Annotated in this window: 75 protein-coding genes and 1 tRNA gene; 33 read left to right on the forward strand and 43 right to left on the reverse strand. The window is 33.9% G+C overall.

Translation table 11 applies throughout. The annotated features are described in order from the left end of the window. Positions 1 to 98 precede the first annotated feature (98 nt). From M2326_RS07005 to pdxA, 9 genes are all read right to left on the reverse strand, one after another. Complete coding sequence (locus M2326_RS07005) at positions 99 to 404, reverse strand: hypothetical protein (RefSeq protein ID WP_264618846.1); 306 nt, start codon at positions 402 to 404, stop codon at positions 99 to 101. 41 nt (positions 405 to 445) lie between these two features. Further along, a complete protein-coding gene (locus tag M2326_RS07010) occupies positions 446 to 760 on the reverse strand; it encodes a hypothetical protein (protein WP_264618847.1) in 315 nt (104 codons plus the stop codon). A gap of 33 nt (positions 761 to 793) precedes the next feature. Continuing rightward, complete coding sequence (locus tag M2326_RS07015) at positions 794 to 1,120, reverse strand: hypothetical protein (protein ID WP_264618848.1); 327 nt, start codon at positions 1,118 to 1,120, stop codon at positions 794 to 796. A 257-nt stretch (positions 1,121 to 1,377) separates the two neighbouring features. Further along, entirely contained in the window at positions 1,378 to 2,724 is a 1,347-nt protein-coding gene (gene accC, locus M2326_RS07020) for an acetyl-CoA carboxylase biotin carboxylase subunit (protein ID WP_264618849.1), read from the reverse strand. A gap of 91 nt (positions 2,725 to 2,815) precedes the next feature. Then, complete coding sequence (accB, locus tag M2326_RS07025) at positions 2,816 to 3,295, reverse strand: acetyl-CoA carboxylase biotin carboxyl carrier protein (RefSeq protein ID WP_264618850.1); 480 nt, start codon at positions 3,293 to 3,295, stop codon at positions 2,816 to 2,818. Between the two features lie 24 nt (positions 3,296 to 3,319). After that, entirely contained in the window at positions 3,320 to 4,318 is a 999-nt protein-coding gene (locus M2326_RS07030) for a beta-ketoacyl-ACP synthase III (protein WP_264618851.1), read from the reverse strand. Between the two features lie 177 nt (positions 4,319 to 4,495). Further along, on the reverse strand, positions 4,496 to 4,693 hold the full coding sequence (rpmF, locus tag M2326_RS07035; protein ID WP_073242095.1) for a 50S ribosomal protein L32: 198 nt from the start codon (positions 4,691 to 4,693) through the stop codon (positions 4,496 to 4,498). Positions 4,694 to 4,702: 9 nt separating this feature from the next. Next, entirely contained in the window at positions 4,703 to 5,251 is a 549-nt protein-coding gene (locus tag M2326_RS07040) for a YceD family protein (protein WP_264618852.1), read from the reverse strand. Positions 5,252 to 5,352: 101 nt separating this feature from the next. Continuing rightward, positions 5,353 to 6,396, reverse strand: coding sequence for a 4-hydroxythreonine-4-phosphate dehydrogenase PdxA (gene pdxA, locus M2326_RS07045; RefSeq protein ID WP_264618853.1), 1,044 nt, complete (start codon positions 6,394 to 6,396; stop codon positions 5,353 to 5,355). A gap of 58 nt (positions 6,397 to 6,454) precedes the next feature. Between pdxA and M2326_RS07050 the strand changes: the two genes are divergently transcribed. Continuing rightward, positions 6,455 to 7,042: a riboflavin synthase gene (locus M2326_RS07050; RefSeq protein WP_264618854.1), complete on the forward strand. Its 588-nt coding sequence runs from the start codon at positions 6,455 to 6,457 to the stop codon at positions 7,040 to 7,042. 36 nt (positions 7,043 to 7,078) lie between these two features. On the opposite strand, the gene M2326_RS07055 is transcribed toward M2326_RS07050, so the two are convergent. From M2326_RS07055 to mce, 3 genes are all read right to left on the reverse strand, one after another. Then, on the reverse strand, positions 7,079 to 7,234 hold the full coding sequence (locus tag M2326_RS07055) for a hypothetical protein (protein WP_264618855.1): 156 nt from the start codon (positions 7,232 to 7,234) through the stop codon (positions 7,079 to 7,081). 418 nt (positions 7,235 to 7,652) lie between these two features. After that, positions 7,653 to 7,726, reverse strand: a tRNA-Ile gene (locus M2326_RS07060). A gap of 143 nt (positions 7,727 to 7,869) precedes the next feature. Further along, entirely contained in the window at positions 7,870 to 8,271 is a 402-nt protein-coding gene (gene mce, locus M2326_RS07065) for a methylmalonyl-CoA epimerase (RefSeq protein WP_264618856.1), read from the reverse strand. 164 nt (positions 8,272 to 8,435) lie between these two features. On the opposite strand from mce, the gene M2326_RS07070 reads away from it, so the two are divergent. Next, positions 8,436 to 10,091: an Ig-like domain-containing domain gene (locus tag M2326_RS07070; protein ID WP_264618857.1), complete on the forward strand. Its 1,656-nt coding sequence runs from the start codon at positions 8,436 to 8,438 to the stop codon at positions 10,089 to 10,091. Positions 10,092 to 10,145: 54 nt separating this feature from the next. On the opposite strand, the gene M2326_RS07075 is transcribed toward M2326_RS07070, so the two are convergent. Further along, entirely contained in the window at positions 10,146 to 10,910 is a 765-nt protein-coding gene (locus M2326_RS07075) for an amidohydrolase (RefSeq protein WP_264618858.1), read from the reverse strand. A gap of 313 nt (positions 10,911 to 11,223) precedes the next feature. On the opposite strand from M2326_RS07075, the gene M2326_RS07080 reads away from it, so the two are divergent. Together M2326_RS07080 and M2326_RS07085 are read left to right on the forward strand one after the other, a co-directional pair. Further along, complete coding sequence (locus tag M2326_RS07080) at positions 11,224 to 11,676, forward strand: 6-pyruvoyl trahydropterin synthase family protein (protein WP_264618859.1); 453 nt, start codon at positions 11,224 to 11,226, stop codon at positions 11,674 to 11,676. A 24-nt stretch (positions 11,677 to 11,700) separates the two neighbouring features. After that, on the forward strand, positions 11,701 to 12,456 hold the full coding sequence (locus tag M2326_RS07085; protein ID WP_264618860.1) for a UDP-2,3-diacylglucosamine diphosphatase: 756 nt from the start codon (positions 11,701 to 11,703) through the stop codon (positions 12,454 to 12,456). 143 nt (positions 12,457 to 12,599) lie between these two features. Here the strand turns inward: M2326_RS07085 and M2326_RS07090 are convergent, their stop codons facing one another. Both M2326_RS07090 and M2326_RS07095 read right to left on the reverse strand, forming a co-directional pair. Then, on the reverse strand, positions 12,600 to 13,766 hold the full coding sequence (locus tag M2326_RS07090) for a hypothetical protein (RefSeq protein WP_264618861.1): 1,167 nt from the start codon (positions 13,764 to 13,766) through the stop codon (positions 12,600 to 12,602). Between the two features lie 12 nt (positions 13,767 to 13,778). Next, positions 13,779 to 16,322, reverse strand: a complete 2,544-nt coding sequence (locus M2326_RS07095; protein WP_264618862.1) for a TonB-dependent receptor — start codon at positions 16,320 to 16,322, stop codon at positions 13,779 to 13,781. Positions 16,323 to 16,755: 433 nt separating this feature from the next. Between M2326_RS07095 and M2326_RS07100 the strand changes: the two genes are divergently transcribed. Continuing rightward, on the forward strand, positions 16,756 to 17,571 hold the full coding sequence (locus M2326_RS07100; RefSeq protein WP_264618863.1) for a S1/P1 nuclease: 816 nt from the start codon (positions 16,756 to 16,758) through the stop codon (positions 17,569 to 17,571). An 81-nt stretch (positions 17,572 to 17,652) separates the two neighbouring features. Here the strand turns inward: M2326_RS07100 and M2326_RS07105 are convergent, their stop codons facing one another. The 7 genes from M2326_RS07105 to M2326_RS07135 form a co-directional block, all read right to left on the reverse strand. After that, on the reverse strand, positions 17,653 to 18,009 hold the full coding sequence (locus tag M2326_RS07105) for a hypothetical protein (RefSeq protein ID WP_264618864.1): 357 nt from the start codon (positions 18,007 to 18,009) through the stop codon (positions 17,653 to 17,655). 450 nt (positions 18,010 to 18,459) lie between these two features. Continuing rightward, positions 18,460 to 19,728, reverse strand: coding sequence for an MFS transporter (locus M2326_RS07110; RefSeq protein ID WP_264618865.1), 1,269 nt, complete (start codon positions 19,726 to 19,728; stop codon positions 18,460 to 18,462). Next, complete coding sequence (gene recJ, locus M2326_RS07115; RefSeq protein ID WP_264618866.1) at positions 19,725 to 21,416, reverse strand: single-stranded-DNA-specific exonuclease RecJ; 1,692 nt, start codon at positions 21,414 to 21,416, stop codon at positions 19,725 to 19,727. Before recJ ends, M2326_RS07110 begins: the two co-directional genes overlap by 4 nt. Positions 21,417 to 21,955: 539 nt before the next feature. Next, positions 21,956 to 22,300: a HopJ type III effector protein gene (locus M2326_RS07120; RefSeq protein ID WP_264618867.1), complete on the reverse strand. Its 345-nt coding sequence runs from the start codon at positions 22,298 to 22,300 to the stop codon at positions 21,956 to 21,958. A gap of 14 nt (positions 22,301 to 22,314) precedes the next feature. Then, positions 22,315 to 23,370, reverse strand: coding sequence for a flavin monoamine oxidase family protein (locus tag M2326_RS07125; protein ID WP_264618868.1), 1,056 nt, complete (start codon positions 23,368 to 23,370; stop codon positions 22,315 to 22,317). Between the two features lie 2 nt (positions 23,371 to 23,372). Then, complete coding sequence (gene rsmI, locus M2326_RS07130; protein WP_264618869.1) at positions 23,373 to 24,086, reverse strand: 16S rRNA (cytidine(1402)-2'-O)-methyltransferase; 714 nt, start codon at positions 24,084 to 24,086, stop codon at positions 23,373 to 23,375. Between the two features lie 88 nt (positions 24,087 to 24,174). Next, complete coding sequence (locus M2326_RS07135) at positions 24,175 to 25,410, reverse strand: hypothetical protein (RefSeq protein WP_264618870.1); 1,236 nt, start codon at positions 25,408 to 25,410, stop codon at positions 24,175 to 24,177. Positions 25,411 to 25,606: 196 nt separating this feature from the next. Between M2326_RS07135 and M2326_RS07140 the strand changes: the two genes are divergently transcribed. Together M2326_RS07140 and M2326_RS07145 are read left to right on the forward strand one after the other, a co-directional pair. Beyond that, positions 25,607 to 26,197 carry a thymidine kinase gene (locus tag M2326_RS07140; protein ID WP_264618871.1) on the forward strand — a complete coding sequence of 197 codons (591 nt, stop codon included), beginning with the start codon at positions 25,607 to 25,609 and terminating at the stop codon, positions 26,195 to 26,197. Positions 26,198 to 26,320: 123 nt separating this feature from the next. Beyond that, positions 26,321 to 26,755 (forward strand): glycine zipper 2TM domain-containing protein, encoded by a 435-nt coding sequence (locus tag M2326_RS07145; protein ID WP_264618872.1) that lies wholly within the window; start codon positions 26,321 to 26,323, stop codon positions 26,753 to 26,755. Between the two features lie 82 nt (positions 26,756 to 26,837). Here the strand turns inward: M2326_RS07145 and rpoN are convergent, their stop codons facing one another. Both rpoN and asnS read right to left on the reverse strand, forming a co-directional pair. Beyond that, positions 26,838 to 28,307 carry an RNA polymerase factor sigma-54 gene (gene rpoN, locus M2326_RS07150; protein ID WP_264618873.1) on the reverse strand — a complete coding sequence of 490 codons (1,470 nt, stop codon included), beginning with the start codon at positions 28,305 to 28,307 and terminating at the stop codon, positions 26,838 to 26,840. A gap of 81 nt (positions 28,308 to 28,388) precedes the next feature. Continuing rightward, positions 28,389 to 29,834, reverse strand: a complete 1,446-nt coding sequence (asnS, locus tag M2326_RS07155; protein WP_264618874.1) for an asparagine--tRNA ligase — start codon at positions 29,832 to 29,834, stop codon at positions 28,389 to 28,391. Positions 29,835 to 30,217: 383 nt separating this feature from the next. On the opposite strand from asnS, the gene M2326_RS07160 reads away from it, so the two are divergent. The 3 genes from M2326_RS07160 (at position 30,218) to M2326_RS07170 (ending at position 32,115) form a co-directional block, all read left to right on the forward strand. Further along, positions 30,218 to 30,799: a BON domain-containing protein gene (locus tag M2326_RS07160; protein ID WP_264618875.1), complete on the forward strand. Its 582-nt coding sequence runs from the start codon at positions 30,218 to 30,220 to the stop codon at positions 30,797 to 30,799. Between the two features lie 97 nt (positions 30,800 to 30,896). After that, positions 30,897 to 31,415 carry a hypothetical protein gene (locus M2326_RS07165; RefSeq protein ID WP_264618876.1) on the forward strand — a complete coding sequence of 173 codons (519 nt, stop codon included), beginning with the start codon at positions 30,897 to 30,899 and terminating at the stop codon, positions 31,413 to 31,415. Positions 31,416 to 31,614: 199 nt separating this feature from the next. Next, positions 31,615 to 32,115, forward strand: coding sequence for a pyridoxamine 5'-phosphate oxidase family protein (locus M2326_RS07170; RefSeq protein ID WP_264618877.1), 501 nt, complete (start codon positions 31,615 to 31,617; stop codon positions 32,113 to 32,115). Between the two features lie 54 nt (positions 32,116 to 32,169). Here M2326_RS07170 and M2326_RS07175 read toward each other — a convergent pair whose 3' ends face one another. The 3 genes from M2326_RS07175 to M2326_RS07185 all read right to left on the reverse strand — a co-directional run bounded on the left by M2326_RS07175 (position 32,170) and on the right by M2326_RS07185 (position 38,248). After that, complete coding sequence (locus M2326_RS07175) at positions 32,170 to 32,745, reverse strand: YciE/YciF ferroxidase family protein (RefSeq protein WP_264618878.1); 576 nt, start codon at positions 32,743 to 32,745, stop codon at positions 32,170 to 32,172. A gap of 207 nt (positions 32,746 to 32,952) precedes the next feature. Then, a complete protein-coding gene (locus M2326_RS07180; RefSeq protein ID WP_264618879.1) occupies positions 32,953 to 35,574 on the reverse strand; it encodes an MGH1-like glycoside hydrolase domain-containing protein in 2,622 nt (873 codons plus the stop codon). Between the two features lie 295 nt (positions 35,575 to 35,869). Continuing rightward, positions 35,870 to 38,248 (reverse strand): efflux RND transporter permease subunit, encoded by a 2,379-nt coding sequence (locus M2326_RS07185; RefSeq protein ID WP_264618880.1) that lies wholly within the window; start codon positions 38,246 to 38,248, stop codon positions 35,870 to 35,872. Between the two features lie 306 nt (positions 38,249 to 38,554). Between M2326_RS07185 and M2326_RS07190 the strand changes: the two genes are divergently transcribed. Then, complete coding sequence (locus M2326_RS07190) at positions 38,555 to 38,884, forward strand: DMT family transporter (RefSeq protein WP_264618881.1); 330 nt, start codon at positions 38,555 to 38,557, stop codon at positions 38,882 to 38,884. On the opposite strand, the gene M2326_RS07195 is transcribed toward M2326_RS07190, so the two are convergent. From M2326_RS07195 to pyrH, 3 genes are all read right to left on the reverse strand, one after another. Then, positions 38,881 to 41,379, reverse strand: a complete 2,499-nt coding sequence (locus M2326_RS07195; RefSeq protein ID WP_264618882.1) for a DUF5686 and carboxypeptidase regulatory-like domain-containing protein — start codon at positions 41,377 to 41,379, stop codon at positions 38,881 to 38,883. The genes M2326_RS07190 and M2326_RS07195 overlap by 4 nt on opposite strands. A 111-nt stretch (positions 41,380 to 41,490) precedes the next feature. Further along, positions 41,491 to 42,054: a ribosome recycling factor gene (gene frr, locus M2326_RS07200; protein WP_264618883.1), complete on the reverse strand. Its 564-nt coding sequence runs from the start codon at positions 42,052 to 42,054 to the stop codon at positions 41,491 to 41,493. A gap of 80 nt (positions 42,055 to 42,134) precedes the next feature. Continuing rightward, entirely contained in the window at positions 42,135 to 42,842 is a 708-nt protein-coding gene (gene pyrH / locus M2326_RS07205) for a UMP kinase (protein WP_264618884.1), read from the reverse strand. Positions 42,843 to 43,099: 257 nt separating this feature from the next. Here pyrH and M2326_RS07210 point away from each other — a divergent pair, with 257 nt between their 5' ends. Beyond that, the gene (locus M2326_RS07210; RefSeq protein WP_264618885.1) at positions 43,100 to 43,336 is read left to right on the forward strand and encodes a YdcH family protein; all 237 of its coding nucleotides are present in this window, start codon (positions 43,100 to 43,102) and stop codon (positions 43,334 to 43,336) included. 235 nt (positions 43,337 to 43,571) lie between these two features. Here M2326_RS07210 and M2326_RS07215 read toward each other — a convergent pair whose 3' ends face one another. Next, positions 43,572 to 44,936, reverse strand: coding sequence for an NAD-dependent succinate-semialdehyde dehydrogenase (locus M2326_RS07215; RefSeq protein ID WP_264618886.1), 1,365 nt, complete (start codon positions 44,934 to 44,936; stop codon positions 43,572 to 43,574). Between the two features lie 606 nt (positions 44,937 to 45,542). On the opposite strand from M2326_RS07215, the gene M2326_RS07220 reads away from it, so the two are divergent. The 4 genes from M2326_RS07220 (at position 45,543) to M2326_RS07235 (ending at position 49,530) form a co-directional block, all read left to right on the forward strand. Next, positions 45,543 to 46,274, forward strand: a complete 732-nt coding sequence (locus M2326_RS07220; RefSeq protein WP_264618887.1) for a hypothetical protein — start codon at positions 45,543 to 45,545, stop codon at positions 46,272 to 46,274. A gap of 225 nt (positions 46,275 to 46,499) precedes the next feature. Then, a complete protein-coding gene (locus tag M2326_RS07225; protein WP_264618888.1) occupies positions 46,500 to 47,357 on the forward strand; it encodes an alpha/beta fold hydrolase in 858 nt (285 codons plus the stop codon). Between the two features lie 268 nt (positions 47,358 to 47,625). Next, complete coding sequence (locus M2326_RS07230; protein WP_264618889.1) at positions 47,626 to 48,672, forward strand: NAD(P)-dependent alcohol dehydrogenase; 1,047 nt, start codon at positions 47,626 to 47,628, stop codon at positions 48,670 to 48,672. A gap of 252 nt (positions 48,673 to 48,924) precedes the next feature. Next, positions 48,925 to 49,530: a thioredoxin family protein gene (locus M2326_RS07235; protein ID WP_264618890.1), complete on the forward strand. Its 606-nt coding sequence runs from the start codon at positions 48,925 to 48,927 to the stop codon at positions 49,528 to 49,530. Positions 49,531 to 49,838: 308 nt separating this feature from the next. Here the strand turns inward: M2326_RS07235 and truB are convergent, their stop codons facing one another. From truB to M2326_RS07255, 4 genes are read right to left on the reverse strand one after another with little or no spacing between them, the layout of a single operon-like run. Further along, positions 49,839 to 50,543: a tRNA pseudouridine(55) synthase TruB gene (gene truB, locus M2326_RS07240; protein ID WP_264618891.1), complete on the reverse strand. Its 705-nt coding sequence runs from the start codon at positions 50,541 to 50,543 to the stop codon at positions 49,839 to 49,841. Then, positions 50,543 to 51,361: an undecaprenyl-diphosphate phosphatase gene (locus M2326_RS07245; RefSeq protein WP_264618892.1), complete on the reverse strand. Its 819-nt coding sequence runs from the start codon at positions 51,359 to 51,361 to the stop codon at positions 50,543 to 50,545. Before M2326_RS07245 ends, truB begins: the two co-directional genes overlap by 1 nt. A 38-nt stretch (positions 51,362 to 51,399) precedes the next feature. Continuing rightward, a complete protein-coding gene (locus M2326_RS07250) occupies positions 51,400 to 51,630 on the reverse strand; it encodes a DUF3098 domain-containing protein (RefSeq protein ID WP_264618893.1) in 231 nt (76 codons plus the stop codon). A 48-nt stretch (positions 51,631 to 51,678) separates the two neighbouring features. Then, positions 51,679 to 52,554, reverse strand: a complete 876-nt coding sequence (locus M2326_RS07255) for a cell division protein FtsX (protein ID WP_264618894.1) — start codon at positions 52,552 to 52,554, stop codon at positions 51,679 to 51,681. Positions 52,555 to 52,714: 160 nt separating this feature from the next. Here M2326_RS07255 and M2326_RS07260 point away from each other — a divergent pair, with 160 nt between their 5' ends. Both M2326_RS07260 and M2326_RS07265 read left to right on the forward strand, forming a co-directional pair. Further along, on the forward strand, positions 52,715 to 55,948 hold the full coding sequence (locus tag M2326_RS07260) for a leucine--tRNA ligase (RefSeq protein ID WP_264618895.1): 3,234 nt from the start codon (positions 52,715 to 52,717) through the stop codon (positions 55,946 to 55,948). A gap of 185 nt (positions 55,949 to 56,133) precedes the next feature. After that, entirely contained in the window at positions 56,134 to 56,823 is a 690-nt protein-coding gene (locus M2326_RS07265; RefSeq protein ID WP_264618896.1) for a zinc metallopeptidase, read from the forward strand. 146 nt (positions 56,824 to 56,969) lie between these two features. Here the strand turns inward: M2326_RS07265 and M2326_RS07270 are convergent, their stop codons facing one another. Continuing rightward, the gene (locus M2326_RS07270; protein WP_264618897.1) at positions 56,970 to 57,719 is read right to left on the reverse strand and encodes a uroporphyrinogen-III synthase; all 750 of its coding nucleotides are present in this window, start codon (positions 57,717 to 57,719) and stop codon (positions 56,970 to 56,972) included. Between the two features lie 13 nt (positions 57,720 to 57,732). Then, positions 57,733 to 58,404 (reverse strand): DUF4271 domain-containing protein, encoded by a 672-nt coding sequence (locus M2326_RS07275; RefSeq protein WP_264618898.1) that lies wholly within the window; start codon positions 58,402 to 58,404, stop codon positions 57,733 to 57,735. A 104-nt stretch (positions 58,405 to 58,508) separates the two neighbouring features. On the opposite strand from M2326_RS07275, the gene M2326_RS07280 reads away from it, so the two are divergent. The 3 genes from M2326_RS07280 (at position 58,509) to M2326_RS07290 (ending at position 61,143) form a co-directional block, all read left to right on the forward strand. After that, positions 58,509 to 59,234 (forward strand): polyprenol monophosphomannose synthase, encoded by a 726-nt coding sequence (locus M2326_RS07280; RefSeq protein ID WP_264618899.1) that lies wholly within the window; start codon positions 58,509 to 58,511, stop codon positions 59,232 to 59,234. A gap of 11 nt (positions 59,235 to 59,245) precedes the next feature. Beyond that, on the forward strand, positions 59,246 to 60,592 hold the full coding sequence (locus M2326_RS07285; RefSeq protein ID WP_264618900.1) for a dihydroorotase: 1,347 nt from the start codon (positions 59,246 to 59,248) through the stop codon (positions 60,590 to 60,592). 83 nt (positions 60,593 to 60,675) lie between these two features. Further along, positions 60,676 to 61,143 (forward strand): DUF4296 domain-containing protein, encoded by a 468-nt coding sequence (locus M2326_RS07290; protein ID WP_264618901.1) that lies wholly within the window; start codon positions 60,676 to 60,678, stop codon positions 61,141 to 61,143. Positions 61,144 to 61,155: 12 nt separating this feature from the next. Here the strand turns inward: M2326_RS07290 and M2326_RS07295 are convergent, their stop codons facing one another. Next, positions 61,156 to 62,145, reverse strand: coding sequence for an NAD-dependent epimerase/dehydratase family protein (locus M2326_RS07295; protein ID WP_264618919.1), 990 nt, complete (start codon positions 62,143 to 62,145; stop codon positions 61,156 to 61,158). Positions 62,146 to 62,330: 185 nt separating this feature from the next. On the opposite strand from M2326_RS07295, the gene tyrS reads away from it, so the two are divergent. Next, positions 62,331 to 63,629 carry a tyrosine--tRNA ligase gene (gene tyrS / locus M2326_RS07300; protein ID WP_264618902.1) on the forward strand — a complete coding sequence of 433 codons (1,299 nt, stop codon included), beginning with the start codon at positions 62,331 to 62,333 and terminating at the stop codon, positions 63,627 to 63,629. 25 nt (positions 63,630 to 63,654) lie between these two features. Here tyrS and M2326_RS07305 read toward each other — a convergent pair whose 3' ends face one another. The 4 genes from M2326_RS07305 to M2326_RS07320 form a co-directional block, all read right to left on the reverse strand. Beyond that, positions 63,655 to 64,635 (reverse strand): LuxE/PaaK family acyltransferase, encoded by a 981-nt coding sequence (locus tag M2326_RS07305; protein WP_264618903.1) that lies wholly within the window; start codon positions 64,633 to 64,635, stop codon positions 63,655 to 63,657. 83 nt (positions 64,636 to 64,718) lie between these two features. After that, positions 64,719 to 65,057 (reverse strand): T9SS type A sorting domain-containing protein, encoded by a 339-nt coding sequence (locus M2326_RS07310; RefSeq protein ID WP_264618904.1) that lies wholly within the window; start codon positions 65,055 to 65,057, stop codon positions 64,719 to 64,721. A 258-nt stretch (positions 65,058 to 65,315) separates the two neighbouring features. Then, positions 65,316 to 66,443 (reverse strand): hypothetical protein, encoded by a 1,128-nt coding sequence (locus tag M2326_RS07315; RefSeq protein ID WP_264618905.1) that lies wholly within the window; start codon positions 66,441 to 66,443, stop codon positions 65,316 to 65,318. A 206-nt stretch (positions 66,444 to 66,649) separates the two neighbouring features. Then, positions 66,650 to 69,424 carry a TonB-dependent receptor gene (locus tag M2326_RS07320; protein WP_264618906.1) on the reverse strand — a complete coding sequence of 925 codons (2,775 nt, stop codon included), beginning with the start codon at positions 69,422 to 69,424 and terminating at the stop codon, positions 66,650 to 66,652. Between the two features lie 225 nt (positions 69,425 to 69,649). Between M2326_RS07320 and M2326_RS07325 the strand changes: the two genes are divergently transcribed. The 9 genes from M2326_RS07325 (at position 69,650) to phoU (ending at position 80,077) form a co-directional block, all read left to right on the forward strand. Further along, a complete protein-coding gene (locus M2326_RS07325) occupies positions 69,650 to 70,333 on the forward strand; it encodes a response regulator transcription factor (RefSeq protein ID WP_264618907.1) in 684 nt (227 codons plus the stop codon). Between the two features lie 86 nt (positions 70,334 to 70,419). Then, a complete protein-coding gene (locus M2326_RS07330; RefSeq protein WP_264618908.1) occupies positions 70,420 to 71,490 on the forward strand; it encodes a sensor histidine kinase in 1,071 nt (356 codons plus the stop codon). A gap of 763 nt (positions 71,491 to 72,253) precedes the next feature. Further along, positions 72,254 to 73,462 (forward strand): OprO/OprP family phosphate-selective porin, encoded by a 1,209-nt coding sequence (locus M2326_RS07335; RefSeq protein WP_264618909.1) that lies wholly within the window; start codon positions 72,254 to 72,256, stop codon positions 73,460 to 73,462. Between the two features lie 279 nt (positions 73,463 to 73,741). After that, on the forward strand, positions 73,742 to 75,067 hold the full coding sequence (locus M2326_RS07340) for a hypothetical protein (protein WP_264618910.1): 1,326 nt from the start codon (positions 73,742 to 73,744) through the stop codon (positions 75,065 to 75,067). Positions 75,068 to 75,154: 87 nt separating this feature from the next. Continuing rightward, the gene (locus M2326_RS07345; RefSeq protein ID WP_264618911.1) at positions 75,155 to 76,012 is read left to right on the forward strand and encodes a phosphate ABC transporter substrate-binding protein; all 858 of its coding nucleotides are present in this window, start codon (positions 75,155 to 75,157) and stop codon (positions 76,010 to 76,012) included. Positions 76,013 to 76,339: 327 nt separating this feature from the next. Next, on the forward strand, positions 76,340 to 77,548 hold the full coding sequence (gene pstC / locus M2326_RS07350; protein WP_264618912.1) for a phosphate ABC transporter permease subunit PstC: 1,209 nt from the start codon (positions 76,340 to 76,342) through the stop codon (positions 77,546 to 77,548). Between the two features lies 1 nt (position 77,549). Beyond that, the gene (gene pstA, locus M2326_RS07355) at positions 77,550 to 78,428 is read left to right on the forward strand and encodes a phosphate ABC transporter permease PstA (protein ID WP_264618913.1); all 879 of its coding nucleotides are present in this window, start codon (positions 77,550 to 77,552) and stop codon (positions 78,426 to 78,428) included. A 184-nt stretch (positions 78,429 to 78,612) separates the two neighbouring features. Next, positions 78,613 to 79,365, forward strand: a complete 753-nt coding sequence (pstB, locus tag M2326_RS07360) for a phosphate ABC transporter ATP-binding protein PstB (protein WP_264618914.1) — start codon at positions 78,613 to 78,615, stop codon at positions 79,363 to 79,365. A gap of 43 nt (positions 79,366 to 79,408) precedes the next feature. Next, positions 79,409 to 80,077 (forward strand): phosphate signaling complex protein PhoU, encoded by a 669-nt coding sequence (gene phoU / locus M2326_RS07365; RefSeq protein ID WP_264618915.1) that lies wholly within the window; start codon positions 79,409 to 79,411, stop codon positions 80,075 to 80,077. A 582-nt stretch (positions 80,078 to 80,659) separates the two neighbouring features. Here the strand turns inward: phoU and M2326_RS07370 are convergent. Beyond that, positions 80,660 to 81,736, reverse strand: a complete 1,077-nt coding sequence (locus M2326_RS07370) for a glycosyltransferase (protein WP_264618916.1) — start codon at positions 81,734 to 81,736, stop codon at positions 80,660 to 80,662. A 1,059-nt stretch (positions 81,737 to 82,795) separates the two neighbouring features. Between M2326_RS07370 and M2326_RS07375 the strand changes: the two genes are divergently transcribed. After that, positions 82,796 to 83,047, forward strand: coding sequence for a hypothetical protein (locus M2326_RS07375; protein ID WP_264618917.1), 252 nt, complete (start codon positions 82,796 to 82,798; stop codon positions 83,045 to 83,047). Positions 83,048 to 83,110: 63 nt separating this feature from the next. Further along, on the forward strand, positions 83,111 to 85,580 hold a 2,470-nt coding region (locus M2326_RS07380; protein ID WP_264618918.1), incomplete at its 3' end, for an Ig-like domain-containing protein.

An 85,580-nucleotide genomic window follows, 5' to 3' on the forward strand; every position in this document is an offset into this window, starting at 1 on the left:
TTGAGCTGACATTGTTGTTAAAGACCCTAAGATAATTGCTGCTGATAAGATTAACTTTTTCATAATATGTATATTTTAAATTGAGATTGAGTGTTATATTATTTTTGAATCCATTTTCCATTTTCGTCAGCAAATAAAGAACCTTCTTTATCTCCAACTTTAACGTCAAGTTGATATTCTTTCTTTTCGTTTACATATGCTTTTGTAAGCATAGCATCAGGATATGCTTTTTTTAATGCATCGGTTACTGCTGCAGGAACCTCTGCTGTATTTATTTCTGTAAATCCTGTTGAAGAGGATGCTGTTTCCGTAGTTTCTTGTGTAGGAGTTGTGCTTTGGTCTTGAGCCGACATTGTTGTTAAAGAACCTAAGATGATTGCTGCTGATAAGATTAACTTTTTCATAATATGTATATTTTAAATTGAGATTGAGATTGAGTGTTTTATTAGTTTTGAATCCATTTTCCATTTTCGTCAGCAAATAAAGAACCTTCTTTATCTCCTACTTTAACGTCTAATCTATATTCTTTTTTTTCATTTACATAGACCTTTGCAAGTACTGCATCAGGATATGCTTTTTTTAAAGCTTCGGTTACTGCTGTAGGAACCTCTTCTGTTTTTATTTCTATAAATCCTGTTGAAGGTGATACTGTTTCTGTTTTTGTTGAAGTTTCTTCAGTTGTAGTTGAGCCTGGGCCTTGTGCGTTCATTGTGGTTAAAGATCCTAAGATGATTGCTGCTGATAAGATTAACTTTTTCATAATATATATGTTTAAATTGAAATTGATTGTTTATTAGTTTTGGATCCATTTTCCTGATTCATTAGCAAATAATGAAGCTTCTTTGTCCCCTGATTTTATATCTATTTGGTATTCATTTTTTTCGTTTACAAATGCTCTTGTCATTAAAGCATCAGGATAAGATTTGGCTAAAGCATTTATTACTGCCGCCGGAACTTCTTGGATTTTGATTTCTCTGAACCCCGTTGTGCTTGATGCTGTCTCTGTAGTTATAGTTGTTGCCTCAACAGTGGTTTCCTCAGTAGGTGTAGTTTGATCTTGAGCATGTATTGATGTTAAAGATCCTAGTATGATTGCGGCTGATAATATTAATTTTTTCATGTTGTTATATTTTAGATAGTGTTGTTTTACGTTTTAGATAATGAAATTATTGTGCCGCAAACTTATGATAAGGTCAATGGTTCTTAAGTACTTGTTATATAGGTGTTTATTGTTTTTGTTGTTTCGTTGTTTGTTGGGTAATAGTGGGTACTGAATAATAAAAGTGTGTAGTTTTTACTCGTTTTAGAAAAGTTTGGGACAAAAAAAAAGCTACACAAATTGTGTAGCTTTATTATTTTGAAAGACTAATGAAGTGATTAGTCTCTTGGAATCATTTTAAAAGTATCCATGAAGGCAGTTGTGTAGTCTCCTGCAATGTAACGTGGATCGTCCATCAATTGTCTATGGAAAGGAATTGTAGTTTTGATACCTTCGATAACAAATTCATCTAATGCTCTTCTCATTTTACTAATTGCTTCGTCACGAGTTTGTGCCGTAGTAATCAACTTTGCAATCATTGAGTCATAGTTTGGTGGAATTGTGTATCCTGAGTATACGTGTGTGTCTAAACGCACACCGTGACCACCTGGCATGTGTAAAGTAGTGATTTTTCCTGGTGATGGTCTAAAATCATTATAAGGGTCTTCAGCATTGATACGACATTCAATAGCGTGTAATTTAGGTAAATAATTTTTACCAGTAATTGGCACACCAGCAGCAACTAATATTTGCTCACGAATTAAATCATAATCAATAACTTGTTCCGTAATAGGGTGTTCTACTTGAATACGAGTGTTCATTTCCATGAAATAGAAATTGCGGTGTTTATCAACCAAAAATTCTACTGTTCCAGCACCTTCGTATTTTATATATTCAGCAGCTTTTACAGCAGCAGCTCCCATTGCTAGACGTAATTCGTCAGTCATGAATGGAGATGGAGTCTCTTCCGTTAATTTTTGGTGACGTCTTTGTACAGAACAGTCTCTTTCAGAAAGATGACATGCTTTACCAAATGAATCTCCAACTACCTGAATTTCGATATGACGAGGTTCTTCGATTAATTTTTCAAGATACATTCCGTCATTACCAAAAGCAGCAGCGGATTCTTGACGAGCACCTTCCCAAGCTTTCAATAATTCATCTTCTTTCCAGACAGCACGCATTCCTTTACCTCCACCACCAGCGGTAGCTTTTAGCATTACAGGAAAGCCAAACTCTCTTGAGAGTTGAAGTGCTTGTTCGTAAGATTCTAGTATTCCAACAGAGCCAGGTACGCAAGGAACACCAGCTTCAATCATAGTAGATTTTGCCGAAGCTTTATCTCCCATGCGGTCAATCATTTCTGGAGCAGCTCCAATAAATTTTATTCCATGTTCTTGACAGATTTTGGAAAACTTAGAATTTTCAGATAAAAATCCGTAACCAGGGTGAATTGCGTCTGCATTAGTGATTTCAGCAGCAGCAATAATATTTGACATTTTCAAATAAGACAAGTTGCTTGGAGGTGGTCCTATGCAAACCGCTTCATCAGCAAAACGTACATGTAAACTTTCTGCATCGGCAGTAGAGTAAACAGCTACAGTTTTGATGCCCATTTCTTTACAAGTTCTAATTACACGAAGTGCAATTTCTCCTCTATTTGCAATCAGTATTTTTTTAAACATATTTTTTTAATTAGATAATTAGACATTGTGTCAATTAGACAATTATGAAGAAAGAAAAACTTCTAACTTCTAACTTCTAACTTCTAACTTTTTATGATGGGTCTACTAAGAATAAAGGTTGGTCAAATTCTACTGGAGACATATCATCTACCAATATTTTTACAATTTTACCTGTTACTTCAGATTCGATTTCGTTGAATAATTTCATTGCTTCAATTACACAAAGTACATCTCCTAGAGCGATAGTAGTTCCAACTTCTACAAACATAGGTTTGTCTGGAGATGGTTTTCTATAGAAAGTTCCAATGATTGGAGATTTAACAGTGATGTATTTAGATTCTTCTACTACTGGAGCAGGAGCAACTGGCGCAGCGGCAACTGGTGCAGCTACTGGAGCAATTACCTGTTGTACTGGAGCTTGTGGAGCTTGTTGTACATAAGTTGTTTCTGTTGTGCTACCTTCAAGTGTCGTTCTGATAGTGATTTTTATATCATCCATTTCCAACTTAACTTCTGCTACACCTGTATTTGAAACAAATTTGATTAGGTTCTGAATTTCTTTTAAATCCATAATTGGTCTATTTTTAGTTTAAATTTATTTTTTGTCGTATGCCCATTTTAAATAAACAGACCCCCAAGTGAATCCTCCACCGAAGGCTGCGAAAACAATTGTATCTCCTTTTTTAAACAAATGTTCAAAATCACTGATTACAAGTGGTAAAGTTGCTGATGTTGTATTTCCGTATCTTTCGATATTCATCAGTACTTTTGATGGTTCAAGATTCATTCGACTTGCTGTAGCGTCAATGATTCTTTTGTTTGCTTGATGCGGAATCAACCAGTCTACATCGTCATTAGTAAGGTTATTTCTTTTCAGGATTTGTTCACTTGCATCTGCCATATTGGTAACAGCATATTTAAATACTGTTTTTCCGTCTTGCATAATGTTGTGTCTGTTGTCCTTCACTGTTTGCATAGTGGTTGGGACTAAAGATCCTCCTGCTGGAATTTTTAAAAAATGACGACCTACACCGTCACTTCTTAAGTATTCGTCTTGAAAGCCTAAACCTTCATAATTTGGTTCGAATAATACTGCGCCAGCACCATCACCAAAGATGATACAAGTTGTTCTATCTGTGTAATCAACAATAGAGGACATTTTATCGGCACCGATTAAGAGTACTTTTTTATATCTCCCTGATTCTATATAGGCAGATGCAGTTGACATTCCATACAAAAAGCTAGAACATGCTGCTTGTAAGTCATATGCGAATGCGTTAATAGCGCCAATCTCGGTTGCGACATAAGCTCCTGTTGCAGCAACAGGCATATCTGGAGTTGCAGTAGCCATAATAACCATGTCAATTTCCAGTGGATTAATATTGCCTTTGGCAATTAGATCTTGTGCTGCTTTTATTGCTAAGTAAGAAGTTCCTTTATCAGTATCCTGTAAAATTCTTCTTTCTTTAATACCAGTGCGAGAGGTAATCCACTCGTCATTGGTGTCAACCATAGTTTCTAAAACTTTGTTAGTAAGTACAAAGTCTGGAACATAAGCTCCAACTGCGGTAATTGCGGCGGTCATTTTATTCATTTTGTCTGACTATTTTTTTTCAAATGTTGCCATCTGAAAAAACGTTTAAAAGGCTTGAAAAGTACAAAAAAATATTTCAAACTCACGATTTTGGAGCTTGTTATTTAATTTAAATTATAAACAACAAAAAAAACTCTCACAAGTGAGAGTTCGTAATATCATCTATAAAAGAATGCATTAAGCAAAAGTAGCTTCTGACTTGTCAATAACAACTTGCCCTCTGTAATACATTTTACCTTCATGCCAGTAAGCTCTGTGGTATAAATGTGCTTCACCTGTAATAGGGCAAGTAGCGATTTGAGCTACTGTAGCTTTGTAATGTGTTCTTCTTTTGTCTCTTCTTGTTTTCGAGATTTTTCTCTTAGGATGTGCCATTTTACTATATTATTTATCCGTTAATAGTTTCTTTAATTTTTCCCAACGCGGGTCAATATTTTCGTCTTCGTTTTCTTCTTTAATTTCTTTCTCTTCTCTAACTTTTAATTCATTCAGTTTTTCAAGAGCTTCAGATTGTAAGCTTCCGTCTTTTACTCCTGGATGAACTCGTCTTTGAGGTACCGATAATACAATCGTTTCATAGATGTATTGTGCAACGTTGATTTCGAATTCACCGTAAGGTACGATTAGTAATTCTTCATTGTCGTTGTTGAATTCCTCTCCAAAGCGAACAATCAATTTCATATTTCCCTTTACAGGTAAATCAAAATCTTCGCCAGTTAGGTCACAAGGTACGTTTACGGTTCCATTATGTTCAAAATTCAGTTCAAGCATGCTACTTTGTTTTTCTAGGACAACATTTACTTTGATGTCAGATTTTTGATATTCGTCATAATCAAAGATCTCAAAGAACGCATTATTTAATTGATACTCAAAATGATGTTTACCGTTCTTTAATCCTACAAACGGAATTAAATATTCTTTTGTACTACTCATTTCAACAATTTTTTGCCTCATTCCGGCATTTCGGAATGGGAGTGCAAAGATATAAAATTATTATGAACCTAATAAAGTTATTTATCTTTTTTTATTTATAACTATTTTTCTCTTACTTTTAGTGGATTCTCACTGATTTCAGCATACTGAATTCTTGATCTATAGACGTCTATAGCCAAGTAAACGGCTTCTTTAAACGAATTAAAGTCAGCTTTTCCTTTACCTGCAATGTCATAAGCGGTGCCATGATCAGGCGAAGTCCGTATTTTATTTAGTCCTGCAGTGTAATTTACCCCCTTGCCGAAAGAAAGAGTCTTAAAAGGAATCAATCCCTGGTCGTGATAAGTCGCTATAACCGCATCATATTTTTCATATTGACCGCTTCCAAAGAAACCGTCTGCAGCAAAAGGACCAAAAACAAGTGTTCCTTTGCTAAATATTTTTGCAATCGTTGGTTTTAATATGGTGTCATCTTCTTTCCCAATTACGCCACCATCACCGCAGTGTGGATTTAATCCTAAAACAGCAATCTTAGGTTTGGTAATACTGAAATCTTGAATTAAAGATTTTCTTACTGTTTCTATTTTTTTCTTTATTAATGTTTCGGTCAAGGCAGCAGATACCTGGTTTAAGGGTAGGTGATCTGTAAGTAAGCCCACTCGTAAGTCGTCCTGTACCATCATCATCAGTGCATCTCCTTCTAGTTCTTGGTCTAGATAATCTGTATGGCCTGGGAATTTAAAAGTTTCAGACTGAATGTTGTATTTGTTTATAGGAGCTGTAACTAGAACGTCAATTAAGTCCTCTTTTAGTGCTTGGGTAGCTGCGACGAAAGATTTGATAGCGTAATCGCCAACCTTATCATCATTTGTACCAAGGTTCAGGTCAACGCCTTCCTTCCATACATTGAGCACGTTGATTTTTCCAAAAACGATTTGATCTAGTTTGTCAATTCCATGTAATGAAATTGCCGAGTCCAAATTTTTCTTGATGAACGACATTATTTTAACATTGGCAAAAATAACAGGCGTACATAGCTCCAACATTCGAGAATCTTCAAATGTTTTTAGTACCACTTCGCTTCCAATACCGTTCAAATCTCCAATTGAAATTCCAACGATAATATTTTCTGCTTTTTTCATCATGACCACAAGTTATTTATTGCTAATTTTGAAGTGCAAATTTAGTAAAATAAAATAAGAAATGTTTACAGGTATAATAGAAACCCTTGGTACAATCCGAGAAATAGTAAAAGAGCAAGACAATATTCATGTAACAGTGGAGTCTGAAATCACTAATGAATTGAAAATCGATCAAAGTGTAGCTCACAATGGTGTTTGTTTGACTGTGGTTAAAATTGAAGGAAAAGCCTACACAGTGACTGCTATTGCAGAAACAATACAAAAAACCAATCTAGGTGATTGGCAAGTTGGGAATCAAGTAAATCTAGAGCGTGCCATGAAATTGGGTGATCGTTTGGATGGGCATATTGTTCAGGGGCATGTAGATCAAATAGGGACTTGCGTAGAGGTTAAAGAAACAAATGGAAGCTGGGGGTATACTTTTGAGTACGATCAAGCATTAAGCAATATTACGATCGAGAAAGGATCAATTACTGTAAACGGTGTAAGTTTAACAGTGGTTAATTCCAAGAGTAATCAATTCAGTGTTGCAATTATTCCTTATACTTATGAACATACTAATTTTCAAGATTTTAAAGTGGGTACAAAAATCAACCTAGAATTTGATGTAATTGGTAAATATGTTTCTAGGCTTTATGCTAATAAGTAGAATTCTATCCTTTTGTAAAAAGGGAAAATCGTTGGGTTATCCCAACGATTTTCTCTTTTTTGTGTAATTGTATATTGTATGTGTACCGTAGGTAAGTGCTGCTATACCTAAAAAAAGTATTCCATCGTCAATGGGTAGTCCTGGTGGTGGTGGTGGTCTTCTCGGTGATGGTGGTCCCGACATCGCATGCATACTTAGTGTGCCTGCTATGCAGATAATGAGTAGGTAGTTGTATTTATGTAATTTTTTTTTCATAAAATTTCAAAAATGCTTTGGGGTATTTTAAATTTAGTTCTGATTCAGGTACAAATTTTAAGCCAAAGTACTAATGTTTTATGAAAACATAATGGTAATTATTGACTTTTATCTGATATATATGTTTTTTATCGGTAATATTAGTTTGGTAAGTGTGTTCGAAAATTAATTTTGCCAACTGTTTTTGGTTTGTCAATGAGTGAAATAACATATTTTTTTGTTGGTAATGCTGAAAAAAAAATTATTTGAAGTAACGGCTTTATATTATTTTAGATTCAATATAAAAGTATGTAAATTCTTTAAATTAAAAAAACCTTGCAAAAGTTAATTTACAAGGTTTTAAGTTCTTAATAAGTGGTCCCACCTGGGCTCGAACCAGGGACCACCTGATTATGAGTCAGGTGCTCTAACCAGCTGAGCTATAGGACCGGTTAAGAGTCTGCAATATTACTACTATTTTTCGTTTGTGCCAAATGTTTTTTAATTTGTTTTAGTACTTTTAGTTGATTAGTAGTGTCAGTGGAGTGAAATCCATTGATTATTAGAATGATAATGTAAAATTAAAAAGTGAATTATTTTATCTCTTGGCACAATTCTATTAAGATGCCGTTCGTATTTTTGGGGTGTAAAAAGACGATACGTTTATTGTCTGCACCAATTCTCGGGATTTCATCTATAAAAATAAAGCCTTCTTGTTTCAATCGAATCATTTCTTGTTCGATATTCATTACCTCAAAAGCAATATGGTGAATGCCTTCTCCTTTTTTGGTCAGGAATTTTGCAATTGGGCTTTCTGGGTTTGTAGCCGCGAGGAGTTCTATTTTAGTAGGACCGTTTTTAAAAAATAACGTATGCACGCCTTCGCTAGCGATTTCCTCAGATTGATATGCAGCTACTCCTAGTAATTTTTCAAAGAGAAGGCTAGAGGTTTCCATGTTTTCGACTGCGATTCCTATGTGTTCAATTTTTTTCATTGGGAGTACTTATTTTTTGATGTCTGCGTTCGGCAAATTTAAACTATTCAGTATTGTTTTGATATTCGAAATTAATTTTAAAACAAAGAACTATAATAGTTTATTAAAAATTTCTATACCCGTAAATATAATTGTTATTTTGTACTCTTTAATTTTGCTAACTCATGTTCGAAAAAAATAGTATTGCTTTTTGTTTGGTTCTTATTCTATCTCTTTTAGGTTGTGCTAAAAGAGGAAACATCACAGGTGGTCTAAAAGATACGCTAGCACCAATTTTAAAAGCTAGTTCTCCGAAAAATTTCACGACTAACTTTCACGACAAAGAAATTATCCTGACTTTTGATGAATACATAAAATTAAAAGACATGAACAAGCAACTTGTGATTTCACCACCTATGAAACATGAGCCGTTGATCACGCCTACCAATGCAAGTAAATATTTAAGGATAAAAATAAATGATACATTACAGCCCAATACAACCTATAGTTTGAATTTCGGACAAAGTATTACCGATAATAACGAAGGGAATCCTTTAAATCAGTTTAAATATGTGTTTTCAACAGGTCGATATATAGATTCACTGTCACTAGGAGGAACTATTAAAGATGCATACGATAAAGAATCAGATTCGTTTGTATCGGTGATGTTGTATGAAATGAATGAAAATTTCACTGATTCAATAGTGTATAAAGAAATGCCAAGGTATGTTACTAATACTTTGGATAGTTTGAAGACTTTTCAACTCGAAAATCTTAAAGCGGGTAAGTACTTGTTAGTAGCATTAAAAGACAAAAATAAAAATAATAAATTCAACTCGAAAGATGATAAAATTGGATTTATAAAACAACCGATTACCATTCCGAATGACACACTGTTTGAAGTTGAATTGTTTAAAGAGGCAATTCCATTCAAGGCCTTCAAGCCTACGCAAGCTTCTTCAAATAAATTGTATTTAGGGTACGATGGTAAGCAAGATTTTAAATTGTCAAAACCCAATATTGTCCTCAAAAAAGGAAACGTTGTGGTGCCAACTATCGTAACTCAAATGGCAAAAAAGGATTCCTTGTTGATTTGGTACAAGCCTTTGAAGAACGACAGTTTAGTAGTTTCGATTTCAAAAGACAAGTACCTTCAAGATTATAGTTTTAAAGTTAAAGACCAAAAAACCAAAGATTCTTTGACAGTTTCTGCTGTGCAAAGTGGAGCTATAAGTTTTAGAGATCGGTTTGCGCTTGAGACAGCTACGCCGTTAGTCAGTGTGGATAAATCTAAAATTACATTTCTAAACGCCGCCAAAGAACCCGTAGTTTTTGAAACCGAACAAGATGTTTTCAACCAGAAACTCTATATAGATTTCAAGAAATTCCCAGAGGAGAAGTACAATCTTACGCTTTTGCCTGGTGCATTAGTAGATTTTTTTGATAATAAAAGTGATACGCTTGTGTATAAGTTTGAAACAAAGCCTCTAGATCAAGTAGGGAATTTGAAAATAAAATTACAAAATGTAAAAAGATACCCCATAATTATCGAGCTCACCAATCAAGCTGGCGAAGTAAAAGCGTCTGAATATAGTACAGAAGATTCTGTTGTTAATTTTAATTTAATTGATCCTGCCATATATACGCTTCGTGTTATTTATGACGATAATAAAAATAAACGATATGACTCAGGTGACTATCTAGCAAAAAGGTATTCAGAAGAGGTGATTTATTTCTCAAAAGAAATTGATGTTCGTGTCAATTGGGATGTCGAGCAGACCTTTGATGTAAGTTTGCCGTATGTACCAGAACCAAAAAAGAAAGCCAATAAAAAGAATTAAGCCGGTAATAGGTTAGATCAAAATGAATTTTTGCAAGGACTACGTAGTCTTTCGTTAGTAGATTTCAAAAGTATCTGCATCGTTCAGGAAGTTGAATTTTTTTCGGGTATTTTGAACCAGTTCTAAGTCTATCTCTACAATGAAAACAGCTTCCGTTTCTTGTGGTTCAACTAAGTATTGTCCCAGGGGAGTGATCAATTGCGAGTGTCCGTTGTAGGGCAACTTATTTCCGTCTTCGCCAATTCTATTCACGCCAATGGTATAACTTAAGTTTTCGATTGCACGTGCACGTAGTAAGCTATCCCATGCCAAAATCCTTGTTTCGGGCCAATTGGCAACGTAAATTAATAAGTCATAATTTTCTACATTTCGAGAAAAAACAGGAAAACGCAAATCATAACAAACTAGGAGACAGATTTTCCAACCCAAATAGTTGACTGTCAGTTTTTGTTTTCCGGCCGTATAGATTTTTTCCTCACCAGCAAGAGTAAACAAATGACGTTTGTCGTAAAACTGAATTTCACCAGACGGAAATACAAATACCAGTCGGTTGTAAAAATTGCCGTTTTCAGTAATTACCAGACTTCCTGTAAGTGCACTATTGTGGAATTTGGCTGTCTTTTGCATCCACTGTACCGTGTCGCCAGTCATCGTTTCGGCTACATTTTTTGGGTTCATAGTGAAGCCAGAGCTAAACATTTCGGGTAAAACAATCAATTCTATGTCCAAGGGTAAATTGCTAATTTTCTCGTCAAACTGATTCCTGTTGGCTTCTGGCTGCTCCCAAACCAATGCCGATTGTATCAAAGCTATTTTCATCACCTTTATTTTTGATAAAGATAAGGATTCTGAGTATAAAAATTAGGAGCATAATGATTAGGGATTCCAAGTTGCCTCGTCCCGCTATACATTGCAATCTCTAGTTTTTGCTGTCGCAATACTAGAGGATTTTCATTTCTATCGGGGCTAGAGAGAATTCTTGTTTTTATGAATTTGTTTTTGAATTTTTGTTGTTCTGGCTGCTAATATTTTTGCTATTTTCGATTATAGTCAAAAGGGATTACTATGTTCCATTTTCTATGTTGTCAATTCTCATTTCAATTCACTAAATTTGCATTAAAATACAAACAAAATGAGCAACATTAGAATCACCAAACAATTCAATTTTGAAACCGGACACGCCCTTTATGGTTACGATGGTAAATGTAAAAACGTACACGGTCATAGTTATAAATTGTCGGTAACGGTGATGGGGCGTCCGATTAAAGACCGCTCCAACGTGAAATTTGGAATGGTGATTGATTTCTCTGACTTGAAGAAGATCGTTAAAGAAGAAATCGTAGACCAGTTTGATCATGCAACTGTTTTTAATGAAACTACACCACACATTGAGCTAGCAAGAGAATTGCAAACTCGTGGGCACCATGTGATTTTGGTAGATTATCAACCGACCAGTGAAAACATGGTGATTGATTTTTCTAAAAGAATTATTAGCCGTTTACCAGAAGGGATTACGTTGTTTTCTTTAAAATTACAAGAAACAGAATCTTCTTTTGCAGAGTGGTTTGCAAGTGATAATCTATAATTTTCAATCTCTGAAAGCTATTTTATGCTATTAGCCAATACAAAAAAAATATATTTTGCTTCCGATCAACATTTTGGAGCACCAACAGCTGAGCTGAGTCTACCACGCGAAAAGAAATTTGTTGCTTGGTTGGACGAAGTCAAACTAGATGCCGAAGCAATTTTTCTATTAGGTGATTTGTTTGACTTTTGGTTTGAATACAAAACTGTTGTTCCCAAAGGTTTTGTGCGTGTTTTGGGCAAATTGGCCGAGATACGTGACAGTGGTATTCCTATCTATTTTTTTGTGGGTAACCATGATTTATGGATGCGTAAATATTTTGAAACCGAATTAAATATTCCTGTTTATCATGATAATAAAGAGTTTACTTTTGGAGGGAAAACATTTCTTATTGGTCATGGTGATGGTAAAGGTCCAGGAGACATAGGGTACAAACGTATGAAAAAAGTGTTTGTTCATCCGTTTTCCAAATGGCTATTTGGATGGCTACATCCAGATATTGGCGTAGGTTTAGCACAGTATCTATCGGTGAAAAATAAAATGATTTCGGGAGATTCGGATGTTAAATTTCTAGGCGAAGACAAAGAATGGCTCATCTTGTATGCCAAACGAAAATTAGAAACCAAGCACTACAATTACTTTATTTTTGGACATCGTCATTTACCAATGATTAAATCGATCGGTGAAAACTCCGAATATGTAAACCTTGGGGATTGGATTTCTTATTTTACCTATGGTGTTTTTGACGGAGAATCTTTCGAACTAAAAGAATATAAGTAGATTCGCTACGCTATACTGGGGTTGTCTTGTAAGGAGTACCTCTTTGCTTTGGAGATAAAAAAATAGGCTGTCTCAGCGAGACAGCCTATTCAAAATAGTTTTAGAAAGAGGCTGATCCTTTAGGGAAAAGCCTCTTTTTTTGGTTATTGTACGAGGTAAATGTAGGATCCAGATTTATCTAGTATTACTGTAAAGCCTTCAGTCGTATTTGTTCCGTTATACACGGCTACCGTTACTAAAAATTCTTGACCTTCTTCTGCATCCGGGTAGTTTTTCTTCAAAACAACATTGAATGCTTTCAATAGTTCTGGCTCTTCCCATCCTGAGGTTCCTCCGGTTCTGCTGAAGTTTCCATAACGAGATAAGTTAGCTACTTCATCGGTTAAATCCGTATCCGAGCTTAATCCAGTAACTGCATCGGTATAATCGATAGTTTTGAATGGATACTTGATCACATTATTAGATACCCAAACTCCTTTTTTATATTTAAAATTAGACGTTTGAGTACTCAATGATGGAATAACAACCCAGTTAGTACCATCATATTTATATTTTAATAGTACATCTTCAAATTTTCTAGCACTGCTGCTGTCAAAATAAGTATAAGTAAACAGTACAGATTGAACATCACCGATTTCTGCAAATGGCTTGTAGGTTGATTTCAAATAAATAGCAATTCTTTTTTCTGCTAAATCTTTATCTGCAAAATTAGTGAAAGACTGTTCTAGGGCATTATAATCCGTAAGCTCTAACGTAAATATTCCTTCCCAAGTTAAATCTGTGTTGAATAAGAAGCTTTTGGTCACTGTTTGTGTAGTAGCTCCCAAACGAATTTTGTACGTTAACTTTACAGCCATTCCTGGTACAGCAGTTGGGTATTTGAAATTTAAGAACTCTGCAACATCATTTTCGTTAGAGAAGTTTCCGTATTTACCAATGTTTCCTCCTTGACTAATGTAGTCTTCTGGAGTAAGTGCATAAGTAGTCGTACTTGTCAATGTATTTGGTCGATACAAGTTATATGTAATTACAGCTATAGCACCTTCTACACGAACTAATTTGGATAATATAACTGCTGGGAGTTTTTGAATAGCATCCTCTTCAGATGGGATTCCGTTGAAAATCTCGTAGTCGTCTGTTTTGGAGGTTGCGTCAATGCTAGCGTAGTCCTCTTCGGCCAAGGTATATTTTAAATCGGTTTTTATTGGGCTGGGGATGTTCCCTAGTTCATCGTATGTTTTGTCTAGTTCACTTTCACACGATAGGAATACTATAGCAAAGGAAAGAAATATGTATTTTAAATTTTTCATATGAGTTTTGTATTAGAAATTAATGATTGTGCTGATACTGAAAGTTCTTCCAGATCCAAAAAATACGGTTGCTCCTGCCGCAGTTCCGTCATTGTCGTTGGCTCTAGTAATGTATTCTGTATTGAAAACGTTATTCATTCGAGCAATAACTTTGGTGTTCAAAGAAAGAATACGAAACTTATGTAGTATTGAAGCATCAATCAAGTGGAAGCTTGGAACTTTCCATGGATCGGTACCTGCAGTAGTACGCGTTCCAGGGTTGAAATCAGCATAATACCTATCGTAATAATTGTAATCAATGTTCAAACTTGTTTTTGGAGTCACATGATATTGCATTCCTAATGCTGCTGTAGTTTGTGCCGATCTCCCTACAGGTAAGTCTTTGATGAATAAATTAACGTTACTAATTACGTTTTGGTCAGAATCTGTAATCACTGCTTTTACATCATTTTTCCATTTCCAATCTCCCAAAGAAACCATCCCTGTTAAAGTTAAGTCTGTTGATGGTCGATACTCAAAATCTAGTTCTACACCTTGGTGAAGGGCATTAACACCTAGAATGTTGGTGTAAATTACTTCTAGCGCGTTTGTTGTTGGGTTGAGTGCTGTTCTTGTATCTGTTTGTGTTCTGTCATTCCATTGTGTTCTATAAACGTTAAGATTGGCAGCCAATTTGGGTAAACGTAAACCATAACCAAGTTCAAAACTTAATATTTTTTGGTTTTTGGCATCTTTGTTCGTTTGGTCATTATTGTTAGAAGCCCAAACAGCAGATGAATAAGGTGCTCTTTCGAAATAACCAACATTTGCAAAAATATTACTATAATCATCTAGTCTGTAATTCCCACCCGTTTTTGCTCCAAAGCCGATAAAGTTTACGTTATCTGTCTTACGTGATGGATCTGAGTCTAACTTTCTAAAGTGATCTAATCTGCTATAAGTAGTATTGGAAGCATTTACAGCTACAAATGCTGTAACTTGATCATGGTCATATTCTAGTTGTGCAAAATTTCCGATCCAGTTGACAAAAGTGTCATTGTAAAAACCGACTTTATCTCCCACTACAGCTGCTTTGTTAGGATTATTTACATCTCCATTATCTTTGTAAAATTGTCCTCCAAGTAAATCGTTAACTTGTTTGAAGTGTGTCCCTTTGTAATAACGGTAATCCAATCCACCAGTAAAGGTATAATCATCATTTATTCTACTGGTCCAAGTACTAATTGCTCCAGCCCAAATATGATTGTTAGCAGAAGTTTGTATTATCGCGGTTGACTCTCCGTTGGCAATATTTTCTGCAACTACACGGTCAACATCAACAGGGCCAAAAGTTCCAAAACGGTAAGCATTTGGACCAGTTAGTTTTCCTTTGTCAGCACCGTCTTCAAAGCTCACGCCTCCTTTTCCAGAAGAATAATAAACGGCTGTAGAAAGTTTATTGTTTGAATTTATTTTCCAATAATGATTTAAAGAAATTAAGGGTTTATTAAATGAGTTTTGACTCAAAGCAAACAGTTGTCCGTTTTTGTATCCCCAACCTTTATTTAATTTAATTCCTCTGTCACTTGTTCTATAATCCTGAATAGATAATCGCTCAAACCGTTGACCGTGTGTTTGTGTAGCACCAGTTGCCGTTAGCACTAGACGGTGTTTCTCATTTATTCTTTTAGAGATACTTCCGAAATAAGAGATTCCTTCAAACGGCGTACCATCCACATAACCGTCTCCGCTAATTTTGTCGGCATAAACGGTGGCAGCATATCCATTATCCATTATACCTGTCGATAGTTTAACGCCTACCTTTTGGTAGTTGTTGTTACCAACACTATAGCTGACTTGTCCACCCTCTTTGGAGGCTGTATTGTCTGTAATGGTATTGATTGTCCCTCCTATCGATGGTACGGCTACTTTTGAGGCTCCTAAACCTCTTTGTACTTGTATCGATGAGGAAACACTTCCTAGACCTGTCCAGTTGGACCAAAAAACACGTCCGCTTTCCATGTCATTTACAGGAATACCATTAATTAATACGGCAACATTTTCGGAATTAAACCCTCTTAATGTAATATCTCCATCTCCAAATCCACCACCTTCTTTACTTGCGTAAACTCCTGGTACCGATTTTAAAATTTCAACAAATTCTTGATTTCCTAGTTTTAACTCAATTGCTTCCTTTTTGATTGTTGATACAGCAACTGGTGTTTTTCTTTCTACTGCTCTAGACGAAAAGACGACTACTTCATCTAGTCCTTGTGAAGAACTTTCCAAAACGATTTCAATATATTTTGAATGAGAACTATGGAATTTTACTTTCTTGGTAGTAAATCCAATTGTCGTTATTATTAATGTTCCTTGTGTTTTATCAGTGCTAAATTGAAAATCTCCTTCTGCATTTGATATCGCTCCTTCATTTGTGCCGTCGATTACAATTGAAGCTCCTATTAATGGGATTTCATTGTCATCTTGAATGTTTCCTGCGATTACTTTCTTGTTTTGTGAATAAATTTTAGTAAGACTTACTAAAGTGAATACCACTAATAGTACAATTTTCTTCATTTTTATATGTAATTTAATTAGAACGGTAAAATTAGATATCTCATAGAGGAATGACGTTAACTTAAATTTATCTAAAAACACCCTTATTATTAACTTAAATTTAAGAATCGCTAATTAACGTTAAGTTATCGTTATCATTTTGAAAATAAAGGAATATTACATTTAGTATTAGTATTTAGGGCTGAAATAGTCTTTTTTTGAACTATATTTATAAAAATATGGAATAACTAGAGATTAGTTTCTTTTTTTATTGATATATAGATTGTGGTTTAGCTATTAGGATTAGTATGAAGATCCTCTTTGTTGTAATTCTATTTACAATTATTTCACAAAATAATAATAATGGAATAGACACAATATCTTAACGTTTATTGCTTTTTCCTTTTTATAAAATGTTGTTTCTTAGCTTTCGATTATAAATATAATTTGAAGTATGAAAAAGTTGATAGTAGCACTAGTAATTAGTGTGAGTTTTGCAAGTTATGCGGCACCAAATTGGGGAAAAACAGGACATAGAACTGTAGGTGAAATTGCAGCCAAACATTTAAGAAAAAAAACTACGCGTAAGATTAATGATTTATTGAATAATGAATCTGTCGCTTCGGTTGCTGTTTATGCAGATGATATTAAGAGTGATTCTCAGTATAATAAATATTATTCTTGGCATTATGTGAATTTTGAAGGAAATAAAAAATATAAAGACGATCCTATTAATCCAGAAGGTGATGTAATACAAGGAATAAAAACCTGTGTGGTAAAGATTCGTTCAAAAGAAACTTCTAAGGATGAAAAGGCATTCTTCTTGAAAATGCTTATTCACTTTGTGGGTGATTTACACATGCCGCTTCACGCCGGTAATTCATCTGATAAAGGGGGAAATGATGTGAAAGTTAAATGGTTTGGAGCTGATTCTAATTTGCACCGTGTTTGGGATTCTGATATGATTGACGATTATCAAATGAGTTATACCGAATTGGCTACAAATAATGACATTATGATCACAAAAGATGAGGTTGCCGTATTTGAGAAAGGAACTCTGTTGGACTGGGTGGTTGAGTCTAGAAAATTGGCTTTGACATTATACAGTCAAACGCATCAAGACGATAAATTGGGGTACAAATATATGTACCAAAATTTTCCAGTAGCTCAAAAACAATTAGAAAAAGGGGGGGTTCGTTTGGCATTGATTCTTAACGAAGTTTTTAAATGTAAATCAAAATGGTTAAATACTTTTCTTGCTGATTTGTAATTTTTATTCAGGAAATTTTTGTTCTGAATATTAAAACGAATTCCAAAATATACTTAAAGCTGTCCGTAATGGGCAGCTTTTTTAGTTTCTACCAATGCCAGTAAGGTATTCATCTAATGTTATTTTGAAAATGGTAGTCGAAATCAAATTGTTCATTTGATTCATTTCGTTGATAGACATGGCTAAATCAAGTTCATGAAAAGGTGTTTTTAATAAATATTTTGCGCAGTTATTTTTAAGCGCACAGTCTTCACAACATTGATTTTTGGAAATGCTTTCTTCTATCAAGCATTTAAAATCAACTAATTCTTGTGTGTTAAGTTGTAACCCTGTTTCTCTAAAGACGAGTTGGATTTTGTTTCTGAGTGTTTGATTTTCGTCTATCCAGTAAAACGAAATTCCAAATTCATTTTGATAAATGGCCTGTATTTCTTTCATGAGATTATATTAGTCTCACAAATGTAATTATTTTTATTTAGAATGAATAAAAATAATTATATAAAATTTTAGGATTTTAATGTAATATTATAGTTTTATGCTACATATTTTTTTTAAAATAGCTTAAAAAAAGCAAACAGTAAAATATCATTTATCAGCAATTTACTTCAATTTGGTTTCGCCATTTTAATCGAAACTATAAATACTGATTAATGAATATAGGGCTGTATTAATTAATAGGGTTATTTAATTTGTGTTTTAGTTTTAATTCGATAATTGTTATGAAATAAAAGCAAACTCTTTAGCCTAGATCGAAGCAGCAACCTTTGTATTTATTCTTTAAAAACACAAAGATATAGTTTAAGAGCGGGAAGGATATTTCTTTTGAAATCCCATACTTAGAGCTCCTAAAGAATAATTATGGTTTTTGAATAATATTTTTTAAATCACTTATTCTATGTCGGTATCTTTGCTGAGGTCTAGATTTCTAAAAGTTGGAGATAATGTACCTGTTAAAATCACGACCAAGAGAGTCATGCTTCCTCCAAAAACTACTGCAGTCACGGTACCCATCAAGCGAGCCGTTAAACCACTTTCGAAAGCACCCAACTCGTTGGATGAACCCACAAACATTGAGTTTACAGCAGAAACACGTCCACGCATATGATCGGGCGTTTTTAAGAATAAAATCGTTTGACGAATCACAACTGAAATTCCGTCGAACACGCCACTTAAAAATAGGGCAACCAACGAAATCCAGAAAATAGAAGATAACCCGAAAACTATAATACAAATTCCAAATCCAAAAATGGCAACCAGAAGTTTTATTCCTGCATTGGTATTGAGTGGGACATACGCGGTTACAAGCAAGGTCAAAAAGGAACCTATGGCAGGTGCTGCTCTCAAATATCCAAAACCTTCGGGTCCTACTTTTAATATGTCTTGTGCAAAAACGGGTAATAATGCTACCGCTCCACCAAAAAGAACAGCAACCATATCGAGTGTGATTGCTCCTAAAACTGTTTTGTTATTGAATACAAATTTGATTCCTTCACTCAAACTTTGAATAATCGGTTCACCAATTTTTGGATTTAAAATGGGCTTTTTTTCTATTTGAGATAAGGCGAGTAGCGCAATTATTGAACACATGAAAACAGAACACATCGACCAATGAACGCCAATAAGATGTATCGAAAATCCAGCTACGGCTGGTCCCACTACAGATGCAATTTGCGCAGCCGAACTGCTCCAAGTTGCGGCATTTGAATAAGCACTTTTGGGAACAATTAAAGAGACTAGAGAAAATATAGTTGGACCTAGGAAGGCACGTACCAAGCCACCCAGGAATACCAAGAAGTAGATAGCATACAGCACTGTTTGTATATTATAGCCTGATATTACGGTTGGCCAGGTCAATAAAAAGAGACCGAAACTAATGACTGAGAAGGCCAAAATACATTTGAGAAGCATGCCTTTTTTTTCTTTCTGATCTACAAAATGACCTGCAAATAATGCCATACTAACGGCTGGAATGACTTCCATTAATCCAATTAAACCCAAAGATAATGGATCTTTGGTGATGCTGTAAACTTGCCATTCGATAACAATAAATTGCATGGACCATGCAAATACCATAGCAAAGCGAACGAGTAGGAAGGTATTGAATTCTTTGTAGCGTAATGCTTGGTAAGGATCTTTCTTGATTTTTTTAATGCTCATGATCTAATGTCTTTTAATCGTAATTGTGTGGTGATTTTTCCGTTCCATTCATTTTCGTCAATGCAGTAGACAGCTTCAAACGGTTTTTGATTGGTGGTACAATCTATTTTATTTCCTAATCCAAATCCGATAGCTGCGAGACCTTCTGAATTGTTTTGTTTGACAAATAGTCTTAAGTGTTCGTTTTCTTTACCCATTGGTTTCCCGTATCCGGTTTCGATCACGTTTTTGGTCAAGAAAACCGGTGTCATATTGAGTGGTCCGTAAGGTTCAAATTGTTTTAAAATCCGAATGAATTTTGGGGAGATAGTATCAAAGTCTATTTCGATATCGACTTCTATTTCAGGAACTCGTTGCTTTGGTAAGATGGTATCTCGAACTTGTTTTTCGAAAGCGGCTTTGAAAGCGGCATAGTTTTCTGGTAGTAGCGTCATTCCAGCCGCGTACATATGACCTCCAAATTGTTCCAGATGTTCCGCACAAGCTTCGAGCGCATTGTAAACGTCAAACCCTTTTACAGAACGGGCAGATGCTGCGTATTTTTCACCACTTTTGGTAAATACCAAGGTGGGGCGATAATGCGTTTCGATGAGGCGCGAGGCTACGATTCCTATAACACCTTTATGCCAATCCTCTTGAAATACTACTGTAGAATAGCAGTTTTCTTCGTTATTGCTTATAATTTGATGAAGTGCTTCTTTGGTAATTTGTTGGTCCAATTCTTTTCGATCGGCATTGTTTTTTTCTATTTCAGAAGCAAATTCTTGGGCTTGCTCAAAATCAAATTCGGTCAGTAACTGGACCGCATAATTGCCATGTCTGATGCGACCAGCAGCATTAATTCTGGGTGCTACAATGAAAACGACATCAGTAATATCTAGTGTTTGTTTTTTGACTTGGTGGATCAAAGCTTTGATTCCAGGTCTTGGACTGCTATTAATTACCTGTAGTCCAAAATGAGCTAAAACTCGATTTTCACCTGTCATAGGAACAATATCCGCAGCAATGGCCGTGGCAACCAAATCAAGGTATGGAAGTAAATCGTCTATTGTTTGGTTTCTATTGCTACCCAAAGCTTGGATCAATTTGAAACCAACCCCACAACCACATAATTCATCATAGGGATAAGTACAGTCATTCCGTTTTGGATCTAAGACGGCAACTGCAGCAGGTAATTTTTCTCCTGGTCTGTGGTGGTCACAAATAATGAAATCAATGTTTTTTGCTGTGGCATAGGCAACATGATCGATAGATTTTATACCACAGTCTAATGCGATAATCAACGAAAATTCATTGTCCTCAGCATAATCAATTCCTTTGAAGGATATACCATAACCTTCCAAATAACGATCTGGTATGTAAGTATCCACATTTGGATAATATGTTTTTAAGTACGAAGCGACCAAAGAAACAGCTGTAGTGCCATCCACATCATAATCTCCAAAAACAAGAATCCGTTCTTGGTTTTGGATTGCTAGCTCTATTCGTTCCACTGCTTTGTCCATATCTTTCATCAAATAGGGGTCGTGCAAATGAATGAGGGAGGGTCGAAAGAAGGCTTTTGCTTCTTCAAAAGTTTCAATACCACGTTGAACTAATAAGGTTGCCACAAAATCTTTTACAGTAAGGGCTTTCGCCAAATGATGAATTTTTTCTGGTGAAGGTTTTGGTTTAATGGTCCAACGCATGTAAGGGTAAATTAATGAGAATTAATATCCTACGAATTTAATTTTTTTGTTTTAATTAGTCTTTATAAAAGGATGTTAAATTGATTAAAATTTTCAATAAATGATGTTGCTTGAAAAAAGATAAAGTATTTTTATTTCGGTATTAAATGACTATTTTTAAGTAGCTGATTTTAAGCAAGGTGGATTGATTGAGTCGCAATAGCAATTGACGAAATTAAAGAGTTCTATTATAGTCTGACTAAGTTTGATAGTGTATGTTGATGCTAAATAGTATCCTTGTTCACGATTCTATTTTGAGCGTAAGTACAAAGAGAATTTTTAGGAAAGGTTATTGACTGTAACGAAAAGGACATTGACAAAAAATCCAATCCCTATTATGAACTGATAGGTACAGATGATTGTAATTAAAAAAAATAGGAGGGTATTGTTTTGGAGAGCCATATTAAAGTCAAACAACAATTTCGGTTATATTACTCTATCTTTTATAATTCGTTATTGATTTTTATACCATACAACGAATCATAAAAGATAGAGCTGTATTATTTTAGTTCTAATGCATTCCCTTCGAACTGAATTCCATCCCATCCAGTGATCATGAAATTTCTAATGTTTTGGTGGCTTGTTCCTTCTGTATCTCCTAGCACTTCTTCAAAATAATAAGATCCAAAACAAGCTAATGTTTGTTCTTGCGTAAAGTTTTGTGCTTTTGCGAATGCAAATAATTTACAAGAACCTGAATTTGTTCCTGCTTCGTTATGGGTATTTCCATTTTGAAAAGTGGTTGGAATAAAATTGTATTTTTCTTCGATCACCGCAATAGTGTCTGCAAAGGCAATCGATTTGGGTTCTTGTTTTAACTTTTCTAAAAAAGGTTCTAGTTTCATATCCTGCGAGTTATTTATTTTAATTTTGAGCTGATTGTTTGGGCCGCTACAATAGCACCATCCATGTATCCTGGATTTTGAGTAGCTGTCTCGGAACCTGCAAAATGTAACTTATCATTTAAGAATGACTTTTGGTATAGGTCGTGACCATTATTTTGATGAGCCATCACCAAGTCTTCGTACGGAAAAAAAGTAAGTGCTTCGTCTCTCCATACTTTTTCATGATAGGCAGTGTAATTTTCTGCTTCTTTTCCAAAACATTGTACGAGCTGCTGGATTACTTTGGATTGTCGTTCCTCTTTGCTGAGCACATTGGTTCCTCCGTTAAGGAAGCCTTTTAACGCAAATCCTTTTGTGTCGAAGGTGCAATGATCGTACATTTCGGTGATAATACCGACATGACTAAATAGGGCGCCAGAATACTGTTTTTCTCTCCAAAATGGAGTGGTGTATGCTAGGGCAAATTTTATGGATTCGCCCATCCAAGTATGGGTATTTTGTGCTAAGTTTAGAAGCGGTTGCGGTAATTGGGGGTGGTAAACAATTGTGTTTACCGCCAAGTTAGGAGGCAATGTTACAATCACTTTTTGGGCGAAATAGCTGTTTTCGAGGGAATCTTTAGCTTCTATCTGGTCTCCATTTTCTCTGATGGTACATATTTTTGTATCTGTTTTAATGTTCTCTAAACCAATACTAGCTGCTAATTTTTCGATCAACGAAGATGTGCCCCCAACCAAGCGGTACGAAGGCTCATCAGAATCTGGAATTTCAAATTTTTGAGGAGGGACAAAAGACATGGTTTCAAACAAGGAAGTACCTTTGGTATGTTGTTTAAAATAATCTAGATCTAGTTCGGCTAAAAACTCTAATAAATTAGGGTGTTGTTTTCCAAACCAAGTAGCTCCCATTTCTATACTCGTTCCGTTGGTTTCAACAAGGGTTTGAATGCGGCCTCCAATTGTTATATTGGCTTCCAGAACGAGTACTTCGATTCCTTTTTTTTGTAATAAATAAGCAGTCACTAGTCCTGATAATCCGGCTCCGATAATAATTATTTTGGAATTATTCATGATTATTCTTCTGCTGAAAACTTCTTTTTCTTTGGCTCTTTTACGATTGTTTTTCCGGCTACTACCACTACGATTTCACCGCGTGGAGCATTTTTTTCAAAGTGAGTAAGCACTTCACGAGTAGTACCTCTTACATTTTCTTCGTGTAATTTTGACAATTCTCTAGAGACACAGATTTGGCGATCTTCTCCAAAATAAGTAATGAATTCTACTAACGTTTTTAGTAACTTATGAGGAGAAACGTATAGAATCATAGTTCTTGTTTCTTCGGCTATTTCTAAATAACGGGTCTGTCTCCCTTTTTTTTCGGGTAAGAAACCTTCAAAGACAAATTTATCATTTGGCAGTCCGCTATTAACCAACGCAGGTACAAAAGCAGTGGCACCAGGCAAACATTCTACGTCAACCCCATGTTCTACACAAGCACGTGTCAATAAAAAACCAGGGTCTGAGATGGCAGGAGTTCCAGCATCAGATATTAATGCGATAGTTTCTCCAGCTTTCAAACGAGCAATTAGGTTTTCGACTGTTTTATGCTCGTTGTGCATGTGGTGACTGTGCATGTGGGTACCAATCTCAAAATGTTTTAAGAGTTTACCGCTGGTGCGAGTATCTTCTGCAAGAATCAAATCTGCTTCTTTGAGGACTCTAATCGCTCTAAAAGTCATGTCTTCGAGGTTACCAATAGGAGTAGGGACAATATATAATTTGGACATGGTTTTACATTTGTTTTTAAATAATTATTAGCCAGAGTTTCTTACTAAGTAAGAAAACCTGGCTAATTTATTTTGTTTTTAGGAATAGTTATAGAAATTTCTTTTCGATAATATCCATAAAACGCTCTTCGTAGTCATCTTTACCTTTCCATTCATTATAGTCTGGCTTTACCATTTGATCAATAAAATCTTTGGTTTCGTAAAAATTATCAAATGTAATCAACTGACTCATTACACGATTATAATCTTCTCTACTGTTTCCAAAAAGGTGTTTCACAAAAGCAATTTGATCGTTTAAATCGATTTCAATTCCTTTTGATAATTTATCATTGAGGGATACTGCTTTTATAGTTGCTTTTTCGGTGACTATTTCTTTGGCAGCAACCACATTTTCTTCTATAGTTTTTTCAACTACTTTGATCGGTTCAAAAACAGGTATTGGTACAATGGGTTTTACGTTCTCTACTTTTACAAATTGAGGCTCGTTGTAGCTAGTGCCCAGTAAATCTTCAAATGAGATTTGTATTGCTTCTGCTTTTTTAGGAGGTGTTGCTACTGCTGCAACTATATTTTCTATTTTTTCGTCATCCTCCTCCTCTGTACTTAGGGTAAAATTGGGAGTAAAGGCTGGAGGAGCAATCAAAACTTCGTCATCCTCTTCGCTTTCTTCTTCATCTTCTTCATCGATAATTTCTTGGTCTTCTTCTTCAAAGGCTTCTACTTCATTTTCCTCTTCTTCGTTTAGATCAATTTCATCTTCCTCTACTTCGGATGTAGTTTCGTTTAGTATTTCAGAATCATGTTCTTCAAGGATTTCTTCTTCTGTTTCTTCGAAGACTTCTTCATCTTCGATTTGGTTTAGTTCAATTTCTTCTTCAATATGCTGTTCCTCGTCTAGGTTGTACCCATCGGTAATTGTATGAGTTTCTTGTGAAGGAATTGTTTCATTAATAACTGCGGTCGCTTCATCAAGTGCAGGACTTGCCGCTGTTCTTTCTTCGATTGGGGTTGAAGCTTCAGTTACGGGAGTACTAGTTTGAATATCGGTTGGTATTGGTAATGGTTCTATGATCACGTTGTCTTGTACCAAGGTGTCGAGTATAGGAGCTTCATTATCATAAAAAGCCTCTGCGTCTTTGATCATTGCGGCATGACCAATAGTCGGTTTTACGGTACCATATTGTTCTTCTACAAAACGTAAAACAGATAGTTTTTCATATAATTTTTGAGTTTCCAAAAACAGTTGGTTCACATCAGATTTGTTTTTTAGTTGTAAAATGCGGTGTGCAATGCTGATTAAGTCAGCTTCCAATCTTTTTTTCATAACGGTAGAATTATAATAAGTAGCGAATGTTGTAATATTAGTTGATCTAAAAATGTAAAGGTTTAATGGCGGTAAAGCTCATTAATTGATAAAAATTTTCTACTTTTGAGATGATACAAAAGTATAAAATCTTCTGTGCATTTATCAAGTTACAAAGTAATAAAAACTATTCATTTTTTAAGTAAGAAAAAACAAAATGTTTCTCGAAAATACAGTAAATCATAAAGAGCAGTTTGGTTGGATTGAAGTGATCTGTGGTTCCATGTTTTCTGGTAAAACAGAAGAATTGATCCGAAGGTTGAAAAGAGCCCAATTTGCCAAACAAAAAGTCGAAATATTCAAGCCTTCCGTCGATACTAGATACCATGATGAATTAGTTATTTCACATGATGCCAACGAAATTCGATCAACACCTGTGCCTGCAGCTGCCAATATTTCGATTTTGGCGCAAGGTTGTGATGTAGTTGGTATTGATGAAGCTCAATTTTTTGATGACGAAATTGTTACCGTTTGTAATAACTTGGCCAATCAAGGAATTCGCGTTATTGTAGCGGGATTAGATATGGATTTTAAAGGGAATCCTTTTGGACCCATGCCTGCTTTAATGGCAACGGCCGAATATGTTACCAAAGTACATGCTGTTTGCACCCGTACAGGAAATCTAGCACATTTTAGTTTTCGAAAAAACAACAACGAAAAATTAGTCATGTTGGGTGAAACCGAAGAATATGAGCCCTTAAGTCGAGGGGCATATTATAGAGCAATTCAAAAAAACCAAGACGACTAAGTTCTTGGTTTTCTTTTTTTTAGGATTTGAGTACCGATTATAATAGTGTAACTTTATAAAATAATTTGAGAACCAATTGACTTTAATTTGCTTTACCTTTGATCAATATTAAAATCAAAAATTATGAGATATATTTATGTAGTAGTGGTTTCGTTAATGATTATGTCTTGTAAAAAAGCAGATAAGGAAGGGGTAATGTCAGACAGCCAAATGAGTATTGACTCTATTAAGCAAGTTAGCATTGATTCTATGAAAATGGAGATGGTGAAGAAAAAAACGATTGATTCTATGAAAATAGAAATGGCAAAGCAAGAACAAGCAGTTACCAAAGAAGCAGTGGTAGTAAAGCAAACTACGCAAGCAACTACTCAGTCGGTTGCACCAGTTGCAAAAAAGAAATGGAGTGGTGCTGCCAAAGGGGCTGTTATTGGTGCTGGAGTAGGAGCGGTTACAGGAGCTGTAATTAGCAAGAAAAAAGGAACTGGTGCTATTATCGGTGGTTTAGCTGGTGCTGGTATTGGAGCAGGAACTGGAGCTATTATTGATGGCAAGAAATAAAAAAAAGTAAATTAAATTAAATTAAGAAGGCTGTTTCATGTAAGTGAAACAGCCTTCTTAATTTTTTGTAACCCCAAAAGCTTTAGATTTTCTTTCTCATTCTAGCTACAGGTATATCGAGTTGTTCTCTATATTTAGCAATTGTTCTTCGAGCAATTGGATACCCTTTTTCTTTAAGTAATTCGGCTAATTGATCGTCTGGATATGGTTTTTTCTTGTCTTCTTCTTCGATAATGTTTTGTAATATTTTTTTAATTTCGAGGGTTGATACATCTTCTCCTTGATCATTTTTCATCGCTTCAGAGAAAAATTCTTTGATTAATTTGGTTCCGTAAGGTGTTTCTACATACTTACTATTGGCTACACGTGAAATCGTTGAAATGTCCAAACCAACCAAATCGGCAATATCTTTCAAAATCATAGGCTTCATAAGGATCTCATCTCCTTCCAAGAAAAAATCTTCTTGGTAGTGCATGATCGCATTCATGGTGACAAATAGCGTTTCTTGTCGCTGTCTAATCGCATCGATGAACCATTTGGCCGAATCCAATTTTTGCTTAATAAACTGTACGGCATCTTTTTGATCATTGGATTTGTCGCGAGAGTCCTTGTATGTACGCAACATATCTTGGTAATCTTTTGAAACGTGTAACGAGGGAGCATTCCGCCCGTTAAGTGTGAGTTCCAATTCACCCTCAACTATTCGAATAGCAAAATCGGGAACTACATTTTCAGTCACTTTATTGTTCCCAGTAAATGAGCCACCCGGTTTTGGGTTCAAACGCTCAATTTCATGAACGGCTTTTTTGAGCTGCTCATTTGAAACATTGTATTTTTGAATCAGTTTTTCATAATGTTTTTTGGTAAAAGCATCAAACTGGTTTTCAATAATATCAATTGCCAAATCTACATATTCTGTAGGGGTACGATGTTTCAATTGCAACAGCAAGCATTCTTGTAAGTCACGAGCTCCTACACCAGATGGTTCAAGTTCGTGAATCACATGAAGCATTTTTTCGACCATTACTTCATCCGTGTATAGTGCTTGCGTAAAGGCCATGTCATCTACCAAGTCAGCAATACTTCTGCGTATGTATCCCATATCATCAATACTACCGACCAGAAATTCGGCAATTTGACGCTCTTCATCATCCAGTATAAATGTATTCAACTGATTTATTAAATCTTGATGGAAACTTATGTTAGCAGCAATAGGTGATTCGCGACTCTCATCGTCATCACTGTAATTGTTGGCTTGTGTTTTGTAATCTGGTGTATCATCATCACTTAGGTAATCGTCTATATTGATGTCATCCGCTTCGATTCTATCCGCATCGTCGCTGTCATCATAATCATCGAATTCGTCATTTTCGAATTCGTCGTTTTCATAATCATCTTCTTCGTTTCCAGTTTCCAAAGCTGGATTCTCATTCATTTCTTCCAACAAACGCTGTTCGAATGCTTGCGTAGGCAATTGAATTAACTTCATCAGCTGAATTTGCTGAGGAGATAATTTTTGAGATAGTTTTAAATTTAAGAATTGCTTTAGCATTTGTGTTTTTTGTTGTTTTATTTTAGTATTTCAAGTTTCAGTACATATAGCCACTTAAAACTTAAAACTTGAAACAAATTTTTAAAATTCCGCGCTCCCTGGTGTTCTAGGAAATGGAATAACATCGCGTATGTTGGTCATTCCGGTTACAAACAAGACCAATCTTTCAAACCCAAGTCCAAAACCTGAGTGAACTGCGCTACCAAATCTACGAGTGTCAAGGTACCAAGACAATTCTTGTTCATCGATATTTAACGCTTTCATTTTTTCTATCAAAACGTCAAAACGCTCTTCGCGTTGTGATCCACCTACGATTTCTCCAATTCCGGGGAAAAGGATGTCCATGGCGCGAACCGTTTCTTTGCCGGGTGCTGTGTTATCGTTCAAACGCATATAAAACGCTTTGATGTTTGCCGGATAATCAAATAAAATCACGGGACATTTAAAGTGTTTCTCTACCAAATAACGTTCGTGTTCTGATTGTAAGTCAGCTCCCCATTCGTTAATAATATAATTAAATTTCTTCTTCTTGTTGGGTGTGCAGTTTCTCAAAATGTCGATTGCCTCTGTGTAAGATACACGTTTGAAATTATTTTTCAAAACAAAATCTAATTTGTCTAGCAAAGCCATTTCGCTTCTTTCTGCTTGCGGTTTTGATTTCTCTTCGTCTAGTAAACGGGCTTCTAAGAATTTTAAATCCTCAGGACATTTCTCCAAAGCATATTTTATGACATACTGTATAAATTCCTCTGCCAAGTCCATGTTGTCATTCAAATCATTAAAGGCTACTTCTGGTTCAATCATCCAAAATTCGGCCAAGTGACGAGATGTATTAGAGTTTTCTGCTCTAAAAGTTGGTCCAAATGTATAAATCTGTCCCAAAGCCATTGCAAATGTTTCCCCTTCCAATTGTCCAGAAACCGTCAAATTGGTTTCTTTACCAAAAAAATCTTCTTTATAATTTACTTTTCCGTCCTCGGTTCTTGGCGTTTTGTCAAAAGATAAAGCAGTTACTTTAAACATTTCTCCAGCTCCTTCTGCATCAGAACCTGTTATAATTGGTGTATTCACATACACAAAACCTTTTTCCTGAAAATAGCTATGCACGGCAAATGATAATACAGAACGTACTCGCATAATCGCTCCAAAAGCATTCGTCCGTACACGTAAATGGGCATTTTCACGCAAAAACTCCATGGAATGCTTCTTGGGTTGCATCGGAAATTTTTCTGGGTCCGAATCTCCAAGTATCTCCAAATTGGCTACCTGAATTTCATATTTCTGACCCGCACCTTTACTTTCGACTAAGGCACCCGTTACAGAAACGGAAGCTCCAGTGGTAATTCTTTTTAATATTTCGTCTGGTGTATTCTCAAAATCCACCACACATTGTATATTATTGATGGTCGAACCATCATTTAAGGCAATAAATTGATTGTTTCTAAAAGTCCTTACCCATCCTTTTGCATTTACTTCTGGCAGTGTCGAGGCACTGTTAAGCAATTCTTTAACTTTTGTATGTCTCATTTTAGGGTTGTAATTAATTTAAAAAGACTCATTTTTCAACTACAAATATAAATCTTTTGAAGTTATTTTTCAGATAGAATTTTTACTCTCTGTGCTCGAGGATACTATATTATTTGGTTTTTGAAAAAATTCGTAGAGGATATGCTTCTAATCTATATCATGTAGCTGTTTTGAAGTTATAATGTTTTAATAAAATAAAGGTGTTAATCAGTGTTTGTCTAGATATTTTGAGGCCATTTTGTTTATTTGGGCTGTTGGTTTATCAATCTTTCTACTTCAATATTCGAATGATGTAACATAATATTATAACTGTATAAGTACAAATTGTAGCTTGTTGGTACCTTTATATTCAATAAATAGGAAGCTCATTAATTAAATTCTGGATGAAAAATAATGAAAAATTACAACTAGGTGCTAGTATCAAAAAAAAACGAGAATCCTTGATTTCTGTGATATGGAATGATAAATATAGGACTCAAGTTAGTGAATTTGTTTGCGATAATTTGCAGCCTGAAGTAGATGCTATTTATACAAAAAAAACAAATAGTGAACTTACAGATGATGTGAAATTGGCATTAAAATTAAATCATTGGATTCCACAGGGGAATATTAGTATAAAAGCTGATGAAGGTTGGGTTACTCTGGAAGGTGAATTGACTTGTTCATGTCAAAAGGACGCTGTTAGGAATGTTTTGAGTGCCCTATCAGGAATTATTGGAGTTACCGATAATATTAAAATTAAGTCAAAAACTAATAATGTTATGCAAGAAAAAGAAATTGAAGAAGCTATTTTTGGTAATGGTTTACCGCACAATATTGATATATCAGTAAAAGTAATTGATACTACGGCTATACTTAGCGGTACAGTAAATTCTTGGGATGAAAAAGAAAAGATTGGACGAATTGCTTGGAGTAGTTCTGGAATTTGGCTAGTAAAAAATGAATTACAGATTAGTTCATATTAAATGGATTAAAGAATGCTTTTTTGCTTAGCATTCTTCTGATTCGTGACCAAAATAAATTCTGTAACGTTTAAATAATTAATAAATTAAAATAGACAATATGAAAACTAAAATAGAATTAGATCAAAAGATCACAAGTATAACCACCAAAATTCAGAGTAATTTTCCTGAATTGGTCAAATACATCGCTGAAATGCCCGTAAAAATTTCTGAAAATGGTGAAGTAACTAATGAAAATCTAGAAGAATATTATAATTCTTTGCAAGAATTATTTGTAGATTATTCTAAAACACATAGTAGTAAGCAGTTAAGTAAAACAGAAGAAAATACCCACTATGCTGATCTTCAAAATTATCCTGCTTCAGAGGACATTTATCAACAAGGTGTAAAAGTTGGAGAATTGGATCCTAATGATATTTCGAAAAATAAATCACCCAATGAGGTACCAGGAATGCCCAACGAAATAGATTTCCGTAACGACAAATCTGGGAAAGATTTAGATATACCTGGTTCTGAATTAGACGATCAACAGGAGAATATAGGTAGTGAAGACGAGGAAAATAATTACTACAGTTTGGGAGGTGACAACCATAATGATTTGGAAGAAGATCGAGCATAGTTTGATTTCTTACTTTTACAAGTTGTAACATACAAAGCACAGCCCCAAGCTGTGTTTTTTTATTTTGCTATATACCCAAATGAGTAGGTGGTTGAAATCTAGTAATTTAGTAAGGAAATTGTGTAACTAAATCTTGGGTTTAAAGTAGAACTTTATACTATTGTTAATCAAAGAAGTATTAAAATAAAAACTAAAAATCATGGGAGATTATAAAGAATTAAGAGACGATGCAGCAGTAGACAAAATTAAAGACTTGGCTGAGGATATAAAGACCTGTTTATTTTGCACGTACAAAGAGGGTAAAATCAACTCCAGACCAATGGCTGCTCAGAAAATTGATGATGAGGGAAATCTTTGGTTTTTATCTGATAAAACAAGTGAGAAAAATGTTGAGATAATTCAGAATCCAACAGTAGAGTTATTTTTTTCAGCCCCACACGATCAGTTTTTGACCTTACATGGGACAGCGAGTATCACTTATGATCGTGAGATTATAAAAGAATTGTTTACACCAATTGTAAAAGTTTGGATGCCAGAAGGTGTTGATGATCCCAATTTGAGTGCAATAAAAGTAGTACCAAAAGATGGGTATTATTGGAATAATAAACACAATAAAATTGTGGCTGTTGCAAAAATGACAACTTCCTTTATAACAGGGAAAACGATGGATGACGGTATCGAAGGTGATTTGAAATTATAATTTAAAAGTATATAAAGTGCGGTTTCGTAACCGCACTTTTGACTTTATTTTTATTTATTCTGCCTCAGCAGCTTCAATATTAATAGCCTCTACTGCTATTTCTGTTAATTTAATATCGGCTCCTTTTTCTTCTTCAAGAGTTTCTTCTAAGAGCGTTGCCGCTTCTGAAAATCCTAACGTAGCTGCAAATTGGCGTAATGTTCCGTAAGTTGCAATTTCATAGTGCTCAATTTTTTGACTGGCTGCAATTATACCTGCATCACGTACAACTCCCAGTTCAGTTTCTTCCATTATACTTTTTCCTTCCTCAATTAGGCCAGCCATGGCATCACATTTTTTAGCTGTCGCTTTTTTACCGATAAGGTCAAATACTTTTTCAAGTCTTATTACATGTTCTTCTGTTTCAGTTAGGTGATTATTCAGAGATTCTATTAGTTTTTTATCGCTAGCGTTTTTAGCCATTTTAGGAATCGCTTTCGTTAATGCTTTTTCTGCCCAATAAATATCTTTAAGGGAATCGATAAATAGTTCTTTTAATCCAGATGCAGCATCAGATTTTGCTCTAATAGTACCTTTTTTTGCATCTGTCTTCGCAGTTGTTTTTTTTTCTTTTGTTTCTGTAGTTTTCATAATGAATGTTTTTAATTGATTAACCTATTCAAAATTAGCAGTTTGACTGCTTAAAATTATTACAGAATTCTTTAGAAAAATTATATGATCCTCATTTAAAAGTTTAAGTAGTAAGCAGAAAGGTAGAGTGTTTTTTTATAAGAATAAAAAAAAACTTCCCATCATTTTGAGATGGGAAGTTTCATGTTTTATTAACTGTATTGTTATTTAATCTTCATCCAATTCTAGGACTAAGTTTGCAATAAGCGCTGTCCAACCTGTTTGGTGAGATGCTCCTAAACCTTTACCGCTATCTCCATCAAAAAATTCATAAAAGAAATGCTCATCTCTAAAGTGTTCATCTCTAGTAAAAAGGTTGTTGGCATCATCAGAGTGATATTGGAACTTCCCTTTTTGATTGGGCTCAAAAAGTTTTATTAATCGTTTGCTCAATTCATTTGCAATTTGTTTCAAGTTCATTTTTACTCCAGAACCTGTCGGGAATTCATATACATAAGTTGGTCCGTAAAAAGTATAGTATTTACGCAACGACTGAACAATCATATAGTTCAAAGGCATCCAAATGGGACCACGCCAATTGGAATTTCCTCCAAACATATTGGATTGACTTTCTCCAGATTCATATTGAATTTGGTGGTGTCCATGGTGTTGAAAAACAAATGGATGCTCTTCGTGATATTTTGACAAAGAACGAATTCCATAATCCGAAAGAAACTCTTTTTCATCTAATAAACGTTTTAAAAGATGTTCTAATCGAAACCCTCTCATGATTGAAAACAGATAATTTCCCTCATCATTTGCATGATGTATATTGGATATTAACGATGCTAAGTCAGGGCGTGTTTTTACTATTTCTGCTGCTCTAGTACTAAATTTGTTGAGTTCTTCAAATAAATCCTTATGAATGATTTCAACAGCAAATAACGGGATAATACCTACTAATGAACGTACTCTCATTAAGTCTGTTGCTCCACTTGCCATTTCGACAACGTCATAATAAAAGTTATCTTGATCATCCCAAAGTGAAATGTCTTTTTTACCAATATGATGCATTGCCCAAGCGATGTTCAAAAAGTGTCTAAAAAACTTAATCACAGAGTCTTCATAAACTTTATTAGTTTTTGCCAGTTCAAGAGACATGCGCAACATGTTTAAGGAGAACATTGCCATCCAACTTGTAGCATCTGCTTGTTGCATTCTGGTAATACCTTCTGGCATATGGTTACGGTCAAAAACTCCAATATTATCAAGTCCTAGAAAACCACCTTCAAATAGATCGGTACCACTTTTGTCTTTTTGATTTACCCACCATGTAAAATTAAGTAGTAATTTTTGAAAAGCTCTTTCCAAAAACACGGTATCTCCAGTTCCTGTTTTGGCTTTGTCTTTATCATAAATATTCCATACAGCCCACGAATGCACTGGAGGGTTAACATCGCTAAAGTTCCATTCGTAAGCTGGAATTTGTCCATTAGGGTGCATGTATCCTTCTTGCAATACTAATAATAACTGCTCTTTTGCAAAGTAGGGGTCAATCTCGACAAATGCTGCCATATGAAAAGCTAAATCCCAAGCTGCATACCATGGGTATTCCCATTTATCAGGCATAGAGATAATATGTCGATTGTTCAAATGTTGCCAACTGAAATTTCTTGTAGGTGGTCTTTTTGAAGCATTTTCTCCTGGACCACCAAAAAACCATCTATGTACATCGTAATAATAGAATTGCTTAGTCCATAACAAGCCTGAAAAAGCCTTTTTCGCAAGTTCTTGTCGGTGTTTCGGAATGTCTTTTTTGATAATGCCATCATAAAATTCCTCACATTCTTTAATTCTTTCAGTGAATATGGTATCAAAATTACTCCAAGGATCTTCGATTGTTTTTTTACTTAAACGAACTTTTATACTTTTTTCTTCTCCAGGTTTAAGGATCATTTTATGCCAAACAGCCAATTTAGATCCATTTTTCTCAGGATTTACAGTAGGCAGTCCGTCAACAACGTGATCATTGATTCCGTCTTTTACATAATCAACTCCATTGGGGGAGTTGTAAATTCGTTTGTTGTTAGTTTCATTTTCACAAAATAACTGCTCTCCCTCTTCATGATAAAAGTAATAATTTCCGTTTCTACTACTTCTAGAATGGACGGAATCCTCTGTTAAGGACTTCATGTTTGGACGGGTGAACTTATCATTATGTTTCCAGAAATTTCTAAACCAAAGATGGGGAAGTACGTGAATTTTTGCTGCCTTTTTACCACGGTTGATTACAGTCACTTTCATCAAAATATCATCTACATCAGCTTTTGCATATTCTATAAAGCAATCAAAATAAGCACTATTTTTAAAGCTATCTGTGTCTAGTAACTCAAATTCAGACTCCTCTCTACTACGACGATTTTTTTCAATTATTTCGTTATAAGGGAATTCTTTTTGTGGGTATTTGTATAAATATTTGCTGTACGAATGTGTGGGTGTAGAAACTTGATGAAAATATAGTTCCTTGACATCCTCTCCGTGATTTCCTTGATTATTGGTTAGTCCAAACAATCTTTCTTTTAAAATAGGATCATTCCCATTCCAAAAAGCAGGTGCCAGACATAAAATTTCGCGTGAATCACAATATCCACCAATTCCTTCTTCTCCCCATCGATAAGCATTGCTACGTGCTTTATCATGATTGATAAATTCCCATGCATTTTCATCTTCGCTATAATCTTCGCGAACGGTTCCCCATTGTCTTTCGGCTAAATAAGGACCCCATTTTTTCCAAGTTCTATAGGTGTCATTAATAGCTAATCTTTCTACTTCAGAAGTCGTATCGGTCATATTCTGTAATTCTTAATAATTAAATCTTTTTTGTGAAACATCTAGTTATACTAGATAGCTTTCGTCTAAAGTAATGTTTTTTTAACAACAAACCTTCAGTATAATCAGTATTCGTAAATTGTTGAATTAGCTTTTTTTTCTTTTTATTAACCAAAATAAAAGCCTTTTATATTCCTGTATTTATGTTTTAAATTGTTGTTAAAGTAATTAAATTTTTCTCTTTTATGGTTTTGTAAAACAATAAAAGTTTTTTTTATCAAATAATTGATAGGTTGCTTTGCAGTAAATTATCAGATTAGATGGTTATATCAATTGTTGGTTCTTTAAATTCTTGTTTGTTTGCTAATGATTTATTTAGGGTTAAAACTAAACATGGAAGTAACATTAAATTGGATAACATTCCAAAAAGTAAAGTCATTGCGATTAATCCACCAAGAGCAACTGTTCCTCCAAAATCTGAAAGCATGAAAACTGAAAACCCAGCAAATAGTACTACAGAAGTATAAAACATGCTTAGTCCTGCTTCTTTCAAAGTTGCAAATACAGATTTTTTTATTTTCCAATGGTTATGGACGAGTTCTTGACGGTACTGTGCCAAAAAGTGAATTGTATCATCTACTGAAAGTCCAAAGGCAATACTGAAAACCAAAATGGTTGAAGGTTTTAATGGAATACCAAAATACCCCATTAAACCTGCCGTAATCATTAATGGTAATAAATTTGGAATGACAGAAACTACGACCATTTTAAAGGATCTGAACATGAAAATCATAAGCATACAAATTAAAAATACTGCAAAAAGTAATGAAGTAATTAAATTGTCCAATAAGTATTTTGTCCCTTTTTCAAAGACTAATGCTTTTCCAGTCATGACAACATTGTAGCGGTCTTTTGGGAAAATTTTATTTATTTTGGCTAACAGTTCATCTTCTATTTTAGACATGTTTCCAGTTCCGATATCCTTCATAAACGTAGTGATACGTGCTGTTTGACCATCGCTATCTACATAGCTTTTCATAATGTTTTCTTTAGTATTTTTTGTCGCATTTTTGGCATAACTCAATATAAAACTTTGCTCTTGCGAACTTGGTAACTCATAATAATTTGGGTTACCGTTGTAATAGGCTTGTTTTGAATATTTGACCAAATTCACAATGGAAATCGGTTTAGATAATTCAGGTATCGAATCGATGGTTTTTTGTAATTCGTCCATTTTTCGTAAGGTCGACGATTTCATAACTCCTTTTTTTCTCTTGGTGTCAATCGTAATTTCTAACGGCATAACTCCATTAAATTCTTTTTCAAAAAATTGAATATCTCTGAAGAAATCAGTGTTTTGAGGCATGTCTTCTATCAAACTACCAGAGGTTTGAATTTGTAATGCGCCGTATGTGCTTATGGCAAATAAGGCAATCGCGACTGCGTATACATAACGACGATTGTATTTTACCATTTTTTCGATCCAGTCCATGAAACTCTTGGTGTAATTAAGACTCAAATGTTTTAAATGTTTGGGTTTAGGAACTGGTTGGTAGCTGTAATAAATAGGAATTGTGATCAAACACAAAAAGAATAGGGCCATAATGCTCAATGACGAAATAATACCAAACTCTTTTAATAATTGACTGTTGGTAATTACAAAAGTAGCAAAACCTGCCGCTGTGGTCAAATTGGTCATCAAAGTAGCAGTACCCACTTTGGTAATGACTCTTTGTAATGCTTTGGCTTTGTTGCCGTGAAGCATATATTCTTGTTGGTATTTATTGGTCAAGAAGATGCAATTGGGAATACCAATAACAATTACTAAGGTTGGCACCAAAGCCGTTAGAACAGTTATGTGATAATTGAATACTCCTAAAAGTCCAAAGGTCCACATAACACCAACACCAACAATTAAAATGGCAATTAAAGTAGCTCTAAACGATCGGAAAAAGAAAAAGAAAATCAGAGAGGTAATCAATAGTGAAGCACCAATAAATAAGCTTATCTCGTTAAGGATGCTGATAGCATTAAGTGTTCGGATGTAGGGCATTCCAGAAACACGTAAGTCAATACCCGTTTCTTGTTCGAATGCTTTAATTTTTGGGATAAAATCATTGACGATATAATCCTTACGGTGTGCTGTATTTACAATTTTTTTGTCCATGTAAATAGCAGAGCGCAAACTTCCGTTTTGTTTGTTATAAAGGAGGCCTTCATAAAAGGGCATATTTTCAAATAAATCCTTTTTAACGGAGTTCAAATAGGTTTGTGAAGTAGTTTTACTTTGATCAACAAAAGGAACCATCTCAAAGGTTTTGAGTGAATCATTTTTCCTAAGTTGTTTTAAATCGTTGATAGAAACAACCAAGTCAATTTCTTTTTGTGCTTTGATTTCGGTCATTAATTTATTCCATGCTGCAAAAACCTTTGGAGTAAAAAAAGCATTATCTTGAACCCCAACTACGATCAAGTTTCCTTCTTCACCAAATTTATCTAGGAAAGCATTGTACTCGGTATTAATATTGTTATTGTCTGGAAGCAAATTAGCTTCGGTAAATGAAAACTGAATGTTTTTCCACTGTAAAGCCAGTAAAACGGTTATCAAAAAGATAAGACCAAGAATGGCAAGTCTGTTTTTAAGTACGATTCGAGCGATAAATTCCCAGAAACCTACTTTAAATATTTTTTTCATAGATGATTTAAAATGAGGGCAAAGGTAGTGAAAACGCTAATAATAGAGTCGGTTATTAGTGAATTTTAAATCATTTTTATGGTTTTGTATTGTCTTAAAAGTTAATTTTGGGCTATTAAAAGAGGCTAGTGTAATTAGCTTCCGTATAATTATTTTTACAAAAAAAAGTTATTTGCAGGTTGTACTTACTGTTTGTAATGATCTAAGATATATTGTAGGTTCTAGACTGCTAGAAAAAAAACGGAGAGTACTATAAGGAAAGGTTTTAGTAAAAAAGCCTTTGTTTTTTAATTTTAAAATAAAAAAATGAGTTGGATTTTATTAATTATTGGAGGTTTTTTTGAAGTTGCATTTGCTTCCTGCTTGGGTAAAGCCAAAGAAACCTCAGGACTCGAATCGACCTATTGGATTATTGGGTTTTTACTGTCTTTGAGCGTTAGTATGATTTTATTGTACAAAGCTACGCAAGTATTGCCTATTGGTACTGCCTATGCTGTTTGGACTGGAATTGGAGCTGTCGGAACAGTACTTGTTGGGGTTTTGGTTTTTAAGGAGCCAGCAACCTTTTGGCGTATGTTCTTTATCTCTACTTTGATTATTTCGATTATAGGGCTAAAATTTGTTTCGAGTCATTAAAGACCGATATTCAATACAAAACTAAGTTTAACCGCAATATTATCTTCAAACTTAGGTAATTGGTTGGGGCCATATCGATAAAAAGCAGTTAGTCCCAAACCATTTAGAATTTGATTCAGTTCTATACCCGATTCAAAATAGCCTTTATTTAATGTTTTGTATTCTATACCGACATGCTGTTCTGGTTTTTGTAGATTTCCCCACGCCATTCTAGACACCAAGACCAAAGATGGTTTTATTTTCGAAAATAATTTAAGCCTATTTAAGCTATGTTTGAATTGAAAATAAGCAAATTCACTAGAGAAAAACTCATTGAAATACATGGTTTCAAAACTGTTTTTACCTGCAAATGTAATACGTTGAACAATAGTTTCTTTTGTAATATTATTTGGTGAAGTATTATACAAATGGGTGAGTGGCACATCTCCAAGTGCATATCCTCCTTGGAATAGCAGATTGGTTTTTTGACCATTCAAATATTTTTTTTCATATTCTGTTTTAAAATCAATTTTTGTAAACTGAAAATCGGTTAATACAGCTTTAGGTAGACTTTGAGTTATTTGAAAGGTGAATTTTGGATAACGCTTTTCAATTTCTATTCTTCCATTTGGGGTTTGCATGTAATCGCTAAAGGGATTCCACTGCAACGAAACCTTGGCAGTGGTCATTTGGTAATTTGTATACAGATGGTTGTGCAAGTTATAGGCATAATTAAATTTGGGTAATATTTCCGAATGAGAAAGTTCCCAAATACTTTCGGTTTTAGGGATTATGGCGGTTTCAATATAGGTTCTCCAACTTACATAATTATAAAAGGTACTGATGTTAATAGGTCTAGGGTCGTAAAGTTTAAAAGGTACTTTGTCAATCGCAAATGTGGTACTAGCGATCTCGCGTACATCATCAGTATAATCTGCGCCAATCCATGAATTTGAGAATTTACCCACGCGTACCGAAGCTCCAAAATGATATTTAAAAGCGCCATCCTTGGTGCCATAAGCTGCATAGGCATCAATCTTAAAGATTTTTGACATGCGTTCGTTGGTTACGCCTCCAAATCCCAAACGAAACCCCTCATAATTGTTGTAGCGCACAAGTTTTCGTAAATCCATATCAAAAAAAGGTAGCGGTAAATACCCATTAATAATTTTTCGACCAAAACGGATTTTACTCTCTAATCGTTTTTTTTGGAAAAATGTATCGAGGACAAAATAGGTTTTTTTCTCACGTAGGTCTAGAGAGTCTTTCCGATATTTGTTCCAAAAATCGACTGGTTTGTTTAATGCATTGTCTTTTATTTCGATACTTACAAATGACTTTTTTACAGTTACGGGTTTGTTATATCGAAAATCAAAATTATTAGTCTGAGAACTTAAGTATACATAGTCAGAGGGTTGTTTTTCTCTTGTAGACAAATTATCGTCAAAATCTCCATCAAATTGAATTGTTCCGCCCAAAATTTTGATATCATCATCATTTTTTCCTTTTACAATTTTAAATTTTTTGGAAATTGGGAACCACATTTTTTGCTCTGGAACATATTCAAATTCATGTGTTCCGCTGATATCAAGTACGCCTTTGATACGCATTACCGCTTTTGCAACAGCATAACTTTTTTGGTCTATATAAAGAATACCTTCTAGACCAGCGGTTTTGCTTATTTTTTTATTCTTAAAGTGAATCATATACGTCATCCGGCCACCTATGTTTACGGTATCCAAAAGTTTGTAACTGTATTCTTTGGGGGCATTTCTGGAGATGGGACTTTTGTATTTAGTCTCAAATAATTCATATTTTTCATCATAAACAGAGAACGATTGCAAATTGAAACCAATAATTTCGTAGAGGGGCTGTTTTAAGCCTGCCATTTTTGTACCTAGTATGGTTTCCTTTAGAGAATTATCTTTAAATTGAAAATGGGAAACCTTTTCAGTTATAAATAAATGATGTTTAGTTATAGCTTCTTTGAATTTGAATTTTGTAGAATCAATTTTCTTAAAAACTAAACCGCGTCTTCTTTGAATAAAAACAGAATCTAACGTACCAATAATGGAATCTGGATGCGCACTAACCAATAGTTTGTTGTAAGATTTGAATTCAAAACTAGTAAGATTGTTCTTTGGGTTGTTTGCCTTTTTGAGAGCAATTGCTTGCTTTATAATAGCTGTTGCAGGATTATTATTGAAAATTGTTGCTTTTTGTAGCGCCGTCGTATTGGGAGTGAGGTAGATTGGGTAAAAATTCAGGCCTATCGAAAGATCATTTTTTGTGTTACTATAACCAAGGTATGTTGTTTCGAAAATAGGGTAGTCTGTTGTGGTCTTAAATGCAAACTTTCCATCTACATCCGTAATCGTCTTATGATTTTTATCGAAAGTAAGGGTGGCAAACGGAAGCGCTTTATTTGTTTCTATATCTTTTACAATACCATTGACTTGGAACTGCGCCTGAAGGGTAAGGGAGGTTAGTAAAAGAAATAAAAATATATACTTCATAATATCAATTTCATATCAAACGTGTGGATGATTAATTTGGTATGGCAAAAATAAGAATAAAAAAGTCCGTTTACAGCGTAAACGGACTTTAAGTTAGTAGAGGTACTACTATTATACCTTCATGATTTCGGCTTCTTTAACGACCAATAGTTCATCAATTTTTCTGATGTAGTTGTTCGTTAAAATCTGAACTTCTTCTTCTGCGCTTTTACACATATCCTCTGAAGTACCGTCTTTTTCTAATTTTTTAATGTCTGTGTTAGCATCTTTTCTAGAATTTCTAATTCCGATTTTAGCATCTTCTGCTTCAGATTTTGCTTGTTTTGCCAAATCACGTCTTCTGTCTTCTGTCAAAGGCGGAACACTAATGATAATCAAATCGCCATTGTTCATTGGGTTGAATCCAAGATTGGCAATCATAATCGCTTTTTCAATCGGGTGCAACATGTTTTTTTCAAAGGGTTGCAAAGTAATCGTTCTAGCGTCTGGAGTACTTATTTTTGCTACTTGAGTTAGTGGGGTTGAAGATCCATAATAATCAACAAAGACACTACCAATCATGGCTGGTGAAGCTTTTCCTGCACGAATATTTGTAAATTCTTTTTCTAAGTGTGCAATCGAGCCTTCCATTGATTCTTTAGCACTATCTAATATAAAATCTATTTCTTCAGTCATTTTTTTGATTTTTATTTTTTTAGAATCAGTTTTATTTCAAGGTTCTATTTGAATAGAAAATTAAAACCGAATGCTGCAAACTAGACGTTTACAACTGTTCCTATATTATCTCCATTACAAATTTTTTCAAGATTACCAATTTTGTTCATGTCAAAAATAACAATTGGCAATTTGTTTTCTTGGCTTAATGTAAAGGCTGTTGTGTCCATTACGTTCAATCCTTTTTTTAGTACGTCTTCAAACGAAATCGTATCAAATTTAATTGCAGCAGCATTTTTTTCAGGGTCACAATCATACACACCATCTACGCGAGTTCCTTTTAGGATTACGTCAGCATTAATTTCAACACCTCTTAGTACAGCAGCTGTATCAGTTGTAAAATAAGGGTTTCCTGTACCAGCACCAAAAATTACAATTCTACCTTTTTCAAGATGGCGTACTGCTCTTCGTTTGATATAAGGTTCAGCAATAGCTTCGATTTTTAGGGCAGTTTGTAATCTTGTCAACATTCCTTTGTCTTCAAGAGCACCTTGCAATGCCATACCATTAATGATAGTAGCAAGCATTCCCATATAATCTCCTTGCACGCGATCCATACCGGCACTAGCACCTGCAACTCCTCTAAAGATATTTCCACCTCCAATTACAATGGCTATTTCAATCCCTTTATTGTGGATTTTTTTGATTTCTTCAGCATATTCAGCCAATCTTACAGGATCAATTCCATATTGTTTATCTCCCATTAAAGCTTCGCCACTTAATTTCAGTAGAATTCTTTTGTATTTCATGAGTTTGTTGAGTTGTTTGGTGCAAATATAGTCATATTCTTTTTTCTTGAAATAGAGATGTATAAAATTTACAAATTTAGTTCGCTCTTTTCTGTCAATTAGTGTGCCTGAAAAATTGATTTTCTTGTTTTTGCAAATGTACAAAGCATACTATTGTTATAGAATAAGAATCAAAAGCTTCTATTGGTGCTGACATTTATCATATTTTACTTTTTGAAGAAGTAGTACCTTTAGATAAATAATAAAAGCCAAATGACATGATCAAAAAACACAACTTAGCAGTAGCCTTCCCAGAGTTCGAAGAAAAAATTCACACATTAAAAGTAGAAGACAATCATTTTAAAATTTTATTCGATAAATATGATCAATTGGATCATGAAGTGTATCGAGTAGAAACAGATAGTGAGCCTGCATCTGATGATACTTTGAATGATTTAAGAGTGCAACGCGTTCGATTAAAAGACGAAATCTATGAGTACCTCAATAAAAATTAATTCATATAAGATCGATCCCCAAAAGTCATCATTTTGGGGATTTTTTTTTATGTGTGAAAGGACTTTGGCTTTTTAGGGCAATAGGTTGGTGTTTTAATAGCTAAAATTTAGAAATGAATTATTTTCGAATAGTATAATCTTGTACTCAATTGATTTAATTGAAAGAGCGGTACCCACCAAAAGATGAATACCGCTCATATCAACAAATAATCTATTTTGATTGCGTTAGCATAAATTAGCTCACTCTAATTAATTTTTTGTTTATAAATTCATGAATTCCTTGTTCAGATAATTCACGTCCGTAACCAGATCGTTTTGTTCCTCCAAAAGGCAAGTCAGGTTGCGATGCTGTTGGACGATTAATAAAAATCATTCCAGAATCAATTTGATCTGCAATTTTAATAGCACGCTCAATATCTTTGGTATAGATTGAACCTCCCAATCCAAAAGGAGAGTCATTTGCTAAGTCAATAGCTTCTTGCTCGTCTTTAACTTTGTAAAATGAAGCTACTGGTCCAAAAAGTTCTTCATAAAAAGTAGGTTCACCTCTTTTTAAATTGGTCAATAAGGTAGGTTGCATATAGGCACCTTCTTCAGAGGCTCTTTTTCCACCAATGGCTACTTTGGCTCCTGCTTTTTCAAATCGTTCTACTTGATCTAATAAATTTTGCAAGGCTTCTTCACTACTCAATGGTCCCACTTGCGTATTGGTGTCCATAGGATCTCCAACCTTTAACGAAGCTATTTTTGCAGTAAATTTTTCTAAAAACGCATCAGCAATTGCTTCTACGGCAATAAATCTTTTTGAGGCTACGCAACTTTGACCATTATTGTTCATTCGGCCTAAGATCGCCATTTCTACCGTTTTGTCAATATCTGCATCTTCCAAAATAATGAAGGAATCGCTACCACCAAGTTCCAAAACAGATCGTTTAAGGTTTTTTCCAGCTGCTTCGGCCATACTTGCTCCAGCGCCTTCGCTACCGGTTAACGAAATTCCTTTGATTCGGACGTCTTCAACCAATCCGGTACTTCTTTTACCAGAAATCAATAAATTAGTGTACAAACCATCAGGAGCGCCGGCTTCTTTAAATAAATTTTCAATTGCAATGGCACATTGTGGCACAATCGAAGCATGTTTTAATAGTATGGTGTTTCCTGCCATAATATTGGGAGCAGCAAAACGTACTACTTGGTAAAATGGAAAATTCCATGGCATCACCCCAAACAATACTCCAATTGGGCTGCTTCTTACAAAAGCTTTTCCAGAGTCAGGGCTAAGTTTTTTGTCTGCCAAAAATGTTTCGGCATGATCCGCATAATAGTCTAAAATGTTTGCACTCAAATCAATTTCACCTTCTGACTGAGCAAAGACTTTCCCCATTTCGAGCGTGATTAATTTGGCTAGTTCTGTTTTTTTAGCTCGCATAAGGTCCGCAACTTTATGAATTAAGGTTGCTCTTTCTTTATAGCTCGTTTTTTTCCAGTTGCTAAATGTTGTATTTGCATTATCGATGGCTTGATCTACTTGTTTTTCAGTCATCTCATCAAAAGATTTGACAACTTTATTTGTGGCTGGATTTGTTGTTTGAATTGGCATAATATATACTGTATTTTAATTAATAAAAAATTTTAAACAGTTTCATCTCCATTTGAATATATGGGTGACAAAAGGATAAAAACGATTGTTTAACTGTGTTTTATAAAAGTACAACTATCTTGAATGCACAACTTTGAATATATAGTTAAATGATGGGGGAGTAGGGTATTAATTAAAGTATAAAATTTAACATTCGATGGTGATTTACGTTTTGTATTTGTATTGCATAATTATGATTTTAAATGCTTTAAAGTCATAATGAGAAAGGTTTTGATTACGTTAATGGATATAAGTTTTGATATAGTTCAAAAAGAGGAAGAAGTTTTACTTTTTATGACAAACTATTTTTTCATTATTATTATTATTATGTAATCTTGATAGATGATGCATAAATATACCTTTTGGAGATGTAGTATAACAAAGAAAGTAAATTTGTTATAGTTTTTGTTACATTTTTTATTGTCGTAAATTGCATAGAGTAGGACGCTCAATTTCAGTTTGGTATTTCTGAAAGTGATATATTTGTCGCTTCGATATGCAATTTTCAAAACTACAATGTTGTAGTTCGTCTTTGTGTCACCATCAGAACATAATCAAATCATACTTGTGAAGAAAAGTACTATTATTGCAGTTGTTTTACTATTGTTTGTTCAAATCGCATTTTCTCAAGGAGCTTCAAATGTGCAGTTGCGTGGTACAATTAAAACAGCTAGTGATTTTGTTAACGAGGTTAATGTAGTAAATGAAACCACCAAAACAACTACTTCATCAAATGAGTTGGGGCAGTTTACCATTACTGCAAAAGAAGGTGATTTACTGGTTTTTACTGCCGTAAATCTGGTAACTGTAAATAAGAAAATAAGCAAACAAGATATTTTATCTGGCTTTATTAACGTTTTGGCTAATCTCCAAACCATCCCGCTTAAAGAGGTTGTGATAAAAAAGTCATCTATCAGTGCTGAAAATCTTGGTGTCATTTCTGCGAATCAAAAAAAATATACTGCTGCGGAGAGAAAATTGTATACAGCTACATCGGGAGGAGGGATTGATGGTCTATTAAATGCAATTTCTGGAAGAAAAGCAATGTTGAAAAAAGAGATTATAGTAGAGTCTAAGGAAAGTGCCTTTAACCGTTTGATTTATCTTTTTGAAGATGATTATTATACCGTTAAACTAAAGATACCAGCAGATTATATCAAAGGGTTTCAGTTTTATTGTGTAGAGGATTCCGAGTTTGTTATAGCTGTAAAATCTAAAAACAATACCTTAATCAAATTTTTAATGATCAATCTCGCTGCAAAATATAATAAGCTAAATAATGTGGAAATCTCTAATTAAAGTAGTTATAATGAATAAAATGGTACTTTTGTTTTATCGATAAATTGGTGCGAATTTTTATAATTTAGCAAGCCTATCCTGTAGGAATTACAAACAGTAGTATACATCTTCAAGTATATTGCAGCGGCAGTGCAATGAGTGCCAAAATAGGTCATACTACTTTTTTTTAACGACAAGTTAAGACCATATATTTTTAGTAAGTCTTATTTTTATTAAAAAAAAAGAATGAAGTGGTTTTCTGCCTTAAAAAAACGATACTTAGTTTATAGTGTAATTGTTGCTTACATTTTATTTTGTCAGTCATGCATGACCATGCGCATGAGTAAAAGGGAAACAAAAATTTTCTTTGACATGCATAAAGTGGCGTATGTAGATTCTACTGCAGTGTATCCTGATCACGACATACATTATATACAAACTGGACAGTCTCAAAATCCTACTTTATTCTTCGTACATGGATCGCCAGGCAGTTGGGATGCATACAAGGACTATTTGGTCGATACCTTATTAACTCATAAGTATCGAATGATTGCCGTAGATCGACCAGGTTTTGGGTATAGTGATTACCGATCTGCTCAAAATTTGCAGATCCAAGCGCAATGGTTATCTATTTTTATTAAACAACTAAACAATGGTCAGCCCGTTTCTTTAGTGGGTCACTCAATGGGTGGGCCGGTGGTAGCGAAATTGGCAACTTTAGATCCAGGCGCCTATGATAATCTTGTCATTTTGGCTGGAGCATTAGATCCAAAAGTTGAAAAACCAGAAAAGTGGCGTAAGATCTTCATGGCGTTTCCATTAAAGTATTTGGTGCCAGGTGCCTTACGTCCTTCAAATGAAGAATTGTGGTGGTTGAAAGACGATTTGAGAAAACTTGCACCTGAGCTTCCTAAAATCACAGCAAAAGTCACCATTATTCACGGAACAAAAGATTCTTTGGTACCTTATAAAAATATGGCTTATATACAAAAGGAGTTTGTTAATGCAAAATCGATGGATACCATTTCGATCAAAGATGCTAATCATTTTATTCCTTGGACGTATTATGAGCGTATTCGAAATGAGTTATTTAAACTAAAATAAAAATTTTCAGGATTAAGTTGTATTTGAAAGAGATTTTATTCCTATGTTTTCAGCTAGTAGGTGATTTTTTATCGAGAGTTAATTCGAATAAGAGCCTTATATCATTAATTTTTAGTACTGTCAAGTCACACAAATAGGGAGTGAGAGATTGCAATGTCCATTGTGAAATCTGCAACTTTTAACAACTGTTGAAGGTTTGATTTATATAATTCTTAACAATATTCCTTTAACGGTTACGTAATTTTGACTTTTAAAACAATAAATTATTATGACAGCAATAAAAGCGTACGCGGCATACGATGCAGAAACACCTTTGAAACCTTTTGAATTTGAAAGAAAAGATATAGGTGCGAAGAAGGTACAAATAGAGATACTTTACAGTGGTGTTTGCCACTCTGATATTCATACTGCAAAAGGGGATTGGGGACCTGCCATTTACCCATTGGTACCTGGACACGAAATTGTGGGTAGAGTTACCGCTGTGGGTAGTGCTGTAACCAAATTTAAAGTTGGAGAACTTGCAGGGGTAGGTTGCTTTGTAGATTCATGTAGAACATGTCCAAGTTGTCAAGCGGGTGACGAGCAACTATGTGATGAAGGTATGGTGGGAACATACAATAGTTATGAAAGAGGAACAAATATTCCACATTATGGAGGATATGCCACAAGCATCACTGTTGATGAAGAATTTACTTTACATGTTTCAGACAAACTTGAGCTGTCTGGTGTAGCACCATTATTGTGCGCAGGGATCACTACTTATTCGCCACTACGTCGTTTAAAAGTGGGTAAAGGTCATAAAGTGGGGGTTTTAGGTCTTGGTGGCTTAGGTCATATGGCCGTAAAATTTGCAGCTTCATTTGGTGCTGAAGTAACTATGTTAAGTCATTCAGCTTCCAAGGAGGCAGATGCTAAAAAATTGGGTGCTCACCATTTTGCACTTACTTCAGATCCTGAGGTTATGGCTTCACTTGCCAATAAGTTTGATGTGATCTTAAATACTGTTTCGGCAGAGCATGATTATAATGCTTACTTGAACTTATTGAATACTAACGGAACAATGATTATTGTTGGGATTCCTAATTCGCCAGCGATTATTCCAGCAGCAACTTTGGTTATGAAAAGAAGAAGCATCATGGGAAGTTTAATTGGTGGAATTGCAGAAACACAAGAAATGTTGGACTACTGTGCAGAACACAATATTACTGCAGATGTTGAGTTAATTAATATGGACTACATTAACGAAGCATACGATCGAATGAATAAAAGCGATGTTAAATATCGCTTTGTAATTGATATGGCTTCTTTGAAGTAATATTAAACACACTACTTTGAAGAAGATGAGTAACATTATAATTACCTCAAAACAGTTTTAATTAAGCTGTTTTGAGGTTTCTTTTTAATAGCGTTTTTGTTTCTAATGATAATCAAAATAGTTATTTGTTAACTGTCACTCATCTCCAATAATCTTGTTCGAAATAAAGAATTTTCATGAGTGTTGAGTGATCTAAGTCATTTATTATTCGAATAATTTTACTTAAATTTACGTAAATACAAAAAATAAAATATGAAAACAGTAATTGCCAAAGCATTATTTAATAGCCATTCCTATTTGGAGTACCGAAAATTAGTTTCAGATTTGTTGACAGAAGGGAAGTCTACAGGTCAAGAGCAGTCAGAAGAAATAACGCATTATAGTATGTTAAATGATACTAGAATGAATCGATTGGATAAAACGATCAAATTAAGCCAAGAAGTTCAGACAAAGATGAAGAACTTAGAAAAGGAGTATATTTGGTTAGTTATTTCTGAAGGATGGTGCGGTGATGCAGCACAAATTTTACCTGTAATCGCAAAATTGGCTTTAGCATCTGAAGGTAAGATAGATTTAAAGATAGCATTACGAGATGATAACGATGATTTGATGAAACTATTTTTGACCAATGGGGGAAAAGCAATTCCTAAATTGATTATTATAGATCAACAAACTACTGAGGTACTGGTGCATTGGGGACCTAGACCAGAAGGTGCCTCAGAATTAATTACACGCTATAAAAAAGAGCATGGTGTGCTAGATGAAACTGCAAAAACTAATTTACAGCTTTGGTATCTAAATGACAAAGGTCAATCGGTACAAAATGAATTGGTAGAAACTATGCTTAGTTTAGAATAAAAGAATAAATAAAAGTTCTTATGTGTTTTAATTTAAAATAAAAGTGGTAACTTAGTGATTGCCAGTCGAATCTATCTTTTTTTTAATTTGCTTTTTGTGAATGTTTAGTTATTGTATAACAATTAAAAACACGCGCCATGAAAAAGTTCTTCGAAAAAATGTATGATTTATTATCTAGTTTTCTATTCGGAAATGAACATATTTCACATTATTAATCGGTCAAATATCTTTGAGGTGTTAAGTAGTTTTACGATCACAAGGCTGAACACAGGTAAAATTAATTTATGCTGTGTTTTGCTGTGGCCGTATTATTTGGTTTCGAGGTTTTGCTCAAATAAAGTGACGTCAATAGCCTTATTAACTTCGTATGCGCCAATTTTAGTTCTTCTTAGTGCTGTAAGGTGTGATCCAGACTGCATTGCTTTACCAAAATCAAATGCTAATGATCGAATATAGGTTCCTTTACTGCAAACAACTCTAAAGTCAATTTCGGGTAAAGCAATCCTTGTGATTTCAAATTGGTGGATAGTAGTTTTTCTTGAGGCTATTTCAACTGTTTCTCCAGCACGTGCATGTTCGTACAAGCGAACACCATCTTTCTTTATAGCCGAGTAAATAGGCGGTATTTGATCAATTTCACCTAGAAATTGTGGTACTGTTTTGTGAATTAATGCCTCGTCGATGTGTAAAGTTGGATATTCGTGATCGATTTCGGTTTCTAGATCATAGGAAGGTGTAGTTGCTCCTATATGAAAAGTACCCGTATATTCTTTGGCTTGACCTTGAATTTCAATAATTCTTTTGGTGAATTTTCCTGTACAAACTATTAGTAAGCCTGTAGCAAGTGGGTCTAAAGTGCCAGCATGGCCAATTTTAAATTTTTTTGGAAGACCCAAATTGTTAATTAAAGCATATTTCAATTTATTGACAGCTTGAAATGAACTCCAATTTAGGGGTTTGTCTATTAGTAATATTTGTCCGTTTAGGTAATCTTCGATAGTTAATGACTCCATTATTTTGCAGTATAAAAATAAATCAATAAGCCTATTCCTATAATGATTCGATACCAGCCCCAAAATTTAAAGCCATATTTTGTTAGAACAGTTATGAATGTTTTTACGGCTAGTAAAGCTACAATAAATGCTAATACATTACCAAGAATAAATAACTGAATGTGATTATCATCTTGCATAATCATTTCGTATCCCTTCATTTCTGTAATCGTTCCTTTTCCCCATGTCTTTACAAAAACAGAATACACAGTAACAGCCAACATAGTTGGGACGGCCAAAAAGAATGAAAATTCGGCTGCTGCTTTTCTGCTCAGTCCTTGTGTCATACCACCAATGATAGAAGCTGCAGATCTTGATGTTCCAGGCATCATTGCAATACATTGCCAAAAACCTATGATTACAGCTTTTTTAATAGTAATGTCTTTTTCGTCAAGAATTATAGGGTTTTTGAACCAGTTATCTACAAATAAAAGAACAACTCCTCCTAAAACTAAAACAGAAGATATAGCAATTTGGTTTCCTAAAACGGCTTCAATTTTATCGTCAAAAAGATAGCCCAAAACTAAGGCTGGAATTACAGCATAAATTAATTTTAGATAGAAATTAAAATTTTTAAAGTCAAAGAATTTTTTCCAATACAAAACTACAATTGCTAAAATGGCTCCAAATTGTATTGAAACTTGAAACATTTTTAAAAACTCGCTTTCCTCCATCCCTAAAAGAGAGGCCGTAAAACCCATATGGGCGGTTGAAGAAATTGGTAGGTATTCAGTAAGTCCTTCAATAATAGCAAGGATGATGGCTTGTATTGTATTCATTATTTTTTTATAAATTGGAATGTCTAGCTGTTATAGGGCTATTTATTAGGTTTAAGTATCGAAAAAACAGTGATCCCAAAGCCAATTAATACCGTTGTTGGTGCTAATCTAATCCTTCTGAAATTGAATATGTCTTCGCTAAATACAGTTGGATCGTCGCTTCCTCCACCAGACATTAGAATAAAACCTAATGCTATGACACCAAGTCCTATTAAGAGGATTTTATAATTTACTTTATCAAATAAAAATTCTGATTTTTTATCTTCCATTTTTGGATCGTTTGTAGTTTTTTTATCTTTCGATTAAAAGATCTTAGATTAATATAAATCGTCTGTTCTTAGATTTAAGAAACGTTGTGTTGCAAAATGTGTACTGATCCAAGTAATCAAAATTCCGATTCCCATTATGGCAGCAAATACAATTCCGATTAAGGCTTTGTTTTCAAGTATTTCAAGATCAGGAAAGTTAGTTTCCACATAAGTAAGCATTGCAATAAGTCCGATAATCGCTAGTGTTGCTCCAATTATTCCTAGTTTTACACTACGCATTATAAAAGGTTTTCTAATAAAAGATTTTGTAGCACCTACCATTTGCATAGTTTTGATGATAAAACGATTAGAATAAATTGAAAGACGTAACGAACTGTTAATTAGTAAAACAGCGATAAACGTCAAGAAACAGCTTATGATAAGAATCCACATGCTGACTTTTTTAATATTATCATTTACTAAATTCACTAATTGTTTATCGTAAACGATATCGTCAATTTGTTTATTAAGTCGAAATTCTTTTTCTATTGCTGCAATACTGTCACGCTCCACGTAGGGCGCTTTGAAGTGAATGTCAAAAGAGTTTTGCAATGGATTTTCGCCCAAAAAGGTTAGGAAGTCTTCACCAATTATGTCGGTATGTTGTTTTGCGGCTTCGTCTTTAGTTACGTAAACGGAAGATTTAGCAAAGGGTGCTTTTTTTAATTCTTCTCCAAAAGTTTTTAATTCTGCTTCGGTAGCATCATTTTTGAAAAAGATAGTCATCGCAATTTTTTCCTTAAAGTCATCTGCCAATTTTTGCGAATTGATGATAAAAAGACCTAATGTTCCTAAAAGAAACAAAACCAAGAATATGCTTAGCACAACGGAAAAATAAGACGAAATTAATCTGCGTTTTTGAAACTTATCAAATGAAGAACTCATAGTGTGTTTTAATTATGCCGTAAAAATAATAAAGTATTTCTTTATTTGAAGTTAATAACGTTCAAAGTTTTGACTTTCGTACAATAAACGTAAATTTGCGCCTTTATTATATAGTAAAACCTAGAAACTTAAAGTTTTTATACCTTAGAAACTCACTCTGATGAAATACAATCCAAACGAAATTGAAGCCAAATGGCAAAAATATTGGGCAGACCACAAAACTTTTGCTGCGTCTAATGCCTCAGATAAACCCAAACATTATGTTTTGGACATGTTTCCTTATCCTTCTGGAGCAGGATTACACGTTGGCCACCCGCTTGGATACATTGCTTCAGATGTGTACTCAAGATACAAACGTCATCAAGGTTTTAATGTTTTACATCCCATGGGTTATGATAGTTTTGGGTTGCCTGCTGAGCAATATGCTATTCAAACAGGGCAACGTCCAGAAGATACTACTCGTGTGAATATTGATGGAGGCTTTGATAAAGAAGGAAATAAAATCGCGGGTTATAGAAAACAATTGGACACTATCGGATTTTCATTTGATTGGGATAGAGAAGTACGGACTTCAAATCCTGATTATTACAAACATACGCAATGGATTTTCATACAATTGTTCAATTCTTGGTACAATAAAAACACAGACAAAGCAGAAGATATTTCGACTTTAACCAGCATTCTTTCTACAGAAGGTAATGCTACTGTTAATGCAGTTTGTGATGATAATATCGATTTTTTTACAGCAGATGAATGGAATGCTTTTGCGAAAGAAAAACAGGAGAAAATTCTATTGCAATATAGAATGACTTATTTAGCGGAGACCGAAGTGAACTGGTGTGCAGGATTGGGGACAGTTTTAGCCAATGACGAAATCATCAACGGAGTATCTGAGCGTGGCGGTTATCCTGTTGTTCGTAAAAAAATGACGCAGTGGAGCATGCGTATATCTGCCTATGCAGAACGTTTGTTACAAGGGTTAAATACAATTGATTGGACAGAAAGTATTAAAGAAAGCCAACGTAATTGGATTGGAAAGAGTGTTGGAGCAATGGTAGATTTTCCTATCCTATCCTTTCCTGAAGGGGAAGAGAATATGGGTACTAGGGATCCTTTGGCTAATTCAACCGAAACAGAAAAGACATTATGGATGAGCCTAAAGTCAAAAGCTTTAGATTATAAATTCAAGCAACAACATTTAATCGCAGGATATACGGTTGATTTTGTCTGCCTTTCGAAAAAATTGGTAATCGAAGTTGATGGTAAAGTAAAAGGTGAAATTATAGCGATTGATCCTGAAAAAGTTAGAGTATTAAATGAAAATGGTTTTAAAATAATTCGTTTTACAAACGAAGAGATCATCAGAAACCTAGCAGGTGTTTTAGATACCATTACAATAGAATTAGATAATATTGGGGACTACCCTTCTGGAGCTAATGGCACCATTAGTGTTTTTACTACACGTCCCGATACTATATTTGCTGTTACCTTCATGACACTAGCGCCAGAACATGAGTTAGTGGCGCAAATCACAACAGCAGATCAAAAAGAAGCTGTTGCTGCTTATATCGAAAAAACATCTAAACGTTCTGAAAGAGAGCGTATGGCTGATGTAAAAACAATCTCGGGAGTATTTACAGGAGCTTATGCAGAACATCCGTTTACCAAAGAGCCTATTCCTGTTTGGATTGGAGACTATGTTTTGGCAGGATACGGAACAGGTGCTGTAATGGCTGTTCCTTGTGGGGACGAAAGAGACTTTGCTTTTGCAAACTTCTTCAAAGGTCAAAATGGGATGCAGGAAATTAAGAATATTTTTAATAAAGATATTTCAGAAGGAGCATTTGGAGCCAAAGAAGGTTTTATTTTAGAAAATTCAGATTTCTTGAATGGATTAGGATATAAGGAAGCAACTAAAATAAGTATAACTGAATTAGAAAAAATTAAGCAAGGAAAAAGCAAGATTAATTACCGTTTGCGTGATGCTGTTTTTTCTCGTCAGAGATATTGGGGAGAGCCGTTTCCTGTGTACTACGTTAATGGTTTGCCACAAATGATTGATGCGAAGCATTTGCCTATCATTTTGCCTGAAGTAGAGAAATATTTGCCAACCGAAGATGGATTGCCTCCATTAGGTAATGCAGCTGTATGGGCTTGGGACACGGTTAATAATAAAGTGGTTGATACTACGCTTGTCAGTTCGAGCGAAGCCGAGAACCAAACTGTTTTTCTATTAGAACTGAACACTATGCCAGGTTGGGCAGGTAGCTCGTTTTATTGGATGCGTTACATGGACGCACATAACGAAACAGAATTTGCAAGCAAAGAAGCATTGGCTTATTGGGAATCTGTCGATTTATACATTGGAGGAAGTGAACACGCAACAGGTCACCTATTATATTCACGATTCTGGAACAAATTCTTGAAAGATAAAGGTTTTGCGCCAACAGAAGAACCGTTCAGAAAACTGATTAATCAGGGAATGATTTTGGGAACTAGTGCTTTTGTGTATCGATTGGAAGGTGCAAATACGTTTGTATCTAAAAATAAAATCGAAGGGCAAAATGTACAACCAATTCATGTCGATGTCTCAATGGTTAATTCATCTGATGAATTGGATATTGAAAAATTTAAAGCTTGGAGAGAAGAATATAAAGACGCCAAATTTATTTTAGATGAAAACGGTAAATATATTGTAGGTCGCGAAGTAGAGAAAATGTCTAAATCGAAATACAACGTTGTAACACCAGATGATATTTGCACGGAGTACGGAGCAGACACCTTGCGTTTGTATGAAATGTTTTTAGGACCATTGGAACAAGCAAAACCTTGGAATACAGCTGGTATCTCAGGTGTTTTTGGTTTCTTGAAAAAGTTATGGCGTTTGTATTATGAAGAAGATACAATGGTCGTGACCAATGACGAACCAACCAAAGACAACTTGAAAACCTTACACAAAACCATCAAAAAAGTGGCAGATGATATTGAGAATTTCTCTTTCAATACTTCCGTTTCACAATTTATGATTTGTGTGAACGAACTGTCTATTCAAAAATGTCATTCTCGTGCAATACTTGAGCCATTGGCTATTGTAATTTCGCCTTATGCACCGCACATTGCTGAAGAATTATGGTCATTACTAGGGAAGGAAGGTTCGATTGCTACGGTTCCTTTTCCGGTATTCGAAGAAAAATACTTAGTAGAGTCAGAAAAAGAATACCCGGTCTCTTTCAACGGAAAAATGCGTTTTACATTGACTTTGCCTTTGGATTTAACCAAAGATCAGATTCAGGAAATCGTCCTTGCAGACGAAAGAACCATTAAACAATTGGATGGGAAAACGCCAAACAAAATAATTATTGTTCCAGGGAAAATCATTAATTTGGTGGGATAATCAAATAGAGTAAATTTCAGATTTTAAAATTCCAAATTTCAATTGTTACACTGAGCTTGTCAAAGTGTAACTTGGGATTTGGAATTTTTTTATTACATTTTTAACCAATGTCAATTTGACATCTAATTGTTTTGGTTCAGAATTTGTTATAGATTTAGAACAAGAAAACATTAAAACATAAAATTATGGGAATGGGATATATGATACTTGCTGGTGTAATTATGTTAGCGAGTTGGTTGGTCAGTTCAAGGCTGAAAAGCAAATTTGAATTTTATTCGAAATTGCATTTGCAAAACAACATGAGTGGAGCTGAAATTGCTAAAAAAATGCTTGCCGATAATGGAATTTATGATGTACGAGTGATTTCGACACCAGGACAATTGACGGATCACTACAATCCAGCAGATAAAACAGTAAACTTGAGTGAATCGGTCTACAACCAGCGTAATGCTGCTGCTGCAGCTGTAGCGGCTCATGAGTGTGGTCATGCTGTACAACATGCCGTTGGGTACAATATGCTAGCAATGCGTTCGAAGTTGGTGCCCTTTGTGAGTGTAGCTTCCAGGTATATGCAATGGGTTTTATTGGGAGGAATCTTGATGGTTGGAAGTTTTCCACAGCTGTTACTTATTGGGATTGTGTTGTTTGCGGCAACGACAATCTTTTCGATTGTGACCTTGCCGGTAGAGTATGACGCAAGTAATAGAGCATTAGCTTGGCTTAAAAACAAAAATATGTTGAGTCCAGCAGAATATGCTGGAGCTGAAGATTCTTTGAAATGGGCGGCTCGTACGTATGTTGTAGCGGCTTTGGGTTCTATCGCGACATTGTTGTATTATATTAATATTTATATGGGTAATAGCCGAAGAAATTAGTAAGGTGGTAGTCTTATCGAAATATTCCTTTCAATAGAGATGTAGATTTAAAATAGATTTAATTCCACTTTTCGAAAAGTAAAGACATAAAAAAACCGCAAATGATTGCGGTTTTTTATATAGGTAGAACTTAGTAGTCGTTGAAATTACTTCGTTTTGTTGGCTTCAACAATGTATTTTTCAAGTGCCATCGTCATAGATGGAGTTCCGGGTGTTGGTGCAAGAATGTCAATTCTTAATCCGTTGTCTAGCGCCTCTTTTTGAGTAGTGCTTCCAAAAACAGCAATTCTAGTGTCATTTTGTTTGAAATCAGGGAAGTTTTTGAATAACGATTTTATTCCAGTTGGACTGAAAAAAATCAAAACATCATAATAAACATCCGCCAAATCAGAAAGATCACTCATGACTGTTTTGTAAAATGTAGCTTGCGTCCAGTCTACTTTTAAATTATTTAAAGTAGTGGGAGCATCAGCATTTAGTTGATCAGATGCGGGAAGTAAGAATTTTTCGTCTTTGTATTTTTTAATCAGCGGAGATAAATCAGCGAAATCTTTAGCTCCTACATAGATTTTTCTTTTTCTATAGACTACATATTTTTGTAAATAAAAAGCGACTGCTTCCGATTGACAAAAATATTTTAAACCTTCGGGAACTTTAAAGCGCATTTCTTCAGCTACTCTGAAAAAATGATCTACTGCATTTCTACTGGTTAAAATGATAGCAGTAAAATTGTTAAGATCAATTTTTTGAAGTCTAATTTCCTTAGCACTTACTCCTTCAATGTGAATAAAAGGTCTGAAATCAATCTTTATTTTATGCTTTTGTTGCAATTCAAAGTAGGGAGAATTCTCAACTTTAGGCTCAGGTTGTGACACCAAAATAGTTTTCACTTTCATATTTTAACAGTTTCTAAGCGTTACCTTTTGTGTACCAATAATACATAAAAAAATAGGGTGCTATTTCGAGAGTGCAAAGATATAAAATAAAATAAAACAACTTGCTGAATATTAGGTTTTGATAATTTTTTATTGACAATGTATAGGTTAATAGATTGATTATAAGTATTGTAGCTATTATGATTTGTGGGATTATTATTGAAATTGTATCTTGGTAGAAGAGGATTATATTGAAAGGGAGGATTAAAAGGCCTATATAAGTGCGATAAGTAACTTTTTGAAGGTTGAATTGTTCTGCAAAATCTTCTATGTTGAAGGCAGTAGCGATTATTTTTTCGATTAAGAATTTTGATAAAATAAAGAAAATCACAAATGTGATTATTTGTATATAAAGAGTATAATCAGTTTTGGAAGCATGACCAAAAATACTCAATGAAAGGAGAATGAAAAAGGAAAATGATATGGCTTGAACGAAAAATAATGCTATGGTGAACCCGCTATTCAAATGAGTAGCATCTCGATAAATTTTGGAGTATTTGTCAGAAAATAGTAAGTTCATGAAATCTCCAAATCGATTTTCATTGGTAGATCGAGTAATGGCTATAAGAATAAAGGATAGCACGAATAAAATTGTTGCCCAATCTTTGCTTTCAATAATTCTTGGATGAAGTAAATGTTCTATCATAGTGCGGCAAAATTAGTAATTTTTTGTTTCAAACTTTTTATTATACTTTTATTATCTTTGAAATCCTTTAAAAAGTTTACTTTTGCGTTGAAATTATTTGAAAAATGAGTGACTGTATTGTTATAATTCCTACCTATAACGAAATTGAAAACATCGAAAGTATCATCCGTTCTGTGCTGTCGCAGCACAAGAACTTTCATGTACTTGTGATTGATGATAATTCGCCCGATCATACTTCGGATAAGGTTGTTGTTTTGCAGTCGGAGTTTGAAGAACGTTTGTTTTTAGAAAAAAGAATGAAAAAAGCAGGTCTAGGGACGGCTTATGTTCATGGTTTTAAATGGGCCATTGCTCGAAAATACGATTTTATTTTTGAGATGGACGCTGATTTCTCACATAATCCCAACGATTTAGAAAAACTGTACAATGCATGTCATTTTGGTGATGCAGATTTAGCCATAGGATCTCGTTATTTAACGGGGGTAAATGTTGTGAATTGGCCTTTGAGTAGAGTTCTTATGTCTTATTTCGCCTCTGTTTATGTACGTATGATCACTGGAATGAAGATCCATGATGCTACGGCTGGATTTGTGTGTTATAAAAGGCAGGTACTCGAAACTATTAAGTTAGACAAAATAAAATTTGTGGGCTATGCATTTCAAATCGAAATGAAATATCGAACGTATTGTCGAAAGTTTCAAATTACCGAAGTTCCTATTATCTTTACCGATAGAACAAAAGGACAGTCCAAAATGAGTAACTCTATTATAGTAGAAGCTGTTTTTGGAGTGATTTCTCTGAGATTAAAAAAATTATTTAATACATTATAAGGATAAGTACGATGAATAGGGTTTTAATTAAGAATGCCAAAATAGTAAATGAAGGAGTGATTTTTGAGGGCGATGTTCTAATTGAAAATGACTTAATTGTTGAAATTTCAGAAAGTATCAGTGCCAAGTCTTCAGATTATATAATTATTGATGCCGAAGGGAATTATTTGATGCCTGGAGCAATTGATGATCAAGTTCACTTTAGAGAGCCAGGTTTAACTCATAAGGGGGATATTGAATCAGAATCAAGGGCAGCGGTAGCTGGGGGAATAACTTCGTTTATTGAGCAGCCTAATACGGTTCCTAATGCAGTGACTCAAGAAATCTTGGAAGAGAAATATCAACTTGCTGCCGAAAAATCATATGCAAACTATTCTTTTATGATGGGTGCAACCAATGATAATCTAGAAGAGGTTTTGAAAACCAATCCCAAAAATGTAGCAGGTATTAAAATATTTTTAGGTTCTTCTACCGGAAATATGTTAGTAGATAATGAAGCTACACTAGAAAAAATATTTTCTAGTACTCCATTGCTAATTGCTGTTCATTGTGAAGATGAAAGCACTATTAAAGAAAATACAGCAAAATATATTGCAGAGTACGGTGATGATGTCCCGGTGACGGCGCACCACTTGATCCGTTCGGATGAAGCATGTTATATCTCCTCTTCAAAAGCAGTTGCATTGGCTAAGAAAACGGGTGCTCGTTTGCATATTTTTCATCTTTCTACTGCCAAAGAAATGGATTTGTTTACCAATAAAATTCCATTGTCTGAAAAGAAGATAACAGCTGAGGTTTGTGTGCATCATTTATGGTTTACCAATGATGATTATGCGACGAAAGGAAATATGATCAAATGGAATCCAGCGGTAAAAACGGCTGCTGATAGAGATGCATTGTGGAAGGCTTTGTTGGATGATAGGATTGATGTGATTGCTACAGATCATGCTCCGCATACACTAGAAGAGAAAAAACAACCGTATTTAAAAGCTCCTTCTGGTGGTCCTTTGGTACAACATGCTGTTGTGGCTATGTTTGAGTGTTTTCACCAAGGAAAGATTAGTGTGGAGAAAATTGTGGAGAAAATGTGTCATAATCCTGCAAAAATCTTTCAAATTGAAAATAGAGGTTTTATAAAAGTAGGTTATTATGCCGATTTGGTTATAGTGAATGCAGGTTTGCCATGGAGTGTGAAAAAAGAAAATATTCTAGCTAAATGTGGATGGTCTCCTTTTGAAGGGTTTACATTCAAATCTAGAATTACGCATACATTTGTAAATGGTCAATTGGTTTATAAAGCCTTTAAAGTAAAAGATATCAAAGCTGGACGTCGTTTATTGTTTGATAGAAATTTCTAATATCAAAAAAGGAAGTAGTAGGTAATTTGGTAAAACGAAAAGTATACTGCTACAAACTTATGATAAAGAAGAAAATCTAGTATATGAAAAAAATAGGCATCATTATTTTTTTGTTTTTTTGGGTAGGTTGTAAAGAAGAGATTGTAAAAAAGCCTGATAACCTTATTGATAAAAACAAAATGGTTGATATTCTCTACGATTTGACGTTGTTGAATGTAGTTAAGTATCAATATGCAGATACTTTAAAAAAATATAAGGGTACGGAATTAGAATATATTTTTAAAAAATACCAGGTCGATAGTCTACAATTTGCCAAAAGCAATAGTTACTATGCTGCAGATTATAAGCATTATAAAGACATGTTTGATCAAATCAAAGATCGTATCCAGTCCAAGAAAACGGTACTAGATACTTTGTTGAATAGAAAAGAACGTGCCGATCTTTTATTGAATAAAAAATCAACTACAGCAAAGGATACTGCAGTCAAAAAGAAAAGTATAAAAGAAAGATTAGAGCATGCTAAAAAGGATACCAAAGGTGTTTTGGAATAATTTATTTTCAATTTACACCTTTGCTATTTCCTTAAGATACTGATGAATATCTATAAAGCTGATTTTTAAATCAGCTTTTATTTTTTCATTAGAGAATATTCTATCTGTATAACTTGCTCTGGCCATGTATTTGGTCATTTTTCTTTTGGATCTAAATAGAAAGGAAGACAATTTGTCTATTTTCCAAGCAATTTCCAAGAGCCATTTTTTGGCATGAATACTAGGTCGTTTTACACCTAGAGCATCACTCATAGAGTTGAGTACTTCTTGGTAGGAACTGTTTTGTGAAACTAATGTATAGCGTTGATTGATAATAGGACTTTTCATAAGTTGAATGGCAATTTTCACTACGTCTGGTACTGCGATAAATCCAGTGATTCCTGTGGTGTAAAAATGCATTCCATGAGCAACTCTCTGATATAATAATCCGCTACCTTGGTCATTAAAACCAGGTCCTAGAATGATTCCGGGATTGATGATGACGCTTTTTAACCCTTCTTGTTGTCCTCTCCAAATTTCCATTTCGGCACCATATTTTGAAATAGCATAATCCGAATGGGGTTTTTCAGGGTTCCATTCTATTTCTTCAGTCACAATATGTTCATGTTCGGCTAAGTCGCCTAAAGCAGCAACAGAACTAACATAGCATAATTTTTTAATATTATGAGCTAAGCAAAAATTAACAATATTTGCTGTTCCTTCAATGTTAGTCTTTCTGAGTAGGTTTTCGTCAGACGGCTGAAATGAAATAAGTCCAGCACAATGATAGACGTATTCAATACCAATAAAAGCTTCTTCAAGTTGTGTAATTTTAGTAATGTCAGCTTGTTTCCATTCTATATTGTTGAAAAGCGCTTCTTTTTTATAGTAAGAAAATAAATTTTTAGTTTTTGTTATTCCTTTTTTATTTCGATAAGTAGCACGCACTTTTTCTCCATTTTCAATTAAACGAAGTAATAAATGTGCACCAACTAATCCTGTTCCACCTGTAAGTAATATCATAGATGCAAAGGTATATAAATCAACTTCAAAAGCCAAGAAGTGGATGCTAAGTGTCAAGAATTAACGTTTCATTTGTAGGTTGAGGTAGGTGTTTTAATGCTATTCGGTATTGGTGTTTGAGAATTGAAAATGGAATTGATTTTTGATTTTCGAATTGCTATCTTTGCATAAATTGATTAAAAAACATGAAAAATATTATTTCCGAATTACAATGGCGCGGCTTAGTGCACGATATCATGCCTGGGACTGAAGAGCAACTTTTAAAAGAAATGACTGCTACTTATATAGGATTTGATCCAACATCAGATTCTTTGCATATTGGTAGTCTAGTGCCTATTATTTTATTGGTGCATTTAAAAAACTTTGGTCACAAACCAATTGCATTAGTCGGAGGTGCAACAGGTATGATCGGAGATCCTTCTGGTAAATCGGATGAGCGAAATTTATTAGACGAAGCTACTTTAAACCATAATGTGGATGGTATAAAAGGAGTATTGTCTCGTTTTTTAGATTTTAATGCTACAGATGCAAACGCGGCTGTTTTGGTTAATAATTACGACTGGATGAAATGTCTTTCTTTTATTAATTTTGCTCGTGATGTGGGTAAACGTATTACCGTAAATTACATGATGGCTAAGGATTCTGTCAAGAAAAGATTAGCTGGTGAAGGAGAAGGAATGTCGTTTACAGAGTTTACTTATCAGTTAATTCAAGGATACGATTTTTATCATTTACATAAAGAATACAACTGTTTGCTGCAAATGGGTGGTTCTGATCAATGGGGAAACATTACAACAGGTACCGAATTGGTTCGTAGAATGAATGTTGGAGAAGAGGCAAAAGCCTATGCAATGACTTGTCCGTTGATTACAAAGGCAGATGGAACTAAATTTGGTAAATCAGAAGGAGGGAATGTTTGGTTGACTGCAGATAAAACTTCGGTATACAAATTTTATCAGTTTTGGCTAAATACTACAGATGTTGATGCAGAAAAATATATCAAGATTTTTACCTTTTTAGAAAAAGAAGTTATAGATGCTTTGATCGTAGAACATCAAGTAACACCGCATTTGAGAGTGTTGCAAAAAAGACTTGCCGAAGAGTTAACTGTTTTTGTACACTCGAGTGAAGAATTGGAAAAAGCTCAAAAAGCGTCCACTATTCTTTTTGGAAATGCAACTGCTGATGATTTAAAACAATTGGACTCGAATACCTTTTTGGAAGTTTTTGACGGTGTGCCACAAGCAGAAATTGCTAAAAGTGATCTTGAAAACGGAATCGAAATTATTACTGTTTTGAATGATAAAACAGGGTTTTTTAAATCAAACGGAGAAGCGAGAAGAGCATTGACTGCTAATTCTATTTCAGTAAATAGAGAAAAAGTGAAAGAAGAATTTATGCTTACAACTACAGATTTAATTAATAATCAATTCGTTTTGTTGCAAAGCGGAAAGAAAAATTATTTCGTGGTTAGAGTAGTTTAATTGTCGAAATAAATAGGGCTACTATTTAAAGCACCATTAGATTACAACCTCGAATATCTGAATTATCAAAACGTCCCAATACCTCGAAGGAGTTGTTGGGATTTTTTTTACCTAAATCTTGCGTAGCTATAAACGAGCAAGAGTTGATATTGGCTAAGTCAATCACATTGATTCCACCTGTTTTTCCAGTTGCGACATACGTTAAAGCATCTTCTGTTTCACGAACCAGGATTTGCATCCATGCAGGACATTCAAAAACTCCTTCTCCAAGAGAATAAGCTTGCGAAAGTAATTCGGTCATACCATATTCTGAATGGATAGCAGTGACGCCAAAACCAGTACAGAGAATTTGATGTAATTCTTCGCGAATCATTTCTTTGCGTTTTCCTTTCATTCCACCGGTTTCCATAATAATGGTATTTTGTAGCTGAAAAGTTTGTTTTTCGATCAAGTCTAATAAGGCATAGGTGACGCCGATCAAAATTACATTTTGTCCCGATTTGTCTAGGTCGATAAGCTTTTTGATCAGTTCATCATGATTGTGTAAATAAAAGCCACTTTCAGGTTGATTGGTAAGTTGAATTAAATCTTCGACCATATGAATCAACGATGAGCCATCGCGCTCTAAATAGGAGGGTAGAAGTGCTAGTACAACATAATCTTCAATATTACCGTAGAATTCTGAAAATGCTTTTTGGTAACTTTCTTCATAAATAGAGACATCCGTAACGAGGTGTTTGCTAGTGATTGTTCCTGTTGTACCGCTACTGGTGAAGGTTGTCTCAATAGGGTCGGTGTTGCTTAGTATGGTATGGCTCTTGAAAAACTGTATGGGTAAAAATGGAATCTGTTCTAATGATTTTACTTTTTGAACATCAGTTTTCAAGTATTTGCAAAATTCTTGATAAACCAAGTTGTTTTCGTATTGGAATCGAAAGGTTTTTAAAGCTACTTTTTCAAATTGCTTTTGGGATGAAATCGTGAATATGTCAGTAGTTGAAATCAAGTTTTTTTTACAAAAGTACTAAACTTAAATAAAAAAGCCCCAAAATTGTTTTGGAGCTTTTTTTAATATTCTATATAGAGTATTTATCTTACTATTAATTTTCTGGTTGCCGTAGCATTATCTTCATTGATTTTAATTATGTAAACACCAGGTGATAAGTTCGAAATATTTAATTCTCTACCTGCTAGTTGTGTTTGAAGTATTTTTTTACCTAATAAGTCAAAAATGATGATGTCTTTGTTCGAGTCATTTTTTGTAGAAATAGATATTCTTCCATTGCTTACGGGGTTTGGATACAAGTTAAGCCCCTCTATAGTTGTGCTGTCTTGAGTTTTGGGTAACTGCTTAGCATCCTGAGCAGTTATGCTAAAGGAACTAAAGAAAACCAGTAAGAGAATAGTATAAAAGTATTTTTGTTTCATCGCATCTGTTTACATTAAAGTAAAAATAAGAAAATAAAAATTAATAAACAATAAAAAGCCTTTCAAATTAAGGAAAGGCATTTGTGTTTAAAAATGTTTAAGTATTCTTATCAAATGTTCAAAATAGTATTTCTGTATTAAAAAAAAATGTAAATTAATTTTAAACTAATACAGTAATAAAATACTTCGATTTATTATAAAGAAAAAGCTGCCTAGATAATTATTACTAGACAGCTTTTTTTATAATTTAATTAATAATTATTTAGTCCAATCAGCCCAAGTAGGTAATACTGCACCTGCACCAGCACCTAGAGCACCAGTTGTAGTACCAGATAATTTTGGTCCTGAAAAATCAGTTATTTGAGTTCCAAAAGTATAGTTTGTAATTGTAAAAGTACCTGCTGCAATACTCGCAAGTGCTCCTGCATCATTAGCCAATTTACAAAGTGCTACAGGCATATCATTTCCAACATATAAGTTTGTGTATGCTTGTTTTCCACCACCTTCTTTGAAGTTGATTGATTTCTCATCAGCTGTAAAAGTAGCTCCACCTTTGATGATTGAGAAGTTAATCAATTTAGCATTAGTCATTGGAGTTGCTCCACTAGGGTTTTTCTCGTTATTTGATCCTTCAACACCACCTTTTGTTACACCATTGATATATACATTGGTAGCAGTTCCTTGCCATCCATCAGCAAAGTCAAATGAATCATCATAAGAGTTAATTAATATTAAGTTGGTTGGGTTTACAGCTCCTCCGAAGAATTCAACTGCATCATCACCACTTTCTAATGTGTAAATATTAGAAACAACTGTTCCAGAACCTACTCCGAAGAAAGAAACTCCATTATATTCTTTTGTAGAAGAAAATTTAGACCCTGTGTACATAATTTTCAAATAGTTGATACTTCCAGATGAATCTGCATTATCATTACCACCGTAGCTTAAACCACCTACTTCAGATGTACCGTTATCTCCTGTGTTTACTTTACCATTACCACAGATAATTAATCCACCCCAGTCACTTTGTGCAGGGTTTGCTTTACCAGATGTCATAGTAACTGGTTTAGCTGCAGTACCATTAATGTTGATTGTAGCATCTCTCTCTACAGCGATGTAAAGTGAAGTTGCATCTGCTGTAGCAGAACTTTTGATTGTTGTTCCAGCAGGAATAATTAAAGTTGCGCCTGAACGTACTACTAAACCTCCTGTTAATGTATAAGTCTGAGTAGCATCTAAAGTTATTGTGTTTCCTTTTGTGATGTCACCTTGTAGATCATTAACTTTTAATTCAAATGGAGATGTTTGTGGTCCATTGTTGTCAGAAGAACAACTTGTTAATGTAATTCCTAATAATGCAGTAATTGCAATAAATGTCTTTTTCATTTTCATTTTAATTATTTTTTTGTTTTTTATTTATGGCAAAGTAAAGGATCATATCTTCTAATTAAGTTAAGTAGATATTACTAATACATTAAGTAAATTCAATTTTTTCTGTTAAACTTAACATAAGTTTTACATACAGTTTTTTGTTAAAAAAAAGGTGATTAGAAACTCTAATCACCTTTTACTGTTGTAATGTATTTAATTTTTTAGAATGTGTAATTCAAAGTAAGTCTAAGATCGGATCCTGATTTGTAGGATGTTATTAGTACATCTCCAACAGCACTTTTCCCTGGTACTTTTCCTTGTTCAAGTACTCGTCTATAAGTAGGGTTAAGGATATTATTATAAATTAACCCTAATTTTATTTTTTTAGTTATGTTTGAATTTACAACAAAGTCCAATTTGTTAACAGCTTTGTCAACCATGTTTCCTACTTGCGAGGTACCAAGAACAGCAACTTTATCAGAGAAGTAGGAATAAGATATTGTTGTGGTTATATCTTTATTTTCTGCAAACTCTTTTAAGAATGAGATATTAGCATTAGCTAAGAAAGTTGAAGCACCTGTCAATTTACTATCTGTAAAAGTAAAGTCAGCACCAAAAGCATTTTCAGCATTAATTTTACTGTTGCTTAAATCTTGATTACTATAAAGGTAAGATCCATTTATATCATAAGATAATTTTGTTTTTAAATTGTTACCATTTTCAATCTCAAAAAGATCTTTTCTAATTTCTAATTCTAAACCTGCTACAGTTGCTTTTTCTCCTGTATTAGCATAAGTGATATCGTTTGAAGAAGAATTTAAGAACATCTCATTGATTGGGTTTTTTATGATTTTTCCAAACGCAGTTACAGAGATTAATTCTCCTGACTTTGGAAAAAACTCCCAGCCTAAATCTGCATTGTAATTTGTCGAAGCATATAAGTCAGCATTACCTACATAAGCTTGTGCTACATCTTCATAAGCAATTTCTACTTTCTCTTTAAATTGTGGTAACGTATAAGTTTTGCTAAAAGAAAATTTTAAATTTTGTTTGTCTGTAAGTGTGTATTTGGATATTAAACTTGGTAAAATATTGAATTTAGAACTGTTAGAACTATCTCCACTCGGTTTGGTTGTGGAATAAAACAATACATTTTGTGTGGTCTGTTCCAATCTTGTTCCTAAAATAACGGTTAATTTGTCAGTAAGAGCATACTGTAAATTTCCAAATGCAGCATTGATGTCTAGGTTACCATTATATGATTGCTGAATTTTATTAGATGGAGCAGAACCGAAATTTGCAGCATTCAAATAGAAATCAGTATTGTTTAAAATATCATCTTTAGAAAAAGAGACATTGGTTCTATTTGGGAAGAATGAAAATTGTTGAATTTTATAGTCAAGTTTTTTCAATTTACCAGAATAACCAAAAGTAACTTTTCCTAGATAATCATCATCGTCTTTTTTCTTATTAAAGTTGTAAGATAGAGCTACGTTGGCAGAGAATTCCTTTTCTTTTAAATCCTGAAAGAAACGGTGGTTATTTATATTCGAGTTGGTAAAGAAAGTATAGTTTTTTCCGTCAGGAGCAAATACAAAGGTATTTTGCATACGATCTGGCACAGTATTGTTTGCAATGCTATATCCAGCAGCCCAGTTTAAATCCCATTTGTCATTGAATTTATTTTTACCTACTAATTGGTTGATGTATAATTGTGTTCTCTCGAATGTACCACGTTTAATAAATCCAGATATTTGTTGTGTTCCTGTTCCTCCACCATCAAAATTTACATTTGTTCCTTCATATTCACTGTAATCTTGATCACTTGAGTTTAAAAATAATGAAGTGAATAGGATAGAATTCTTTTTGTTAATTTTATAATCAGCAGTACCCATTGCTGTAGAGGTTGTGTTGTGTTTGTACGCTTTTCTATAAAAGTTAGATAAGATATCACCATCCGCGGTTAGCGTACCTCTACTGTATCCTTCTGTATATTTGTTTTTTGCGCTGAATGATCCTGTAATGAAAGTGCTTAAAGTGCTTTCGTCAGAAAGGTTAAATTTTCTTCCTGCTGCTAAAGTGTAAAAAGCGTTTAATCTGTTGTTGCTTTCTTTTCTATCCCAACTTGTCGCATAGCTGTAAGGTTGTAAAGGAGAACTTGGAATCCCTACTGTTTTGAAACCGGTATATGATGGACCGTCTTGTAAATAAAAATGGTCTTGTTTTAAAACATTACTATTGCCACCTGTACCAATTGATAAAGTTACAAATGGAGATCCACTAAATTTTTTTGAACTAATGTTGATGTTTGCTCCTGCAAAATCTGCATAGTTTTGAGCTTCAAATGTTTTGCTGACTCCTATATTGTCTACAATGTTAGTAGTAAAAATATCTAAAAGTATATTTTTGTTAGCTGGGTTATTAGATGGAATGGGAAGTCCGTTCAATGTAGTTACATTGTAGCGGTCTCCTAATCCTCGTACAAAAATATTTCCAGAATCTTCTTGCTTAGAGATACCGCTTACTTTGGTTACGGCTGTTGCTAGGTCGTTTACTCCTTTTCTAGAAATTTCGTCGGCCCCAATAGCAGCTTTAAAAGAAATCGCGTTTTTTTGGTCCAATAATAAAGCAGATTCTTTTTGTCTGCTTACTGGAGCAGCTTTAATAATCACATCTTCTAATTTATATCCGCCAGAAGATAATGCTTTGTTTATGGTGATCGTTTTTCCGCCTATTACAGTTACGGGTACTTCTACTGGTTCGTATCCTACAAAGCTAAACTGTATTGTATAAGTTCCAGGCAGTATAGAAAGGGTATATTTTCCATCAATGTTGGTGGTTGTATTTGCTTTTGTACCTTTTAAGATTACATTGGCAAAGGGTAGTGTTTCGTTGTTAGATTCTTTATCGGTTAATACTCCTGTGATGGTTCCTTTATTTTGTGAATAGGTAAAAGAACAGATCAAAAATGCTACAATCAATAATTTAAGTTTCATACTCTTGGTTAAATTTTTTGCAAAGTAAAGGCACGTCTGTAAAGTTGAAGTTAATCAGTCGTTATGAATATGTTTGGTTAATATTATCATAATGTTATGAGATTAAATTAATGTAAGCCTTACTTTTTGTCGATTATTTTATTGTTATATTTACAATCGCAATTGTAATCATTGGCTAAAAAATAACAGTATGGTTGATGATTTAAATCTAATTTTGCTATCATTATGAAAAACAAGAACACTAAAATTTTACTAGTAGATGATGAGCCGGATATCTTAGAGATCGTAGGGTACAACCTTGCGCAAGAGGGCTATCAAATCTTTACAGCTGCAAATGGTAAAGAAGCTATTGCTAAAGCAAAAAAAGAAACACCAGATTTGATTATCATGGATGTTATGATGCCAGAGATGGATGGAATGGAAGCTTGTGAAAATATTAGAAAAATTCCAGAATTAAGTAATGTCATTATCACATTTCTAACTGCTCGTAGTGAAGACTACTCCCAAGTAGCCGGTTTTGACGCAGGTGCAGATGATTATATTACTAAGCCTATTAAACCGAAATTGTTGGTTAGTAAAGTAAAAGCTTTATTAAGACGATTAGTTGAATCTGACCAAGATAGTGAAACCTTAAATGTAGGTGGAATCGAAATTAACCGTGAGGAGTATAAAATTGTCATGGAAGGAAGAGAGATCTCATTGCCAAGAAAAGAATTTGAATTGTTTTATTTGCTTGCGTCAAAACCAGGTAAGGTTTTTAAACGCGATGAGATTCTGGATAAAGTTTGGGGTAACGAAGTTGTTGTTGGAGGACGAACTATTGATGTTCATATTCGAAAATTAAGAGAGAAAATAGGCGAGGATTTATTCAAAACCATTAAAGGTGTTGGGTATAAATTTGAAGTCTAGTTAATAAATAAGATGCTTAATTCTCTTTACATATAAAAAATAAAAATGGGCGTAAAGCCCATTTTGAGTACATACGAAATAAATTCATGAAGATTAGTTTTAAAAAGACCTACAAATTTGCTGTTAAATCCTCATTCTACATCAGCCTGTTCACGACTGGTTTTGTGGTTTTACTGGTAGCACTTATGTTTTCGTCCTCCTTCAACCAATTGCTTTGGTTTGGATTGGTTTTTAGCGTAATATTATTTGCTTTTTCTTTTTTGGTTATACAATATAGGGTAGAGCGGTTTATATACAGACGTGTCAAGAAAATCTATGATGACGTTTCGTTATTGGAGTCCAGTACATTAATCAACCAACCGATCACTACTGATATGGAAACTTTGACTCGCGAGGTGAAGAAGTTTGCAACAGACAAAAAGCTAGAAATTGAATTGTTGCAAGTGCGTGAAGAATACCGCAGGGATTTTTTGGGAAATGTTTCACATGAATTAAAAACACCATTGTTTACCGTTCAAGGATATATTTCAACTTTGCTTGATGGAGCAATGGAAGATAAGTTAATTCGAAAAAAATACTTGAGACGTGCCGAAAAAGGAGTTGAGCGATTGATTTATATTGTCGAAGATTTGGATATGATTACAAAACTCGAAGCGGGGGATTTAAATTTAGAATATTCAGAATTTGATATCTATGAATTAATTCAAAATGTTTTTGACCTTTTGGAGATGAAAGCAGAGAAGAAGAATATCACAATGACTTTTGATAACAGTACTAATTTACCTAATTATGTAAAAGGGGATCGTGATCGAATTCAACAAGTCATCGAAAACTTAATTATCAACTCGATCAAATACGGAAAGGAAAATGGTACGACAGAAGTGTCAGTTGTCAATTTAACTAAGAAGAAAGTTTTGGTCCGTGTGAGTGATGATGGTGGCGGAATAGAAAAGCAACATTTGCCAAGACTTTTTGAGCGTTTTTATCGCGTTAACAAAAGTGGCTCTCGTGAAGAAGGGGGTTCTGGTCTGGGTTTGGCAATTGTAAAACATATTGTGGAAGCACATAAAGAGAAAATTTATGTCGAAAGTGAATTTGGAATCGGTTCGGAGTTTTCCTTTACTTTAGAACGTCCAGGTATAAAAAAGCATTTGTAATATTTTCTTAAAATAATAAAAGCTAAGGAATCGTGAAAACGGTTCCTTTTTTTTATGGATGATTTTTTGCTAGGTTCAAAATGATGCAGTGTCGTTGGGTGAGTATAGCTATTTGATTCTCATAAAATGGTTTTATCGCACTTAAATACTTTTGAGAGTTGTGTATAGAGAGGATCTTTATATTGTGCAAATGGTTCTGAAAATAAGGTATTGAATTGCATTTGTAGCACCTTCATATCACTTAACATTTTTTTCTTTATATAAAAATGGTTTTGAGGTTAAATAAATTATCCTTGAAGTGACTTTATTAGATGATATGAAAATGGTCGTATTGATAGTGAGTTGAGAGCATAAAATATAGCCGCTTTTTACTCCAATTTACTTGCTTTTTTTTCAAAATAAAAACAGATTTTTGTATAATCTTATTATGGATTTTTTAATCTATTTTTATATTAAAAAAATCTTAATAAAATGATTTAATTTTATTTTCACATGAATTATTTTGAATATAAACAGTTTTTTTTGGTCTAAATAGCTAAGAAAACCTCTAAAAATACTAAATTATCAGTATCTAAAAGGTTTGGTTGATTCATTTTTTAAAGTGTTTAAAGTACTGGTTATTAGTGTTATGTGTTTTTATTTTTTCGAATATAATATGTTTCATTACCTTTTGTTTTAGTTATCATAACATTAAATTAATGTCAGCCTTTTTTATTAACATTAGTTTTGCACCGTAATAACATATTGATAACTAATTGTTAAAATGAAAAAATTTTTATTGAGTATTTCGCTATTATTCTCACTTGTAATAATGGCACAAGATGTTAAGAAGACTGGAAATTCAAAATCTATTCTAGAGGGGTATTATACTTCTGGGAAAAAATTAGGTTTTACAGCTGTAGACAGTTTGTTTCAAATGAATATTGGTTTTAGAGTCCAAAGTAGAATAGGATATGGTAAAGAGCAAGGTAAGTCTGGTGTTGCAGAAGGTGAAATTAGAAGAATGAGGTTGAAGCTGGATGGTTTTGTTGTAAGCCCGAAGTTTGGTTATAAGGTGGAACTTGGTTTTTCGGCCAGAGATATAGGAACTGTGGCTGTTGGGAATAGCGGAAATGTAATTTTGGATGGGGTCTTCATTTATCAACCTTCTTCCAATTTGAAGTTTGCTTTTGGGCAAACCAAATTGCCAGGGAACAACCAACGTGTAATTTCATCGGGTTCCTTAGAACTTACTGATCGTAGTATAAATAACTCTAAGTTTAATATTGACCGTGATTTTGGTGTATTTGTAGAATATGGAAAAACTAAAAAAGATAAATTTTATTATGGATTAAAAGGTGCTATATCCAAAGGTGAAGGGCGTAACTGGGTAAAAACATCCGATGATGGTGTTGCATTGACGGGTAAGTTAGAGTTATTCCCTATGGGAGCTTTTACTAAAAATGGTTCTAATTTTGAAGCTGATTTGATGAGAGAGAAAACACCAAAGTTAATGTTGTCTGGAGCCTTTAGTCAAAATAATAATGCTCAAAGATCTCAAGGCCAATTGGGAGGTAGTTTGTATGAAGCAAGAACTTTAAAGTCAGTTTTTGTAGATGCTGTTTTCAAGTATGATGGATGGTCGGCTTCTGGAGCATATATGTCTCGTACTGCAAATAATCCTATTACGGTAGACGCCTTGGATCCTACCAAAAGTCATGCTGTATTTGTAGGTCATGGTGTGGATGCACAATTGAGTTATGTTTTTCCATCAGAGTACCAAGTTATTGGTCGTTTTTCGACACAAAAGGTTAATGATGCAATTAGAACTAGAACCCCTAACACAGATGAGTACACTTTAGGAGTTTCCAAATATATCTTTGGTCATAAAGTTAAGGTTCAGACTGAAGTTTCGTATGATAAGATTTATGCTTATGGTTCATCAGTTTCAAACAATTTGTTTGCACGTTTTCAGGTTGAAATCGGTTTGTAAGCCTCAGTTAGAATAAAGATAAAGCTATCCTGTTTGGGTAGCTTTTTTTATTACATGTAATTTTAATCGATGAAGTAATTGTTTTTGAGATATAAATATTTCCAAGGGTACTCAATTTTATTGTGAGGTTTTGTAGTTGTAATCAACAACTCATTTTGGTTTTTAACTTTACATAAACACTGCTATTTCTTTTTATTTTGATAACATTAATTTAATCCTTGCATTTGTCCTTAATACTAGTTTTGCGCCGTAATAACACAATGATAACTAATTATTAAGATGAAAAATTTTTTATTGAGTATTTCGCTATTGATTTCTTTAATTTCAATAGCACAAACGGTAGAGAAAGACACTACCAACGCTCGTGAGGTTGCGCAATTGCGAGAGTTAATGAAAGAGCAGTATGCTAAGTTAAAAAGTCTTGATGATAAGTTGTCTAAAATGAGTGGCGATGTTGACAAAGTCAAAAAGCTTCATATTTCGGGTTATGTTCAAGCTCAATATGAAAAGTATGATTATTGGAACGCTAGCGGAAGTAGTCATGGAATTGCCGCAACTCCAGGTGCGCCAGCTATTACAAATTCATTTATGTTGCGAAGAGCACGTGTTAAGTTTTCGTATAAACCTGTAGATCAGGTAGAATTTGTTATGTGTCCAAATTTTGATGTAGATAAAGTTCAATTTAAAGATGTTTATGTACAATTAAATGATCGTTGGACAAAAATATTTACTTTGACAATGGGGCAATTTCTTAGGCCAACTACCTATGAGATCGATTACTCATCGTCTTCAAGAGAATTTGCTGAAAGATCGTTGATGTCAAGATCTTTGTATCCTTCAGAAAGAGAGCAGGGAGCAAAATTGGAAGCTAATTTTACGACTAAATATAATTTTCCTTTAAAACTAACTCTTGCTGTTGTTAATGGTAATTTTGGAGAAGGAGCATTAACCAATCAAATAAAAGATGTTGATGGTTCTAAAGATTTAATAGGTAGAGCAAGTTATTCTTTGAAGTTCCCTAAGCAAAAATTAGCTATTGATTTTGGAGGGCATACTTATTTAGGAAATAATACTGTTATTGCAGCACCTACAACCATATATACAGATGTAAACAACAAGCCATTTACACCTAAAATAGGGGATAAGTTGAGAAAAGATTTGTTTGGTGCTGAGATTCAAATATATTGGGATTTTCTTGGTGGATTGTCATTGAAGTCTGAGTATATCAGAGGAACTTATTCAGGACAAAGTTATTCTTCTGAAATAAATTCATCATTCACAGGTGATAGAGTTAGAAATGTTCAAGGTGCTTATGTTACGTTGGTGAAAAATATTGATAAAAAAAATCAGTTAGGTTTTAGATGGGACATGTTTGATGCTAATACAAAATTATCTGGGAATGCTGTAAATTCTGTGGGTGATTTAAAATACAATAACTATGCTTTCTCTTATCTGTATCAGTTTAGTAGTAATGTTAGAATTATGGCTTCTTATCTGATGCCAATAAATGAAAAAAGTGCTAATATTGCTTTGGTTGGTACTGATTACGCTAATAAAGATGTGAAGGATAATACTTTCACACTTAGGTTACAAGCTAAATTTTAAAATTAATAAAGATTGAATAATATTGTCTTAACACAGGCTTAATACTGGTAAGCTAATTTTGTAAAAAAATAAATAAAGAATTAAAAAATGAATAAATTTAAATTATTTTTAATATTACCATTGATTGGTATGTTAAGTTGTGGTAAAGCTAAAACTGAAGATAAGGCAGAAGCTAATGCTGAGGTATCGGTGACAATAAAAGGTAGTGATACTGTTTTACCTTTGGCTCAAAAAGAAGCTGAGGAATTAATGAAAAATGATGCAAATGTAAGTGTTACAGTTGTAGGAGGAGGATCTGGTGTAGGATTGACTGCTTTGATTGACGGTACTACTGATATAGCAATGGCGTCAAGAGATTTGAAAACAGAAGAGAAATTAAAATTTTCTGAGTCTAAAACAGAAATCGAAGAAGTTGTTATTGCTTATGATGCCTTGGCGGTAATCGTAAACCCAGCAAATAAAGTTTCGCAGTTGACTCGTGAGCAACTAGAGAAAATTTACATTGGTGAAATTAAAAACTGGAAAGAAGTAGGTGGAGCAGATGAAAAAATTGTACCGTATTCAAGAGAGTCTTCTTCTGGGACATATGAGTTTTTCAAAGAAGAAGTAATGAATAAGAAAAATTATGCTACAAGTATTTTGAGTTTACCTGCTACTGGAGCTATAGTTCAGGCAGTTGGTCAAACAAAAGGAGCTATTGGATATGTAGGTCTTGCTTATGAGACTAAGGAAGTGAAGCAATTGGCGGTTTCTTACGATCAAGGTAAAAACTATATTGCTCCATCTGTAGCAAGTGCAAAAGATAAAACATACCCAATATCTAGACCTTTGTTCTATATGTTCAATAAAACAAATGCAGCAAAAGTAAAAACAGTTGTTGATTATGCATTATCTCCTGCAGGACAAAAAAATGTTGCAGAAATAGGGTATGTTCCTTTAGATTAAATACAATAGGTTAATTATTATACGGTTGAAAGCTGCCTTTTTAAGGCAGCTTTTTTTTGCGTTATATTTTGAGGAAATTCCATTGAGTGGAGTGGTTAAAATTGGTAGTTGTTAACGGTATTGTTATTATTATTTTAGTCTAATAAAAATAATATGGGTAAAGTTGTTGAGTGGTTAATATGCTTCTTTATATCATAATATTGGTGTTCTGAGAGTTAATTTTGTTCAAAATTTCGCTTAACATTAAGTTAACACAAGGATAATAATCTACGAACATCTATTATCTAGGTGTAGTGTAATTTTGTCAAAAAAATTAAATATACTGATTTGAAAACAAATTTAAAACAAATTAAAGAAAAGGCTATAGAGTCAGTTTTAATGCTAAGTAGTGTAACTACAAGCATTACGGTGATTTTAATTGTCTTTTTTTTGTTTATAGAAGGTGCAGGGGTATTTAGTAGAAAACCCATTGATGACGGTTTTTTGTTAGCAGTAGCCGCTTCAAATTCAGTAAAAAAGCTTTCTCCCGAACAAGTCAAAGATGTTTACGATCAAAAAATTAAAAACTGGAAAGAAGTAGGTGGGCCTGATTTGCCTATCGTATTATTTCGAACTTCTGATATATCAGATTATTATACTGATGAGGAGCTAGGGAAGAATTTTGAATATTTTCCACAAAGGATTAATGAGCTTATTACTAAAACACCAGGCATCATTGCTTTTTTCTCAGAGACTTATAAAGCCAAAAAATTTGCAGGAAGAGAATTGGAAATTGATAAAATAACAATTTCAAAGTTCTTATCTGGTGAAGAGTGGTTTCCAACTGCGCAACCTATCGCGCAAATGGGGGTGAAGCCTTTGATCTACGGAACGCTTTGGGTGAGTTTTGGAGCTATTTTAATAGCTTTACCAATTGGTTTGGCGGCTGCCATTTTTTTGAGTGAAATTGCTAAGAAAAAAACACGTAATCTGTTAAAACCTTTAATTGAGCTTTTAGCAGGTATTCCTTCTGTTGTATATGGTTTTTTTGGTTTGGTTGTTATCGTTCCTTTGATTCAGAGTACTTTTAATTTACCTGTTGGAGAGACTGCCTTGGCTGGTTCTGTAGTTTTGGCTATTATGGCCTTGCCAACAATCATAACCATTTCAGAGGATGCCATGCGCAATACTCCTAGAGCTATGAAAGAGGCGAGTTTGGCATTGGGGGCAAGTCATTGGCAAACTATTTACAAAGTGGTCGTTCCTTATTCGGCTTCAGGGATAACTGCTGGTGCTATCTTAGGTATTGGTAGAGCAATTGGAGAAACCATGGCCGTCTTAATGGTGACAGGAAACGCAGCTGTAATTCCGCATTCATTTCTTGCCCCGGTTCGTACCATTCCAGCTACTATCGCTGCAGAATTAGGTGAAGCGCCAAACGGTGGATTACATTACGAAGCATTATTCGCTTTGGGGTGTATTTTATTTATTATCACATTCGGAATTAATATGTTGGTTGAATTAGTTACCAGTAGAAATTCGCATAAAAAACATTAGTATGAGTACAGAAAATAAATTAGTTAATAAAAAAAGACGCAATCAAAACATTGCTTTTGGCTTGTTCACAGGAATAAGTTATAGTATTGTTGCCCTTTTGTTTGTTATTTTGGCTTTTATTGTTGTTAAAGGAATTGGAGTTATTAGTTGGGAATTTATTTCAGCTATGCCGAAAGACGGTATGACTGCTGGAGGTATTTTTCCGGCTATTGTTGGGACACTTTGTTTGGTTTTGGTGAGTATGTTTTTTGCGTTTCCAGTTGGTGTTTTGGCTGCTATTTATATGAATGAATATGTGAAAGACGGTTGGGTAAAAAAAATCATTAAACAAATGACTAATAATCTTGCTGGAGTTCCTTCAATTGTGTTTGGGCTTTTTGGGATGTCTTTATTTGTTAATAAATTAGGTTTTGGAGATTCAATCCTAGCGGGTGGTTTAACGCTCGGGTTGCTTGTTTTACCAGTAGTGATTAGAACTACCGAAGAGTCTTTGAAGGCAGTAGACGATACCTTTAGGCAAGCTAGTTTAGGATTGGGAGCAAGTAAATGGCAGACGACACGAAATGTAGTTTTTCCAATTGCCTTCCCTAATATTATCACAGGACTAATTTTGTCCATCGGACGTGTTTCTGGAGAAACAGCTCCTATATTATTTACCGTTGCAGCTTATTTTTTACCCAAATTGCCAACTTCTATCTTTGATCAAGCGATGGCATTGCCTTATCATTTATATGTAATTTCGACTAGTGGTACAAATATTGAAGCTTCTAGAGCAATGGCTTATGGAACAGCGCTAGTGCTGATTGTAATTGTTTTGATTTCAAATTTGTTGGCAAACAAGCTTCGTAAACATTTTGGGAAAAAAGTAAAAATGAATTAATGCATCTAAAGGCTAAGAATGTATTAATTTCTATCTTTTTATGCGTTTTTTTCTTAAATTTATTAAATAATAATTGATACTGATTGGCTCTTCATTACAGTTCTCGTGACTGGAGTGTAATCCCTTTTTTTGGAAGTATCACCTGTAAATCATTGGACTAAATAAAATTTGTAATTAGTATAACATGCATAAAATAGTATCACAGAACGTAAATTTTTATTACGGAGAATTTCAAGCTTTACATGATATCTCATTATCTGTAAAAGAAAATACAGTGACCGCTTTAATTGGGCCTTCCGGTTGTGGAAAATCAACTTATTTACGTTTGTTGAACCGCATGAATGACTTAATTGATAATACGCAAATGTCGGGTACAATTACTATTGATGGTAATGATATATATGACAAGCAAACGAATGTAGATGATTTAAGAAAAAACGTTGGTATGGTTTTTCAAAAACCAAACCCTTTTCCTAAAACAATTTTTGAAAACGTTGCTTATGGTTTGCGTGTAAATGGGATAACGGATAAAAAGATAATCGAAGAACGCGTTATTACTTCTATTGAGCAAGTGGCACTTTGGGATGAAGTAAAAGATAAATTGCATAAATCGGCTTTTGAACTTTCGGGGGGACAACAACAACGTTTGTGTATTGCACGAGCCTTGGCGATACAGCCTTCTGTATTGTTGATGGATGAACCTACCTCTGCATTAGATCCTATTTCAACATCAAAAGTAGAAGAGCTCATTTATGAATTAAAAAAACAATATACTATTGTGATCGTAACGCACAATATGCAACAAGCTGGACGTATCAGTGATAATACGGCTTTTTTCTATATGGGTGAATTGATTGAGTATGATAAAACCAAAACAATTTTTACTAAACCAACCAAAAAACAAACGGAAGATTATATAACGGGAAGATTTGGTTAATCATTGGTTAAAATAGTATCTTTCAATCTTTAAATTAAATACAATGGCATCACATCTAGAATTAGAAATAGATAAACTAAAAAACGTAATCGTTAAAATTGGTGAATTGGCAGAAGGTCAAGTCAATGAAGCGATCAAAGCCTTGCTATATGAACCTTTCTCTGAGGTTAAAGAAGTAAGAAAAACTGAAAATAAAATCGATAAATTAGATGTTAAGATTGATGATATCTGTCAAGGTATTTTTGCCTTACAACAACCAGTAGCCTCAGATTTGAGATTTATAATATCATCTATGCAAATTGGAAATGAAATTGAACGTATTGGTGATCTTGCAATGAGTATTATCAAACAATCAAAAAGCATTAAAGAAAAGCATGAACTGGTTTCTCAATTTAATATTTCATTAATTGCTAAAGATGTACAGTTGATTACCACCAAAATGAATCAATGTTTTGTAGCTTTGGATGAAAGTCTCATTGATGATATTTTTGTTTTAAATACAAATGTTAAGAATAAAAGTACTGAAGCGATTGAAAATATAATTGCTGAAATGAAAAATAATTCCAAAAAAGTTATTTCGGGTACACATTTGGTGATCGCTTTAAAACATTTGGAGCGCATAGCAGATCATAATTCAAATGTTGCAGAATCGGTTTATTTCATGATTAATGCAAAGACTATTAAGCACGAAAAATACTCGGATAAAAAGTAATATAGCATAGTAAAAAAAAAGCTGATTTTAGAATTCGTATTGAATTTTGAAATCAGCTTTTTTTGTTTAATAAATGTTGCTTTACTTTTATAATTTCAAATTTTTTCGATTGTTAGTTTTTTTAAAATTTTAAAACTATCAAAAAATATTTTTGTCAAAAACACCAAGTATCAATATCATTTATCGTATTTGTATTTTTGATACTAAATAGTTATCGAAATTAGCTTCTTTAAAACGTTTTTAAGCTATTTTTTTTAGAAATAGGTATTATTGTGTATTTGAGTTCGTATTTGTTTGTTAAAGTTGTTTATTTTCGTTTTTGGTCAATTTGGTAGGTTGTTTTTCTAGTATTTTTGAAAAAAGAGTAAATTTTATTTCTGGTAATAAATCTTACTCTTTTTGTGGTAAATGTGACAAATTTCTAATATATTGTTTTATTATTAGGATATGCTACTCCTTTTTTTGAACTCTATTTGTCAAAACGCAAACTATTTGATACTGATTTTTTAGATTTTTGTGTCCGTTCACTGATGGTCAATGTGTAAAGTAATTTCGCTAATGTCCTTTTATTGCATATACAAACTACTGTTTTTTATCGAAAATCTTTAAAATATCCGTCCAATTTGTCTCATCATTTCTGTTGGATAGACCGCTATAATCTTTGACTCGCTTAAGATCATCGATCTTAAAATTTTCTTGATTTGAATAGGGGACAAGTCCTTCTTTTTCGAATTTTTCTGCCAAATAGATTTGTTCATATTGACCTGGAGTTGGAATGAAAAAGGCCTTTTTATTTAGTTTAACTAAGTCCATAATAGTAGTATAACCAGACCTACAAAGCACGATTTCGCTTTCTTGCATAAACTGTTCTAGTTGGCGTGTTTTCATGAAGTTGTAATAAGTAATATTGCCTAGATGTTCTTCTGTTTGTGTTTTTTCAATCGTTCCTTTGACGAAAACTACTTTTCCTATGTAAGTGTTGAGTTCCTTGATAAGATGTTGTTCTAGTAATCCTCGTTGCGGTTCGGGTCCAGAGAGCAATATCATCAAATCATATTTTTTTTCTGTTTTAATAGGGTGTAATCTGCTCACAGGGCCAATGTACACCAATTTTAGATCATCCGTAGGTGCACTATGGCTTAGTATACCAGATAAGTTGGGTTCGATAGCTACATCAGGCACCCAACAGGCACTAAATTTTTTTATAAAGTATTGATGTAATCTAGTACTTATCCAGGTTGTGTTTCCTGTTAATACGCTGACTTGGTGAGTGAGGTAAACAGAGGGGATTTTTGTTGAATAGCACCCCATTCTATTGTCGGATAGAATTCCTGCTAGTTCGTATTTCTTTACCCATTTTGAAATTATTTTGTTTTCTTCATAGATGGAGAAGGCTATTTTTGGGAGATTTTGTACGAGCTTTAGCTTGAAATATTTTCCTTTTTTTGGGTATTCTACCGCTGTAGTGGGTAATTGAAGACATAATATATAAGGAAATTCTTTTTTTAATAGTAGTAATGCCTGTCCATCTGATGCAATGATTGTTGTAAAATTATGGTTGTGTAGCTTTTTGATTATAGGGATGCAACGGGTAGCATGACCTAAACCCCAGTTCAAAACAGTGATTAATATTGTTTTGTTTTCGTATTCGGTTTCCATATCTATATTACTTTTCTGAAAGGTACTACTTGTATGTTTTGTGATTGTTTGTTGAACTATTAAATTAATATTAAATTTATATCGTCTTTTTTGTTTTAGATTTAGTATGTCTTTTTTGCTTTAATTTAATTTTAATAGCATTGGACTATTTATTTTTATATACCTATTTATGTGTTTTGTTTTTTGAAATACTACTTTTCATAGTAACTCTTAGATTGGTTTTCTTTACCAATAATGATTCATAATATTAAAAGTAAGGATTCTTTTTTTTTGATTTCATAATCATTATCTTTTATTGATTTAGCATTTTGCTAACTTTTTCCGCGTTAATTATTAAGAAAAAACTTTTGTGTATTCCCAATTTTCCGTTATTTATTGGGGGTTTAATATCCGTCTTCAACGTGTATATAGGTCATTCATCGAAAATATTAAAGTAAAGAATATAGTACTTATTTTTTGTTATTATAAAATTTAATTTCGAATAGGTAGTGATTTTACGAGTCTATTTTTTTATATAATAGGAGGGTGCTATTGATATCATGAATTTATTTCATACTGATACGTACAGTGTGAAATGATATTTTGTAGGGGTTTGTCATATTTTTTAATTTTATATTAGTTTGATTTCTCATGGAAATACGCATTTGTAGTATTCTATAAGTGTTTTTTATAAGTTATTTGTTTCTTTTGTTTTGCTTGTTAAAGATTGGTTGCACTCAAATTAGCCTTTTAAATGCTGTAAATGAAGTGATATTTTTGCAGTCTTTTTCAGGTAATTCGCAGTTACTGTTAATAGTTTTTTGTCCTTTTTATCTCTAAGTATCTTACGTATTTTGTGAACATGAGATGATTTTTTGCCTTGTTATTTATTTTTTAATATACTTCAAAAGTCTTGTCTTTAAAGCATTTTTATAAACAGAAAATGTTGATAAGTATTATTTGTAGTTTTTTTATTTTTTTTAAAAGCTTATATTTGTTAATAATTATCAATTGATATTTTACCTCTAAAAAGTTTTTTTTAGATGGTCAAAATAATTACCTTATTTAAACAATAAATCGATGCAGAACTTTACAATTGTTTTTGAAAAATTCAAATATTATTTACTTACCGCTATTGTAGTGTTGTTTGCAAGTACTATTTATGCAGAGGGGATTCCAAAGGTATCTCCAAATGCGACTCATATTACAGTTTGTTCTCATGATCCAGGTATGAATAAGGTATTATATTGTTTTTATGGGTCGTCTAAAGGTAATTCTTGTTTTCTAGAAGATCAAATACTACTAACAAGTACAATAGTCTTCAATGTTTAAAATAAATTATTTAATTAACTGATTTTAAATCAATTTATTTATTTCTAATATCATCATTCTAATATGAAAAAAAATACCCTAAATAAATCTAAATTATTAAATTTTGTTTTTTTGTTTCTTTGTTTTTTTATATCAATAAAAGCATTTTCTCAACTTCCTAAATTTACTACTCCAACAAGAGTATCAGGTTTAGATAAAGCTGTAGGTACTAAGTATATGTATGTTAATGTTAAGACTGTTAATGGTGTTAATATAGATGCTATCGTTACAATTACTGCTATAAGTAATGCTGTAATTGTCGATGTTGATAATCCTACTAATGGTGGGCTTACTGATAGGTTTCAGCCAGTTATAAATACTTCAGCAGCTAATGGATATGTAGAGTATAGATTTGATTTTTATAAATCAGGTACTTATAATACGCCTTCACAAGAGTCTTATGATTTGGATGATTTTATTATCGAAGCACTAGATACTGATGGGTATGAATTTTTTGAGATCGCTAGACCAAACAATGAACCTTATTATCTTGAGACTGGAACTTCTATTACTGTTTCAGAAGTTGGTGGTTTTACTAGGTTTCAAGGACCTAGTAACTCTGTAAATCCTATTGATATTGCAAATACTCAGTATATTGCTGCAGTGTATTTTGGGAGTGTTGGTTCTGTAACATTTAGACTTGGTAACAGTGATGTTTCATTTAATAGACAAAGTTCTATTAGTTTTGGTGAAGTAAGTTTTACTAAGCGTTTTCCTCCAGTTGCTAATGCAGACAATAAACTATGTAATTCAAACGGGACATCTGTGAGTATAGATGTAACTACTAATGATATAGATCCAAATAAAAATATAAATAAAGCAGAGGTTGATTTAGATTTAGCTACTGATTTTGTTAATTCTGAATTAATCGTTCCGAATCAAGGAACATGGTCTGTAAATTCTTCTGGAATTGTTACTTTTAAACCATTATCAACTTTTAAAAGTGATCCTACTCCAATTCAGTATACTATCAAGGATCTTACAGGAGAAGTATCAAATGCAGCATATATAACCATTACCTATAATCCAATTGTAAGTGCAGGATCAGTGGTTTGTGTAGGGTCTACCATGACATTATCACCAACGACAGGTGGAACTTGGGTCAGTAGTAATATTAGCAAAGCTACAGTAACAAATGCAGGTGTTGTAACAGGAGTTGCCGCAGGAAATGTAACCTTCACCTATACCAAAATAAGTTCGGGTTGTAGTGCGACTACAAGTAATGTAACAGTAAATCCAAAAGCTATTGATTCAGATATATCAGCAAGTGATGTTACTATTTGTACAGGGGATAAGACAACACTTACTGCCTCAAGTACAATTGCAGGCGCAAAGTATAAATGGTATACAGATTCTGAATTAAAAAGTCCTATAGCAGGAGCAACATCAGCAAGTTATACTACACCAGTTTTAACCGCTACCACTACTTATTATGTAACGGTAACAGGAACTTCAACTTGTGAAAATACTTCAGGTACTGCTAAAGCAGTAAAAGTAACAGTAAATCGAAAAGCTATTGATTCAGATATATCAGCAAGTGATGTTACTATTTGTACAGGGGATAAGACAACACTTACTGCCTCAAGTGCAATTGCAGGCGCAAAGTATAAATGGTATACAGACTCTGAATTAAAAAGTCCCATAGCAGGAGCAACATCAGCAAGTTATACTACACCAGTTTTAACCGCTACCACTACTTATTATGTAACGGTAACAGGAACTTCAATTTGTGAAAATACTTCAGGTGCAGCTAAAGCAGTAACAGTAACAGTAAATCGAAAAGCTATTGATTCAGATATATCAGCAAGTGATGTTACTATTTGTACAGGGGATAAGACAACACTTACTGCCTCAAGTGCAATTGCAGGCGCAAAGTATAAATGGTATACAGATTCTGAATTAAAAAGTCCCATAGCAGGAGCAACATCAGCAAGTTATACTACACCAGTTTTAACCGCTACCACTACTTATTATGTAACGGTATCAGGAACTTCAATTTGTGAAAATACTTCAGGTGCAGCTAAAGCAGTAACAGTAACAGTAAATCGAAAAGCTATTGATTCAGATATATCAGCAAGTGATGTTACTATTTGTACAGGGGATAAGACAACACTTACTGCCTCAAGTGCAATTGCAGGCGCAAAGTATAAATGGTATACAGATTCTGAATTAAAAAGTCCCATAGCAGGAGCAACATCAGCAAGTTATACTACACCAGTTTTAACCGCTACCACTACTTATTATGTAACAGTAACCGGAACGGCTACATGTGAGAATGCAACTAATACAGGTAAAAAAATAATAGTAACAGTAAATCCAAAAGCTACTGATTCAGATATATCAGCAAGTGGAGCTACGATATGTACAGGAGCTACGGCAGCGTTAAGTGCATCAAGTAGAATTGCAGGCGCGAGCTTCAAATGGTACACAGATGCTGCTTTAACAAATGAAGTGGCAACAACAGCAAATTATACGACACCAGCATTAACGACTA

The sequence above is a fragment of the Flavobacterium psychraerolatum genome (assembly GCF_025960985.1).
GTDB lineage: Bacteria > Bacteroidota > Bacteroidia > Flavobacteriales > Flavobacteriaceae > Flavobacterium.

What these genes read in the sequence shown, in the direction of transcription:
- M2326_RS07005 (WP_264618846.1), bottom strand. Translation starts at nt 404, where the DNA reads ATGAAAAAGTTAATCTTATCAGCAGCAATCATCTTAGGTTCTTTAACA.
- M2326_RS07010 (WP_264618847.1), bottom strand. Translation starts at nt 760, where the DNA reads ATGAAAAAGTTAATCTTATCAGCAGCAATCATCTTAGGATCTTTAACC.
- M2326_RS07015 (WP_264618848.1), bottom strand. Translation starts at nt 1,120, where the DNA reads ATGAAAAAATTAATATTATCAGCCGCAATCATACTAGGATCTTTAACA.
- accC (WP_264618849.1), bottom strand. Translation starts at nt 2,724, where the DNA reads ATGTTTAAAAAAATACTGATTGCAAATAGAGGAGAAATTGCACTTCGT.
- accB (WP_264618850.1), bottom strand. Translation starts at nt 3,295, where the DNA reads ATGGATTTAAAAGAAATTCAGAACCTAATCAAATTTGTTTCAAATACA.
- M2326_RS07030 (WP_264618851.1), bottom strand. Translation starts at nt 4,318, where the DNA reads ATGAATAAAATGACCGCCGCAATTACCGCAGTTGGAGCTTATGTTCCA.
- rpmF (WP_073242095.1), bottom strand. Translation starts at nt 4,693, where the DNA reads ATGGCACATCCTAAGAGAAAAATCTCGAAAACAAGAAGAGACAAAAGA.
- M2326_RS07040 (WP_264618852.1), bottom strand. Translation starts at nt 5,251, where the DNA reads ATGAGTAGTACAAAAGAATATTTAATTCCGTTTGTAGGATTAAAGAAC.
- pdxA (WP_264618853.1), bottom strand. Translation starts at nt 6,396, where the DNA reads ATGATGAAAAAAGCAGAAAATATTATCGTTGGAATTTCAATTGGAGAT.
- M2326_RS07050 (WP_264618854.1), top strand. Translation starts at nt 6,455, where the DNA reads ATGTTTACAGGTATAATAGAAACCCTTGGTACAATCCGAGAAATAGTA.
- M2326_RS07055 (WP_264618855.1), bottom strand. Translation starts at nt 7,234, where the DNA reads ATGCATGCGATGTCGGGACCACCATCACCGAGAAGACCACCACCACCA.
- mce (WP_264618856.1), bottom strand. Translation starts at nt 8,271, where the DNA reads ATGAAAAAAATTGAACACATAGGAATCGCAGTCGAAAACATGGAAACC.
- M2326_RS07070 (WP_264618857.1), top strand. Translation starts at nt 8,436, where the DNA reads ATGTTCGAAAAAAATAGTATTGCTTTTTGTTTGGTTCTTATTCTATCT.
- M2326_RS07075 (WP_264618858.1), bottom strand. Translation starts at nt 10,910, where the DNA reads ATGAAAATAGCTTTGATACAATCGGCATTGGTTTGGGAGCAGCCAGAA.
- M2326_RS07080 (WP_264618859.1), top strand. Translation starts at nt 11,224, where the DNA reads ATGAGCAACATTAGAATCACCAAACAATTCAATTTTGAAACCGGACAC.
- M2326_RS07085 (WP_264618860.1), top strand. Translation starts at nt 11,701, where the DNA reads ATGCTATTAGCCAATACAAAAAAAATATATTTTGCTTCCGATCAACAT.
- M2326_RS07090 (WP_264618861.1), bottom strand. Translation starts at nt 13,766, where the DNA reads ATGAAAAATTTAAAATACATATTTCTTTCCTTTGCTATAGTATTCCTA.
- M2326_RS07095 (WP_264618862.1), bottom strand. Translation starts at nt 16,322, where the DNA reads ATGAAGAAAATTGTACTATTAGTGGTATTCACTTTAGTAAGTCTTACT.
- M2326_RS07100 (WP_264618863.1), top strand. Translation starts at nt 16,756, where the DNA reads ATGAAAAAGTTGATAGTAGCACTAGTAATTAGTGTGAGTTTTGCAAGT.
- M2326_RS07105 (WP_264618864.1), bottom strand. Translation starts at nt 18,009, where the DNA reads ATGAAAGAAATACAGGCCATTTATCAAAATGAATTTGGAATTTCGTTT.
- M2326_RS07110 (WP_264618865.1), bottom strand. Translation starts at nt 19,728, where the DNA reads ATGAGCATTAAAAAAATCAAGAAAGATCCTTACCAAGCATTACGCTAC.
- recJ (WP_264618866.1), bottom strand. Translation starts at nt 21,416, where the DNA reads ATGCGTTGGACCATTAAACCAAAACCTTCACCAGAAAAAATTCATCAT.
- M2326_RS07120 (WP_264618867.1), bottom strand. Translation starts at nt 22,300, where the DNA reads ATGAAACTAGAACCTTTTTTAGAAAAGTTAAAACAAGAACCCAAATCG.
- M2326_RS07125 (WP_264618868.1), bottom strand. Translation starts at nt 23,370, where the DNA reads ATGAATAATTCCAAAATAATTATTATCGGAGCCGGATTATCAGGACTA.
- rsmI (WP_264618869.1), bottom strand. Translation starts at nt 24,086, where the DNA reads ATGTCCAAATTATATATTGTCCCTACTCCTATTGGTAACCTCGAAGAC.
- M2326_RS07135 (WP_264618870.1), bottom strand. Translation starts at nt 25,410, where the DNA reads ATGAAAAAAAGATTGGAAGCTGACTTAATCAGCATTGCACACCGCATT.
- M2326_RS07140 (WP_264618871.1), top strand. Translation starts at nt 25,607, where the DNA reads ATGTTTCTCGAAAATACAGTAAATCATAAAGAGCAGTTTGGTTGGATT.
- M2326_RS07145 (WP_264618872.1), top strand. Translation starts at nt 26,321, where the DNA reads ATGAGATATATTTATGTAGTAGTGGTTTCGTTAATGATTATGTCTTGT.
- rpoN (WP_264618873.1), bottom strand. Translation starts at nt 28,307, where the DNA reads ATGCTAAAGCAATTCTTAAATTTAAAACTATCTCAAAAATTATCTCCT.
- asnS (WP_264618874.1), bottom strand. Translation starts at nt 29,834, where the DNA reads ATGAGACATACAAAAGTTAAAGAATTGCTTAACAGTGCCTCGACACTG.
- M2326_RS07160 (WP_264618875.1), top strand. Translation starts at nt 30,218, where the DNA reads ATGAAAAATAATGAAAAATTACAACTAGGTGCTAGTATCAAAAAAAAA.
- M2326_RS07165 (WP_264618876.1), top strand. Translation starts at nt 30,897, where the DNA reads ATGAAAACTAAAATAGAATTAGATCAAAAGATCACAAGTATAACCACC.
- M2326_RS07170 (WP_264618877.1), top strand. Translation starts at nt 31,615, where the DNA reads ATGGGAGATTATAAAGAATTAAGAGACGATGCAGCAGTAGACAAAATT.
- M2326_RS07175 (WP_264618878.1), bottom strand. Translation starts at nt 32,745, where the DNA reads ATGAAAACTACAGAAACAAAAGAAAAAAAAACAACTGCGAAGACAGAT.
- M2326_RS07180 (WP_264618879.1), bottom strand. Translation starts at nt 35,574, where the DNA reads ATGACCGATACGACTTCTGAAGTAGAAAGATTAGCTATTAATGACACC.
- M2326_RS07185 (WP_264618880.1), bottom strand. Translation starts at nt 38,248, where the DNA reads ATGAAAAAAATATTTAAAGTAGGTTTCTGGGAATTTATCGCTCGAATC.
- M2326_RS07190 (WP_264618881.1), top strand. Translation starts at nt 38,555, where the DNA reads ATGAGTTGGATTTTATTAATTATTGGAGGTTTTTTTGAAGTTGCATTT.
- M2326_RS07195 (WP_264618882.1), bottom strand. Translation starts at nt 41,379, where the DNA reads ATGAAGTATATATTTTTATTTCTTTTACTAACCTCCCTTACCCTTCAG.
- frr (WP_264618883.1), bottom strand. Translation starts at nt 42,054, where the DNA reads ATGACTGAAGAAATAGATTTTATATTAGATAGTGCTAAAGAATCAATG.
- pyrH (WP_264618884.1), bottom strand. Translation starts at nt 42,842, where the DNA reads ATGAAATACAAAAGAATTCTACTGAAATTAAGTGGCGAAGCTTTAATG.
- M2326_RS07210 (WP_264618885.1), top strand. Translation starts at nt 43,100, where the DNA reads ATGATCAAAAAACACAACTTAGCAGTAGCCTTCCCAGAGTTCGAAGAA.
- M2326_RS07215 (WP_264618886.1), bottom strand. Translation starts at nt 44,936, where the DNA reads ATGCCAATTCAAACAACAAATCCAGCCACAAATAAAGTTGTCAAATCT.
- M2326_RS07225 (WP_264618888.1), top strand. Translation starts at nt 46,500, where the DNA reads ATGAAGTGGTTTTCTGCCTTAAAAAAACGATACTTAGTTTATAGTGTA.
- M2326_RS07230 (WP_264618889.1), top strand. Translation starts at nt 47,626, where the DNA reads ATGACAGCAATAAAAGCGTACGCGGCATACGATGCAGAAACACCTTTG.
- M2326_RS07235 (WP_264618890.1), top strand. Translation starts at nt 48,925, where the DNA reads ATGAAAACAGTAATTGCCAAAGCATTATTTAATAGCCATTCCTATTTG.
- truB (WP_264618891.1), bottom strand. Translation starts at nt 50,543, where the DNA reads ATGGAGTCATTAACTATCGAAGATTACCTAAACGGACAAATATTACTA.
- M2326_RS07245 (WP_264618892.1), bottom strand. Translation starts at nt 51,361, where the DNA reads ATGAATACAATACAAGCCATCATCCTTGCTATTATTGAAGGACTTACT.
- M2326_RS07250 (WP_264618893.1), bottom strand. Translation starts at nt 51,630, where the DNA reads ATGGAAGATAAAAAATCAGAATTTTTATTTGATAAAGTAAATTATAAA.
- M2326_RS07255 (WP_264618894.1), bottom strand. Translation starts at nt 52,554, where the DNA reads ATGAGTTCTTCATTTGATAAGTTTCAAAAACGCAGATTAATTTCGTCT.
- M2326_RS07260 (WP_264618895.1), top strand. Translation starts at nt 52,715, where the DNA reads ATGAAATACAATCCAAACGAAATTGAAGCCAAATGGCAAAAATATTGG.
- M2326_RS07265 (WP_264618896.1), top strand. Translation starts at nt 56,134, where the DNA reads ATGGGAATGGGATATATGATACTTGCTGGTGTAATTATGTTAGCGAGT.
- M2326_RS07270 (WP_264618897.1), bottom strand. Translation starts at nt 57,719, where the DNA reads ATGAAAGTGAAAACTATTTTGGTGTCACAACCTGAGCCTAAAGTTGAG.
- M2326_RS07275 (WP_264618898.1), bottom strand. Translation starts at nt 58,404, where the DNA reads ATGATAGAACATTTACTTCATCCAAGAATTATTGAAAGCAAAGATTGG.
- M2326_RS07280 (WP_264618899.1), top strand. Translation starts at nt 58,509, where the DNA reads ATGAGTGACTGTATTGTTATAATTCCTACCTATAACGAAATTGAAAAC.
- M2326_RS07285 (WP_264618900.1), top strand. Translation starts at nt 59,246, where the DNA reads ATGAATAGGGTTTTAATTAAGAATGCCAAAATAGTAAATGAAGGAGTG.
- M2326_RS07290 (WP_264618901.1), top strand. Translation starts at nt 60,676, where the DNA reads ATGAAAAAAATAGGCATCATTATTTTTTTGTTTTTTTGGGTAGGTTGT.
- M2326_RS07295 (WP_264618919.1), bottom strand. Translation starts at nt 62,145, where the DNA reads ATGATATTACTTACAGGTGGAACAGGATTAGTTGGTGCACATTTATTA.
- tyrS (WP_264618902.1), top strand. Translation starts at nt 62,331, where the DNA reads ATGAAAAATATTATTTCCGAATTACAATGGCGCGGCTTAGTGCACGAT.
- M2326_RS07310 (WP_264618904.1), bottom strand. Translation starts at nt 65,057, where the DNA reads ATGAAACAAAAATACTTTTATACTATTCTCTTACTGGTTTTCTTTAGT.
- M2326_RS07315 (WP_264618905.1), bottom strand. Translation starts at nt 66,443, where the DNA reads ATGAAAAAGACATTTATTGCAATTACTGCATTATTAGGAATTACATTA.
- M2326_RS07320 (WP_264618906.1), bottom strand. Translation starts at nt 69,424, where the DNA reads ATGAAACTTAAATTATTGATTGTAGCATTTTTGATCTGTTCTTTTACC.
- M2326_RS07325 (WP_264618907.1), top strand. Translation starts at nt 69,650, where the DNA reads ATGAAAAACAAGAACACTAAAATTTTACTAGTAGATGATGAGCCGGAT.
- M2326_RS07330 (WP_264618908.1), top strand. Translation starts at nt 70,420, where the DNA reads ATGAAGATTAGTTTTAAAAAGACCTACAAATTTGCTGTTAAATCCTCA.
- M2326_RS07335 (WP_264618909.1), top strand. Translation starts at nt 72,254, where the DNA reads ATGAAAAAATTTTTATTGAGTATTTCGCTATTATTCTCACTTGTAATA.
- M2326_RS07340 (WP_264618910.1), top strand. Translation starts at nt 73,742, where the DNA reads ATGAAAAATTTTTTATTGAGTATTTCGCTATTGATTTCTTTAATTTCA.
- M2326_RS07345 (WP_264618911.1), top strand. Translation starts at nt 75,155, where the DNA reads ATGAATAAATTTAAATTATTTTTAATATTACCATTGATTGGTATGTTA.
- pstA (WP_264618913.1), top strand. Translation starts at nt 77,550, where the DNA reads ATGAGTACAGAAAATAAATTAGTTAATAAAAAAAGACGCAATCAAAAC.
- pstB (WP_264618914.1), top strand. Translation starts at nt 78,613, where the DNA reads ATGCATAAAATAGTATCACAGAACGTAAATTTTTATTACGGAGAATTT.
- phoU (WP_264618915.1), top strand. Translation starts at nt 79,409, where the DNA reads ATGGCATCACATCTAGAATTAGAAATAGATAAACTAAAAAACGTAATC.
- M2326_RS07370 (WP_264618916.1), bottom strand. Translation starts at nt 81,736, where the DNA reads ATGGAAACCGAATACGAAAACAAAACAATATTAATCACTGTTTTGAAC.
- M2326_RS07375 (WP_264618917.1), top strand. Translation starts at nt 82,796, where the DNA reads ATGCAGAACTTTACAATTGTTTTTGAAAAATTCAAATATTATTTACTT.